This window comes from Lactobacillus kimbladii, from assembly GCF_000970755.1.
Taxonomy (GTDB): domain Bacteria; phylum Bacillota; class Bacilli; order Lactobacillales; family Lactobacillaceae; genus Lactobacillus; species Lactobacillus kimbladii.
This window is the reverse complement of record NZ_KQ034007.1, coordinates 57,672-173,014: the sequence shown is the minus strand read 5'-3', so window position 1 is coordinate 173,014 and position 115,343 is coordinate 57,672. Positions and strand designations below refer to the sequence as shown.

Sequence of the window (115,343 nt, the reverse complement as noted above, 5' to 3'; positions counted from 1 at the left end):
ATATATTTTCCTGGCCAAAGGAATAGCAAAACAATATAGCGCCAGTAAGAAATAACTAACTATTAAAATACTTCTATCACTAAACTTTTCAATATACTTTGAGGAAGTTAAGCGGGCAAACAAGACAGCTGAGCACATATAAATGATGGACGACAACCCCTCAGCATAAGTCGGTGCATGGATTTCTTTAATCACCTGGTTGGTAAAAGACATAGTAGTAGCCATCTGTATTCCTTGTTGAATAAAAGCTAATGCACCACTGATTAGCAAAGTTTTACTTTTAAAGACATTGATTAAGTTGATAAAAGAATTTTTTCCAGAACTATAACTGAACTGAAAACTTGGTAAACTCATGGTCATTATGCAGGCTAATATACCGGCTAGTACGCCTAAAACACATAGACCTTTCATGGCTATTTTTGTATAAAATAAACTTGAAATCACAAATCCCAGAAGCATCCCTAAATTATTGGCCATTACCAGAATACCCATGTTTTCTACTTTGCTCACATCTGAACGTAATTTTAAAAAGTAGATTATAAAAGATAGCCAAGTTGAGCTGGCAATTCCTGAAAAAATATTACCTAATAAAAAGCCAATACCACTGGGAAAAAGCACTCTCATAATTGATGCTAAACCGGCTAATAATGTACCAAGTGTAATTAACAACTTATGGTTTAAATGCCAATCTGCCAGCATCCCCAAAGGAATTCTCAATAACATTTGCGAGAAGCCATAAGCCCCAACCACAATTCCGATAAAATCGGCTGCAACATTTATAGCAGTTAAAAAGGGAGTTTGGTAAGGAACATAAACATATTGGGCAAACCAAAACAGAATAATAATGATGATAAATTTGATTACTTGTTGTTTCTTTTTCATATCATTATCCTGATTCATAAAGTAAATTCTTTTTCAAGTTCAGTTATTTGCCCGGTATCAACCAAGTCTTCAAATGCTGGCGCACTAATAAAACCACTTTTTGATGAAAGAGTAGTGAAATTACTTTTTTTTAGCTTTAAAAGCTCTTGCTCGCCACTTACTCTTGCAAAAATTGCTTCTTCTCCAAAAGTTGCCATGTTATAACCCATATCAAACAAATTTTTCTCACTAAGATTTCCTGCTAAGCTAGCAAAATTCACTAATAGTGGTACTTCTGGAAGTCCTGATGCTATTTGCACTAATTCCTTTTCTGATGAAACGCTGTCGACATATAACATGTCAGCGCCTGCTGCACAATAAGCGCGCAGTTTTACAATAGTTTCATTAATATCACAAACTGCTCTGGCTGAAGAATGGGCCATAATCACAAAATCAGGGTCTTTTCGAGCTTCAACTGCAGCATGTATTCTTTTCTCCATTTCAGAAACTGGCGCTATTTGGGTCACAGCCATTTGACCACATCTCTTAGGCCATACACCATCATCAAGGTAAATTCCTGCTGAATTAATTGCTTCATAACTACGAGCTGTTCGCGCAATATTTTCCTTCGCACCATGGCCAGTGCCAACATCACATAAAACTGGAATAGAAACATTTTCAATAATTTTGCGAGCTTGATCGAATAAGGTATAAAAATCAGCAAAGCCCATATCGGGTTTGCCGTATACAAAATTAGTAGCAGATCCAGTTACATTAATTGCTTTAAAGCCTGCTTTTGCACTTATTTTGGCTGATAAGCCATCCCCTACAACAGGTATTTTTATAATTTCCGTACTATTATGAACCAGCTTTTTAAACTTTAAGCGCATTTTCTTGCCCTTATTTTTCATAATTGTTCTCCTTGATATAAAATTCATATAATTGTTGTTCTGCACTTAAAGTACTTGCAATGGTTGATTCTACAGGCACTATAAATGTTGGCTTAAAGTTTTTAACCTCTATTAGATCCAGGGCCATATTGTCTAATTCAATTCCGATTTTTGGGAAAAATTTTTCAGCTTTTAACTGCGCCAATTCGTTTCGGTTTAATCTAGCTACAATAATTTGCTTAATTCCCATCTTTAAGAGTAATTCAATTCTGCTTATTAATTCTGCATAACCATATTTTGTTATTCCTTCTAATTTAGGAATAATTTGTAAATCGTAGTCTTTACCCCCTGCTACTGCTGCTTTAACCATATTCATAAAAATCTTTTTAGCTAATGTACCTGCTATTTCAGTAGAGGTGGCTGGCCACTTTTGATCATTAAGAACTAAATAGCGTGCCCCTGCATTTCCCAATTCCTTTGCGGTAGTCCAGGCACTAAGTTCATTGCCAAAACCGGACTGGCCATCAGCAATTAAGGTTGCTTCTGTTTCTATACTAAGCGTACTAAAATATTGCAAATACTCACGCCTTGTGATCAAACCTTCATTATCTTTTCCTAAAGTCATTATGGCTAGCAATCTACCACTGACAAAAAGCGGTTGGTCACTTTCCAAGTTTTTAATTAAGTTGGCAGAGATAGTTACAGGTATTATTCCTTTTAACATTATTTTTCTCCAATTATTAAAAAAACTCGCAGAGGTTAATTTCTGAATGTATATTTGATCATTCCGAAAAGTCAACTGCGAGTTCTATAAATTACATTTTGCAATAAGACTGTATTTTATTTATTTTTTTCTTTAGCCGAATCTAAAGCCTGTTTAACAGCCTCTTTCATAGCTCTGCTGGATGATGAGGCACCGGAAATAGCATCAACATCATAAGTATTTTTCTCTACCATAATTTTTGGTAAAGCTTTGATCGCTCTCTTACCGTAGTCTTCACTTTCGCTTTCTTGTAAAACTTCAATGTTTTTAAGGTTTTGATTGTCATCTACAGTAACGCGAACCACAATATCATTACCCATACCGGCAGAACTTACGCCAAGATACTGATTCTTGCCAAGTTCAAAAGTGTATTTCTTCTTTAAATCACTTGCTAAATCAGGATCTGCTTTAACAGAAGCACCTGTAGCAGCATCGTTGCCGTTTTCAAACAGAGCATCTTTATCGTGCTTAGCCTTAGCTGCATTTTCACCAGCGACTTTACCGAATATCAAGCAGTCAGCCAGGTTTTCTCCACCTTGATAAATTCTGACAATATTGCTACCTAATTCTCCTGCTCCGTATAAATGCGGTATGGCATTGTTAAACGGATCCATGATCTCAGCTTTGCCATTTCTCTTAGGACCACCATGAGTTTGAGCAACAGATTGAACCATTGGCAAAGCATAAATGGTATCAGATGTATCAAATCTTTCCAAAGTCGCAGCTGCTCTGTGAAAGTCTAAGTCGTTTCCAGATTCTGCATAAGAATTGAAAGTATCAATTGTTGAAGTTAACGTTTCTGGTTTGACATCAATTTTTGCAGCCAGTTCCGCAACACTATTTGCACTAATTAAGAAGTTCTTTAGCGCACGCTGATATGGAACATGATCAATCTTTGCTAATCTTTCGTATTGTTTTTGGTCAAAGACAACATATGGCTTGATCGGTGCCTGAGGTGTACGCCATTGACCATGATTATAAAACCAGCCTTCAATACTGAAAATATCTTCACGACAATATCTTGTACCATCATCACCAACTGCAAAAATACTGCCAGTGTACATTTCCTTAGCATCAATATCTGCTGGCTGGAAAACACTGCGTTCTCCTTCTTTAACCGGCAAAGTTAAATCTCCCACAATGCCAGCGGAATTATAAGTTGTCATATGCCATAATCTGGCACCAGCTTCAAGCGCAAGATCAATGCCATCACCAGTATTATAGAGCGTACCAACAGGAGCCAAATGATGTTCACCAATAAAGTCTTGAATCTTAATCTTACTGTTTGAAAAGCCACCAGTTGACAAAACCACACCATTACGGGCACCGATATTTCTAACTTTGTCTTTTCTTTTAATTTGGACACCAACTACTGTCTTATCCGGCGTTTGAATAATATGAACTGCTGGTGAATCGTACCAAACATCAATATCATCCATCCTGTCCAAAACTCTTTCTCTAAGTACAGTCCATAAGGCGGAATCAAACATGCCATTATGAACTGTCATTAACTCTGAAGCCGAAGAATCAGGAAATTCTGGGTGAGTGGCAGTGGTTTGGTTATCTGCAGTATGAGACAACGGGTTGTCATCCGGATGCTCACCAAACACAAAAGGCTCAACTTCCAAATATTTAGAAAAATACTCTTTCATATTGGCCAAACCATTAATGACAGTATCTTCCACATCTTCATCAATGTGAAAGCCTTGGGCCAAGGCTTTATAATAGGTTCTGAATTTTTGCGGGTCTGGTGTATAACCAACATTTTGACCCGAATACCTAGTATTGCCTCCCTCATGGCCTTCAGGTGCTTTGTCAACAAGGAGGACTTTTGCCCCATTATCAGCAGCAAACCTAGCTGCACAGGCACCTGCGCCACCGAATCCTAAAACTACTACATCGTAGACTTTATCCCATTTAATGGACTTATCAATAATCATATATATTAAAAACCTCACTATTTTTTATAAAAAGGCAATTTAGGCGAAAACTAACTTAATAAAATTAAATTAAACAAGTGTGCTCTGTTATTAATTAAGTGTACAAGTAATATAAGCATGCCTTTTAATTCATCTATATTTTTCTTTTACTTTTGGTATGGCGCAAATAACTCATCTTCCATGTACTGATGAGCTTTCAATGCCATTTCAAACGGATTGTGCTTCTTAGGGTCTTGCTCGGCCTCAACCATAATCCAACCAGTATAATGGTGATCGGCTAAGGTCTTAAATATTGGCTTAAAGTCAATATCGCCATCACCTGGAACAGTGAACATATCATTCATGAATGAGTCTTGGAAAGATAAACCTTTCTTTCTTGAATCATCCTCTTTGTTCTTGCGGACATCTTTGAAGTGAACATGAACAACACGGTCAACAAATTCATTTAGCATAGGCATGGCATCGCCCTCTGAAACATAGGCATGACCCGTGTCAAAGACTAGGCCGACCTTATCAGGATCAGTGTTATCCATTAATCTCTTAGTCTCGGCCAAAGTTTGAATACCTGTTCCTAAATGGTGGTGATATGCGACCTTAACATCATACTTTTTAGCAATTTCACCATACTTATTCAAACCGGCACATACTTTTTCCCATTCTTCATCTGTGAAATATGGTTTATCTTCAAAAATATTCTTACTGGTTTGCTGAATGGAATAAGTTTGCTCTGAAACAGTTGCAATATGTGCACCAAGAGTCTGCAGCTTTTTACAGTGCTCTTCAAAGTCTGCTGCTGCTTTTTCAATTCCGTCTCTAATGATAAAACTACTGAACCATTGACCTGCAATTTCAATGTGGCGCAGTTTGCGCTCATAATTAATCTCATCAGGACATGGGAAGAAGCCACCCATTTCTACTCCTTTAAAGCCAGCTAAAGCGGCATCACTCAGAAGTTGGGGAAAAGTATTTTCCGCACCAATTGATGGAATATCGTCATTACGCCAGCCAATAGGACAAATACCTAATTTTATATTTTTATTTACATCATATTCAGACATAATTTTTCTCCTCCATATTTCTTTATTAATCACAATTTCCTATTTGTCGTATCTGTTATGGAAAAACTTCTCTATACTATCTAAAGAAGCTCCTTTAGTTTCGGGAACTCTAACTTTGACAAACCATGCACCAAGTAAACAGAATGCTGCAAAAATGTAGAAAGATGAAATACCCAAAGCCGACAAAATGACTGGGAATAACAAACCTACTACGAAGTTAGCCATCCATAAAACAAAGATGGTAATTCCGGTTCCTAATCCGCGGTAACGGGCTGGGAAGATTTCAGAGTTAAGCAACCAAGTTACAGGACCCAAAGTACCCTGATCAATAACTATATAAACTAGCAAAATAAGCAAAACAGCATACGGAGCCCAAGAAGTATGAAGTGCGAAGCTACCAATGACTGCTACGACTATTAAGGCCAGGGCACAGAAAATATAGCCAATTAACAATAATGGCTTTCTTCCCAGCCTATCAACTGTATACATACCAACTATGGCACCAATGACTGAAAATACGCCGTTAGCAATATTCATATATAGCGAGGTATTACTACCAAAACCTGCAGAGGTTAGAATCTTTGTGCCGTAATACATTACAGAGTTAATACCAGCGAATTGCTGAAAAATTCCCAATAAGGAACCGGTAATAACAATTTGAAAAATCCACGGTTTTTTAAAGTCCTTAAACGATGCTTTTTCAGCATTTTCCCGCTCTAGTTCTGCAGCATTTTCTTTTAATTCATCAATTTCTGCCTCAGCTTGAGCCTTGGTTCTAACACGATACAAAGCCTGTAGCGCTTTACCAAACATTCCCTTATTGGCATACCATTGCGGACTCTCTGGTACTAGGTACATACCGAACCAAAGTAAAATACCTGGAATTGCTGTAATTCCCAGCATCAATCTCCAAACGCCGGCATTATGGATACCAATCGTATTGCCTAAAATGGCATTTATAAGAAACGATAAACCTTGGCCACCGACAATTAATAGCTGATTCATGCTGACAAATTTACCACGCTCTTTAGCCGGTGAAATTTCTGCTAAGTAAACTGGTACTAAAGCAGACGTTGCGCCAACTGCTAAGCCCATGATTATTCTTAGTATTATTAAGACACCAGTATTGGGTGCAAAGCCACAGCCTAAACCTGTAAGCGTAAATAACACGCCCAACCAGATCATTAATTTTTTACGGCCCATCTTGTCGCTTAGTGGACTACCAAAAACGGCACCAAAAGCGGCACCAAATGTCAGACCACTTGAAACGACACCTTGTTCAAAGGATGACAAATCTAATTGACCCGGTTTAGCTAAGAAGTCAAGGGAGCCATTTACAACTCCAGTATCAAAGCCAAAGCATAGGGAACCCATACATGCAATCCACGCAACTAAAACTAAATAACCATGATGATTATTTTCATAACTATCTTCTTGCATTTGCAATCTCCATTTTTTATGTGACATGCTTTAACAACTAAAGCACATTAAAACTTTAATATGACTATTTCTTATTACGAGCAAATAATAAAAATCTAAGAAATATAGAAATATTTTTCTATTTTCAGTGATTGCAATCACTGGAACCTACTGTAAAGTTCGTTATTTCTTTTGCAAACGCTTTTATTTATTAATAAACATATTTTATAAAAGCGACATTTTTAAAAGTACATATAAATACCTTTATTTATTATTTATTATTAATATTAATAAATAAAATACATATAAAATATTTTTAAAAAAGCCTTTTTTATACTTCTAGAAAAGTTAATTTCAAGTTAAAAGAATGTACTTTTATGCTAAAAAAATGTACTTTTAATCTTTTTATCCAGTAAAAAGATGTTTTTTAATCAAGTTTGCTCTTTCATTAACAAATATTTTAAAAACACGTAAGCTTCTTTTATCTCTTATATGTGGCGGTTTTTATTACATTTATTATTCTTTTAAAAAATGAATACCCTTGAAATAGCCGGTAAAAAATGATAAAAATTACTCACGAGCCTATTTTTGGTTATTGCATCACTTATAACTTGGTTTTTAAAAATTAGGAATATGGTGATTCAATGAACAATGAACAAGATGCATCTTCTAACAAAGCAGATGTATACATAAATAAAAATAAGCAAAAAAGATTACAACGTTATGGTTGGATAATTACTTTAGGCGGCTTGTTATTTGGTATAGATACTGGGGCCACGAATGGATCCCTATCTTTTATGAGTAAACCTGATCAGCTTAATTTAAATGCTTCAGATGAAGGTCTGGTTACCAGCGGTATCACTTTAGGCGCTGCTTTTGGTGCAGTCATTGGAGGCAAACTTTCAGATTATTTCGGCAGAAAAAAAGTTTTAATGTATTCCGCCTGGATTTTTATTCTTGGCACTTTAGGTTGCACTTTTGCACCAAATGCATTAGTAATGATTTTATGTCGTTTTTTATTAGGTCTAGCGGTTGGTGCAGAGTCAGTCATTAGTCCCGTTTTTCTGGCAGAATTGTCTACACCTGAAATAAGAGGCAAATTTGTTAATCATCATGAACTGATGATCGTAAGCGGGCAATTACTATCTTACATAATCAATGCATTATTCGGGGTAATGCTGGGAAGCTATCGCGGCATTTGGAGATACATGCTAGCTGTAGGACTTATACCCGAAACTTTGCTTTTATTTGGTATACATAAAGTACCTGAATCGCCAAGGTGGTTAGTGACTAAACACCAAAACGATCAGGCGTTTTCAGTCTTGGAGAAAATTCGTAACAGTAAAGAAGATGCTAAAGCTGAAATTGTCAGAATTAAGCAGTCTTTAGCTTTAAGCAGCAAACAGAAAAAGGCGACCTTTAAGGACTTGAAAATTCCCTGGATTCGCCGTCTAATATTGATTGGTATTGGATTGGGGGTAATGCAACAAGCAATTGGTATAAACATAATTATGTTTTATGGCACAACTGTTTTAAGCAATGCCGGTTTTAGCCATTCTGCTGCTTTAATTGCAAATATTAGCAACGGTATCATCTCAACTCTTGCTACCATTGCCAGTATCCATTTAATGGGCAAAATCGACAGAAGGAAAATGGTAATTACTGCTATTTGCGGAACTACTATAACAATGTTGGCAATCAGCATACTTTCGGTGGTATTAATTAAAAGTCCAATTTTCCCATATGTTATGCTTTTACTGATGGCTATTTTTCTGATGTTTTTCCAAGGAGGAGTTTCGCCCATTGTTTGGGTCCTTCTGTCAGAAATTTTCCCTCAAAGTATTCGCGGAATGGCTATGGGCATTGCGACTTTCTTTTTATGGCTATCAAATTTTTTAGTAGGTTATATATTCCCAATATTATTGACTAATATTGGCTTTAGTAATACCTTTATTGTATTTACTGTACTAAACATATTTTCGCTATTTTATGCGATTAAATTTATCCCTGAAACAAGAGGAAAATCTCTTGAAGAACTTCAATCTTGCTTTCAGAACCGTCATGTAAATCAAAATTCAGATAAATAAGAGGGAACAAAATGAATAAATACTCGGATTTTATTCCCCAAAATGAGTGTGGCGTTACTATTGAAAAAGGAATTTATTTTAATAATCCCAGCGATTTGGCACATGAAATATTCTTTTACCCTATGTTTGGGGCAGAATATCTGGTGACCTATCCGTATAAAGTAAAAAGAGATTTTATGGATTCTTTTTTAATAATATATATCAAAAAAGGAGAAATGGAATTTTTTTTCGTAACCAGGTGTTTATTGCGAAACAGCAAATAGTTTTGTTAGATTGTAAAGAATTTAATTATTATAAGGCTGTGACAGACAGTGATTTTTATTTTCTACACTTTAACAGCCCTTTTATGCAAAAGATTTTCAATGAAGTTATTGAAAACACTCTTCCGGTCTTTACACCGTACAAAAATACTGAAAACTTATTTAGTCGAATTTTTCGGTTAATTTCTACAAACTCTGATGGTACAAACGATCCCTTTTTATCTAATCTAACCTACAGTTTAGTTTGCGACCTATTTGCTACTCAAGAGCACGAACTTACTAATCATTCCAGTGAATTTCATTCTGCTCCTAATTATATTAAAATTGCTATTAAATATATGGATCAGAATTATTATAAGAAAATCACTGTCAACGACATTGCTTTAAAGTGTTCAATGAGTCCCTCACAATTAGCACGTGACTTTAAAAAATATACCGGTTTGAGTATTCATAGTTATTTATTAAAAATACGCATAAAGCAGGCTGAAAGCTTGCTTGTGAAAGATACAACCATTCCTTTGGAAAAAATAGCAATATCTTGTGGCTTCACAGATGCATCCCATTTATATAAGAAAATAAGGGAAGCAACAGGAATGTCACCTGGCCAGTTCAGAAAAAAATATTACTAGTTTTTAACTTAAACAAAAAAATAAGCACTTCACTATTAATTTTGTGAAGTGCTTTGTTAGCTTATATTATAATTTTAAAATTACTTGCCACCTTCGGCCCTTGACTTATAGGCACCCTCTGCCGTATTGATAACCAGTTCTTCACCTTCCTTAATGAAGTCGGGAACTTGGACTACCAAACCTGTTTCCATAGTAGCTGGTTTGCCGGAACCGGTAACAGTTGCGCCTTTAATGCCTGGCTCAGTATGAGCCACTTTCATTGTAACAGTTGATGGTAATTCCACACCAAGCAACTTGCTGTCATTAGCAAATTCCAACTGAACCTCAATATTAGGCATCAGGTAAAGTTTATCATCACCTAATTGTTCTGCTGAAACCTCATATTGTTCATAAGTTTCAGTATCCATAAAAGTATAAATATCACCTTCATTATAAAGATACTGCGCATTTTTTTTGGTGATTTCGACTAAATCTACTTTTTCCGTTGGACGCATAGTTTTATGAACCACAGCACCACTTTCAACATTACGCAAATCCATCTGCATAACAGTGTTGCCCTTTCCGGGCTTATGATGGTTAGCCTTTAGAACACGAATTAGTTTGCCATCTTGACTAAAGACCATACCTTTTTTTAAGTTAATTGCTTGTACCATTTTTTACTCCTTTAAATCTTTTTCTGAATTAATTACTGATTTTAAGAAAACCACGCTGGAGGTAAAGCAAATTTTTTAATTAATAGTAAAAAAATCTCATTCATAATGATTAGTATAACAAAGTTTGGACTTTATCAACACCACTAAATCGGTGATTTATGATTTTAATATAAACCATAGGGTTGTTTGATGGTGAAATTACATATTAACTTGTGTGCCTACTTTTTGCTTTACGGCTTTATCATAAATAGACTTCGTTGCCATCAGGTCTTGAGCTGCAATGCCAACAGTTTCAAAGAAAATTATTTCGTCATCGTTTTCACGCCCAATTAAGTCGCCACTGACTACTTGACCGATTTCGCCAGTAAAACTAGTATTTGCAACCATGCCCTTATTTAAAGGAATAATTATGTCACCAGATTCTGCTAAAACAGCATCTTTAGAATCAAAGTAAATTTTATTTGCTTTAGCGACTAGCTCGGCCGGGGTCTCTTCCATTTTTGGCTGGTAAGCACCAACACCGCAGATAGTTGCGCCTTTTTTAATAAATTGAGCATCATAAACTGGTTTAGTCGACGGCGTAACCGTAATAATCACATCTGCATCCTTCACTGCTTCATTGCCTGTCTTAACAGCAGTAATTTTTGTATGGTATTGCGCTAGTTGTTCTTGCATTTTGGCAGCAAACTTTTGGGCACGTTCAAAATCAAGATCGCTGACAGCCACTTCATCTAGATTACGTACGATCAGCATCGCTTCAAGTTGTGTAGCAGCTTGCCCTCCCGTGCCAATCAATGCACCCTTTCTGCAATTCTTTTTTGCCAAATATTTCAGCGCCACGCCAGAAGCAGAGCCAGTACGCAATTGGGTAACATAATTACCATCCAAAATAGCATTAACTACTCCTGTTTTGGTATCAATATTTAACACCTGAGCATTAATTGAAGGCAAACCTTGATTAATATTTTCGGGAAACATGTTCAACACTTTCACACATGCCGCATCATAATCTTCACAAAAAGCCGGCATACACAAGAAGGTATCTTTGCCATTTTGCTTAAGAATCTGAGTTCTTAAAGGCACATCTACTTTACCGGCAGAAAAATATTTAAAGGCATCGGCCACTGCAGCAATGCAGTCTTTTAAGGAATAACATTTTTCAATATCACTTCTGTTTAACAGTAACATTTGTTCCTCCTATATTTACTCTTTATTTCATACTTTTACAGCCTATTATAAGTTACTCTTTTAAAAGGTACACATTAGATTTGTTTAAGATAAATCTGATCGATAACATGACCTGCAGTTTTATGCAAAATTAAATTGGCGCGTTGCTTGGTTGGAGCAATATATTCACGCAAGTTGACCAAGTTCACCATTTGCCAAGTTTCCTCTGCAAATTTTAAGGCTTCATCCCTAGGGCCATTAGCCATCTCATAATAAAAATTATGCGGATTATTCTTATTTAGTTCCATTACCCTGACAAAACGCTGCATAAACCACTTTTCAATCAGGTCCTCAGGAGCATCAATATAAATTGAAAAATCAAAAAAGTCACTCGTCACAATTTGGCCATTGGTTGGCAGCTGCAACGTATTAATGCCCTCAATAATTAAAATATCGGGTTCACACACATGACCATATTCCCCAGACACAATATCACTCAATTCTTGAGAATAAAGGGGATAAACAATATCTTTTTTGCCACTCAATACATCTTGCAGAAAGTCGGTAAGTAATTTCATATTATAGCTTTCAGGAAAGCCCTTACGATCAGTCAGATTGCGTCTTTCCAATTCCTGGTTAGAATAAATAAAACCGTCTGTGGTCATTAAGTGTACTTTCAAATCAGGATATGTCCGGCTGAGCAATACTTGTAAAAGTCTGGCAGTGGTAGATTTACCCACCGCAACTGAACCGGAAATACCAATAATAAAAGGTGCGCTAGCAATTTTCTGATGCAAAAACTCGCTTTGCTTTTGCTGCAATGCCCGTTTTTCCTGATAAACCAAATAAAGATACTTAATTAAACTGCTGTAAACTTCTTTAACGTCAGTTAAATTAATAATATCTCCTAAAGATTTTATCTTTGCCAGTTCTTCTTTAGTAATTTTAACTGGTTCAGTGGCAGAAAAAGACTGCCATTTTTCTCTGTTAAATCGTAAATAATTTTTCATCCTAATGTCCTTAAATCTTATGTTCATCAATATAGTAAAATAAAAGTATAAAGTTTCCTAATTAATTCTTCTAATCAAAAAGAAAGGCAAAACTATGAAAAAGATAATTCTATTTGGCGATTCTATATTTAATGGCTACCATGCTGGTCATGACACCAATGTCATAACTGCAGGCGTGCAAAAAGAATTAGGTGCAAATGTGCAAATTATAAACTTATCTTTAAGCGGTGCCACCACTGCCGAAGGCAAGAAACGTCTAAATTTAATTCCGCAAGATGCCGACATAGTAGTGCTCGAATACGGTACAAACGACATGTCAAGTGATTGGGGCATTAACAGCGCTGATTATGCTAAGAACCTGGATTACATGGTTGAAAATATCGGTGCTGCTAAAATGATTATTGCAGGTCCATCTTATGAAGATCCTAATAACAAGGACATTATGCAATACTATAATCTTGAAGATATGAAAGTATATAATCAAATTGCTGCAGATTGTGCTCGCAAGTATAATATCCCCTTTATTAACTTAATCGCCAACTTTTGTCCGTTGGAAAATTTATCTTCGTATTATCAAGAAGATGGACAACATCTCACTACTATCGGAAATCAAATTTTAATAAATCTGGTAGTGACGACAATTAAAGAAAAACTTGCACAAATATAGTGCAAGTTATCATTTTTATAAATCTTTATACATCATAACATGCTTAATGTCAGCCTCTACAAATGGCTCGCCTTCAGTGTGATAGCCTAAAAAATCATAGAAGGGCTTTGCCTGCCATTGTGCATGACAATAAAGCCGGTCGGCACCCTGATCACGCAGGAATTCATGAACCTGTTTCATCATTTTGGTTCCTAATTTTTGCCCACGGGCTGCTGCAGCTACTGCTACTCTGCCTAGCATCCACTTACCATTTTCTTGAAAAATACGACAAACGGCCAATGCATTTGTTTTCTCAGCGTTGAGCAAATAAACCTGAATTGAGTCTAAATCTTGATCGTCAAGCTCTGGTGCTGTTATTTCTTGTTCGGTTACAAACGTATCTATTCGTAAACGAGCTACACAAAACATTTCACGACCTGTCATTTGCGCAATCCGCTTGAAGGTAAATTTCTCACTGTCAGTCATCAAAAATTCCTACTTTTCTATATAAGTTTCTGGGTCTACTTCAAGAAGTGGACTCTTTTCGTTAGTATAAATAATATCAAGCTTGTACATTGCCCGCGAAGTGATTGTGTAGACAAGCTGCGTTTCATCAATGCGATGATAGTTTTCTTTGGAGGCAGCCCACATAATAACGGCATCAAATTCGAGACCCTTAGCTAAATATGACGGGATGACCAATGTGCCGTCAACTAAGCGCTGATTGGCAGTAGCAATTAGCGTTGCTTTCACTTTGTCTTCTTTAAGCTTTTCTGCCACAATTTTTGCACTAGCCAAGTCCTTGGTAATAATTGCAGTTGTCATGTTAGCCTGAGTATTTTCATCTAATATTTGTTCCAAAACCTTGATTGTAGCAGTATCATCAGAACGTTGCCACAGAGCTGGTTTAGGACCCTGACGGTTAAACGATTCAATTTTTTCACCCTGTCGCAGGATTTGCTTGGTAAATTCAGTCAACTGTTTTGTTGAACGATAAGATTTAGTTAATTGGACAACATCAGTTTTTTCAGGATCAAATAAACCACTGATCTGCTTAAGCAGACTTCTACTTTCATCTTTGGTAAAAATAGCCTGGTTTAAATCACCCAACATCGTGAATTTAGCGCGAGGAAAATTATATTTCAGATAGCAAAGTTGAAACGGCGTATAATCCTGAATCTCGTCAATAAAAGCATAACGCATTTCATAATCTACATGACGGCCTGTCATCAGATCATAAAGATATAAGTAGGCCGAAACATCATTCATATGAATATAATGCTTCATAAAACTTTGCTTAACTTCTTCGATATGTTTTTGCCAATCTGCTTCTTCAATTCGCCATTTACTTAGGTCAGTCATTTTAGGAACAGCACGTAAAAAGTTCAAATATTGTGCACGCATATTAATAAAATTATTCCGTCTAATTTGCTGGAAAACTTTATCAAGTGCCTTCACGACAATTTTACGACTGAGGAATTTTTCTTCTTTTTCCTCTGATTCAAACTCCTGGTCTGGACGATCATATAAAGCATTTAGCTGCTCTTGACTAAGATTTTGGATGGCGTCTGACACCCAGGCCTTTTTAGTTTCGCTGTTAATCTTGCGATTGAGTGATTTTATTAATCCTTCTCGCGTAGCATCAATTCTATTGCTCAAATTATAATTGGAATTAAATGAATAATAGAGTTCACTGATTTTTTCTTTTGTAAAAAATGGTTTCTTTTTATTGCGGAAGTAAATATTTTTAAAAATTACGCCTCGATTATTGAGGTGTTTAGCATAATGGTGCAGCAAATTAAAGAAATTTGTTGAATCCTTAAATTGACTAATTGCAGAATCAGCTTTGCTGTCTTCAAATTGATCAAATAAATTTTCAACAGTCATTCCAGGCAATCGTCTTGCTACAAATTGCCAGTATGTCATTTGTACCATATTTTGTTCACCCATCTCGGGCAAAACATTTTTTATATAATCATTAAACAATTGATTAGGACTAAACATGATGACGTCACTACTGGTAAGGTTGCCACGATAGCGATACAGCAGATAGGCAATCCTCTGTAATATTGCAGAAGTTTTACCAGAGCCTGCCGCTCCTTGAACAAACAATAAGTCTGCACTGGTGTTCCTAATGATTTTGTTCTGCTCACGCTGAATCGTTGTCACAATTGATTTCATTTGCGTGCCGGATTTTTCACCTAAAACTTCCAGCAGCATCTGATCACCAATAGACTCATTAGTGTCAAACATGTTAATAATCTTGCCGTTTTCAATCATGAACTGCCGCTTTTTGGTCATATCAACGGTAATTTCACCTTCAGGCGACATATAAGAAACCTTACCAATCTTGCCATCATAATAAATTGATGAAATTGGTGCACGCCAATCATAAATCAAGAAATGATTATTTTTGTCCGCAAAAGAACTCAGACCAATATAAATAGTTTCTGGTTTTTCATTAGTTTCTTTGAAATCAACTCTGGCAAAATATGGCTTTTGCTCTAATTTTTGGACAGTGCTTAGTTGCTTTGCGGCATGCTGCCAAGCATTTTGACGTTCATCAAGTAACTGCTGTTGCTGGTGAATAGACAAAGCAGTTTCCATAGATGTTGAATAGCCGTCATAATCTAATTTTACATCATCAAAAAAGTGTGAATTAAGATCTTGGGCTTCTCCTTCAGCGGACTTAATTGACGAGGACAACTCGGCTTTTTTAGCCCGTATCATTTTTAAAATCTTATCGAGATGCTTTTGCTCAAATTCTCTATCATCCATCGCTTTTGTCATAAACTCACCTAATTTTCCAAAACTTGCATTCTATTTTACCATGAAATCGGTTTATATTAAAACCTTGGATTCGTTTTTTGCTAAACAGTGAAATCTGTAAAAATTTCCAGATAACGATTATAATTTTATGTGTTAAAGTCAGTAAATTATGAAACTTTTTCTACTTTTCCTATATAATGTAAGGTAATGGAGTTGATTAAGGTATGAAAAGATTTTGTCATTTTTTATCAAAATTAGCATGTGCGCTGGTTGTAACTTTTACAATTGAAAGTACAGTTGCTCCGATTGCTGATAATTCTGTATTCAGTTGGCCTTCTCAGACTGTTTATGCCAAGAAAACTGCTAAAAAGGCAAAAAAAGCTAAAAAGAAAACAAAGAAAACTAAAAAGACCAAGAAAAAGAATACAGCTGCTATAGCTTCTTCTTGGCACTGGAAAAAGCCTAAAGCCACTGTTTACATTGATCTTAATGATAATGAAGAATTAATTTCAGCTACTAAAGATGCAATTGATGCATGGAATGATACCAAAGCCTTTACTTTTACTGAAGCCAAAAGCAAGAAAAAAGCTAATATCGTAATTGAGCAGGTTTACAGCCCAAATACTAATTATGCGGGTTATACTACTTTTCATTATTATGTGAAAACCGGAATCATGTATTCCGCAGTTACCAGGTTAAATATTTATTATTTACAGAATTTTTCACCATATAGTTATACTTACCAACGTATTTTAAATACTGTCGAACATGAATTGGGACATGCAATCGGACTAAAACATAATAATGGAGTGTCTGTAATGTATCCTACCGGTTCTTTGTATCCAATTGAGCCTGTCGACGTTGAAAATGTTCAAAAGTTATACAAAGAATAAAAAATTAGATTTGTGAGGAGTAAAATGAAAAGAATATATATAGTACGTCACGGTGAAACCTTTATTAACCGCTATAATAAAATGCAAGGCTGGTGTGATACCCCACTAACAGAAAAAGGAATAGCAGGTGCTGACCAAGTTGGTGAAGCTTTAAAAGATGTGCCTTTTGACATTGCATTATCAAGTGATATGAAAAGAGCCAGCGACACTTGTGATATCATCATTAAACACAATGTTAACCGTGATGAAATTCAACATATCGCAACTCCTTTTTTCCGTGAACATTTTTACGGCTATTTTGAAGGTATGGATTCAGATGCTGCTTGGCAAATGATCAGTGGTCCTCACGGTTATAAAAGCCATGCTGAAATGCTCAAAAATGAATCATTAGACACAGTGAAAGACTGGATTAAAGAAGCCGATCCTTTTCATGACGCAGAAAATGCTAAAGAATATTGGCACAGAATAAATAAGGGATTTAAATTAATCAGTCAATTAGATGGGGCTGAAAATATTTTGCTCGTGACTCACGGCTTTACCATTCATAGTATTGCCGATCGTTACAGCGATTTTGATATTAAAGAACGACCTCGTAATGCTTCAATTACAGTGATGAATATGACAGAGCAAGAGAAAAAAGTTGTTTCATATGACAAATTAAAGCTCTGATGCCTCAATTAACAGGAGAACATTTTATGAAATCAAAAAATGATATGTCTGACGTTGCTGACAACTTGAATAACTGGAATGATCGCGCTGATGTACATGCAAATGGTGGTTATGGCGATCTTACTCAGTTTGCTAAAGACAAAAATGCTGTAACTACAACTGTTAAACGTGATTTAGACGTACTCAGACCCTTTTTGACTCATAATTCAGTTGAAAATAAGCGACTACTTCATTTGCAATGCCATATTGGAGATGATACGCTCAGTTGGGCACGCCTAGGATCTAAAGACGTTTACGGCCTGGACTTTTCACCTGCTGCATTAAAGTATGCACGCAAATTGTCCCAAGAGGCTAATACTTCAATTACCTACGTTGAAGGCGACGCTCGCTATGCCGCAAAAGCTATGCCGGAAAAATTAGGACAATTCGACATAATTGTGACTAGCGCAGGTACAATTACTTGGCTGCCAGAATTAAAATCATGGGCAAAATCTATTGCTCAACTCCTTGCTCCTGGTGGAATATTCATGATTCGTGACAATCACCCTTTGTTATTTGCACTTGATAATGCCGGGTTAGAAATTAAGCTGGGTTACTTTAGCGGCACTGAGATTACTTATCAATCAGATGCTTCATATACACCAAATTCTAATGGGAAAATAAAGCATCAGACAAACCATAATTGGGCTCATGATTTTGCAGAAATTATTAATTCATTAATTGCTGCTGGTTTAACTATTAAAAACGTAGGAGAGCATAAAATTAGTGATTGGAAGTCTTTGCCATCACTAATCTATGATAAAAGCCAAGAAGGTTGGACACTTCCAGCTGATTCACCACAGATTCCATTGACTTTTTCAGTAGTTGCACAAAAATTGTAAAATCAGTATTAATACAATCAAAAAGGTTAGCTTTGCTAGAAAAGCTAACCTTTTTATTACCTAAAAATAAGTCTTATTCAATTTTAAAAGTTTTACCCACTTTACCATTAATTAATTCTTCTACAGCAATTGGTTTCTCAGGATTATGATCTTTATCTACAGTGATTTTCCCAGTTACGCCAGTAAAATCTTTAATTTGTTCCAGACCCTTCGTGATTTTTGCAGAATCATCGGATTTTTCATTTTCGATTGCTTCTTTAATCATATATACCGCATCATAAGCTAAAGCAGAAAAAGTTGGTGCTTCTTCATGGTAGCGGTTCTTGAAATCACGCATAAATTTAGAAGCAGTTGGATCCTTGGCAGCTACCTGTGTTGAAAATGGCGTAGTATAGTAGATTTTACTTGCATTTTTAGCACCAGCAATCTGTACCAGCTTCGGATCAGCCATGCCATCACTACCGACAATTGGTGCCTTAATTCCAATTTGACGCGCTTGCTTAATTATTAAGCCAACTTCAGTGTAGTAGCCGGGAACGTAAATAGCATCGACTTTCTTAGCTTTAAACGAAGTTAATACAGCGTTAAAATCTTTGTCACCCTCTGAAAATGTTTGACTATCAACTATCTTGCCTTTATAAGTTTTCTTAAATGCTTTAGCAAGACCGTTACCATAGTCACTTGAATTGTCAGTATAGACAGCCACTCTCTTTGCCTTAATGTTATTCATTACGAACTTGGCTGCACTACCGCCTTGAAAATTATTTTGGTAACATGCCCTAAAAACAAATGGCTGAACTTTACCATTCTTTTGTAAAGTGTAATTTGGATCTGTCGCTGAAGGGCTGACACTTGGTACCTTAGCTTTAGTAATATTAGGAATTTCAGCTGTGCCGGCATTAGTAGTTGCTGGTCCTACAATTGCTGCTACCTTTTCTTTCGTAGCTAATTGGGCGGCAACTGAAGCAGAAGTAGAAATAGCAGTTTTATTATCACGCATGATCAGTTTGATTTTTTTCTTACGACCATTAACATCAATGCCGCCTTTTTTATTAATTTCACTAACTGCTAATTGAATACCTTGCTTTTGAGCGTTGCCATAACCAGCTGCAGCTCCAGACAACTCCATGTTGACGCCAATTTTGACTGAATCTTTATCTTGCTTAGTTCCATCCCCACTACTGCTTTTAGCAACAGTACAGCCTGCCAGCATAAAAGCTGCCATGCCAGTGATTACAACATTCATTATTTTTTTAATACCACTAATATTATCCATCATCTTGTTCCTTCTAACTATTCTTTCTATTCTTTAACTAAAATTGACCACAAAAAAGCCTCATTCAAATCAATGAATGAGGCTTAAATTATCAATTAGTTAAACCCCAATCATTGGCACGCAAACTAGGGCTTAACTACTTTAAATTACATCACGTAATTCATGTATGTTAAGTCCTGCGCTCCAACAACAAGGCAACTAAATCCTGAGTTTGAAAGATATTCATATTACTCTTTTGTTTAAAATAGTTCGTTTCCATCACAATTACCTCCTCAGAATTTTATGTAAACTCTATAGTTTTCACTATCTGACTTAACAATGAATTAACATCATTGTCATTACAACAACTTGATTACCACTAACCACCAAAATACACTTTCTGTACTTCTGGGTTAGCCAACAATTCTTGACCAGTACCACTTAATTGCACTACTCCTGTTGCCAATACATAACCACGATCGGCAATAGATAGAGCTTGTTTAGCATTTTGTTCTATCAACAAAATAGTTGTACCTTTTTCGTTTAGTTCTTTAATAATTTTAAATATTTCTTGAATATACAAGGGAGACAAACCCATTGATGGTTCATCAAGCAGCAATAATTTTGGCTTTGCCATTAAGGCACGACCCATGGCCAACATTTGCTGCTCACCACCTGACAAGGTAGCTGCATCCTGATTACGTCTTTTTTTCAAAATTGGAAAGCGTTCAAAAATATCTTTGTAGGTTTTTGAAACTTCATCATGATTCTTTTGCAAAAACGCACCCATCTGCAGATTCTCCATTACGGTCATTCCGGCAAAAATATGCCGACCTTCTGCTACTTGGGAGATACCTGCGCTGACAATTTGCGGAGCACTTTTGTGATCTATTTCTTCACCAAGGTAGAAAATTTGACCACTTTTGGGTTTCAACAAGCCAGAAATTGTCTTAACAATAGTTGACTTACCAGCTCCATTAGCTCCGATTAGGGTTACGATTTCACCTTGGTTAATTTCAAAACTGACATTCTTAACAGCTTGAATAACACCATAATTTACAGACAGGTCACGAACTTCTAACATTGCCATCTAGTCATCACCCTCTCCTAGATATGCTTCAACAACTTTAGGATTTGCCTTAATTTCTTCAGGAGACCCGGTAGCCAATATCTCGCCTTGATCAAGTACATAAATTCTTTCAGCCAGGTTCATAACTAAAGACATGTCATGCTCAATTAACAAAACTGTGATCTGAAATTCCTTCTGAATATACTTAATAAGATTAGTCAAATCCGCTGTTTCTTCTGGGTTCATACCAGCAGCAGGTTCATCCAGGAAAAGAATCTGCGGGTGAGTAGCCAAAGCACGTACTATTTCCAAGCGTCTTTGCGTTCCATAAGGCAAATTCTTAGCCAAAGTTTGTTCATTATCCGTTAAATCAAAGATTGCTAATAGCTTTTGCGCAGCTTCCTTCATTTCCTTTTCCGTTTTATAAAAACTGGGTAAACGAAAAACTGTTGTTAAAAAGTTTTCTTTATATTCATTTGTCATTGCAGTTAGGACATTATCCATAACAGTTAAGTCTTTAAATAAGCGAATATTTTGAAATGTACGGGATAAACCTAAGTCTGCAATTTGCACAGCACTTTTATGCGTTAAATCATAATTTTGATCATCAACTTGCAAGTTGATCTTTCCACTAGTGACTTGCACCATTCCAGTTAGCAAGTTGAACAAAGTGGTTTTACCTGCACCATTAGGACCAATCAAGGCAACTAGTTCGTGCTTATCCAGATGAAGTGAGACATCATTAACTGCAGTTAACCCACCAAACTTGCGCACTACGTGGTCAACATCTAATAAGTGTGGCATATACTAGCTCCTTTCCTTTTTGCCGAAATGGCGTGTCAAATTTTTAAGTGAGAATTCCCAGTTACCTAAAAGTCCTGATGGCTTGAAAATCATGATTAGTATCAGGACTATAGCATAGATCACCATTCTTAACGCACCGAAACTTTGTAAAACGGTATCTAAAACGCCTAAAACAATCGCCGCAACAAACGTGCCAGTCATACTGCCAACACCACCCAAAACAACAATAACTAAGATAGAGATAGATTCCATGATACCAAAGTTTGAAGGAGATATTGTTTGCAAGAATGAAGCATGAAGACTGCCAGCTATTGCAGCAGTTGCGCCACCTAGAACGAAAGCTGCCAGCTTCCATTTAGTAGTATTAATTCCCATTGCTTCAGCAGCAATTTCGTCTTCACGAACGGCTTTAATTGCCCGACCATTTTTTGAACGAATGAAGTTGGTCAAAATGATTGTGGTCACACAAACCAAGATATAAACAGTTGGCCATGAGCATAACTGAGGAATATTGTATAACCCTGCCGCTCCACCAGTAATTTTCAAATTATTAATGACATTGCGGATAATTTCAGCTGCTCCTAGAGTTGCGATTGCTAAATAGTCACCCTTTAAACGAATGAAAGTTGCCGTACCAATAACTGCAGCAATTACAATGGCTATCAGCACACCTACGAGCATTGAGATTAAAAAGCCAGCTTCGCTACTCATGCGTTGAGTAATAATCGCGGTAGCATATGCTCCAATGGCCATGAAACCAGCATGACCTAGAGAAAATTGACCACTAAAACCGATAATCAGGTTTAACCCGGTAGCTAAGATAATATTTATTCCAATCGTGACCAGCATGTTTTCAATGAAATCATCTATCACGCCGACCATGATCAATGCGTTGATTAAGTAAAAGCCGCCTACCATTAATAACAGCCACGACAAAATGTATTTCCAATTCGATTTCATTTTGCCACCTACACCTTCTCTTTAGCATTTTTGCCAAAAATACCAGCTGGTAAGAAAAGCAAAATGACTATTAATACTAGATAAACAACTGAGTCTTTATATGCCGACAAACCGATAGACTGGAAAAATGTCTCCAGGATACCGATTAAGAAACCTCCAATTGAGGCTCCTGGAACAGAACCGATTCCACCCAATACGGCAGCCACAAAGGCCTTAATTCCTGGTGTCATCCCCATTAAAGGATCAATTTGGTTGTAGTACATCCCAATTAAAATACCGGCGGCACCTGCTAAAGCTGACCCTAAAGCAAAGGTAAATGAAATCGTATGATTAACATTAACACCAACTAATTCAGCCGCAGCAGGATCTACTGATACGGCACGCATGGCCCGGCCCATTTTGGTCTTTTGAATAATTAACTGTAATGAAACCATCAATATTAAAGCAGTAGCCAAAATTAAAATCTGAACATTTGAAATTTGTACTCCACCAATATTGTAATTAACCTGCTCAATTACTTGTGGAAAACTACGAGCATTTGATCCTACAAAGTATGACATACCATTTTCCAGTAAAAACGAGACACCGATAGCTGTAATTAAGACAGCTATACGAGGCGACTTACGTAGTGGCCGATAAGCAAAATACTCAATCACTACGCCTGAAACTGCACCAATAATCATTGCAGAAAGCAGTGCTGTAATAAAGTTAAAATGCCAAGCATTAATCACATAGTAGGCAAAGAATGCACCTAGCATATAAATGTCGCCGTGGGCAAAGTTAATTAAATTAATAATGCCATAAACCATGCTGTAGCCTAAAGCCAACAGGGCATAAATCGAACCCAGTGACAAGGCGTTAATGATTTGCTGTAAAACTGTTTGCAAATTTAAGCACTCCTTTCATTTTCATATTTACTCAACACGGAATGAGTCGCTTACTTTACCGTTAGTCAATTTTTCAATCGCAATTGGCATTTCCGGATTGTGGAATTTATCCATGGTAATTCTGCCAGTCACACCGTCAAAGTCTTTAATCTTAGCTAGACCTTCAGTAATTTTAACTGAATCATCTGATTTTTGTTCTTCAATAGCAGTTTTTACTAAATAAACTGCATCATAAGCTAATGCTGAAAATGTCGGTGCATCTGTATGGTAGCGAGCTTTATATGCTTTGATAAACTTAGCAGCTTTTGAATCTGGGTTCTTAGCAGCTACATTAGTTGAAAACGGTGTAGTGTAGTAAATATCAGTGGCGTTTTTAGCACCCGATATTTGAACTAGTTTAGGATCACACATACCGTCACCACCAACGATTGGAGCTTTAATCCCCATTTGCCGTGCTTGTTTGATGATCAAGCCTAATTCTGTATAGTAGCCTGGTACATAAATAGCATCGATTTTCTTAGATTTAAATGAAGTTAAAACAGCATTGAAATCTTTATCACCTGCAGAATACGTTTGACTATCAACTATCTTGCCTTTATAAGTATCTTTAAAGGCTTTAGCTAAACCAGTACCATAATCACTTGAGTTATCAGCATAGACAGCTACTCGTTTAGCTTTTAGCTTATTATCGACAAACTTAGCTGCGCTCTTTCCCTGGAATGTATCTTGGAAGCAAGCTCTAAAGACGTAAGGCTGCACCTTGCCATTTTTCTGTCTGGTATAGTTTGGATCCGTTGCAGATGGACTAATGCCGGGAACAGAAGCCTTGGTAATATTAGGAATTTCAGCGGTACCACAATTAGTAGTAGCTGGCCCTATAACTGCTGCCACTTTATCCTTAGTTGCCAGTTGTGCAGCAACCGAAGCAGAAGTAGCAATTGCGGATTTATTATCACGGATAAGCAATTTAAGCTTCTTTTTATGCCCGTTGACGTTAATTCCACCAGCTTTATTAATTTCAGAAGCTGCTAATACTATACCTTGCTTTTCAGCACTGCCGTAGCCGGCAGCAGTACCAGACAACTCTATATTAATCCCGACTTTGACTGTATCTTTATCTTGGTGTGTACCCTTGCCGCCCCCACTTTTTGCAACTGAACAGCCGGCTAGCGCTAAGCCGGCCATTCCCAACGTAAAAATACGCAACAAATTTTTTGAAAATTTACTCATCATTTTCTCCTTTTCAAATAGCCTGGTAACTAAAAGCCTCATTCATTTAATGAATGAGGCTTAGATCAGTTATTAGATAAGCCCCATTCATTAAGACGCAAACAAGGGCTTTTCATGTAAAATCACTAAAAGTAATTCAATCATGCTAAGTCCTAGACGACAACAACAAGGCAATTAAACTCTGGGCAATAATATTTTTAATGTTAGTTCGTTTACTTAAATATTTAGCTTTCATTAAAATCGCCTCCCAAAATTTAATTTAATACTTAGAATTATAAAAAAAGAACATTAGCATGTCAAGAAAATTTTGCAATTTTTTTATCTAAGTTCTCAGTTTTTTTTATTAATTTTGTTGCTTTGCCTGTGAAAACAAACGCACGCTGTTGACGGCGTGCGTTTTACTAATTAGATTTTTTAAAATACTGCTTTTTTCCGCCAAAATGCAACAATGATGTATAAAACCAAATAACTTATAATCATGAGCATCATTGGCAGCCAAACTTCATAATATGCTGTTGGCAAAACCTGATTAAAAAATCTCAAGCCAAAAAAAACATCAAAGACCCCAAATATTGCGGGAATAAAGAATAAAAGTCCGGTTTTGCTCTGCCATGTTCTTTGAGCCAGCCTCTCATTCGCAAATTTCTGATCTCGTTTAGCAGCTTTGACTACTATTATCAAGATCGCAATCAGGCTTGCACCAAATACAAATGCCAGTGAGAAGCCCAAAATCTTCATTTCTCTGGTCATCCCCAGTGCCAGCTGATAAAAAGCGGCCTTGGAACTGCTGTAGAGTCGACTATAGGTAAGACTACTTTGAGCCTGTTTATGTTCAATTTTTAGTAAAAATGGCCAGTCTCTATCAAAACTGTTTAGCTGCGCCAAAGTCAGATATTTAGTATTGCCTTTAACCTTATTTAATTCTGCAGTTGAACAAAGTGCAATTGTTTTATTTTTAAAACCATTGGGAACGAGTTCGCGGAAACTGTTACCTGCCAGAGAATTTTTATTCAATTGATCTAACTTGATTGATTTGACTTGAAAATTGTGTCTGCCGGTATTTCTGACGTACTTAATTGGATTATCTGCCAGCTCATTACGAATAAAATAAAAATGCCCTTTTGTTTCTTTATAATGGTAAGTTTGCTGCTTTTTTATTTTTAATTGCGCCACCTCGTTTTTAATATTGGCGGTGTTGCTGGCAATTACACCATCATAATAAGTTCCCCTTTTAATATCTTGGGGAAAAGCATTAAAGTCATGACTTAAAGCAAGAGCGCCCATAGTCAAGGCGAAAAGTAAGGAAATGATAGTAAAAACGCCAGCATAATGATGAAGTCCCAGCAGCGTTTTTCCTTTAGTTAACTTAATTTTGTTAAACCAAGTTGCAGGCAGCAAGCTTAATAACGAGTAACAAATTAAATAGGTACCCGCCACGATTGTGACAAATGCTGCCAATAAAGTATTAAACAGATTTTGACTAGGCAAATTCAATATGAAATAGCCGGATACTACTAGTACCAACCCTAAAATCATTTCAATTATTCTTAGTCCTGAATGTTTTTGAAGAACTGCAGGTTCAACTTCTTTTGCAGCTACACTTTTTAAAATTGTTCTGGTTAAATTATAAGTTACTATTATACCACCAACAATTATTAGAACCGCCAGTAACATAACCACTTGCATGCCTGAATTTATCCGCAGGAAACTGTTAATGACGTTAAAATTCGGCACATTTGGTTTTATTAAACCGCTAAATAACTTAATAATTAAGGAAGCTAAATCCAACCCTAAAATAATGCCAGCGATTATCATCAAACCGCCAATAATGAGTGTCGCACAAAGTTCTATCAGTCCAACGCGCATATTTTTTAATTTTTGCATCAAGATCACCAAACTTTCTGTTCAGCTCCTTCAAGCAGACCACCTTTTGACTTAATTATAGTTAGCGCTGTCATTTTTTAAATGACCTGAACAGTTTCTTGAACATATTTTAATATTTGCTTTTTAAACCATTATTCTTTTTTAAATATTGCTTTTTGTTAGTATCAATTTCCTCCAGCTTGATCGCCATTTTTAAAACATTTTTCCTATCATATTTCTTTATAGAAAATTTACTTATCTTTATAATTTTTTTCCGGTCTAAACTTTATAAATAATCCATCTACAAATGCTTCATAAATATGATCATCTACTTTAGACATAATTTTTAAATCTTCGCTTAACTTACAAAACATTTTTCCCATGTTTCTAATTAATCTAAATTGAGCCCAATAAGAATTAATTTATGTAATAAATTTTCAATTTTCTTACTCCTTTCTATTTACTTCTAGTTTATTACAATTTTATATAAGCATATAAAAAATGTCATATTTAACTCTTAATGGTTTAATATGACATTTAAAAATTTTATTTATTAGCAATCATTAGTTCTTCAAGTTCTTTACCATAACTGGGCATACCAGCAATTTTTACACTTGCAGTTATTGTTTGTACTTTATCAAGACACTTGGGATCTTGGTCATAATGATATTTGATTATATTCTCATAAGCTGGAGCAATAGTCTTATAAAAAAATATATCTGGTTTTGTTTTGATTTGTTTTTCACTACTAATATAAAATTCTGTTTCTTCAAATCTTTTGTTACGAATACACAAAATCATCATATTAATAATTATAGACAAAACTAACTTTTGAATATCAATGCTACTCGAGCCAATAAACTGACGTATTACTCTTTTTGAAATCAATAAATTACTATCTAAATCATAAAAACTCATAAGGTTGCAGTACAGTCTTAAACTATCAGAATTAAAATGAGAAACATCAAACGTTCTTTCTTTCAATCTATCTATAACGCCACTATCAATACTGGAAAGATTTTTGTTAATTATTGCAATAAAGATATCAATTATATCTAATTTATCTTCTTTATTTGGAAAATCACTTTCCGCAACAAAATTTCGTATTTGTTGCAGATCATGCACAGAATTTTGATAATACGCTTCATTAACCATTCTATCAATCTCTAGGTTCTCGTCATGTACGGTCTTCGCCTGGTGGTTTAACTTACCAAAAAAATCAGTTAATGAAATTTTGTTAACGTTTAATAGCTCAATTAAATTATCTGCTGAAATGCTGCTTAAATTTTTTTCAACTTTTGCATAAAATGACGGGCTTACCACATCATTAACCCACTGCCTTTGTGTTTTCTTTTGCTGAATGCGATAGTCTTTTAGTAATTCACCAATTGTCATTTAAATTTCCTCAACTATTTGATTAACTATCAAATATTACACTTTTTAATTTTATTATAATCAAAAAATATAAAAGTATCATAAAATTAAAAATAAAGATTATATAATGCTGAGGTAAATTGGGTTATTATCTATCTGACTACGACAGGCTCTTATCGTTAAATTGGTATTGATTAAAATCAACAACTACATCATACTTTTGCAGTTCTTCTGGATCGTAATGATGAATAACTTCAACAAAAGTAAAGTTTGAATCAAAAATATATTGGTGAATTGCCTTTGATGAAGTTTTATCAAGTGAAGCATTAATTTCATCCAGTAATAAAATTGGTCGATTGGCTAAAATAGCCCGTGCCACCTCAATTCTGGACAATTGGCCACCAGATAGTTGATCTGCATTGTCACCTAATTGATAATCAAATCCCTTTTCTTTAATTAATTGTCCTAACTGTAGTCCTTGACATACCTCAAGAACTTTTTCTTTAGCTATATTGGCTCCTAGAGTTAGATTAAACCAAAGCGTATCAGAAAAAATAACTGCACTCTGGCTGGAATAGGCAAACAACTTAGTAAACGATCCTGCCGCTACTTCGTTATGATCAAGTATAATTTTTTTAGATTTACCATACTTACCATACATTAGAAACTGTAACATCGTAGATTTCCCTGATCCTGAGGGTCCGATGACCGCAACTTTTTGGCCAGACTTAATATCAAGATTAATATGTTGTGCTAATACCTTATCCTGACGCATTAAATCTAGGTCTTGCACTTGTAGTTCATTAAATGTAGGATCATTGGTTTGTTCACGCTCCACATTATCTGCTTTTTGTATATATTGCTTTATCTTTCGAACAATTGGCTTTGTAGTAGACAAATTATTTCGTTCTTGCAAAATTTGTAAAATTGGATTTACAAATGAATTAGATAATTGCGTTATTGCAAAAAGAGCACCTAAAGTAGTTTGACCTTTAATTACTAATGCAATACCAATTGCAAACGGCAATAAATAAGTACCCATAATTGCAATTGCATTAAGAAAAGCACTGGTATTAGTATTAAGCACATTCATCTTGGCTAATTTTTCTTCTAATTGGTTAACTTTATACTGATTTTGTTTAACTGCATTATCCTGCTTATCATATAAATTAAAGGTAGCAGTACCAGATAACAAATTTTTAGTTTGATTAACATATTTATCATTAGCATTTGTCCAAGCTTCTGCAGCATTTTGAATAGGCTTTTGGAAAAAGGTGGAAACAATTGTTGGTATAACCGAACCAATAAAAAATATTATTGTAAGCTGCCAATTTAGATACAAAGCGAATACCATAGCAAATACGACGGTGTATGAATAAATCAGAATTCCTATTTCAGCATCATAGCGATTTGTTTCCAAAAGTTTAAAATCATTAGTTAAAAAACCTAAATTAGAAGCATCTTCTTGCTCATCCGAGAGCATACCCCTCATCACTTTAAGCCTTAACTTAGTATTGACCTGCTTAGCAGCGTCTGCTTTAAGATAATCAAAAATTAAAGTGGCGACTAAAATTAAGATCAATAACAAAATATTTTTACCAAAAAAGACTGGAATAGCTGCAAAATTTTTAGCTGTTGCCAAATTAATTAACGAACCAACAATGTATGCTGTAACAATATTCTGCATACTGGAAATTAATCCAAAAATATTTAAACAAAAAAACTTAAAATGCGAATAATATTTATAAACCATGATTTTCTTTTCCTTTCAAAAAACCTTCGTTATTTATATAAATAATATAATTGCCTTTTTATTTTTATTAATAAAACTGTCATATTTGACGCAAATAAGGTGGATATGACAAATCCAAAAGCTAACAGAATTTATTTCCTATCTACTTTCACCTATACCAAAGTAGATTAACATAGTATATTAATTGAAGTAGAGCTAAATCCAAGTAGCTAGCAACTTTAAAAGGTACATAAAAAATAAAGCAGTAATCAAAAAGAGGTAGGACAAAAGTCCATTTCTTTCTGATTACTACTTAAATAACCGAAGCATCTTTTCGATTAAATTGGCTAATTTATCAAAATCTTGTCCTAGCTTGCGCAATGCAGGCGTTAGACTGGTTAGTAGTAAACACTTCAGAAGAAATAAAAGTACAACCCTTCCCATGCTATCACCTTTTTTCGGGGAGGATCGAAAGGCGTACTTCACTATTCTATCATGTGTTCTTATGCTATAATTTCAGTAGAAGAAATAAAGTGCGATCTTTGGATGCAAAAGAGGCGTACTAGACGTCTAGGCAATCCAGTGGATTGCCTTTTTGTATATCTACACTTTGACAAGACAGTCGCTTACTGGACTGCACGAACAATCATATTTATTTATCTTTAAAATAATTTAAAAGGTGTGACTATAACATGAATACTACTTTAGTAATAATAATTATTTTAGCTTTAGAGCTTCTGCCAATTGATACTTGGCTTATTAAGTATAATATGGCGATTGCTAAACCTATATTTTTTAGTTTAGCGTTGATTGCCGTGTTTGTTCTCTCTCTAGTAGGCTTTTCAAAAGCTTTTCATTGGTATGATTATCTAATAACGGTTATTGCATGTATTTATGAGTGGATAATATTCTTCAGAAATGCCAAAAAATCAGCAAAAGCAAATTAATTAGCTGTGCCAAAGATGACAGATCTCAATTTTATCTTGTTTAGATAATTTAGACATAAAAATACCCCCAAATTTGTCCTAAATTTGAGGGTTACTTCAAAATAAAATATGACATTTTTAAGTCTATTTATTTGCAACTAAAAGCTCTTCTAACTCCTTACCATAATCTGGCATTCCCGCTAATTTGATACTTTTAATTATTATTTCTGTTTCATCCAGATATTTTTTATCATGATTATCTTGATATTTAACTATATTATAAAATGCCGGTATCAGCAGCTTATAAAAGAAAACCTCCGGTTTTGTTTTTATTTGATCCGCATAATTAACAAATACCTCAGTTTCTTCAAATCGCTTATTTCTAATGCAAAAAATCAGCATATTGATAATGATAGCCAAAATTTTGTCTTGTATTCTGACACTGCTTGATCCAACAAGCTGTTTTATTATCCTTTTAGATAGCAATAAGTTGCTATTCAAATCATAAAAGCTCATGAAATTACAGTACATAATTAATCCATCTTCATCAAAATTAGAAATATTAAAAACTTTTTCTTTCATTCTGTCTATAACTTCTTTATCTAGCATTGTAAGGTCTTTACTAATTACCGCAATATAGGCATCAATAAGAAGTAATTCATCATTTTTATTAGGCAATTCACCTTCAGCAACTACATCTCGTATTTGTTGCAACTCTTTTTTTGAATTTTGGTAATATGCTTCATTAATAAGTCGATTTATTTCTAATTCTTGTTGATTAATCGACTTATCTTTTTGATTTAATTTACTGAAAAAATCAATCACTGGAATTTGATTAGAATGTAGTAATTCAATTAAATCTGCGGCAGAAATTCGACTTAAATTTTTCTCTACTTTCGCATAGAATGAAGGGCTTATCACATCTTTTGCCCATTGTTTCTGCGTCTTTTTTTGACTTATCCGATAATCTTTTAGCAACTCCCCAATTGTCATTTTTATTCCTTCTAACTTTAAACTGTCAAATATGACATTCCTCTCTTTTTCATTATAACCAAAATATACTAAATATACAGTTAAGTTAAAAAAAGAGGTAAAAACATGAACATCTTTTTAAAGAATAAAAACTACAGAAAATTCACCCTTGCCAGCTGGTTATCCGGCGCAGGCAACATCCTGTTCTACCTGGCTCTCATGACTTATGCCAGCAAGTTAAAAAATTATTCCCTGGCATTATCTTTGATTGCGATTACCGAATCGCTTCCAGACCTTATTCAAAGTCTCAGTGGCTACCTGGCGGACCGGACGCACAACAAGTACCGTGTAATTGTCTGGCTTGCAGTCATCCGCTTTGCCCTGTACATGTTGGTGGGTCTGCTCTTTGCCACCAATATTGCCGGCTGGAACCTGGTCTTAATGGTTATTGGACTTAACTTTGTATCTGATCTTTCCGGCATGTACTCTGGCGGTTTACAAACGCCGCTAATCGTTGGCCTCGTCGGTGAAAACGAAATGGCCGAAGCTCAGGGTTTTACGAGCGGTGTATCACAACTAATTACGCTAGTTGCACAATTTGTTGGCTCCGGGCTCCTGCTCTTCATGTCATACTCAGAACTGGCTGTTGTCAACGCACTAACCTTCTTAGCAGCAGGCTTACTTTATGCCAACATTGGGACGAACGTTCATAAGCAACAGCCTGAACAGACGGAAGAGGTTAATGACCAAAACTTCTTTGCCACAATTGGTTCATCATTGAGACAAGTAAGGCAAGCCCACGGACTCTTAACGATTGTTTTAGTTGTAGCCATGCTTAATGGTTTGCTCAGTTCTGTCCAGCCATTAATTTCTATCGTTATTGCTGGTAACAAAAGCATGCTTATTGGCAGTTATAGTTTCACCATCGCACTTCTAGGAGCCACTGCCGCAATTGGTTTAGCTCTTGGCAGTGCAGTCGGCACCAAACTCCTTAAAAACACCTCGCTTTTCCAGCTATCTTTATTATCTACTATTAATAGTGCCATTATGGCTACTGTCATCCTAAATAAGAATATAGTATTCTGCCTTATTCTAATGACCACTCTTGGTTTCTTAGCTGGTACGAGCAGCCCTAAGCTAATGCAATGGTTGGTTGTCTCCGTAGATCGCAAAATATTAGCTTCTTCAGCAGGGCTTTTAAACACTATCTTGGCAATCGCTGGTCCATTAATGACGACATTATTTACCACCATAGCTGGTACAATCAACGTTAATTATGCCCTGTACGGTGTCCTAGGATTTAGTGCAATCGTCTTCACTGTTACTTTAACTGTAATGATAAAAGTCAACAAAACAAAACAAGCTGAAATTGCATAAAAATTTACTAATGTTTTTGCCTAAAAATTCAGATCAATTCAACATAAAATAATGAACGCTATACCAATTTTTCGCATATTAGGGATAAAAGCGTTCTCCAATTAAGATATTGTGAAATTAAAGTCTTTTTTACCGGGTAATTTTGCACAATTTGAACAATTAAAAAAATCGTATCCAAAAGGACACGACTAGACGAAAAAAATAAGCATTAGTCTAAGCGACTTCTGCTTATTTTTTCATGAGATGTTGCGTGAATTCCCACCAATTAAAGAGTTACTATTTTGATTTTGAAAATTTATTTCAAAATCCGGTCTTTTTATAATTATTTATTTGTGAGTACAATTTTTTCATATAACGTAACTGTTAACAAGTAATAACCCAGATAAAGCACAATAAATATTGTGAATGGAATCCAGATATTATGGTATGGAGATATCAGCAATGTTTTAAATAGTTGTAAGCCACAAAGGACATCTACTATGCCTAAAATAGCAGGCATGGTGAACAAAGTACCAATTTCTTTTCTGATTGAACTGCGCAATAATTGTGGCCTGGCTCCAATTTCATGTAGCATCTGGTAGCGTACCTTGTCACTGGCGGCACCACTTAAAACTTTAAACATTAACGTCGAAGCGAGCATAGTCAGAAATGCTATTCCTAAGAAAAAGCCCATAAATTCAAACGCACTGGTAAAGCCAATCATATTGCTATAGTTATATGATTTTGAAGAAAGGTAAATATCTTGGTAATTGCGATTTTCCCTTAGTTGCTGTTTTTGAATTTGTTTAATCACTGGAAAATCATGGACAAAGTCTTTGACATTAATATAACTGACGAATTTTTTCTGACCACCAAGTGTATTCCACCTTCGTTGTGAAACTAGCTTAATTTTCTTAGGAATGCCGTTAGGCACCATTTGGCTAAAAATGCTGTTGGCAGCTGTTTCCGGTTTATCCAGTTTGGCAGTAACCAGTGTTTTCACTTTATATGTAGGTAAATTGTCTTGATTGTTATGAAAATAGATTTCTATTTCTTTCAGTGGCTGTTTTTCAAATTCCGCACGGTTAAAGTAGAGGTGCATCCCCTTTTCTTTGTAGTGATAAGTCTGTTTGTTAGTAATGGTTAACTTTGCTTCTGCTTTTTTAACTGCTGGCGTCTGACTGATAATTGTAGCATCATAATAAAAGCTTTTTTGCGTCTCATCCTTCATGGAGCCAAAATTAAGTCCCACGGTAATTGCACCTAAAGCCAAGGCAAACAGAATTGAAATCATAGTTAATATCTTGGTGTAGCTTTGCAAACGAAATTTCAACTGACCAAGAGTAAATTCATTAATACCACGATATGAAAAAGATTTTTTATTAAGTAAATAATTAATAATAGCCGTAAAGACGCCATTAAAGACGAAGAAAGAGCCAGCAATAATTGTTACTAAGGCGGTGGGAATAAGAAAGTAAATATATCTGGTGGACAGAGTCATTACATAGTAACCGACTGCTAGCAAAAGCACACCGCAAATTGCTTCAATTCCCCGCAAAAGTGGATGATGATTAAGATTAATTGGAGTTTGATCTTCGTGTAAAAGATCAATTACCGGAGTATGTGTAAGTTTGTGCACATTGCTCAGTGCACCCAAGAGAAAAATAATAACAAAGAAAAGTAGTGTCCCTATTATTGCGCTGGGTAATATTGCCTTATAGTGCGTAATTTCGAGCCCTAACTTACCTACCAGCACTTTGGTAACTATTGTGGTCAACCCAAGCCCCAGTATTATTCCCAGCAGAACTGCTAAAAAGCCAGTTAACAGAGTTTCACAAAAAATTAGTATGCCAATACGCGTGCTTTTAGCTCCAAGCATCATATACATGCCATAGTCATGCTTACGCATGCTTAACAAAAATGAATTGGCATAAACAAGATAAACCGATGTAATGATCACCAACAAAATAATGCCAAAGGTAAAAATATAAGTCAGGTATGCTGTTCTACCGTAGACATCTTTACTAATAAATACAGGGTTAGTAGCAATTGACAAGAACATGTAGAAAATCATGCTGGCAACAATTAAACCAGAAAATAATACCAGATAATCTTTTAGCCTATTCTTAATCCCCGTCACAGACAGTTTCCAAATCATTACTGCTCCTTTCTTTAATTAAAAACAAGAATCTATTTACTGCTCCCAATTTTACTCACGTTCCAAGACGATTTTTTCATACAGTTTTACGGTTAATAAGTAATAAATCAGGTATAGCACGATAAAAATTATAAAAGGAATCCATAAGTTCTGGTATGGGTGTGGCAAGAGCAATTTAAACAGCCTCAACCCAAAGAGCACATCGATTACGCCTAATACGCCGGGCAGAAGAAACAGCACTCCAATCTCATTTTTAATAGATTGACGCAAAACTTTTGCCCTTGTGCCAATTTCAAATAACATTTGGTAACGCACCTTGTCACTAGCTGCGCCACTTAAGACCTTGAACATTAAGGTTGAAGCCAGCATGGTCAGGAAAGCGAAGCCTAAAAAGAAACCCATAAATTCAAAACCGCTGCTGAAATTCTTGATTAACTGGAAACTGCCCGCCTTGCTGGAAGTATAAATATAAGAATAAGCAGGATTTTCCTTCAGTTGTTGTTTCTGCAATTTTAAGATGGTGGGGAAATCCTGATCAAAGTTTTTCACTTTTACAAAGCTGACAAACTTGTCTTGTCCTTTTTTCTCGGTCCATTTTTTTGGTGAAACCAGGCGAATGATTTTAGCAATACCATCAGGAACCATAGCACCAAAGGCATTGTTAGCGTATGTCGCTGGGACGTCCAATTTCTCAGTGGGCAAATTGACCTTCTTGTATGCCGGTTTACCATTTTTCATGTAAAACTTGACGTTTTTGACCGGGTTATTGTTAAATTCACTGCGGTTAAAATACAAATATTTACCCTGCTCTTTATAATGATAGGTTTGCTCACGGGTAATGGTCAGTTTATTTTTAGCCTGCGTTACTCTGGATGAGTCACTGATAATAGTAGTGTCATAATAAAAATTGTCTTCAAGCTGCTCACTGAGCGTGCTGAAGTTAAGCCCTACAGTAATCGCTCCAAGTGCCAGGGCAAAAAGCAGTGAAACAACTGTCAAAATTCGCGTATAATCATGCAATCGAAATTTCAACTGGCCTAGAGTAAATACCCGGATGCCATGATAAGAAAAGCTTCTGCGGTTAAGCAAAAATCCGATTAAGGCGCCGAAAAAAGCGTTAAATGTGAAATAGGAACCAGCGACTATTGTCACCAACGCTGCTGGAATAATAAATAAAATAGCACCGCCTGGAAGACCCAAAATAAAGTAGCCTGCAGCTAAAAGTAACAGACCCAGTATTCCTTGAATCCAGTGCAAGACCGGCCGGTGTTTGTAAGCAACTGGCTTTTGGTCATCGCGTAATAGTTCAATTACTGGCGTCTTGGTTAATTTACGGACATTTTTCAAAGCTCCGAATAAGAACATGATAATGAAGAAGATAATCGTCCAAATGATAGCGTTAGGTAAAACAACCGCAAAATGTTTCACTGTCAACCCTAAACGAAATATTAACAGCTTTGACACTATGGCAGTGAGGCCAAACCCGAGCACAATACCCACTAGTGTAGCTAAAATGCCAGTTATTAGAGTTTCCAAAAAAATCAGCAAACCAATTTTGGTACTCTTAGCTCCCAGCATCATATACATACCGTAATCGTGTTTACGCATGCTCAACAAAAAAGAATTGGCATAAACCAGGTAAACCATAGTAATGATTATCAGCAAGATAATACCAAAGGCAAAAGTGAACCGAACATAGTTACTTGGTGCTGAAATATCATTTTTGATAAAAGTAGGATTAATTGTGATTGTAAGGAACATGTAAAAGATCATGCTGGCAACAACCAAGCCGGAAAATAAAACCGCATAATCTTTAAAACGACTTTTGATTCCCGTTAAGGACAACTTCCAAACCATTTTAGTTCTCCTTATTCGTCAGTATCTAAGTGGTCGATTAATAGATGGTAAAATTCTTGTCTGGACTGACCGTTTTTCAACATTTGCTCACCAATCTTGCCGTCTTTAATAAATAAAATGCGACTGGCAAAACTGGCGGCAAACGGGTCGTGAGTAACCATCAGAGTGGTGATGCCATCGTTTTGATTCAAATCTGCCATAGTATAGAGCAATTCACGCGCGCTCTTTGAATCTAAGGCACCCGTCGGCTCATCGGCAAGCAGAATTGCAGGTTCATGCACTAACGCCCTGGCAGCTGCTACCCTTTGCTTTTGCCCACCCGAGACCTCAGCAGGATACTTGGGCAGAATTTCTTTAATGCCCAGTCTAGTTGCGATTTTGTCAACCAGCGGATCAATTTTTCTGGGAGAAATACCCCTTAAACTTAAAGGCAAAGCAATGTTTTCCCGATTAGTTAAATTTTCCAGCAAATTAAAATCTTGAAAAATAAAGCCGATTTGCTTACTTCTAAAGTCAGCTAATTGATTGGCATTTAAAGTGCTGTTATCCTCATGGTTAATAAAAACATTGCCTGTTGTCGGTTTGTCCAAAGTTGACAAAATGTTAAGCAAAGTTGTTTTACCGGAACCAGAGGCGCCCATAATGGCTACAAATTCACCTGAATTAACCGCAAAATTAATGCCCTTGAGAGCCTGGTATTGCTTTTCGCCCCGCTTGCCGTATGTCTTAGTAACTTGATCTACTCGTAAAATTTCAGTCATTTGTAAAATCCTCGTTGCAATACTTCTGTACTATTTATCTAATACACTAATTGTATTTCTAACTTTTGTCAATAAAAAAATAAGCCTTTTCAATTTAGAAAGACTTATCTGAATACTTTTTCCTTGTTTTTAGCTGTCAATTAAGAATATTAAGTTTTTCTTAAAAACACTTCTATTTTCTTAGCCTACTCTGCGCAGCACCTTGTTGAGCGGCGTCACAATAATTGGCGTCACAATTGCAGTGAATACTGCCTCAACCAGACCATTCAGACCTAGGGCAATTATTAACGCTGTAATTAAAGGCGTCCCCTGAGTGAAGCTGCCCAAATGGCCTAGCAGTTTGGCAGAGTTGCCCATGAAAACTAGACTGGTTAATAGAATTACAAAAACAGTGTTAGTTAAAGAAGTCACTGCTCCCGCAACCGTGTAGCTTACTTCTTTAATGCTATTTTTCTTTTTAGCAGTTAGTTTCCCAATCAGTCCCGGGAAAAGACCAGCTAAAACACTAGGAATTACCGCAATCACAAAGTTTTGAAAGAGCATTAAGCTGACAATATCGCCAGGTTGCGTATATGCCTGCACCATGCGGGCGATTCCCCAGAAAATACCAAAAAATGTGCCGGCAATTGGTCCCATAAGTAAAGAATAAATGGAAACGGTCAATGGAATAGTAGTTATAGCTGGCAAAGTTGGCAATATGCGAATATAGCCGATATTAGGAATGAGAGTTTGCAATAAAAAGATTGCGACAAATATAGCAGTAATAGCCAGGTTCTTAGTTTCTTTTCTACGCATCTAAGTCCTCCTTAAAAAAACACCTTGCTATTATATTGCTTAGAATTATTTGTCGCAAATATTATCTCTGCTAAGTATTAGTTTTAATAATAATTAATTCAGTAAAAGCTATATTTTAAATCCTTTCTCTAAAACTGATCCAGACTCAAAAAAGCGCTTAAATTTTTCAGCTTCAGTCAGTAATTTTTCCCGATTATCTACCTGTGAAAGCTTATAACCGACAAAATATGGCGAAGCTGTGTAGCGCAAAATCAATTTCGCACAAATACCCTGATCAAAACGCGGATAAAAGAACAAATTATAGGAGTCACAGCGACCGTTGGACAAAACTTCCAGCATGTATTTAGCACCACTTTGAATCCAGTCAGACCAGTCATCAATACTTTTTTCGTCAAGCAGATTAAAATCTAATTCGATATAGCCTTGAATCGGATGGGTGCCAACGTTAACCTCCAGCCCATCTTTATTAAAAATACTAATGCCTTCAAAATTATTGGGCTGCAGATACTTATAGCCGTTCATCTTTTTCAAGCCAACAATTTGCATGTGTGGGTGCTCAAGTGAACCTCCAGAATTTTTGCCAAAATTTTTGTACCATAATACCGATCCGAACTCAGGTGAATCATTCATTTGCTTAAAACATGACAGTGAAAAGCGCATCAAAGCTCGATTATATTCAGGTGAATAAGTAGTGATATCCCCATCATGTTTACTAGATTCAATCAAAACTGTCTGAACTGTATCCAGCAATGTCGGATATTTGTTATCCAGCCAAATCATCCCTCCCTGCCTCTTTATAATATTAGTCAGTTCCGCCACATTACAAAAGGGACAACCAGAATTGTTTTTCACTTTACGGTAAGAATTAGGCTTTTCTTTAGCTATGTTAACATCAAACACTAATGGGTCATTTTCCATTGGGCAATCCCTCCTAAAAAAATTTTCTTAAATCTTGCATTTTACTAGAGCCGCAATAGATGGTAAACTGTAACCGCAATTATTTTTTAAAAAATTCTAACGGTGGTAGAACTATGCAATCAAAAAGAAATTTAAAAAAACACAATAACCGCAATAACTTGTTTCTGATTATTATCGGAATAGTTCTGATTTTAGCAGTTATATTTGGCGTGGTTCTATATAATAATCACGTTGAATCGCAAAAGCAGGCTAAAGCATTCGCTATTAATCATTTTAACCCTAATGTTAATATTTATGGAGTCGAAGTTGGAAACTTAACAATTAATAAAGCAACGGCCAAGATTAATCGGAAAGCCAACAATATCGTTTCCCTAGAAAATGGTAAAGTAGCAATTGAACGCAATCCTAATATTGATACTATTAAGAAAAAGGAAGTTGCGCATTATTTCAAAAAGCAGCATACGACGATGCCAGATAAGCAAAATTATGAATACCGCAATACTGACTTAGATGCTGCCAATAAAAAAATGCTGGCCGTTAGTCACGCTGTGGTCAATTACCATGTTGCTGGCAAGGATTATCATCTTAAAGCTCAAAATCTGATTAACCAGGCAATTTACAAAAAAGGCAAATATTCGTTTCTTAATTCAGAAAATCTAACGGCGAAACTCAATAAAATTGACCAGGATGTTTCAACCATTCATCAGAGCTACAAGTTCGCTGTGCCTAGGGGCAACAAAGTTGCAGGTAAGAAAATCACAATCAAAAACCAAAGCTACGGCTGGGGCGTTCACGTCAAAAAGGCCCAAGCTGCTGTTGAACAAGCATTTTTAAACGGAATTAAAAATCTTGATGGCAAAGATTACATCTATGGTCTGGGTTATAGCACTTATGGTTTAGGATATGGCAAAAACAATCATGGTATAGGAAATAACTATATTGTAGTTTCACTTAAAAAGCAGGAAATGTGGATTGTACAAAAAGGCAAAGTAATCGTACACTTGAATGATATTGTTACTGGTACGAGAGATGGCGTTAAGGGTAACAGTACCCCTCAAGGAGTTTGGTACATTCACTATAAACAAGGTCATGCTGTTTTGCGTGGGCGCAATAACGATGGTTCTAAATATGCTTCACCAGTCAGATACTGGATGCCGTTTACTTTAAGTGGTTGCGGTTTCCATGATGCCAGCTGGCGCGGCGATTGGAGTAAAAAAGCATATTTACGTGGGGGTTCTCATGGCTGTGTCAATATCAAGCCTAGAGAAATAAAGCAAGTCTGGCAGAATGTAAGCAAGCATGAACCTGTAATTATATACGATTAAGTAATTTAATAAGAAATTAAAGGACAAGAATTTAAAAAACTTGTCTTTTTTGTTATGCAAAAAAACCTGTTAGCTTAATATCAAGTTCACACTCGCTTTAGTTAACAGGTTTTGCAATTTTAAATATTAAATAATTTTTACTTACAAGTTTTCCCTAACAGCCTGATTGACAGCATCCTTTTCAGCGTTAATTAAGTCAACCTTGGACTCGATATTCTTAGTATCCATCTTTATTTCACGACCTAAACCCGGCTGATCAGCCTTTGGTTCAAAGAATTCTTTGAATTCTTGCAATCTCTTTTCAGTATGGAAAATGTTGGAAGCCACAGTAATATATGTGGTAAATTCCATATCACCACCGACTGTTTTCTCGAGCCATGGCCATTGGTCCCGTAACCAGTCCCAAGCAAATTGTTCGCCTTTTGGATTAGCTAAGACATCTGCAAACCAAGAACGCAAATCTTGTGGCTTAACAACTGCAGCATTCTCAAAATTCTCAATAAGTTTCTTGATTTCAGCTGGATTCTTGGTGTTGGTAATAGCATCAGTAAGATCGTCCTTATAGTTAGGATCGATGGCAGCTTGATATTCTTTCAGCAAACGGTCAACTAAACCTGGTTCATTATAATTCTTAACTTCATTCATTAAAACATACGGTCTAACTGAAGCATCAATTTTACTTAAATTTTGATCGTGCTCAACAAAAATTTGGTGACCAGCTTTTATCACAGCAGAATTACCGGCATACAAAGCTAAGGCTATTTCTAGTGGTCGAATTCTCTTATCATCATCTGTATCAGAATCTTTTGCTTGCCAACCTAAACGTTCAACTTGCTTTTGGGCTAATTTATTAACAAATGCCTTCAAATCTTTTTCTTGAGCTGAATCAGGTGTAACAAATTTAAATAATGAACGGATACTAGATAACAAGGCACTAATGACAATGTATGATTTAGAATCCGCAAATTTTGGCAGCAACGGGACAATTTCAGCGTATGAAATTTGCTTGCCTTCTGCTAAAAGTCCTAAATCTTGCAATAATTGCAATTGATCTACCGGTTTAAGCTGATCAAATTCAGCCATAATATCGTTCATCAAGGTTTCATCATAATTGACAATGAAGTGTGAACTATTGCCTACGTTTACACGCAAAGCGTGACCAGCTGCACTGCGTAATTCTTGGTAATCTCCCAGATCCAGTTCTCGTTCAGACATAATCTGCGGTGCCTCAAAGTTTGCGTTCAAAGGAATAGCCCACTTGCGCCCAACTTCTTTGCCTTCACCAACGAAGAACTGCTTTTGGCTCAAAATTAAGTGACCAGCTGAGTTTACTTTAGTGGAAACAACAGGGTAACCCGGTTGGTCAAGCCAAGTATGCATGATCTTACCAATATCTAAATCGGTGGCAGTCGAAAGAGCATTCCACAAGTCGTCACCCGTAGCGTTGCCATATTGGTGCTGCTCAAAGTAGTACTTAAGTCCCTTACGCAAAGCATCGTCCCCTAAGAGTGCCCGTACCATAACCAACATTCTTGAACCTTTAGCGTAAACAATCGCACTATCAAAAATCGAATCAATATCAGCTGGATGCTCTACATTAACGTGAACGGATTGGACACCATCAGTGGCATCACGCGTTAAAGCTGCTGGTACTTCAGAAATTTGGTAAAGATTATCCCAAACATGCCAACTCGGCTCCAAAGCATCAACTGAAACATATTCCATCATGTTGGCGAAACTTTCATTGAGCCATAAGTCATCCCACCACTTCATGGTAACTAGGTCGCCAAACCATTGGTGCGCCAATTCGTGAGCGATAACCGTTGCCACATACGCTTTTTGATAAGGAGTAGCATTATCAGGGTCAAGCAAAATTGCGACTTCACGGTATGTGACTAAGCCCCAGTTTTCCATTGCTCCGGCAGAAAAGTCAGGCAGCGCCAATTGCCAAGAATGTGGCAGCGGGTACTTGGTTTGATAAAATTCTTCGTAAAATTCAATTGCCCGTTTTGCAATATCCAAAGCAAAGTCTAATTCCTTAGCTTGATGTGCTTTAGTCGCAAAAACTCCTACTTTAACACCGTCTTTGGTTTCGGTGATCTTTGATTGTAATTCACCAAAAGCAAAGGCAATCAAGTAGCTGGACATTCTAACGGTTTGCTCGAAGTAGTGCACGCCATCTTCAACTTTAACTTCCGGCATGTTGGCAATCGTAGTTTCACCTTCATGCTCATCATACTTAAGTGCTAAAGAAAAAGTAGCTTTGGCTTCCGGCTCATCAACACATGGGAAAGCCTGACGCGCAGCTGTTGTTTCAAATTGAGTACCGATAATCTGTTTTTGCACACCATCAACTTGATAATATGACGGATAAATTCCCATCATAGAATCAGTCAGCGGTGCCGAATACTTGATCTCAACTGTGACTTTGCCGGTTTGACCCAGTTCGATTTTAATTGCTTCTTTTTCGTCATTGACGGTGAACGGCACATCCTTGCCTGCACTGGTAACAGAAGCAATTTTCATATACTTCTGATTAATTAAAATAGTATTTTCGAGTGCCTCACCTGTAATTGTTGAAGTACCGTTAATAGTTTTCTGTGCCCGATTAATATCTATGAACAAGTCATAGTGTTCAGGGTGAAAAGTTTCATAAAAATGTTTAGCAGCCATATTTACCTCCTAAAATAATAGTTACTATCAATTTTAACAGACATATATGGAAATAACATGATTTTTCATAGCAGTAGATATTTGCTCTACTTTTTCAATAGTGGCAAAATTATTAAATTTTTAAAAAATATTGTAAGAGTTGCGTGTTCTTTCTGTAACAACAATGACACATTGTCTGTGTATGATTATCCATAGAATTAATACAGTTAATTGTGGGGATTGAAATATATTGAAGAACAGTAAAAGTTTAATACTTAAGTTAATTACAGCACTGGCGCTTTCATTCAGTTTTGTCACTGCTATAAATATAGAAACAAATAATAATAACTCGTGTACACAAACAGTACAAGCCGCTCGTAAGAAGTCAAAAGCTGAACGCGCAGCTAAGAGATGGATTGCCATGCGTGAATCAGGTGGTAATTATTATGCGCGCAACGGTGTTTGTTATGGCAAATATCAATTAAATATTGCTTACCTGAACGGTAATTATTCTAAGAAGAACCAAGAAAGAACCGCTGACACATACGTTTACGGTCGTTATGGTTCATGGGTTAACGCCAAGAACTTCTGGCTAACACATCACTGGTATTAGAAGATACCTCTTTAATACAAATATCCCATTAAGAAACGCAGCCTAACTAATTGTTAAGTTGCGTTTTTATTTGAAATTATTTCTTTTAAAGTTACTTATTCTCTTCAATTATTTGCCTAATTTTTGCAAAGCGTTCATCCCACTCGTTAACAATTAAATCATCATATTCTTGCCTTAATAAAAAGTCGAGCAAGTCTTTTTTATCAGGCCGATCTAAAAACAGGTATCTTTGCGGAATAACAACCTGGGGCAAAACAGTGCGCAACTGGTTAAGTGAAATCTTTTTAACAGCACAAGATTTTAAAATTGGAATAATACAACCATCATCTTTAGGCATAAAATAGTCATAAATTTCGTCATAATCATCATTTTGAATTTCCCAGCCTATTTGAGCTAATGTCGTCGCATTGTTACGAATCAAAGGGGCGCACTTGATAAATAACTGAATTCCGCCATTATTGCCTGTAGTATAAACAAAGGCTTGAAAACTATCTTTAAAAAATCTCTTGCGGTATTCAATTATTTTTTGACCCGTTAAAATTTCTTTGACATACTCCTCATGCAGAGAAATTAGTAAAGTAGGTAAAAACGGATCATAAACTTCATCTTCTATCTGACACATTAATTATTTTCCTTTTCTTTGTTCTTAATTGTGCAAATACTTATGTTCATCATAAATATCTTCGCTTAAACAAGCAACTGAATATTTAAAATATCAGATTAGCAAAACTGAATTATTCTAAACACAAAAAAGCTGGGCTGCACTTCAACCATTGAAGTACAGTCCAGCTTTTCTAATCATCTTACGCTCTGTGTCTTAATAAATGAGCCTTTGCGGGTTCACCTTTTAACCAAGTCGCAAAGAATGCATAGCCGAAGACCATCAAAGCAACTACAGCTGCCAAAATAATCATATTATTATCGTTCAGCGAAATTGTCTGTTCCTCTTCTAGCAGATTCTTTGACTCATTAACTTGATTGCATAATCCAAAGAATAACATGATTAGACTGCTTAGAGTTAGTAAGCCATTAACTGCCGTTAAAATTTTCATCTTCGTTAACTTCAAAAAATCATGTCCTTTCTTTCGATTTAAATACCAGCATTATATACCCTTTAAAAATAAATGCAAGGCCTTTGCTTAAAATAATTTAAATTTTTTGTTTCCAATATGAATATTATTATAATTTTATAATCAAATCTTCTAAATCCGAACAAAAAAGAAGTACAGAATCCGTACTCCTTTTTATTGCCATTCACTTGTTAACCATTCTTGCGCTAGTTCAAACCAGTGGGCTGCATGCGGATTCTCCTGCCATTCTCTACCCTTAACCACCATATCTTTACGAGCTAAGGAAAAACCGTGACCACCACGATTGAATATATGGGCTTCACATGGAACCTTCTTGTTATGCAAGGCTTCCACGTATTCAAACGTATTGGTTACAAGAACAATAGGATCATCCCAGGCATGGAAGATAAAAGTTGCCGGTGTGTTTGCAGTTACACCTAATGAACTATCCTTAATAAATTCATCTTGGGGTACTTTATCTTGTTCATCTTCTGGAATGTCAAAACCAATTTTAGTCAGATTAATTAAAGGATAACCCAAAATAGTCTTATTAGGCAGAACTTCCGCACTCTTAAAGTCAAATTCTTTTTGATATTTAGCAGAATTAGCCATACTGTTGGCAAAACTGACAACATGACCACCAGCAGAAAAGCCGACTGTGACTATTTTATCAGGATTAATCTGGTATTCTTGCGCATGCTCACGAAAGTATTTAACAGTGCTTAAGACATCAAGCCCAGCATCCGGATAAATGTCACCTTCATCTTGAACGAGGTTATACTCCATGACCACACTGTTAAAGCCGCAATTATTGAAAGCCAGAGCAACCGGCTCGCCCTCTCTTTTTGACAAATGGTCAAAACTGCCACCTGGAACTACAATTGCCAAAGGATGTTTTGGAGTTGCCAATTCACCAATTGAACCTAAGGTGTATGTGTGCAGGTTGAACTCGCGCTGGTTAAAATTAGTTAACGTTAAATCATTTACCTTCATTTTCTTCCCCCACTTTTACCATATTTCTAGCTAAAAATGTTGTTGCTAATGGTACTGTTAATAATACACCAATTAGAGAGTACATTATAATCAAAGCCTCATTGACAAACATTTTTTCGTTTAATACCTCACCTAACGTATAATTCAAGCGAATATACCATAAGAATAATGAAAGAAAGCTGCCAAACATCCCAAATAAAATGGTATTCATAGCAGTCCCTAGGACATCGTTGCCGATTTTGGCTCCACTGGCTTTGAGTTCCTCATATGATATTTCCGGATTATGCTTTTTGATTTCTAAAAGTCCTGAACTCATAGCAACAGCAGATTCGGCTACAGCACCCAGCGTGGAAAAGATCGCTACCGCCACTGCAATTAAAGGATAACTTAACCCTGGCATTTGGGACAAACCCACCAAAATTTCACCTGCTTCGGGTCCAAGCCCGGCAGCTTGCGCCAACCATTCAAAACCCAGAATTATTACACTAGTTGCCAGACACACAATTAGTGAAGAATAAAAAGAGTTTTTAGCAACTTGATAATCATGCGTTCCTAAGAAAATAATGGTTACCAGCTTTAACGGGACAAAAATTAAAATCAGAAGTGGAATATTAATCCCCCAGGAAATCAGAATAGCAACTAAAATTAATAAGAAAGTATTGATTAAAACACTAAAGAAACTGCGAATCCCTGTTTCACCGCCAACAACAGTCATCAAGATTGCTAGCACAATTAGTAAGGCAGTTAAGGTACTCATTTTTTAATCCCCGCTTTCCGCTTTTTTTCTTCTAAAAACAGCAGGCTGCAACCCGTGGCAAAGACCACCGTTAAAACAATCCCAATTGCGGAAATGATACTTTGAGTGACACCGAGGGAAAGGGTGAAGCCAAAAGTGGAACGCAAGCTGTTGTTATCCCGCAAATAGATAATCGTCATTGGCAATTCTTCTGACATAAAGATTAATACCAAAACGTTAATCAGTGGTCCCATGATTTCCTGTCCCATTGTGCGCCCGCTGTGAATTAACTGCTTGGCTGTTAAATCAGCCTTAGTTTGAATCAATTCGTAAAGACTGGAAATAATATCGGTGGCTTCGTCCATCACTGCTCCTAAAATACCCAGTAAAGTTTGTGCTAAAAAGATGCCACGAGGATCCTGCGTCGCATAATCTCCTGTTTCGTATTTAATTTCCGATTCTCCTGTCAAACGCATGATCAAGTAACACAGTGCAAAAGAAACAAAAGTGCCTAAAATTGTCGCCAACCACGTTGCCAGCATCTTGCGGTTAAAGCCTTGGACAACTAATAAACTAAAGAATGAAAAAACAATATCAGCTAAACCAAAGAGTAGAACGATATAAGAGCCATTTAGTTTAATATCAAGCATAATCACAAGGTAGAAAATTACCCAGCTGAGTATCATTGATGCAATTAAACCAAACGACTTTTTACCTGAGACTGCCACCATTAGCGTGGACATTACTGTCATTGCCAACACTAAAACCCAGTCTCGTTTAGGATCCTGAATAACCGGTTCACCGTGTTTGACACTTACAAATAATCGCTGACCTGCACGAAACTTTTGTGTGACTAACTGTGAGGGATAATACATGTTGATAGTCTGAAAGGTTTGACCCTTGAATTCACCAGACAAGACTTTTAAATGGAGAACCTGTTTTCTGGTTTCATCTTTATTACCATAGACATCCGTACTTTTTTCTTCTAAAGTATCCTTGATTTTACTGTCAGTAACCACAGCTACATCATTTTTAGAATAAATATCTGTTGCAAAATAGGTGCAGGTAGTTAAAATTAACCCTACAACTGCTATTAATACCGCAAATAAGTAGCGTTTTTTAATTTTTTTCAATCAAATCATTCCAATCGATTTATACTTACCTACTGTAACTTAAAAACAGTTATCAGACATTAATTTTAAGCTAAATTTGTAAAATTTAAATATTATAAAAACGACTTTTAACCAAAAGTCGCTTTTTATGTGTCTACATATCTAAGAACCGCTGCCACCAATGTGTTTTTTCCGGTTCGATCTGCATATCCGCTAACGTGCGGTGGGCATTGGCGTTTGCACTTTTTTCAGCATTTTCCTTAGCTTTAGCCAAAATCTCTTCATGCATCTGTTCACTTGATTTTCCTTCATCCTGCGCCACCTGAGCCCGCTTTTCGGCTGCGGTTAGAGGCTTCGTCTCTGGCATTTCCTGCACATCAGTTATGTCATCACCGTTATCGGTAACAATTCCTGAAATATCCGGTAACACGCTGAAATCTTCTTCAGCACTAGTTTTTTTAGCTGCAGGCTGCTGTAATTGCTTTTGCTCTTTGAGCAGCTCTTTATTCTGCTTTTCAATCTGATCCAATTGCTTTTGCAAGTTGCTCAGTGCTGTATTCTGCTGCCCAATGGTTTGTTGCAAAGCATTCAGCAATTTCACCATCTGAGAAGTAGACATTACCTCCTGCTTTTTACCGGCATCCTTATGCTGCGATCTGTCTTTTTTATCAGTAACAGCAAAAACTTGTTGAGCAGCCTCTTGCAAAGTCAAGCCATTATCTTGCGCTAATTGGTGAAAGTCTTGGAGGTCCTGCACATCCTGCTTGCTATATAAACGTGCATTTTGCTTAGTCCGTGCATAGTAATCCGATTTACCAGTAACCTTTTCTACAATCAAAGAATATTTACGTAAAGTGGCAACACTAATGTGTAATTTTTTAGCCGTCGCAGAAGGCGCGGTTAATTCTTCAAAATTATGCTTATCTTTGTTCATTAGATATACTCCCCAGCACAACCAAATTAACCAATTTTGTGTAACAAATTTTTCTTATGATCAAAACGCTCCTGCGCCTTGACAATTAAACGAGTAATTAGTTCAGAATAAGAAATTCCTGCTTCTTCAAAAAGTTTAGGATACATACTAATATTGGTAAACCCAGGCAAGGCATTAACTTCCGTCAAGATCACCTGCTGATCACTTTCACGCAAAGTGGAATCAACCCGAGCTAAGCCACTACATTCTGTGACTTGATAAACTTTTAAGGCGTTTGCTCTTACCTTATCTACAATTTCTTGAGGTAATTTGGCAGGGATTTGCAAAGTAGTGGTGGAATCATCGTCGTATTTATTTTCATAACTGTAAAAAGTACCCGCCGCATTAATAATTTGTCCTACACCGGAAACGATCGGTTTGTCATTGCCTAAAACAGCAGTTTCAACTTCTGTACCGTGAATGGTTTCTTCAATTAAGACCTTATCATCATATCTAAAAGCATCAGCCAGAGCTTGAGCAAATTCTTCTTTATTAGTCACATGATGCACACCAACTGAAGAGCCTTGATTAGACGGTTTAACAAAAAGATCACTGCCCAGTTTAGAACTCACTTTGTCATAATCACGTTTAGCATTATTAGCATCTTCATATTCAAAACGCTTAATTGCTATCCAATCAGCCACGGGCACACCAACGCGCTGTGCCAAAATTTTAGTAAATTCCTTATCCATGGTCACGGCAGAAGCCAGCACGTCGTCACCAACAAAAGGCTTGTTTAAAATTCTGAACAGTCCTTGCAAACAGCCGTCTTCACCTAAATTGCCGTGCACAATCGGAAAGAAAACATCAATTTCCGGTAAATTCTTCAGTTGAATTAAATTTGAAATGTTGGCCACTTCATGCGGATTCTCAATAGTATATTTTGGATCCTTTAAGACTTTAAAGGAGTCCTCTTCACTGGCTAAATAACCATCATTGGTAATCCAAATTGGATGGACGTCAAACTTATTTTGATCGATCGCATTATAAATGTTGTGGCCGGACATAATTGAGACTTCATATTCGGATGAATTACCACCAAAAATTAAACCAACTTGTGTTTTCTTAGTCATTATTTTTACCTCTTAGTCATTGTTTCTAACTTTTAATTATACGGCAAGAAAAACCCGAAGAACTGTAAATTAGACAATTTTTTAGGAATATTTTTTATTATAAGCAAAAAGTCTTGTATAAAGCAAAATCATAAAGCAAAAATTTACACTATATTAAAAATTGCTATTCGATTTCCAAGTTATTTCATAAAGTTGATTGATTTTGGTTGGATGTTTGCCCAAATTGGCGGGATCAAGGGACTGATGATAGGCTACGGTTAAATAAAGGTCATTAGCTGCAACTAGTTGAATGCCCTCAAGCTCAGTATAATAGCCCGGAATTTCCAGTTTACTTTCATTAGCTAAATTTACCAACTCCCAAAAAGCAGGATCAACTGCTCCCCAAGGAATTTTAACAATTTTTCTATTTTGACCTAGCTTGTCGTCCGCAAATTGACTGGAAACATAGATTGTGCGGTTATTATCAATGGCAAAACCTTGCAGCGAACCAATTAAGCCGACTCGTCCAGAAAATTGTGGTATTTTAAAGGCGGCTAAACTGTTTATTGTTCTGATATCAACGTATTTGCTTGCAGTTGCAGCTTCATCAAGCGCCTTATTAATTTCAGCTAAATAATAGAGTGCAAAATAACCAGTATAGTCGTTATCACCATAAGCGAGCAGAAAATAACGCAAATCTGGTGAAACTGCAGCTTCTACCCGGGCAAATTGATTGCCTGCACAGCCTATGCCCAAATCAGCTCCCGCATAATTTAAATTTGATAATCGTGGTTGCATTTTGGTATTAGCTGTGATCCTAAAATAATGCGGAATTTTTATGAGTGCAATTTGTTTAGACCAAGTAGACCAGGTGGGATTTAAGTCGTTTGGCTTTGTGCCTACGAACCACTGTCCTGGCCTTCCAGCATACTCCAGTGTTTGAGTATGACCTGCAGCATTTCCGGCTAAATGCAAAACAGGAATTTGCTTATTAAAAGAGACATTATTACCATTTTGACCGCGATAAACAAAGTTGTCTCCTGCTACGTGTTGCAAAACATAAGTATAGCCGTCAATAATGCTGGTTTTCTGCACTACCACTTGGCGCAAGTCCTTATCTACTGGTCCAGTTACCCCATCCCAGTCGTCTAACTTGCTTAATAAACTAATTTTGACGTTTTGTGCTGCCTGCATCTTTTCCTCATTAGCCAAGACTGTCATTTCCTCACTAAATTTTTCCAAAAACTCAATCAATTTATTAAATATAATTATTATTTTTAAAATTAAATTCTACTCAGTTTTATTTTGCCTTATAATTTAGGCTAAAGAAAGGAGAGCATCTTAAATGATAAAAAAATTTTACACTGCCCTCTTCTGTTTGCTTTTCATTTTTCCTTTTAGCAATACGCAAGTTTTCGCTGCAGAACTTACTCCAAGTGAAATGAAGGAAGTGAGTCGTTTGCAGCAGGAATATGCACAACTTGATAACACTACTTATAACCATAATAACCTTTATTTAAACAAGCCGCGGTTTAAAAATAAATTTAAGGCGGGCACACTTGTGCCGGACTACCTTGACAGTCAATTGGCATATACAAACTATTATAGAAAGTTATTCAATTTGACTCCTGTTAAAGAAAATTTTCAAGATAATATTGCAGCGCAAAAAACTGCTGCCGTTTTAGCCGCTCTCGATGCTAACCCGATGGTCAATCAGCATAATTTGCCTTACGAAAAAAGGCCGAAAATAATTAATAAAACTACTTGGCAATTAGCCCGCAACATTTCTAGCAAGGCCAACCTTAATTTCAATACCAGTGATCAGACTGCAGGTGAAGTTATCACTGACTTAATTACAGATCGGTACAACTTGACCGGTGCTGACACCGGTCACCGTGCATGGCTGCTATCAACGCGCTTAACTAGGACAGGCGCAGGTGCTGCTTACGGCAAAAATGGTTATCGTTATTCTGTGCAAAAAGTTTTTAACCCTGCTGATGTCTTTCGTACTCCCAGTCGAGAAACCGTAACTTATCCCAATAGGGGCGTCTTTCCCATTGAGCTTTTACAAGGTCAAAATATCGCCTGGTCAATTTATTTCTCTAATAAAATTTATGCAGGCACACCAAAAATTACCATTACTGATAAAGATACTGGTGTAACTTATCAAGCAGAAAATGTACGTAATTATAGTCATACAGGCTATGGCAATTTTGAAACTATTATTACCTACTATCCCGGCTCAATGCCGCTAATGGTTGGACATGAATATGAAGTAAAAATCACGGGCTTAACCAATTATAGTTTCAAACTGTTTCAACTTCAAAACAAGTCAACAGAATAATAAAAAACATCTAGAATGAAGTGTCCTATAACAACCGTGAATTTTCATTATTAGATGAGTGAAAAAATTAATTAACAAAAAGTTCCAACATAAGTTCTTCGATTGCATTCAAAGTGTCTTGAAAGTTTATCTTTCGGGCATAAGCTTTTTGGTGGATATAATTTTCCCATTTGTCTCGCATTGCTTTACTACTTTTTATGTAATCTAATGTAATTTGCCATGAATAATTTTCTTTATTTACTTTTTCAAAAATCTCATTAAAGCTGTTCCTTGAATTAGCAGTATTTTCTAAAGCAGTTCTAGTTAAGGATAAGTCCAGCTTTAGTTTTTTATAATCTGTTTGCTTTCTAAGCTTGTTTAACATATATATGTCATAATAGTCTTTCATTCGAGTATTGACAATACTGCGACTAAATACTGTTTCTAGTTTTTGGGCAATTATAGTTTCATTATTATAAGCATAAATTTTTATTGGACTGTTATCGATCAAAGAATTATATTCATATTTGATTTCTTTAGGGGTTATGATATCACCGGTAGAAATATCTATTTTGATATTGGCCTTAGATTTTTTATAAAGAGTACCCAGTAAATGAACTCGGTACCCAACATATTCAGCTCCTTCATGTATCTTTTGTACATTACCAACTCTTTTAATTTCAATTGGGTCATTTTTACTTGGAATAATATTGCAAATTTCATCAACCATTTTTGTTGCTTCGGAAGAAGTCAAATCTTTTCCTTTAATATCTGTATCAATATCTTCTGTCGTTCTGTTATTAATACCAATTAAGCTTGACAGCAAAAATCCACCCTTTAGGATTAAATTATTTTTATATTTTGATTTAGCTATTCTTCTTACAAAATCATCTAAAGTAAACTCCTCTAAAATCACCTGTGTAGATGTTTTATTATCTTTTGCCAGTTTACGTATATGAGCTATCATTTGTTGATTATTAGTAAAGTTTCGAAATTTATCATTCATTTTTATAGCAATATTTCTATGTATTCCTGAACTTTCTTAACAGTATTGAATTTTCTTGCAAAGTACAGCAATTTAGCAATATTTTTATTTGGCTGTTTTAAATACTGCTTATATGCCTTATTTATTATTTCAGGATCAACGTGATTTTGTGGGCGTAATATTTCTGCCATAGTTCGATCAATAGAATAAACCCTAACATTATTTCCATTAGGAGTTTTTACTATTTCTATACCCAAATTATACATTTGAGGTACTTGCTGATGGGGCACAATTTGTTCTTTTAATTTCGAATTTTTATATCCTCTCGGAAAAGTAAGCTCAATTTTATCTGGAACACGATCACTCAAACCAAATAAATAAAGAGCAGAGTTCAACGAAATTATTCCTTTCTTGAGTCTCAGCTGAATAGTATAAAAAGCATCTTCTAAATGATTTGGGCTGCCATAAATCCCTTTATCAATTAAAATCAACATGTTGTCTCTAATGTAACTTTTAATTTGTTGTCCTGAATAGTTTTTCTTTGTAAGTTGTTTTCTAGACAGTACATAATTATTTTGCTTTAACAAATTTTCAAATTCAGATTTATTAGTCATTTTATTCACATCCTTTTATCTATATTTTACCCCATCATCAACTACAATGGGGTAAAATATAGATAAAATTAAATAAATAAAATCCATATTTCAAAATGGTATGACCCCCAAATTTGTCATAATTTTAGGGTTCATATCAAACTTAAGTGAAATATGGTTTTTATTTTAAAAATTAGTATCCCTTCTTAGAGAGATAACTACATCCTTAAATAGTTATTATGTGAACTGAGTTAATTTTAAATATAGTTGGCTACGGCAGCTAATAAATCTTTTTCATTATTAACAATGGTGCCATTAAGTTTAATTAGACCAGTAGTATACAAGTTGACATAATGAAATTGGTTTTCGGCAATCTGGGTTAAAGCTTGTAACTTCTTTTGGTTAGTAGCACCCTGCTGGCGAGTATCTGTATATAAACCAATTATCGGGATTTCTTTTGCATAAGCTACACCTATTTCACTAGCTACCCCATTATCAATGCTGAGGCCGTCAAGAACAGCAATCATTAAATCGCTATTAAGCAGCTTTTCAGTATCGGCTTGAGCAATCATTTTAGAATCAGCATAAGCCTGTTTATCATTAATTGATGCGTTTTCCTGAGGCAAATACAAATCAATTGCATCATCTATTTGACGAATTTTGGCTGCCAGTTGAGCGTTATAATTAATTTCTGCTTGTGAAAACAGAGCATTTGCAAAATAAATTTTCATCTAAATTTCCTTTGAAAAAACGATTAATTGTTTTAAAGCAGAGAGTCTAATTGTTTGGAGAACTAATTTCCCATGGAATTGCACTTAATATATAGAGAACAACTCCAACAATGACAAAGTCCAGAAAAATACTACTGCTTATTTCTAACACATAGCCTAATACAGCCAAACCTTCAACATTAAAAATTACGGGAATAATAGCCAATATGCCTGCAATTAATATTAACCAAAAACCTGCCCACATACCAGATGCGGTGATTTCGTGAGTCAGCATTTTTGAATTTAAAAATATCTTCATATCACTTATTAATGAACGTAAACTAATAACAGACATTATCAGTATAATTACATTAACGATTAATAAGATAAAAGCAATATTACTCCCAAGAGTAATTGTATTCAGATTAAAAGTATCAATTACATCAAACGGAGCATTATTTTCCTGCTCCTTTAATTTTTCTTGTACTAACTGGGCATCACTCGATGCACCTTGATCAATGTTCAAATCAATGTCATGTAAAATTTGCTTAGCCAATTTCATATTACTGAACTTGAACCAGGGTCTCCCAAGGGTATAGTCAATAATATGATCAGCAATTGGTTGAGTTTGCTTAGTAGTTAGCAGATTGGCATTCCCATTTTTATTAGCTCCAATTGTTTCTGCTAGTGCATCAAAATGCATGTTTATTTGCCTAACTACTACAGCCTCATTACTACTGTTTCTAATTTGTCCCTTCATAAAAAGGGGATTAAGGAAAGTCGCGGTAATCATGGTTAGCGATACAATCAGAAAGATAATAAAGGACAGAATCTGTTTGTATTGGTTGTTCTGTTCCTGACTTATTCTGTGCAAACCATCTCGCGCGCCATTTGCCATATTTTTCCTTTCTAACAGACAATCTCCTTGTCTTCATCAAACATCGTATCTATTGCATGATGAATGGTCTTAATATCAGTAGATTCAATAATCTCATGACCCTCTTTAAGCGCCCTTTCGATAGTTGGTCTTGAGGAATGTAAAAAACTGTACATGAATGCTTTGGTGCCATAATCAGCTATTTCTTCTGGAGAAACTTCATATTCTTTATTATCATAATAAAGACGACTCACACCAGTTACGGCAAAGGCAATTCCCATCCGAACTTCTTTGGGATCAAAGTCAAAGTGATCAAACAACTGCTTTTCTTTCAACCAATCGTTGATAGTTTTACTCCAAAAATCTAGTGATTCATTACTCTTAAACACCTCAGTAATAATACGTTTAAGACCTTCATCATAAATTCCCAGCATTTCAATTGCATAAATAAAAGCTTTGGTGCGAGCACATACTTCGTCTTCTTTATTAACACTAAACTTTTGCACTTGCTTGTCTAGTGTATTGAGAATGTTCCGAACTACATCAGTAATCAAGTTTGATTTATGTGGATAATATGACTGCAGTAATGATTTGGAGATGCCAGACTTTTCTGCAATCATTTGAAATGAAACACTGTCCATACCATTTTCTCTAATTAAGTGAAAAGTATTACTTAAAATTGTACGTCTTCTTTTATAATTTTTACGTCGTGCCATAATGTTTTCTCAGCTCCTATATATTTTGCCTTAATTATACCAATGATATAGAATAAATAAACAAAAAGGCACTGGTATATTATTGGCTGATAGTTTTTACTAAAGAAACATACACTAAAAGCAAGCCGTTTCATATGTAATTACTTTAATTTACTTTCACTTAACAAATGCATTGAACGGTCATTATATACATAATTAATTCCCCGCGCCAAAAGTAAATCTACTGAAATACGAACCATTCTATCTGGATAATGACTGTGTTTAATTGTATCAGTTACCACTATCTGTTCAATTGGCAACTCATTCAGAACTTCAGTTGCATTTTGTGATAATAATGCGTGTGTGGAAGCAACATAAACTTTCTTGGCGCCTGCCGCTAGAACTGACTTAGTTGAAGAAGAAATACGTGATCCCGTATCAATTAAATCATCTACAATAATACATTTTTTGTCTTTAACATCACCAATCATGTCATGTACATCTGCGTCATAACGTGCACGGCGCTGATCAACAATCGCAATTGGAGCATCAAAGCACTGACCAAAATTACGAGCTAGTTTAGCTCCAGAATGATCTGGAGAAACAACCACAATATCGTCTTCTTCTTTGGTAGCAATACCGTTATCAATAAAGTATTGTGCTAAAAGTGGCATAGCATGCAGATGATCAACTGGCACATTATAAAAGCCTTGAATTTGCGAAGCATGTAAATCAAGAGCAATTAAGTGATCCAGACCAGTAATCTGTAATAAATTAGCTATGAGTTTAGCAGTTATTGGTTCCCGCGAACGAGTTTTGGTATCTGAACGTGAATAAGCCAGGTATGGCACTACCACATTGATTCTGTGTGCTGAAGCACGATGCAATGCATCTAAAACAATTTCCAGTTCCATAAAGTTTTCATTTACGGGATCCTGAATTGACTGAATAACGAAAACGTCACATCCTCTGACACTTTCGCCAATATTAACTTGAATTTCACCGTCACTAAAATGTTGCACAGCGGTTTCAATTAACGGCTTTTTCAAGATTTGTGCAATTTTCTCATTTAATGCGGGATTTCCGCCTAACCCAATCAGCTTCATTGGGTGCAATATTTGAAGAAGTTCTTCCTTGTTCATGACTACCTCGTTTTTTAAAAATTACAATCTTTGCAAGTCTATTATAACCAAAAAAGTCCTTAGTGCCTAGAAAAGTAATAATTTCAAACAAAAAGCCGAAGCTATTATCGGCTGTTAAATATTAAATTTGAAGCAAAAGTATTCTTGAATTAAATAAACTATTTAAAAAAGTCTTCCATTAAGTTTAGCAATTTGAAACTCCTTACGGCGTAACTTTCATGCTTTTGTCTAGGCATAATCAGAAGCTGTCCTTGAGGAATAATTTGACTGTACCAGCGAACATGTTCTACTTTAACCCAGTCTTTTTCTCCCACGACACAATAAGTCGGTATCTTGATTGCCTTCAAACTGTCAACAGACATGAAACTTTCTGATAATTCCACCTTACTATCACGGTTCATGCGCAAGAAACGCAGAAAGCCTTCAGTCAAATAATGATATGATTTGATACCATTGCCATTCACAAAGACACCTGCTACCATGAGCTTCTTAAAGATATTTTGATCCTGACTTGCAAGCATCATTGCTACCAAACCGCCGGCATCAAAGCCAAAACAATAGCAGCCCCTGATATTCACCTGCTTAATAAAAGCAGCCAGATCTTCAACTTCAGTTTGATAGTGCTCGGCAGGCTCTCCCTGACTGAGGCCATGGCCTCGCATATCCAGAACATAAACCGTATAGTAAAGAGAAAGCGGAGCAACAATTTGGTCAAACATGCCGCCATCTAAATGGTGTCCGTGTAATAAAAGTAGCGGATCACCCTTGCCTAACTTACTATAATAAAGCTCGTTACCATTAACTTTTTCTCTCATCTTTGGTCTCTTTCGCTAGCTTCTAACAAATTTTGATTAGAACTTTTTTCTTTCTTATGTTCATGCCACAAACTACGAATAATGATCTTAGCAATAATATAGTTAGCCTTAAAATTATCAGGAATCATTTTTGCGTTAAAGTGATGAACCATGCTGTCCTTACGCTGCCAATAATGGTAGATAGGCTTGCTATCACAATAAAAACCTTCTGTTAAAGCCAAATATTGCACATTAAATATCTGATCTTCCATAAAAGCTAAATTTTCCATGAAGTGAAGATGATTCTGCCGCACGACTGATAATTTATAGCCCTTGTTCCAGGTATAGCCTTTAACTGGAGTAGCTAGGCAATGATTATCACATAAAGAGCCAAACGGATTACTGATTAATTGATAAGTTCGAGCCTTGCCTTTCATGCCACGCACGACTTTTTTGGTAACAGGAATTGAACCTTGTTTGTTTTCATAATCAAGCCAAAAGCCACAGGAAACCATTGCTGCATCAGGATGGTTGTGAAAAGCATTTACAAAAAATGCTGTATAATCAGAATCCACCCAGTCATCACCATCATGAAATGTAAAATAAGGCGTATCAACGTTGGCAATACCGACATTGCGTGCATCAGACAGGCCACCATTATGCTTGTTTATTATCTTAAAGTACCGGAATTTTTCACGATAGCTTTCTGCTATTTTTCTAGTATTATCCGTTGAACCATCATTGACAATTAACAACTTAAAATTGGGATCATCTTGCTTAGCCAAATGATCAAGTGCCCGCTCTAAATATCTTTCGACATTGTAAACAGGCATAATGACAGTTAATTCAGGTTGCTGAATCATAGCTTCCTCCTTTAACTTGTTATTATACCATCTTAAATATTAAAAATAACGTAAAGTAAGTAGTACATAACTATTATTTAACCTTTTGCTTTTAGCATTTAGTATAATTAAGAACAGTCAAAAGGAGTTAATTATTTTATGAAAAAAGCAAAAACATTTTCAACTATTATTACACTGTTATTTTTTGGTATGCTCATGTGCGATACTATTACACAAACTGTTAAGGCAGATGAATTACCAGTTGTTTGTCTTGGAACTTCTTTAACCGCTTCCCAAAGAAGTGGTACGCTAAAAACCCTCAGTGAACCACTAAATGGCAGCAGCTACCAAACAACTACCATCACCGGTGAAGATTTGGTCAAATATCTTAATCCTTCTGGGTCGAACTTTACAACTCACTCTGGCGTCTGGTCCAGTGCCATGATTGAAAAAGAAGCACAAGGTAGTGGCATCAACGTCCACATCCTTGACTACCAGGGGCGTAATAATATCACAACAATTACAGCTAATCAATATAAAAATGCGGCTTTAACTGCAGGCATCTCTGATGCCAATATTTATGTTACCAGTGCCGTGCCAATTGATGGTTCCGGTGCTCTAGCCGGTGTTTATGCTGCCTATAACAAAACCGGAGAAAATTTAAATCAAAACCAAGTAAACGCAGCCCAAGACGAAATGAACACCTTAAGTAAAATTACCAAGGAAAATAAGGATAAAAGCGGTTATAGCGATGCCCAATTAAATAATGCAGTTGCAGGCGCTAAACAGGAAATGGGTAAAATTGGCAACAATGTGTCAGATAGTCAAATTCATGATATTGTAAACAACCAAATTAATATTAATCATCTTGGTGACGTTATTAATAATAATCAAAAGCAACAGATTATTAACGTCTTAATTGAGGTACGTGATTCCGGTGCTTTAAAAAATCACAAATTTAAGGACCAAGCTGATGCTTTATCCAAAAACATTAAGAAGAACGCCAAAGGAATCTTTGATAAAATCAATACCCCAGAAAATCGTAACTGGTTTGAACAAATTTGGCATAATATCACTTCATTTTTCAGCCACCTTTTTAGTGGCCTAATTGTGGCTACTTTTAATTGATCACATTTGGTCCATGAATTTGTTTAATGTATGATCGACAAATTCATTACCGCGATTTTGGGCATGCCCTTTGGTCCATTCGAATTTAGCTTGAGAAAATTTATCTAAAAGCTGGTCCAGCTCCTGCCAACACTCAAGGTTGGCAATTGCACCTTTTGTACTTTTGGTCCAGCCCCGTTTTTTCCAATTTTCAAGCCAGCCTTTAGTAATTGGATTTAAAACGTATTGTGAATCCAGTACAAATAATAATGGTTTTTCGTTAAAACCCAACTCGAGCAATTTTTTGAGTGCTTCTATTAAAGCTGTTAGTTCCATCTTGTTATTAGTCGCACCAAACTCTCCATTTGAATCATAAGTAGACTTTTGTTGGCCATCTTCTTGCCATTCAATTAGATAAGCCCAGGCAGCCTTGTCAGTCGCACGCACATGACCGCCCTTAAAGTTACCGGTATTGCGGGTACCCCCGTCAGTATAAATTGTGGCAAAAAAATCGGATGGATTAGACTTATTAACCCTGTTTAGCGCCTTAGGCTTTGGGACAGAAGTTGTTGTAGCAGGATTTTGCTTAATTTTGCGACTTTCTTTTTGAATCTTGGCAATTGCTTTTTGTAATGAGTCCTCATCTTTTTGAAAGACTTGATGAACAGTTTCGCGATCCCAAGCTAAATACTCAGTGGCATCAGTTATTTTGGGAAAAGATTTGTATTCGGCACCAGAATAGCCTTCAACTTGTTTTCGGGCATCTTCCCAAGTGCGATAAACACCTGGCTTGCGGCCCTTTTTTACTGCATAAAATTTCATATGCTCCCCTATCACTAAAATTTTCAGTCAATGCTAAAATATAAGTAGTTCTATTTTTTAAGGTGGTAATATGTTCTTCAATACTAAAAAATACAAGGAAGAAGTGGAGAAAAACCACAAACGCGACCTTGCAAAGGAACCTAGCAGACTAAGCATGCTTTTCTTGGCTGTCTTGGCAACTTTTGCTCCTACTCGTGTTTTCTTGCGTTTACATAAAAAAAGGATTGAAGACAATGCCACAATCGAACCAAAAAATGGCGATTTTGAACAAGTACCTATCATATATTTTCATGGCTTTCGTGGCGGTGACTATACTACAAAGGTAATGGTTAAGCAGGCACTTGCTGATAAAGGCAATCCCAAATATCTCAAAGTTACTGCTGATTTACTGGGTAACTTTAAGCTAGAAGGCACTTGGACTGGTGATCCTAATCCAATTGTGCAGGTTGTTTTTCGCCAGCGGCTCGTTGGTGTGTATGCAATTGACTACTACCTGCGTTTCACATTACCATTTCTAGCTCAAAAGTACCACTTTTCACACTATTCGGCAATAGCACATTCTTTGGCCTGTCCCTGCATAGTACGAACCGAAATGCATGAATACCGAAAGAAAAACTTCCCTCATTTAGTCAAATGTGCCTTCATCGCGGGACCTTTTGATGGTGTAGTTTATTTGGGAGACATCCCTAACGTTAACGCCTTTAACCAAAAAGGTCGTCCAGCTGTGGTAAATTTGCATTATCTTTACCTCTTGTTCAGACGCAAACGGTTTAATCCCAATATTTCAGTATTAAATATTTATGGTAATGTTTTGGACAATACCAACAGTGACAAGTTTATTTCCGTCACTTCTGCTAAAAGCATCCGCTATATTCTGGCACCTTATGCCAAATCTTATCATGAAGTTGAAATTCGCGGAAAGAAATACGCTGAACACAGCTGGATGCACGATAACCCATTTGTCATCGACATTATTGATAAGTTTATTGGTCTTAAAAAATAATTTAATTTTGGAGGAAACACGTGTGATTCTGCTCCGCGACATAGGACGTATCATCATTATTACCAATACTATATTGGCCTTTTACATTGTCTTTCATAGAAGACGCTCTGTCTCAACAACTTGGGCTTGGTTGATTATTCTGCTGGTTTTTCCAGTTTTAGGGATGATCATTTACGGCTTTTTTGGTCGGGGAATTTCACAGGAAAATATTTTTGCCATTAACAAGCAGCATCATATTGGGTTGCGGAATGTGCAAAAATCAATTACTGCTGCACCTAAAAAAATCAGCGCATCTGATACCTCAAACAGAGCCCAAATGGTGGTGCACTTTTTTGATCATGATGGCGAGTCACCTTTGAGCAAAAACAATCATGTTAAGCTCTATACCGATGGCAAAATTATGTTTCATGACATGATGGCTGATATTAAAAATGCCAAACAATCAGTGAATGTTGAATTTTATACCTTTTATAATGACGATATTGGCAACGACTTTCTTGATTTGCTGATTAAAAAAGCCCAAGAAGGCGTATCTGTTCGTTTGCTCTATGATGCCTGGGGTTCAATGGGTGCAACCAAGGCCTGGTTTGATCAGTTAAGAAAAGCTGGCGGCGTAGTCCTGCCCTTTATTACCTCACGGAACATGATTACGCGGTATCGGATTAACTACCATTTGCACCGTAAAATTGTGGTAGTTGACGGTAAAACTTCTTGGACTGGCGGCTTTAATATCGGTGACCAGTACCTGAGTCGCAAGAAAAAATTTGGTTATTGGCGTGACAGTCAGGTGCGGATTGTCGGATCTGCTTCTTTACTATTGCAAGAGCGATTTGTCATGGATTGGAACGCTTCAATTCAAAAAGAAAACCAAGTCATTGCTTTCAATACTATCCTTTTTCCTAACTTGGATGAAAATGAGATTCATGCTGGTGATGTAGCAACGCAAATAGTTTCAGACGGACCTGATCGCTATAATGCCAATATGCGTAATGGTATTATGCGGCTAATGTCTTTAGCAAAAAAACGTCTCTGGATTCAAACACCGTATTTAATTCCTGACGACGCGATGTTTGCAACTTTGCAAACAATTGCCCAGTCAGGAGTAGACTTACGAATTATGATACCGTGTAAACCCGACCACCCATTTATTTATCGCGCTACACAATGGTATGCTAATGAATTATCCCGTTATGGTATTAAAATTTATATTTACAATAAAGGATTTATTCATGCTAAAACAATTGTAGTTGACGATACCTTTTCTACTGTGGGATCAATGAATCAGGATTATCGCTCATATGACCTTAACTTTGAAGATATTGCCGTTTTTTATGATAAAAATTTCACCCGTGAAGTCGCAAAATCATTTGAAGATGATATGAAAGTTTCATCATTATTAACCCCTGAAGATATTGCCAAACAGGGTCGCTGGCTTAAAATTTTGCAAAGCTTTTCACGGATGCTTTCGCCAATTTTGTAGCAGCTAAAAAGCCTCCCACTTTTGGGAGGCTTTTAAAATTCGCTATTACTATTTATTCTGCAAAGTGATAAACAGTTTCAGCTGGATAGCGAGTTGTTTTAGCCATAGTTTCTTCAGTTTCATTGCTCTTGCCAATTACTATTGCCATTACTGGTAAGTAGCGTTTTGGCTCTAAGTTAAAGGTTCTGGCGATTTTAGACTCGTCATAGCCAGCAATTGGGTTAGTGTCGTAACCATGATTGCGAGCAACAAGCATAAACTGCATAGCAGCAAGTGAACAAGACCTAATGGAATCAATTGCACAAGAATAATATGTGCCATTTTCATAAGATGGCAAAAAGGTTCTTAAGACTTCGTCTAATTTTTCCTTAGTGATGTTGCCTGTCTCATATTCCTTAGACCAATTTTCACGATACTTTTTATAAGCATAAACATCGGCAAAGACTTGCACAACTGCAGCACAGCTGTCCATCTGGGGATCGTTAAATCTCAGCATGTATTTCTTAACTTTGGCAATAGTTTCCGGGGTGTCTGCTACTTCAAAATGCCAACCTTGTAAATTGCAACCGGAAGGAGCAGTTACTGTTTCTTCAAACATTTCTTTAAATTCTGAACGCGGAATTTTGACACTTTTATCAAAGTGACGTACAGAATGACGGTTTTGTACAACGTCATTAAAATCGTTATTACGCATATTTTCACACTTTCTAATATAAATATATCTCTACTATGTTAATTTTACTACATCTTGTTATCATTTTCACATAATTTTCGAAAAAATTAGCAGTATAATAAAATTTAAAATAATACTAGTAAGAAAGGATCATCAAAATGAAAAAATTAGTCAGAGATAAAATACCAGAATTTGCACACTATGCTACTTACCGTGAACTTGCTCCCGCAGAAAGAGAACCGGCTTTAAAGCAAAAATTAATTGAAGAAACTAATGAAGTTCTTGCTGCTAAAACTAAAACTAATTTAATTGAAGAATTAGGTGACGTTTACGAAGTCATCTTAGCCTACCTCAACTTTAAAAATGTTGATCAAGCTACCTTTTTAAAACAAGTAAAAGAAAAGCGCGCCCTTAAGGGCGGCTTTACCAAATATCTGGAAATGAATTGGGAAGAAAAATAAGTTCATTAAAAAAGCCACGTTAACGTGTGGCTTAAAAAATATCTTGAATTTCAATTCGAATATCATGGTGTATATGATTTTTAAGTGCTTCGACAATTTGTGCTACGCCGTATGAAAAACGAAGGTAATATTGTCTGTTCTTTTGGGTTGTTAAAATACAAATTACCTGCTTTTTCTTAGGATTAGGCACCTTTATTAAAGTGACCATCGCAATCTCTGAGTACGAGACGGTCCGCCGAAAGTAACCAGAAACAACAGCTCTTTTAGGTGCGAGACCCGTAAAACCGTCAATAATACCAATCAACAAGAAGATTGCCAAGAAAATACTAAGACCCGGATCGCCCTTTTCAATTAATTGCCAGGCAAAGCCGATCCAAATAAAAATTACGGCCCAAATAACTGAAGACGAGCGATAATGTCCCTTTAAGTCAACATTTGCCTGCCAGTACCAACTATAACAAGTGTAGCCTAGAAGCAAGGCATCCAAAATTAGATAAAAAACTACCATATAACTCTCCTCAATTGTATTTTCATCTATTATAACAGATTGACAGACGTTAGATATTTTATTCAACATTAATGATATTTTACTTGCATTTTTATTAAAATCATGATTAAATTATTATCAAATTAAATGCAATGAAAAAGACGAGTAGATAACTTACCTCTTTAAGTGAATCGGTGATAGTGGAAAACCGTTAGACCCTGGGTTATTGAAAAACACTTTTAGCAGCACGCTGAAATTTTTGTAAAAGTAGGTTGTGTCGTCTCCAGTACGTTACCACGCTGGTAAAGCATGATAGTGCTTCATGAGTTGGCCCAGAATGTGGGCAATTAAGGTGGTACCGCGGAAAAAGCCTTTCGTCCTTGTTTTTATTAAAAACGGGACAAAGGGCTTTTTCTTTTCCTTAAATTTACAGGAGGTCAAAACAATGACTTTAATTTTACCGGAAGATTATCATCCAACTCTCACAATTCGCGATACCGAAGCAGCAATTGTTTATATTCGTGAAGAATTTCAAAAGGTTTTAGCTAAAAAATTACATTTACAACGAATGTCTGCCCCCCTGTTCGTCGAAAAGCATACTGGGCTTAATGATAACTTAAATGGCGTTGAGCGTCCAGTTGCTTTTGATGCCAAGGATTTACCAACAGATGACACACTCGAAATAGTGCATTCACTTGCCAAATGGAAAAGAATGGCACTGAAGAAATATGGCTTTAGCATGCATGAAGGACTTTTTACTAACATGAACGCCATTCGCCGCGATGAAGATTTAGATAACTTTCATTCAATTTATGTTGACCAATGGGATTGGGAAAAAATCATTGCCAAAGAGGAGAGAACGATAGAAACTCTTAAAAGTACCGTTACCAAGATTTTTGCTGCAATTAAAGAAATTGAAGCTGGCTGTGCTTTCCGCTATCCTGCTTCTACTTACCGTTTGCCAGAAAAACTTTACTTTATTACTACACAAGAATTAGAAGATCGCTGGCCGGACATCAGCCCTGAAGAAAGAGAAAACAAAATAACTGCTGAAGAAAAGGCTGTCTTTATAATGAAAGTCGGCGACAAACTGAAGAGAAGCAGCAAGCCACACGATGGTCGTGCACCCGATTATGATGACTGGCAATTAAACGGTGACCTGATTTTCTGGTATGAACCGTTAAAGCAAAAAATCGAAATTTCTTCGATGGGGATTCGCGTTAGTCCTGAAAGCCTGCACGAACAACTGAAGAAGGCTGATTGCCTTGATCGTGAAAAACTGGAATTTCACCGCATGTTGCTTGATGGAGAATTACCTTATACCATTGGTGGTGGAATTGGTCAATCTCGCTTATGTATGCTTTTGCTTGGCAAAGCTCATATCGGTGAAGTTCAAGCCAGTGTCTGGCCTCACGATATGATTACTAAATGCAAAGAACATGACATTCAAATTCTATAATAAATGAAGAAAAGCCATACAGTTAAAAAGAAACTGCATGGTTTTTTATTGCAATAACCCTATATGTTAGACAAAATCTTGTAGTAAACTAGCAGTAGCAGAATTAGTTTTAAGAAAGGCAAAATTATGATTGATGCAAATGAAATAGCTGAGTTAAAAAATGATATTGATCAGGCACGCCACATTACTTTTCTGACTGGTGCCGGAGTTTCAACTCATTCCGGTATTCCTGATTACCGCTCTAAAAACGGTATTTATGATGGCGTCTCTGAAAGTCCGGAAACAATTCTAAGTGAAGAAACGCTTTATCAGCGACCAGAATTCTTCTACAAATTTGTGATGGATAATATGTATTTCCCTGAAGCCAAGCCAAATGAAATACACCAGAAAATTGCCGAGATTTGCAACGAAAAAGGCGATCTAATTACACAAAATGTTGATGGCTTGGATACCAAAGCCGGCAATAAACACGTGACCGAATTTCATGGCTGTCTTTATAATATTTACTGCACTAAGTGCCATAAACCAGTTTCATACGCTGAATACGCCAAATCTTACCAGCATGAAAATTGTGGCGGTATTATCAGACCGGAAATTGTTTTATACGGTGAAGCCATTAACGGAGACAGTTTAGCCAAATCTGTCAATGCAATGCAAAATTCTGACCTCGTAATTATTTCAGGCACCAGTTTCGTCGTGTACCCTTTTGCCCAGCTTTTATCTTACAGGCAGTCTGGAGCTAAAGTTTGGGCAATTAATAAAACTGCCATTCCAGCAGAAGGAATTTCCTCCATTATTGCGGATGCACTAGATGTTTTTAAACAGCTTTAACTAGTTTTTAAAAAGAAAGCCCTTTAAACCATCAGAATTGCTTTTTTACCCGGATGCTATAAATTACTTGTGCTAAAATACGACACAGTAATTAAAAATAATTCTGAACTAGAAAAGAGCTTTTAAATGGCAATTTTTAAAATGTATGCTCCCTTTTTCAGTGGAAGTAATTGGATTCACGTACTAACCAGTGGCAAAGACTGGCTCGTTATCTTAACCCTGATTCTGATGGAATGCTTGCTTTCTGTTGATAATGCAGTTGTTTTGGCAGCTCAAACCAAGGTTTTGCCTGACAAGAAACAACAGGAAAAGTCATTATTTTATGGTCTTTGGGGCGCATATATTTTTCGTTTCATTGTGATTGGAATCGGTACTTATCTAATCAATTTTTGGGAAATTAAACTAGCCGGCAGCCTTTATCTTTTCTATCTGTCTTTCAAATTTTTCTACGACCAAAGGCATCCCCAAAAGGCTGCTGCTAGCGCAAAGATTGAAAGTGCAAAATTTACTAAGCATACCCCTAAAAAGGGCAAACATTTTTTGTCGCTTTTCTGGCGGACCGTTATTTCAATTGAAGCAATGGATATCGTTTTTTCAATTGATTCCGTACTAGCTGCCCTAGCGGTTTCCAGTAATCCGGTAGTGGTGTTAATTGGTGGCATGATAGGTATCTTGTGTATGCGGGGCGTCGCCGAAATCATCATCAAATTGATGGACATTATTCCTGAACTGCAACCGATGGCTTACGTTTTAATTGCTATCATTGCTCTTAAACTTTTATTGTCTCTGCCTCCGCTACATTACGAACTGCCTAATACGACCTTTGCCATAATCGTGTTCGGTATTCTGATCTTAACCATCGTTTTTCACTTTCTACGAGCAAAAAGGGAAAGAGGCAAATTATAGTCTTTGTTCAACGTATTCTTTGAGCACAACTGCCTGGTTGTGCTCTTTGTTTTTAGCGCCATAAAGAAAAAGAACATCTTGTTCTGCAAGCTCAGCTTTAACCTGGGCGACAAAATTGGCAGTCACAGGATTGTGTTCTAATTCAGCGATGTACTTTTGCCTAAATTCAGAATATTTAGTATCATCGTGATTGAACCACTTACGCAATTCGTTGCCGGGACCAATTTCTTTTGCCCATTCATCTATATTTGCATCTTTTTTACTTTTGCCTCGTGGCCAAAGCCGATCAACTAAAATGCGGTAGCCAGCAGGCTGCTCATGATCGTAAATGCGCACTAATTTTATCTTTGTCATGATAATATCTCCTTTTAGTTTAAGTTTACTACACGGAAGAAAAAATGAATTATTCAACTTATTTCTCTAATAAATCAACTGCTGCCATTACTAAAGATTTGATTGGCAGACCATTAACATATAATGATGGCCAGAATATAATGGGTGGCTATATTGTAGAGGCTGAAGCTTACTTAGGCGTTAAAGACCGAGCAGCACATTCTTATGGCGGTCATCGCAGTCCGGCTAATGAGGGTCTTTATCGTAAAGGTGGAACTATCTACATTTACGCCCAAAGACAGTATTTCTTTTTCGATGTTGCAACACAAGAATATAATGAGCCGCAAGGAGTTTTAATTAGAGCCATCGAACCAGTCTGGGGCATAGAGCAGATGATTAAAAATCGTGCCGACAAAAATGGGGTGCTTTTAACTAATGGTCCTGCGAAAATGATGCAGGCTTTTGGTATTCACGATAAAAAATGGAATTTACACTTCTTATCTGACTCCCCATTTAAAATTGATTTAGATGATAATCATAAAAAGTGGGCTAAGGAAATTAAAACCAGTGCCAGAATTGGCGTGAGTCAATCCGAATTAGAATGGGCTAACAAAGAATTACGTTATTATGTAGCAGGTAATCCCTATGTTTCTAGAATGAAAAAGAGCGCTTATCAGACAGATAATGGCTGGCAGTGAGAACAGGATCACCGTGCCCTTTTAAAATAGTAAAAGATAATAAATGAGATAATTATAAAATATTTTTTAAATAAAATTATTGACAAGTCACTCTTAATAGCCTATTATTTTTCTAAGTTAAATAATTTCCAATGCAATAGAGGTCGCGGTTGTTACGAAACTAATCTGAGTGAGCGAACACTTTGAAGATTAGCGTAAGAATTACCGCCGAAACAAGAATATTGTTCGTTTCAATCTTCTTGTTGGGCTGCAAGAGAATATTTTGCAGACTGTCCTGGTTCATCTCCAGGGAGCGCTATATGATTTGTTTAAAAAATAGATTATAACCTCGTTGTTTTGCGTAACAGCGAGGTTTTTATTTACGCTTTTATTGTGTTGGCTTTATTTGAAACATATTTTGTGGAGGTTTTCAAAATGAAGTCAAGATTTAAGTGGTTGGCGACCTTAGTTGCCTTATTCACTTGTTTAGGCATTGGGGCTGATTTTAGCCTGAATGAAGTTAATGCCAAAAAGGACGACGGTACACTAAAAGTCGCCATGGAAGCTAATTATCAGCCGTACAATTGGACACAGACTAATAATGCCAACGGTGCTGTGCCAATTGAGGGCTCAAAAGAATACGCCAATGGTTATGACGTTAAAATTGCCAAAATTATTGGTCAAGAATTACATAGAAAAGTAGAAGTTGTTAAGACTGAATGGGATGGTTTACTCCCCGCTTTGACCAGTGGCAAAGCTGATTTGATTATCGCTGGGATGAGCCCAACAGCTGAACGTGAAAAGGCCATTAATTTCTCTAAGCCTTATAGAAACAGTACTTTTGTGGTAATTACCAAGATTAACAGCAGATACGCTAACGCTAAAAAGCTGATCGACTTTAAGGGTGCAAAATTAACGGCGCAACAAGGTACTTTCCACTATGACCTGATCAAGCAGTTAAAGGGTGCTAAGAGACAACCGGCTATGCGCGATTTTGCGGCAATGCGACAAAGTTTAATCTCCGGTACTATTGACGGCTATGTTGCCGAAGATACTGAATCAACTTCTTTTAAGATGGTTGACCCTGACATTAAGTCAATTCCTGTCAGCAAAATGGCTGGTTTCCACGCTACTAAGGAAGAATCTGTTACCTCAATCGGAATTGCCAAGCCTAACAAGGCGCTGCTCAAGAGTGTCAACCAAATATTAGCTACTATTCCTCAAGCAAAAAGAGTCAGATTAATGACTGAAGCTGTCAAGCAACAGCCTAAAACTGATAATGATAAAAAAGGCAAAAAGGCTAAGTCAGAGCCTTGGTTAGTATCTATGTGGCGCCAATATGGCGGCATGATCTTAAATGGTATCGGCATGACGCTTCTTCTAGCTTCTGTAGGTACTATAGCGGGCTTCTTTATTGGATTGGCCGTTGGTATTGTGAGAACTATTCCTACACCAACAACCGGTGGTAAAAGATGGCTGCTCAAGTTTGTCAACTGGCTGCTTTCAGTTTATATTGAAATTTTCCGTGGTACGCCAATGATGGTTCAAGCTGCTGTTATTTACTATGGTATTGCCCAATTCTGGCACCTGAACATTGACAGAACGGTCGCCGCACTAATCATTGTTTCCATTAACACTGGAGCATATTTAGCCGAAATTATTAGGGGAGGAATTATTTCTACACCCGAAGGTCAGTTTGAGGCAGCCAGCGCGCTGGGAATGACTCATAATCAAAGAATGTGGCATATTATTTTGCCACAAGCAATCAAGAACTGCTTGCCTTCAATTACTAACGAATTTATCGTTAACATCAAGGATACCTCAGTTTTGAGCATCATCTCTGTATCAGAGTTGTTCTTCGTCGGTTCAACGATTGCGAGTCAGACATTTAAGTTCTTCCCAACTTATTTAACAATTTCTGCTATCTACCTCATCTTGACCTTTACCATTACCAGAATATTCAACTTAATTGAAAAACACCTCCAAGGAAGTAAGAATTACAACTTAATGGCAAACCAAGTTCAAGTTGGCACACCAAAAGACATGGAGGCTAAGAACTAATGACTGAATCAAACGAAACTATTTTAAGTTTAAAGCACATTAAGAAAACATTCGGTGAACACCAAGTTTTGAAAGATATTTCTTTTGATATAAACAAAGGTGAAATTGCCACCATTATCGGTCCTTCAGGTGGCGGTAAATCAACTACTTTGCGCTGTATCAACCTGCTTGAAGAACCTACTGCCGGTGAAGTTGATTTTCATGGTGAAAATGTTTTGGCACCAAACTACAATCGCAATATTTATCGTGCTAAAGTCGGCATGGTTTTCCAACAATTTGACTTGTTTGAAAACAAGAATGTTTTAGCTAATTGTATGGTAGGTCAAGAGTTAGTATTAAAACGGTCAAAAGACGAGGCACGTAAAATTGCGCTGGCCAATCTGAAAAAGGTGGGTATGGAGCAATACGTTAATGCCAGACCAAGCCAACTTTCTGGTGGCCAACAACAAAGGGTCGCGATTGCCCGTGCTATCTGCATGGATCCTGAAATTCTGTTATTTGATGAGCCTACTAGTGCTTTGGATCCAGAAATGGTCGGCGAAGTTTTAAGCGTCATGAAGAACCTGGCTACTACAGGCTTAACGATGATTATCGTAACCCACGAAATGGCATTTGCTAAAGAAATTTCTGATCAAATGTTTTTCATCAGCGACGGTGTAATAACTGAACAAGGTAAACCTGATCAGTTATTCAATCACCCGCAAAATGAAAAAACCGCGAAGTTTTTAAGTAATTTTCAGAATAACTAATAAAGTCTAATTAAATATAAAAAAACTGGTAAATCTACGTGATGAATAACGTGATTTGCCAGTTTTTTAGTTTGCTTGTGACTCTAAAAGCATAATAATTTCCTGATTAAATTTAGTTGGCTCCTCCCACTGCGGGAAATGACCGGAATGGTCAAACCAAATCAATTTGCACGGACTAGTAATTTTAGCAGCATATTCTGCAGTCAATTGCGAGGACACATGATGGTCATGTCTGCCTTCACAAAAAGTGATGGGAATGGCAAAATGCAGGATATTTTCAAAATTAACGTCCATCAGTTCTTCCCAAAAATATTGAATTTACTGCTTCGAGCCCTGCAAACGATGAATTAAGTCTTTAAAAGAATAATCTTTAGCCGATATAAACGGCCAAATTAATTTACGGTAGTTTTTAGCGCCATAGATTGAACCGCCATAAGCCACAATCATTTTAGTTAATTTGAGGCTGGCTTTAGTTGGTTCATGTACAAAATCAAGTTGATCAAGTTTGGCAGTATTTTTCATTTTTGTTCGTAAAAAAGCTTTTTGTAAGTCAATATTCTTTTTCATATTAACGACTTGACCAATTCCGATATATTGCGTAACCAAATCTGGATACATTTGAATAAAATAGAGTCCTAAAACCGTACCCCAAGAATGACCCATGATAATTAATTTATCCTGTTTTAACCGTTTTAATAAATAAAGCACAAACTGATGAATATCTGCCAAGATGGTGTCAATAGACAAGTTTTCTTCAGGCGAGAATTTGTAATACGATAGTCCACTGCCTCTTTGTTCCAGATTGACAAAGATAAAATAATCTTCTAGTTCGCTATTAAATTTTTTAGTCAAGGGGATGCAGGCATCGCCCGGTCCACCATGCAAATATAAAATGATTGGTTTCCGGCCTTGATTTGAACTAATTGAAAAATAAAGTTTAGTGCCGTTAATTTCTACGTTTTCTATTACTGATGTACTACTCATTTTTTGCCTATATTCATATAATCGACTGTTATTATGCATACACTGCTACTTTATTTAAGTATATTATTAATGTCTCTGCTTTGTAAATTGCAAATTATATTTACAAGACTGACGCAATTTTTATCAAATAAAAGCTTGTAACTTTTACTACTCTAAACTAAAAAAAGCTATTGGAACAGCCAGTTGAGAAAACAATAATAATTAAAAGGACTGAGACCGATATTATTTCGGACCCAGTCCTTAGTTAGAATAGTGAGAATTTGTAGAAGAATAGACAGTATTTTTACTTAGTAAATCACTTCTTTCTTACACCTATTTATTAAATACTTCATAATCAATGGCATCAGCTGACTTTCCAACCATTAGTGCAGAATAAACATCAGAATTAACATTTAAAATAGTTCTGAGCATCCCTACGAACCATTCGACCCCTGCAAAAATTGCTATACTTTCAACTGGTAATCCCATTTGAGGAACAATTATTGCTAGTGAAACCAAACCTGCTCCTGGAACAACAGCATTAGCAAGTGACACAAATGTTGATATTACAATAAGATAAAATACCTTATCTAAAGTAAAGTTAATATTATATAATTGCGCAATTGTAATCACCGTTATGGCCATATGCATGGCAGAACCATTAGAATTTAATGACATGCCTAATGGTAAAACCAAGTTAGTAATTCTGTCTTTTAAGCCCAGTTTGTTTTTAGCTTCATTCATTTCAATCGGTAAAGTAATTGCCGAGGAAGTAGTAGCTAAGGCCATAAGCGACATTTCTGACATATTGCTAATTAATTTAATTGGGTTAACTTTAAGATATAAAGATATAATTACAATCCAAATTAACAAATAAGCGAATGTTGCAAACCCATAGGAGAATAAGTATTTTATGAGCGGCAAAATTATTTTAATGCCCAAATTGCTAATGGTAGAAGCAATCAGTGCAAAAATGCCTATTGGTGCAAAGAACATTACACAGGTTACTAATTGAATAATGACATCATTAAAGTCGATTATTAAGTCAAGCAATTTTGATTTAGGCTTTTTCTCCATAAATTTGCTTAATCCAATACCAAAAAATATCGCAAAAATAATAATCTGAATAATTGTTCCATTAGATAAAGATTCGAAGATGTTGCTAGTAAAAAAGCTTAAAATTGTTTCACTTAAAGAAACTGGCTTAACATGTATTGCTTTTTCAGCAACCTTAGTAAGATGCACACCAATTCCAGGTTTAAATAATATTCCAACTAATGCACCGAAAGCAGCAGCAAGTAATGAGGAGATTGCAAAAATGACAATAGTTTTAATTCCTAATTTGCTCAATTCATTAGGTTTAATACCTCCTACTGCTTGAATTATTTGACCCAGTACCAAAATTGGTATGGACATCTGCATTAATTTTAAAAAAATATCACCAATTATCTTTAATTGAACTGAAAAACTAGGTAATACAAACCCAAATATAACACCAAGAATAACGGCTATCAAAATCTGATTAACCATTGACAACTTTACTTTTTTTCTCATGGTAGCACCTACGTTTCCTTATTTGTCAGTAATTAAGGTTCCAACATTTTCTGAAATATTTGGTAAATTAGAAATTGAAGTTATAATTGCTTTTCTATCTGGGTGATTTTTAACAAACAAAATAGCTGCTTGAATCTTAGGTAACATACTTCCTTTCGCAAATTGTCCCTGTTTTATATATATTTCAGCTTCAGAAACTGTAATATGATTCAAAGCTTTTTGATCTTTTTTTCCAAAATTGATGTAAACATTATCTACGGCTGTTAAAATTATTAAATTATCAGCTGAGATTCCTTCTGCAACCTTTTCAGAGCCAAAGTCCTTATCAATAACAGCCTCTACACCTTTAATTTTATTTTCTTCTATAATAACTGGTATACCGCCACCACCGGCAACGATTGGTACAATGCCAGCGTTAACAGTATCCTTAATAATATCCCCTTCAACTATTTTTACTGGCTTAGGAGAAGGTACAACTTTTCTATAGCCACGACCCGCGTCTTCAATAAATGTATCATTACTGTTTCTTTGAAGCTCAACCACTTCTTCTTTAGTATAAAAAGGACCTATAGGCTTGCTCGGAGATTTAAATGAAGGATCGTTTTTATCAACTTCAGATTGAGTAATAACAGTCAGGGACTTAACATTTTCACCCAGCTCTTGAGACGCATTGTCCAAGCCCTGTTGAATCCAGTAGCCAATGCTACCTTCAGTCATAGCCCCACAAGTATCCAGCTTAAATGCTGGATTCTTTTTTGAATTAGCAGCACTTTGCTGCAATAACAAATTACCTACTTGAGGCCCATTTCCGTGGCAAATTGCCACCTTATTTCCTGCCATAATATATTCAACAATATATCGTGTAGCCCTATTAACCGTTTCTTTTTGCCCAATATCTGTGGGATCCTTTTCCAAGATCGCATTTCCGCCAAGGGCAATTACACTAGTTGCCATTATACAGCTGTCTCTCCTTTCTTAGAGTCAGTTGCCAATACAGCAAAGACAATCAAGCCAATTATGAGTAGACCACAGCCTAAGTAAAAGCCGATTTCCATTTGTCCTGTTACATCTGCTAACCAACCAGTAATATATGGTGCCAAAATAGAACCAGACATACCTATAAAGTTGTAGGCACTTAATGTAGTTGACAAAGAACCCGAAGGTGCTTTTTTAGTTACATAAGCCACTATGATAGGATCAATCGCTAATTTGCCAGTCAAGCCATATAAGATCAATACTGCAATAAGCAAAGTTTTATTAGAAACGAAAGCAATTGCAAATACTGAAATGATTGAAAGTGGAACTAAAATATATATCCATTTCTTAGTACTACCAGTTTTATCAGCTAATTTTGCAAAAATTAATGCTCCAGGTATTGAAGCCCATGGTACCAAGGAAGAAATAAATCCTACACTGCCACCTTGAAAACCTCTGTTGGAAATTAAGAAAGATGGTAACCAAGTAATAATCACAAAGTTAGCGTAAATACTGCAGAAACAAAGAATAAAGGCTGCGACTAAATTCTTATCTGTAAAAATTTTTTTAAGAGAGACTTTCTCTCCTGGTTCTTTCTCCTGTTCTTCATTTTCCTTAGGTCTATAAACTTTCTCCTTTAAACATGTAAAGAACAATATTGCTAGGATGAATGTTGGAATTGCTACCACAAAGAAAGGTACTTTCCAACTTTGATGGTTTTGTAAAACCAAATAACTTGAAAGTAAATATCCACCAGAAGTACCAAAGGCCATACCAGAATTGATAATTGCGGTACCTAAAGTGAGTTTATCTTCCGGAATAGCTTCTGAAGATAAAGCATATTGTGGACCATAATATGAGGCTTGGCCTACACCCGCAATGGCTCTAATAACTAAAAACAAAGTAAAACTTGCGGCAATTCCTGATAGCCAGCTCATTACAGCCAATACAATAAAACCAATGGTAATAACTAATTTTCTTCCATACTTATCACCCAAAGCACCAAATGGTACCTGAAAAATAGCATAAGTTAAAAAGAAGATACTATTTGCCAATCCCAGCTGTGTGTTGTTTAAGCCAAATTGTTTGCCAACGATACCCATAATAGGATTGAAAATGGTTCGTGTGCCATACATCAGTATCCAGCCCAGGAAAAATATAATGACAACCCTTATCCAATAGTTTTTAGAAACTTTTACGCCCTCTTCATCTTTTTTCATTATTCGCTCCTTTCATAGACTAAGGAGTGTTTAAACTAGCTAAAATTCCTAGTTTAATTCCATAACTCAAATCTTTGCCCGATGTATGACCAATTTCGAGAATGGAATTTAGCTCACTGTCTATATCTTTAAAATTATGGTTTTTAAAGGATTTGTATAATTGATAAACTTTGGAATTAACATATCCTTGCGTTACACAGATTAGATAAGCTTTACTAACGTCTGTAGTAAGCTTTAGATTATTCCTTATTTGTTTAACAAAACTAGCTAAATAGGTATTTGCTTTATCGACTAGCAATAGTATGAAAATATATCCACAAAGAATATCATCACCACTTGGAGTTAATCCCTTTCCTCTACCAAGCAGCCAAGTAACAATTTGCTCTGGATTAAGGTCCTTAAATGTAGTCATTTCATTAGAGAATTCACTTAATAAATCATCACTAGGAATCCCGATTTTTTGATCTACTTTATACTTGTTTAAGGCTTTTAAAGTTTTCTTTAATCCCTTTTCTGGAAAATAATTTAGAGGTTTAATTTTTAATTTGATTATATTAGAGTTTCTAATATCGACTCTTTTAATTCCGTCTTGCGTATAAAAAATTATATAATTATCCAAAAATTTGACTATATTGTTTTCGGTTACACTTTGGATAACTGACTTTAAATTTTTTTCAGAAATATTTATGCCAAAGCAAGACAAGTAATTATCAAAGCAACTAATATTTATTAGTCGCAAACCAACTTGAATGTTAAGTGAATGTGCAAAAATCGAATGCACTCTGCCAATTTTGCCAAATTTGTCAATGGGATAGATGTAACTACTAATTTGGACAACGCATGAGTCAGTCAACTGTGACACCTAGAGTTTCAGCATAAGCTTCCAGAGCTTTTTCAAAGCATGCTAGAGGAGCTTTAACAGTACCAGCACCAATTTGACCGACACCTGGTTTTTTATGTGCAATACCAGTATTAATAATTGGCTCAATTCCTGTTTCCACAACTTTTCTAATATCAATACCTAAATTTGTACCCTTAAAGTCCCAAGTTGGAATGGTCCAATTAGGATTATGAGTTGTATTAATTTTTTCCATCGAGTTAGAAATTCTCAATGCATCTTCAAATCCGCCGGCACCAACAAATCTGGTTACACCAGGGGCTGCTACCATGGCCATACCACCGACTCCCACAGTTTCTGTAATTGAAGAGTCACCAATATCCGGATTCGCATCATCTTCAGAAAATCCTGCAAAGTAAAGACCTTTAGGAGTATTAACAGGTGCCTTAAACCATTGGTCACCCATACCAGCAATTCGGATACCAAAGTCACGTCCATTTCTAGCCATGGCAGTTACAATGGTTCCTTTTTGGTACTTTCTAGCAGCATCGGCAATTGACTTACCAGTAGCCATCATAATGTTAAGGAAAAATTGATCTGTATCTGCCAAGAATTTAATCACGTCATATTTGTCTTTTTTACTGATATCCAGTTCGGTAATAAGTGGTGCCATTGCACATAAGAAGTTAGCTGAAGCAGCAATATTCCTTTGATGAAATTCATCACCCATTGTAATTGAGCGAGCAATTAAGACATTTAAGTTAAGACCATCATCAGTTTTCTTCAAAGCTTTTGATAAAACTGGGCCTAGAACATCCCTCATCCAAACTAAACGATCAATAACCTCTTGAGAATATGCACCAAATCTTAATACCTTCCCAATACCTTCGTTCAAGGTACAATATGCTCTTGTATTGTCCAATCTGTTTTCAACAATAACTACAGGCATATTACCTGAGGTAATGCCTCCCATTGGTCCTACTGCATGAACAGAATGACAAGGCATTAATTTTACTTCTCCATTTTCCAATAACTTTCGAGCCTCAGATTCATTTTCTGCCCAGCCTTCAAATATAGCCGCACCAACACATGAACCTTGCATTGGACCTGTCATTTCTTTATAGGTAATTGGTGGGCCTGCATGTAACAGCGTTTTATTTTCTGTATTCAATTCTGGGATAACTGTCTTAGCTGGAACCACGTCAACTAAGAAAGGCTTAGCATCCTTAAATCTTTGGATTACTTTATCATTATCTCTATCAATTTCATCATCATATTTTTCTAAGGCATCGAGCAACCTGATCATTCGCTTATTGCCATTAGCACGTGGTTTCCAATTAAATTGAACAGTTTTGCCGCCATATTTGACGATTGATTCATTAAAACTACTAATACCTACATTAATTACTCTAGGTTTTGTGGTTAATAATTCTTTTACATTATCATTAACTTTTGGTAAAGCAACCTTTTTACCAGTATAAGGTACGACTTTCTTATCTGGTTCAGATATCTGTATTCCCTTTAATTTCAAAGCTAATTGAACAGCTTTTGCATTACTCTTTTGAACCAAAACTCCATGATTTTTTAAGCGTTCAACTGTTTCGTCATAGTTTTGTGGATCTTTATTAGTTCCTACAACTGTAGCCACAAAGTAAAGTGGTCTGCCTTCTTTCTGAGCCTTGGCTTTTTCTTCATCAATTACAGGAATTAAAGCACCTGCCATGTCATCACTTGCACCATAACCCAAAACAACATCAAGCAAAATAACACCTGTATGTGGATCTTGACAATATTCGCGCATCTTATTAATGCGAACCTCAGGATCAATCATTGGGTGTGGCTTACCTTGGGTATAAACATCATCTCCCAAGTCAATGACATCATATCCATCTGTTTTTAGAATATAACCTTCTTCTTTAGTCAAATGACCTAAGTCAAGTGCTTCAGAAATTAACATGCCGGCTTCATTAGCTAAAGTACCGCCAGAATATAATCCCTTAATAGTTTTATCTTTTGATAAAGTTTTTACATTAGCTGGTAATTCAACTTTTTCAAAATAATTCTCTTTAACTTTTTGACCTGCTGCTAAGTCAACTGCAATTTTTGCTGTCTCTTCCAATGTATGTGCTAAGTACACATTACCCTCATAATGGGTAGGTCTTTCACCTAGAAAGTCTGCAACAACCGGTTTATTACAGCTTTCAAGGATTTCCATAACTTCATCTCTAACTTCCTTTGCAGGTGGCTTAGATATGACACAAATAACGTCTGTAGGTTCGTGATCTTCTAAAGCTGCAATAGCATCTTTAACAGTAATTGCATCTACTTTGTCGCTCAAATCGCGTCCACCAGTACCAATAGCGTGGATAACACCATTGCCCAGTCTGTCTATAATAGTAGTTACTTCTTGAATTCCAGTACCTGATGCTCCGACAATACCAATATTGCCTGGTGATACAACATTAGTAAATGCTAATGGAATACTTGAAATAATTCCTGTGCCACAATCGGGACCCATCATTAAAAGTCCCTTTTCATGAGCCAGCTTTTTTAGTTTGACTTCATCTTCTATAGAGACATTATCTGTGAAAGAGAACACATTTAAATCATGTCTTAAAGCCTTTTCCATTTCCGGAGCACCATACTCTCCAGGAATACTAAATAGGGCTAAATTTGCATCAGGCATTGCCTTTAGAGCATCATCCCAATTATCTACTGATTCAATTTCATTACCTGAATCATCTTTTTTAGTAGAAAGATCTTCAAGAAATGAATGGACTGCTGGTAAAACCTTATCCATAACTTTATCATTATCACTTCTAACAACTATCATTAAGTCGTTAGGTGATGCAGCTTCAGCTTCTTCAGTCAATAAATTAGTATTATTTAAAATATCCTTGTTGGCTTCTGTACCCATCATTATTTGACTCATCTGAACTTCAGACAAATCATTAATCTTATTTGTCAATAACATAAGATTAATTGAATCTTGATAGTTATCTTTTAAGATCACCGTCTTAAGCATTTTCATACCTCCAATTTATTTATTAAGTTTTACAATTCACATTGTATGGAAGCCAATAAGCGCTTACAATGGTAAAAAAGTAAAACTATTTAGTCTTTTTTTATCCAAATGGATAAGGAAAAATAATTTAAGGAGATTTAGTATGAAACTATACGATCTGTTAGAATTACCTATTTTTAAAGAAAGCAAGCTTCTAACACCAAATTTGAAAAAAAACACTGAGATTAATTCAGTAATGGTATTAGAAGCTTTAGACATAGAAAAATGGTCACGTAAAAATCAAATGATTTTAACATCTTTTTATGCTTTACAGAAATTGTCATATGACGAAGTGAATACTTTTTTTAAAAAGATGGTGAAGATCGGAATTAGCGGTATTATAGTAAAAGTTGATAGACTTATTAAATTGGTACCACGTTGGTTTATAAACTTGTGCTATAAATATAGAATTCCGTTAATCAAAGTTGGTACTGAGTTAAATTATGAAAAAATTTTATTAGCGATATATCAACCAATTTTAAATAATCAATCACTAGTTTTGGAAAACTACTACAAAACAAGACAGAGGTTGATACCTTTAGCTGATAGTTTTGTCTCTTACGAAGTTTTACTAAGAGAGTTTAATAATATAACTCACTATCCCTGCTTGTTATATTTAGCATCAAACTCGACCTATTATAGAAGCAAAGACATGCCTAAAAATGTAGTGATTGATGAAGGGAGACCTTATACGGAAGAAGATTCTGAATTTGTCAAAAATAAATATTATTTATTTAGACTTGAATCATTTGATAATTATCGAACATATAATGCTACAAAAATTGAATTTACAAATAACAATACAACTGAAAATAATTCATTGTTAGTAATTCATGATTCTCAAAAATTAAGTGAATCAGATACAATGATTTTCGAAAATTTTATTGATATTATTCAAAATAAATTACAAACAGAGTATGCCCTAAAGCAAAAAGAATATGCTCATTTTAACAATATTGCAGACACTATATTGCAATATCCTGTTTTAGACGACAGAGAACTCGAAACTTTATTAGACGAAGTTAATTTAAACCATTATAAATATTATCAAGCCTGTGCTTTTTTTACTTCAGATTTGAGCAAAATAGAGCTTTATAATATCAGAACAATACTTCAAAATTGTGAAAGATATAGTATTTATTCTGAACATCGTGATTATATAATCATACTTTTTAATATTGAAGCCCTCTCCAATCAGCTAAACTCAGAAATAATTGAAAAGAAATTGTCTAAATATTTTAACCTTCACGCAAATCTTTCAGTTGTTATTAGCTCAGTCAAAACAAGACGCAACATGCAAACTATTTTAGATGAATGCTTAAAAGCCTTGAGTTTCAATTCAAAAATTTTCATTGGTCACGCTTTTTCAATAGAACACTTAGGAATATTTAGATACTTTTTATCAGTTAAAAATCCTAATGCTTTAAATAAATTTATCCCGCAAAACCTGATAGATTTAAAGAAGAAAAATAATGATTTATTTAGAACGCTAAAAGTGTTTTTTGATAGCAACAAAAATTACAAAAAAGCATCTGAAATACTATTTGTACATGAAAAAACAGTGCGTTATAGGATAAAAAAGATTCAAAATTTATTACACATTGATTTTGAAAATCAGATCGACTTGATCAATTATCAAATTTCAACTTATTTACTTAGTATGGAGAAAAATAATGAAACCTAATATTCAAAAATTATCAAATTCAATGCAATACACTATATGGATGCCTGAAAGCCCAGTTTCTAACATCTTAATTTATTTTCACGGAGGTGGTTTAATATATGGAACACGAAACGATATTCCATATGCTTTAACTAGTACTTTCTTAAAAAAGGGGGTTGAAGTTATTGCTCTAGATTACCCATTAGCTCCAAATTCATCCTTAAATACAATTTTAGAAACTTCTTTACAATCATTCTTAGAATTATATCAAACTATAATTAAGCCACAAAATTTCAATTACATGTTATGTGGTCGTTCGGCTGGGAGCTTCATTATGTTCTTGTTAGCTAACCAGATTATCAAACTAAACACTATTAAAAATCCCACTAAGATTATTAATTTTTATGGCTATTATGATCTCAAAGATAGCAATCGGAGTAAAAAACTAACAGATAAACCTATTTCAAAAGAATTGATTCTCTCAATAAATACAACTAACTTTATTCATGATGACTCGGCTTTGTCCAGATACCCCCTATATTTATATTTAGTAGAAAAAGGTGAGTTGCAAAAAGCTTATGATATCAAGGAAAACAAAGTTAGCAAATATTCAATTACTAAAGAGGAGTTAAAAAAATTTCCTCCTATCTTTTCCGCTGCCAGTATATCAGACAAAGAAGTTCCCTTTAAGTACAGCAAATCATTAAAAGATCTCTCCCCAAATAATGTTTTTTACCCGCTTTATTACTTAGATCACGATTTTTTAAAAGAGATAGACAATCCTCAAGTACAAAAAGTATTACAAAATTTAGAAAATTGGATTTAATAAGCTCACTGATAAAAATCAAAATTATAATTTTTCAGGTTTTCACTTCTTTAAATCTTGATTCAGGAACAGAAAAGTATTTGTTTTAATGTAACAGTATAATTAGTTGCGTAATCAATTCATTATTTCCTATGTCCAACACTTATATTGATAAGGATGTCAAATAGATTCAGGAATATTAACTTCTATAAGAATTTAGTATTGTTGCAAAAATGAGAAATCTGTATATATCAAATAGTCTGACGAAATTTATGCTAGAAAAAAAGTACCAAGCATTTTAATAGCTTAGTACTCAAATTATGTTAAATTCTAATCATTTTTATCTTCAACTTTGTAAAATTTAACTCGATTAATTAAATAGTCAAATAAGAACACACAGATTAAATTTAAAACAATAATAAAGAGTATCAATAGCGGGTGGTCTTCTTGCTCATCTGTCATATTTAACAAATATAAAGTTTCAAAACTAATAGGTGCGCCTTGTAATACCATACAGTAAATTAAGTCATTTTCGACTTGGTCAATAAATGTATCTTCTTTTACTTCAAACCAAGCTGTAGCAATTATTGTCATGATGAACGCACTAATTGACCATATTAAGTTAAAATTCGGCTTATCGGAGAAAAAAAGCGCCATTCCAAATGGACACAACAATAGTAAACCAGCTCTTGATAATTTCATTTTCATCTCATTTCCTATAATCTTTCTTTTTTAAATTATTTTAATTATTATATAATTATAAATGAAATATAATTTTAATCAACAGTATAATCAGTAATTGCGATTAAATCATAAAAAATAATAAGTACTGCGCTTATTCTTATAATATTTGGCAATAAATTTAATTTAATTTTAATTACTAACTTTACACTTAATAGTTATGTACTAACCTATAAGTTATTATTATCATAGATATAACTGAAGTTTTAAGTTAAATTAAAACTGCTTTTTTGTATCTGAAAAAAATTCAGAGAGACATAGAAAAGCTGGTATCTGTGAAAATTTAATATTGCTTTGTGCATAATAAATCTTGGCAATATCATGATTGGAGCTATTAATAATGATCAAAAACCAGACTACGATGAAAGAACAACTGCTAATAGATCATGGCTATAAACATTTATGGTTTATTGTATTAGGCACATTCTTATTGGTTTTAATCTTACCGTTTTTCAAATCTGTTGATTTAAGCATTGGCGCCTTAGGTCTTCTACTATCAGCTTTAGCGGAAGTATTGACAACATTTTTTCAGCACAAACATATTACCTTTATTATAAGTTTGGTTTTAGGTTGGCGATTAGCACTAATAATTTGTGTTATTCTGTTTTTTTATATTATGTGGGCTTCAGGCAACATGCTTTTTATCAAATAATGAATTTAAATAAATATCGCCACAGAAAAGAAAGAGCATCAAAACAGGCAAACCACTTAATTTGTGGTTTGCCTGCTTTTTAGTTGATGCTCAAATAGCAGTGTCCGCTTAATTCATCATCTAGCTAATCGATCTGTTATATTATTCTTTTAGTGTCCCGGTAATTAAAACTAATGAGGTTAGACTTTAAAATCTGAGCGCTATTTATCGTGTTCTTTGTGCCATTCTTTAATCTGTTCCAGCCTCTTTTTAAAGCGGTCTTCATGACCCTGCGAGGTTGGCAAATAATATTCGTGTCCCTCTAAACTCGGTGGCATAGTTTTCATTGTTGTTAACTTGTCTTTAGCATAATGCGCCAGCTGGTAACCTTTACCATAGCCTAAATCTTTCATCAACTTAGTCGGGGCGTTGCGAATTTGCAAAGGCACTGGTTCATCTATCGTCTTCTTAACGTCTTCTTCAGCGGCTAATCTAGCTTTATAAACTGCATTTGACTTTGGCGCAAGTGACAGATAGATCACTGCTTCCGTCAAATGCACATCACATTCTGGCATCCCTATAAATTGACAAGCCTGAAAGACATTGACCGCGACATTCAGTGCATTAGTATCAGCCAAGCCAATATCTTCACTGGCAAACCGCACTAGTCTACGTGCTATATAAAGCGGATCTTCTCCCCCCTCAAGCATGCGCGACAGCCAATAAATTGCCGCATCTACATCGCTGTTACGCATCGATTTATGCAAAGCGGAGATGATATTGTAGTGTTCTTCTCCGTCTTTATCATACAGGACCGACTTTTGGGTAATTAATTGTCCCAAACCGTCCATAGTCACAGCAATCGTATTACCACTTTTGTTGCCGTTTAAAACTGCCATCTCCAGCGTATTTAAAGCAGTTCTGGCATCACCGTTAGCAAATTTGGCAATGGCTTTAATCTCTTGCTTACTGATTTTAACGGTTAACTTGCCAAAGCCATTAGGGTTATGCAAAGCATTTTGCAATAGCTTGATAATATCTTTGACTTCAAGCGGTTTTAAGACAAAAACCTTGCAGCGTGAAAGCAGCGCCGAGTTAACTTCAAAGGAAGGATTTTCGGTCGTGGCACCAATTAACGTAATACTACCGCGTTCAACGTAAGGCAAAAAAGCATCTTGTTGTGCTTTATTAAAACGATGGATTTCATCTACAAATACCAGTGTTTTTTGCCCTACTTCATGTTCGGCTTCAGCCTGCTTCATAATTTTGCGGATTTTAGTAATGCTGCTGTCAACCGCACTAAAATTAAAAAAGCTCGCCTGACTCTGCCGGGCAATTATTTCAGCCAAAGTCGTTTTGCCGACTCCCGGTGGTCCCCAAAAAATCATTGAGGAAACCTGGTCATTATCAATGATTTCCCGCAATATTTTTCCCGGTCCCAGCAGCTGTTCTTGTCCTACAAACTGGTCTAAGTTTTGGGGGCGTACACGGTTAGCCAATGGTTCATTTTGCCCACTATTTGCAAATAATGATTCTTGCTTCATCATTACATCTTCTTTATTTACTTCTAGATACTTACTAACCTAATTATACAAGTATTTGGCCGCTAGCAAAAACAAATGAACGTCTGTTTGCTCTGATTTTACTAACTAGTTTGCGTTATAATTATATTGGGTATAAAGTCACATATAATGAGGTAAAGATATGAAATTTTTCAGGAAAATTGGTCTTGGCTTAGCCGCAACCCTGTTGACAATTAGTCCGCTGCTGCCAAGTCTAAATCATATTCAAACAGTGCAAGCTGCGCCAAAAACACAAAAATTAGCTAAAAACAGAATTACTTTAGTCAATGACGCACCCGTATATAATCAATATGGTCAAAGACTTAAAGCAAGAAAAAACGGGAATTATTCTGTAATTGAAGCAGATGTGAATGGATTCTGTTATGTTTCTTCTTTTGATGTCGACTCCTTAGATTATTACGGCACAATAATGATTAATGGGCAAAAATACTATAAAATTGGTCAAGGAGAATATATTAATGACGGTGATATCAATAACGTTAACGGCAAAAGCTCTAAGACCGGTAAGCTGGTTTTGAATCATAGATCTGCAATCTATACTAAAACCGGCAAACTAAAAGGCAAGACTCTACCAGTTAAATCAGTCGTTAACTATCAGGGTCAGGTTAAGCAAACTCAATCCAAGCAAAAATATTATTTTGCAAAATTTAACGTTTCTGAGCAAAAACCAACCTATTATTACCTGCCGACAAAAATAATTAATGGTAAAGACTGTTATGCAATAGGGAAAAATCGTTATATTAGAGCAAATAACGTTGATAGTATAGATGGGTATCCCCTTATGTACAATGGCGTTACTTATGCTACTGTTCTTAAAAAGACGACAACTCAAACTTTAACCAATGATTCTACCAAGCACGTTCTCAAAAAGGGGCAAAAAATTAAAGTTGATTTAGCGGTTCAACCTTGGGCAGAAGACTTTGAAGGCTATATTTATCGCCTGCACGATTATCCTAACGAATATGTTGGTCAAGGCTACATTAAATTAAGAAACTATTTGCCAACATCAAGTTACGATGAGCTTACATTCACCTATGTAAGGCCTAATACTACGACAAATACTAAATTCTATAATTTTGACGGTACTCCAACAGGTATCAGTTACAGGAACCGTAAGCAAAGCCCCTTGACCGTTGATGGTCTTTATTACTTATGGGTACCTAGCGAAAACAAAGCAGAACTGTTTTATCACTTTTTAACATACAGAATAGACAGAAACTATTTTGTTAATAACGACGGTACTGACCTTAAAAATCCAGAATTTGACAAAAACAATAAACTAATTGAATCGACAGAAGATAAGATGCGTTATACGAACAGCTTTGTCAAAGCTAGTGAAGTTACTTTTGCCAGTGGAATTAAACTTACCCCTCTCAATACTGCTAAAGATGCTGAGAACGATCAAAAAGTAGCAACAGATAAGGATAAGCAAGAATTACAAAGAAAATTTGAGGAAAATAAGAATAACAAGAATGTTAAGTGTGAGCAACAAAGTGCAGTAAGTAATTATAATAACGCTTTGATGATTGCTTCTTCTATTTTACAATCTCCAAAAGCAACGATTGCTCAAGTAAAACAGGCAATTTGGCTACTTGACACAACTAAAATTCAATTAAGTACTTTAAACTTTGCCGAATGGAGTTAAATTAAAAAATAGAGTTAGTCCACTAAACAAGAGTGGTTTAACTCTATTTTTATTGCTTAATTTGAAAACTAACTAAACCACGCAAAAGTTTAGGTAATTTATATAATAAAACAATTTTAAATATCAGTTTAGGGTACAATGATATTAACTTAAGCATTTTTTTGTGAGGTCATAAAATGAAATTTTTCAAGAAAGTTGGCATTGGCTTAACAGCCCTGGCCCTATCCACCACTCTATTTTTGCCATATACTGCTAACTCCCAAACGGTAGAAGCTGCTCAGAAAGCCAAAGGAAAAGTCACACTGCTTGAGAGCGATTATGTTTACAACTCGTCAGGCCATAAAATAAAATTGAAGCAAAATCGGGGTACACATAGCTATAACATTCCTAACGGCTTTAGCGCTGATCCCAAAGGCTATTTGACTACAGAAATGATAGTTTATGATGATGACAGTAGAACCAGTTATCCCTACTACGGCACTAAAAAAATTAACGGACAAAAATTTTACCACTTAGGGCATAACTATTACATTAATAATGCTAATGTTTTAAAAGTCAACGGGCGCAATATCACACAAGGCAAATTGACTATCAAGCACGATGCACTGATTTACACCAAGACTGGCAAAACAACGGGAAAGAAACTAAGAACTAATACAGTTGTTAAGTACCAAGGAAAAGCTAAGACTGCTACTAAAGCACCCAAATATTTTTACTACCTTAATGATGTCGCAAGGTACTTCCAAGCCAAATACGTACCTGCCCACAAAATAAAAGGAAAATATTTTTACTCTTTAGGACATAATAGTTACATTAAAGCAGCCAACGTCGGCTATATTAACGGTCATATTGCTCGCTACAACGGCGTTTCGTCAGCAACTGTTCTTAAGAACACCGCCAGCATAACGGTAAATTATTCTGCCGTTAAACGTAAACTGAAAAAAGGACAGAAGATTAAACTTGATTTAACTGTTATTCCTTACCAAAATGATGGCTTTGAGGGTTATCTTTATAGACTGCACGACTATCCGGATGAATATGTTGATGAAGACGATGTTAAATTGAAAAAGAATTTGCCTATCATTGACTATCGCGACTTAGTTTATACTTACGTTACGCCAGTGACAGACAACAGCGTTGAACTTTATGATACTTTCGGTAAGGCAACTGGTAAACGTATTATAAAGCCGCAATACAGTAATTTGACAGTTGACGGCTTAATGTATCTCTGGGTACCCGAGGAAAACAAGGCGGAACTGTTTTATCATTGTTTAAATTACAGTGACGCTAGTGTGATTGATGCCAACCAACCAAACCCGGTGCCAAATTCAGAGCCAACTTACCCTGCAAAAAAGCAAGCATTATTTTATGGCAATAACTTTATTAAGGTGAACGATGTGAAATACGTCAGCGGGTTAAAGCTTAAAGCCCTGAATACAATTGCGCAGGCTGAAAATGGGCAAAAGATTGCGACAGGAGCTGACAAACAGGAACTGCTCACACTTTTTAATGAAGGAAAAGATCTAGCACAAAATAGCGCTTATCATGATCTTATGTCTAATTATGATTGTGCCTTAAGAAACGCTTCTGCTATGTTAAGGTCTGATAAGGCAACTGTCACGCAGGTAGATGAAGCTGTCTGGTATGTTAAAACCGCTAAAAAGCAGCTGACAACTATGTCTACTCCGCCGGGTGATTAATTTTTTAACATAAAACAAAAAGGCTAATTCGTAATTAAAAACGAATTAGCCTTTTTGTCTTATCTATTTAAGCTTGAACCCTTTAGGCAGCTGTGGTTTTTTGCCATTATACATAACATAAGTTTCTTTGGGACTCTTTTTAGCCGAATGGTTATACAGTTTTAGCAATTGTTTTGCAGTATATTTCTTGCCTTTCGGCTTTCTAATTGTCCCTTTGCCAACAGCTTGGATATGTTTAAAGCCTTTGCCTACTCCCGAACTCTTACGTAAGCGGTAATGCCCAAGCTTGACAACAAAACCTTTAGGATTACCAGCGTTGAGCAAAATTTGACTATTATGGATATTAAAATGACTTAAATCAACTCCAACTAATTTTTTATCGTTTTCAAACATTATAGTTGAAGATTTTAATTTCGGTAAATGCCAGCCACTTAAATTCACATACATCAGATTAGTACAATCATTAAACATCCCAGTTGTACTAGTAACATTAGTCATTCTGAAATGCGAAAGATCTATGCTAATCAAACTCTTATTATCAGTAAACATATAAGTCATGTCTTTAACATTCTCAGTATTCCAGCCATCCAGGTTCAAATTGGTTAAAGAATAATCTCCAGTAAACATCCCCCACATGGTGGTAACTTTTGCAGTATTTAAATGACTTAAATCTAGACTTTCTATAGTAGGATCTTCCGCAAACATTTCCCGCATATTAGTTACATTTGATGTATCTAAATGATTTAAATTTATACTTTTTAAATTAGGATTTTTCGCAAACATTTCCCGCATATTGGTTGCATTTGACGTATCTAAATGATTCAAATTTATACTCTTTAGATTAGGATTTTTCGCAAACATTCCTCTCATGTTTTTAACATTATGAGTATCAAGTTTGGCTAGATTTAATTGCTCTAGCTGTGAAAAGCCTTCGAACATGTATGACATGTTTGTGACATTCGCCGTATGCAATTTGCTTAAGTCAACATCCGTTAAATTAGGACAGTCAGCAAACATATACGACATATCTGTTACCTTATTGGTGTCCCAGTTGTCTAAAATTAATTTTTTTATTTTGCTTGAAGCAAACATATTTGACATCTTAATAACATTACTGGTATCTAATGAGCTAAGATCCAGAGTCTTTACCCCAGTTGTTCCTGAGAACATGTATTCCATGTCTGTAACTTTACTAGTATTGAGTTTGGCAAAATCTAAATTAGAAATATCAGCCCGCTCAAACATTCCTGACATATCAGTCACATTGCTTGTATCAAGGTCAGCAAAATTAAGATTTTGAAGTTTGGTTAGACTAAACATATTACTCATTTCAGTAACGCGACTGGTGTTAAAACTACTCAAGTTAATGCTTTTGGCAATGCAGCCATTAAACATATAATCCATTTTAGTGACATTGCTAGTATTAAAACTGGTCAAGTTAATGTTTTCAGCAGTGCAATTACTAAACATATAATTCATGTTAGTGACATTGCTAGTATTAAAACTGCTCAAATCTAGCGTTGATAGTCCTGTAGACTCAAACATTCTACTCATATCAGTTACTTTATCAGTTTGAAAGTGACTTAAATCAAGCTCAGTCAGAGCCTGATCCATATCAAACAAGCCACTCATGTCAGTGACTTCACTGGTGTCAACTAAGTCCAGTCCTTTAATGTCTTTCAAATTATTTAGCTCGCTAAACTTATATTTTGAATCTGCAGGAAGTTTTACGGGGGAGGCAAAAACAATATGGGTAATATTATTCCCCCAACTCCATTCTTCATTAAACGGGCGACTCGAAAGAGTGCTATTTTTCTGAGTTCCTTTAATTGTCAGGGTTCTGGTAACAATATCATAATTCCAGCTGCAGTCGCCATCTTTGCCTGACCAAATACCCGGTATTTCTTGAATATCATTATTCACTTGATCGCTAGCATCAGGTTTATTAGTTGCAGCAGAAACCGGCTTAACAGCAGCTGCCATTAAGTTCAGACCACAAAAAGCAAGACTGCTGCTAATACCAACTTTTTTAACTAAACTTAAAATTTGTCTTGAATGGTTATGATTCATTATCATGACCTCCTTTTCATTAACTTAATTATAAGCCGTTTCAAACCCAAAATATTGCAAAATATAGTTTTCCTAGTTGCAAAAAATAATGAAAGCCAGGCAAAATCCATTAAATTCACCAGATAAAATAAATTTGAGTTTCATTTTGGGTTACGATAACATTAAATTATAAGCTCATCTTTGTAAGGTCATAATTTGTGAGGTCATAATATGAAACGTTTTAAGAAAATTTGTATTGGACTAACAGCCTTATTATTAACTGCTGGTCCATTATTGCCAAATATCACCAATTCCCAAACAGTAGAAGCTGCTCAAAAAGCCAAAGGAGAAGTTACGCTGCTTAAAAACGATTATGTTTACAATCCGTCAGGTCATAAAATAAAATTGAATATTTCTCACGGCTTTACCGTTCCTGAAGGTTTTAGCGCTGATTCCAAGGGCTACGTGATTACTGACATGGAAATTGATGAATACAGCAATGGCAGAACCAGTTATTCCTACTACGGCACTAAAAAAATTAACGGGCAAAAATTTTACAACCTTGGACATAACTATTACGTTAAAAATGCCGATATTTTAGAAGTAAAAGGCCACAATATTAAAAAAGGCAAACTAGTATTAAGTCACAATTCATTGATTTACACCAAGACTGGCAAAACAACTGGTAAGAAATTAAGAACTGATGCAATTGTCAAGTATCAAGGAAAAGCTAAGACTGCTACTAAAACACCCAAATACTTTTATTATCTTAATGATTTAGACAGATACTTCAAGCCCAGATATATACCTACTCATAAAATTAAAGGGAAATATTATTACTTTTTAGGACATAATCGCTACATTAAGGCAGCTAATGTCGGCTACATTAACGGTCACATTGCTCGCTACAATGGTGTTTCGTCAGCGACTGTCCTTAGGAACACCTCCAGCACAACGGTAAATTATTCTGCTGCAAAGCGGAAACTGAAAAAAGGACAAAAGATTAAACTTGATTTAACTGTTATTCCATACGAAATTGATGGCTTTGAGGGTTATATATACAGATTGCACGATCACCCAGATGAATATGTTTCAGAATACGAAGTTAAACTGAAAAGGAACCTGCCTATTATTGATTACAGTGACTTAGTCTACACTTATGTCACCCCATTAGCAGGCAACAGCGTTGAACTTTATGATACTTCCGGTAAGGCAACTGGCAAGCATATCATGAAGCCGACACATAGTAATCTGACGGTTGATGGCTTAATGTACTTGTGGATTCCTGAGAAAAACAAGGCGGAACTGTTTTATCACTGTCTAAATTACAGCGATACTAATGTGATTGATGACAAGCAACCAAATCCGATACCAGATCAAGATTCAGTAACCCACAGTAATAACCAAAAATTAAACTATGGCAATAACTTTATCAAAGTCAGCGATGTTAAATACGTCAGCGGGTTAAAGCTGAAAGCACTTAATACGATTGAGCAGGCCAAAAATGATCAAAGAATTGCAACGACTGCTGACAAGCAAGAATTACTAGCACTTTTTAATGAGGGCAAAGATTTAGATCAAAACGCTAAATATGATACGGATCTAATGAATAATTATGATTGCTCCTTAAGTAATGCCTCTGCCATAATAAGATCTGATAAGGCAACTATCGCCCAAGTTGCTGAAGCTGTCTGGTATGTTAAAACTGCTAAAGAGCAACTGACAACTATGTCTGTTCCTCAGGGCGATTAAATCTTTTAGACTAATAGAAAAAGGCTAATTCGTACTTAAAACGAATTAGCTTTTTTGTCTTATCTATTTGAGATTGAACCCTTCAGGCAGCTGCGGCTTTTTGCCATTATACATAACATAAGTTTCTTTAGGACTCTTTTTAGCCGAATGGTTATACAGTTTTAGCAATTGTTTTTCCGTATATTTTTTGCCCCGAGGCTTGACAATTGTGCCTTTGCCAACAGCTTGGATATGTTTAAAACCTTGACCTACTCCCGAACTCTTACGTAAGCGGTAATGACCGAGCTTGACAGCAAATCCTTTAGGATTACCAGCATTTTTCAAAATCTGACTATTATGAATATTAAAATGGCTTAAATCAACTCCAGCTAGCTTCTGATCATTAGTAAACATTTCTGTTGAATCATACATTTTTGGTAACCGCCAGCCACGTAAATCAACAAAAACAAGATTATCACAGTCCATAAACATTTCGCTGACCCTAGTAACTTGGCGTGTATCCCAAGTATGCAGGTCAAGCTGCTCCAGACTTTTTGCACCTTTAAACATCCTAAGCATATCAGTAACGTTGGTAGTATTAAAGTGCCTCAAGTCAATGTCTTTTAGACTGCTGTCACCACTGAACATTGAATTCATCCAGCGTACATTCTTGGTATTCCAGCCCGTTAAATTGAGTTTAGCCAAAGAGCTGTCTCCAGAAAACAGCGAGATCATATTAGTAACGTTGCTGGTATCAAAACTGCTTAAATCCAAACTAGTAACAGCTGGATTGTATGCGAACATTTTTTTCATATCTTTAACTTTACTCGTATCAAAGTGACTGAAATTTAGCTGATCCAAATGGGCGAATTTTGCAAACATACCCGACATATCTGTAACATTACGGGTATTAAAGCCGCTTAAGTCAAGTTTAGTTAAGTCAGAACACCCTTGGAACATATTTTTCATACTGGTGACGTTTTTGGTGTTCCAATTAGCCAAATTTAAGTGAGTAACTTTACTGCCCGAAAACATTTCCGCCATATTAGTCACTTGACTGGTAGCAAAACTACTCAGATCAAGACTTGACAAATTTGGGGTACTGGAAAACATATCGGACATATTATTAACTTTTCTGGTATCAAAGTGCTTAAGATTTAGTTCAGGAACTTTTATTCCAGCAAACATACCAGCCATGTTAGTGACATTACTAGTATCAAAATTAGCCAGATTAAGTTCTGCCACATCGCTATCCGCAAACATCTCTGCCATATTGGTCACTCGGCTGGTAGCAAAACTTTTCAGATTAAGATGTTTCATCGGGCTGTTTCTAAACATACCGCTCATATTTGTGACTTTGCTTGTATTAAAACTGCTCAAATCTACTTCTGTTAAGGCTGTGTTGTCAAACATTCGTTCCATGCTAGTCACTTGGCTGGTATCAAAGTGACTCACATCAGCTTTAGTTAGAGCTTTGTCATTAGTAAAAAGCAAAGCCATATTTGTCACTTGACTAGTATCAACTTTGTCGAGACCTGTAATATCCTCCAAATACTCAAGACCGGAAAACTTTTCTGCCGAATTCGGAGCCATTTGAACTGGTGTTTCAAACACAATATGCTCAATATTACCTGACCATTTAAACTGCTTTAAAAACGGTGTGCTGGATAATTGACTGCTCTTTTGCGCGCCACTAATCCGCAGAGTTCTACTAATAACATCGTATTGCCATGTGCAGCTGCCATCAGTGCCAGTCCACAGACCGGCATCAGATGGCAAACCTGTCGCACTAATTGGGACAACAGCAGGAGTTTCTGTTGCAGCAGCTACATTTACGTTTGTTTGCACCGTTACGACTAAACCTAATGTCATTGTTGCAATACCTATCCCAGTTTTTTTCAATTTGATTAAATTGGGTAATTTCATCTTGACACCTCTTTTCTCTTACCCTAATTATACGGGTATTTTACTTAAAACTAATTAATAATTTAAAACTTAAGTTAAACTTTGTCAGCCTTTTATTCATTTATCGTAAGACATGTATTGCTGCACCTATATTAGGTTATAATAAATTTAGTAGAAAGGATTAGTAAGGAGGTAAATCATGAAATTAACCAAAAAAATCTGTTTGGCGATCACGGCTTTGGCATTGGTCGTCACACCTTTTTTAGTAAATTGCAATCAAATACAAACGGTTGCAGCTGCCAAAAGCAGTAAAAAGACCGCAAAGGGTAAAATCACTTTAATCTATGGTGCCCATCTTTATAATAAATATGGGCATAAAATTAAAAACAAGAACAAATATCTGCCCTATGCTCAAGATGATGCCAGTGGTTATAAGTATATCTATAGCTTTAATGCAGATGTTATGAAATACTACGGCACTAGAAAAATTAAGGACCAAAAATTCTATAATATTGGTAATGGTTGCTACATTAGTACGGCGGATATTAAAGAAGTCAATGGTAAGAACAGCAAAAAGGGCAAATTAGTTTTATTACAAAAATCAGCCGTTTATACTAAAACCGGTAACAAGACTGGCCACACTTTACCTAAGCGAGCTATTGTTAAATATCAAGGCAAAGTTAAGCAAGTTAAGTCAAGACCAAAATACTATTATAGTAAATACTTTAAATCAGATAACGATGAGCACTTTTTCTACCTTCCTCTTACAAAAATTAAACGGAAAAATTATTATGCCATTGGTAAAAATCGCTATGTCAAAGCCTATAATGTGGCAAGTTTAGATGGTTATCCTTTAACTTACAATGGGGTTACAACGGCCACCGTTCTCAAAAAGACAGCCACTCAGACTTTAAACGAAATGAAAACCAAACACATTTTAAAAAAGGGGCAGAAAATAAAAGTTGACTTAGCCGTTACGCCTTGGGCAGAAGATTTTGAAGGCTATATTTTCCGCCTGCATAATCATCATGATGAATACATAGATGAAAACTGTATCAACCTGAGAAATTACTTACCAACTACCGACTACTCTGATTTAACCTACAGTTTTGTTACTGCAAAGACTACTGCAAACGTTAAGCTCTATGACGCCACAGGAAAACCCGTTGGGATTAGTTTTAATACTGCAAAGCAGTCTGATTTTAATGTTGACGGCTTATTCTATATTTGGAATGCGGCTACAAACAAAGCGGAGTTGTATTATCATCTTCTGAGTAACAATTTAGACAGAAAAGCCCTTATCAACAATGATGGCACACAACTAAAGGCCCCGGCGACTGACAAAAAATATGGTCCAACCATTCTCACCACCAGTGAAAAAATAATAGCAGCTAACAGTTTCGTCAAAGCAAGTGATGTGAAATTTAGCTGGGGCATAAAACTTTCTCCTGTAAACACTTCATTAGCAGCTGAGCAGAAACAAAAAGTAGCAACCGACAGCGATAAAGTGAAGCTCCAGAAAGACTTTGACTCTGGACAGCAAACTATTAACGAGAGTGTCCATTATGATGCACTTATGCAGAGCTATGACTATGCTTTAGCTAATGCTGCTGTTGTCTTACGGTCGAGCAAAGCGACACTGGCACAAGTAGATCAGGCAATCTGGCTGTTAAAAACCACTAAAACACAGATAAAAACTTTAAACTTCCCTGAATTTGCCTAAAGTTTACTAGAAAGACAAACTAAAAAGGATTAGTTCTGAAATGTGATGTGAACCCCAAAATTAGGTCACACCAATGAGCTAATCCTTTTATTTTACTAAAAATCAAAAATGAAATGATTTTGGTAACTGTGGTTTTTTACCGTTATACATGACATAGGTTTCTCTAGGACTCTTTTTGGCAGAGTGATTATACAGCTTAAATAACTGCTTTGCAGTATATTTTTTGCCTTTCGGTTTTCTAATTGTTCCTTTGCCTACAGCTTGAATGTGCTTAAATCCTTGACCTACACCTGAACTCTTACGCAAACGGTAGTGGCCCAGCTTCACAGCAAACCCTTTTGGATTGCCTGCCTGATTTAAAATCCTGCTGTTATGAATATTAAAATTAGTCAGATCAACCCCCGCTAATTTCTTGTCCTGCATAAACATATCTGTCGAATCAGTCAGTTTAGGCATGTGCCAGCCGTGTAAATTAACTTTAGTCAGATTAGGACATTGAGCAAACATCTCACTTACTTCAGTTAATTTACGGGTGTTCCAATTATGTAAATCAACAGTTTTGAGACTCCGATCATTTTTAAACATCTCATAAGCTTCAGTGAGACTATTAGTTTTAAGATGACTTAAATTAATATTGACCAGCTGCGGGTCGTTTTTAAACATGCGACTCATACTCCTAACCCGTTTGGTATTCCAGCCTTTCAAATTAACCGTCTTTAAGTTGTCATCATCACTAAACATTTCAGACAAATTTTTATTGGACTTAGTATTAAAATGGCTTAAATCTAAGCTGGTAATTTTTTTCATACCAGAAAACATATAGCTGGTGCTAGTGACCTTGCTGGTATCAAAATTACTAATATCAAAATCAGTTAAATTTTCAGCACCCTCAAACATGCCAAACATATCAGTTACCTTGCCGGTATTAAAGTGCTTAATATCCAAGCTGACCATATTCTTTAATCCGGCAAACATAGTGCTCATATCAGTAACATTGGCAGTATTCCAGCCCGTTAAATTAAGTTGTTTTAATGCTGTATCGTTTGAAAACATACCTGACATATTAGTTACTTTACTAGTATCAAAATTACTCAAATCCAAACTGGTCAAATTGGAATCTCCAAAAAACATAGCTTTCATATTTTGAACATTACTAGTATTAAAATTGCTCAAGTTTAGAGTTGTTATGTCCATACTATGAGAAAACATATTGCTCATGTCCGTTACGTTTTTGGTATTAAAGCCTGAGCAGTCGAGCTGTTTAATCATGCAATTATCGAACATTCCGCTCATATTTTGTACTTTACTGGTATCAAAACTATCTACATTAATCGTTTCTGCCTTGGTACCGGAAAACATATTTGCCATATCGGTTACTTTGCTAGTATTAAAGTTTTTTAAATCCAGCTTTTTAAAATTGGCCGCCGCAAACATGCTGTTCATAGTGGTTACATTTGCGGTATTCAATTTACTCAAATCTATTGCTGTAGCAGTAGCATTATTCATACCTAATTTAAAGAACATGTTACTCATATCTGTAACTTTACCGGTATCAAACTTACTAATATCTAAGCTATTAAGGTTCATATCACCGGCAAATAAACCAGACATATCGGTTACCTCACTGGTATCAGCGTTCTCTAAACCCTTAATATCAGATAAATATCTCAAATTAGCAAATTTTTCTTTTGAATTTGCAGACAACTTAAACGGATTTTCAAAAACGATATGCTCAATACTTCCAGCCCATTTGAATTCTTTGGTAAAAGGTGTACTTGACAGTTGTGCTCCTTTAACGCCGCTAATAGTCAGCGTATTAGTAAGGACATCATATTGCCACGTGCAGCTGCCATCCGTTCCAGTCCAAAAGCCTAGCTGATTATTGCCAGTGCTGGCTGCAGCCGGTGTTGTTTTTGCAGTTTGACCGTTAGCAGCAGGTGCAGCAGAAGCTGCCAAAACATTTTGGACCAGATTAGCACCACTCATCATGCCCAAGACTGCGGCAGCCATACTGATCCCCAATTTTGCTAAAATATTTTGCTTGAATTTAGTTGACTTCATTTTTTGACCTCCTTTTCCTCTTAATTTCATTGTAAGCCTTTTAAAAATTAAATAATATCTTCTTTCTCATTTACTTGCGCTAGTTTCCAGCCTGTCATAAAGTGCTGTTCACGTAAAGAACGCAAGTCATTATAATCACTTTCCAGACTATCAATTGCATCCTGCAATTTTTTGTTTTGCTTACGAATCTGGTCAAGTTCGGGATCATTAACAACGCCTTTTAGGTGCATTTTAGCAGCTAATTCACGCCGTCTTTCCTCAAATTCACCCTTCAAAGTAGCAAGAGCGTCTTCATATTTAACCAGTTTTCGGTTAACTTCAGGGATTTCATTATTTAAACTGACAAACAATTTATACGGCATGTTGGACTTGATGCGATTGCATTCCGTGCAGGATAAAATCAGGTTGTCAAAATCATTATTATGTGACAGTGAAACCGGATCTTTGTGATCAACACTGCGTCCGCGCCTGCCACAGTATTGGCAGCGGTAATGGTACTTGGCCCGAATACGCTCGCGGTCAATATAATCCACTTCATTGAGTTTAAAGTCGACGTTTAAGCCTAATTTACTTAGGTTTTCAGCAAAAGTGAATTCGCTGCTGGGCACAAAGTCAGTTTGACCCGTCTCGCTGTCTATTACTGCCTGATTAAAATCATGTGCTGATAGCTGTTGCTGGGCCAATTCATTGCCGTCATAATCCTGAATAAAGGCTTCATAACGCTTGCGCACGTCATTTTTGGCAATTAAAAACGTAGGACTATCTGAGTCTTCATCTTTTCCGACAAAAGTAAACAGCAGACATTGCGCAAAGACTTTCACTGCAATATTAGCAAAATTCTCCGGTGCTTCTCCTCTTTGGATACACAGATCGCAAATACTAGTTAATTTAGGGTTAATCAAACCCATTTGTTTAAAATGTTTGGCATTGATGCGCAAACCGCATGCACTGCATTGAAATTTCACTTTTAAGCGTTCTCCTTAGAGCAAAATGTATGTATCATTAATCTAATTCTACTCAATTTAGAGCAATAAAAAAAGGCGGACGAAAACTTCATCCACCTTTTAGTTTTGTTTAAAAACAAACTATTTATTTTCGTCTGCTTTGGCCTTGTTCAAGAAAGCAACGACTGCTGCCACGTGCGCAACGCGTTTTCTGCCGTTCTTCTTGTTCTTAGGTCTTTGGTTTGGTTCACAACCAGTGTTGTAATTTTCACCTTTACGCATAGTACTATACTTCCTTTCAAGATTTTCGAAAATCTTATATAGTTTAACACTTAGGACTTTTTGAAGCAAGATGCGCTCATACTGAACCGTTCTGTTTTGCCATTTAAAATAAAAAGCGCTCCATTCTGGAACGCTAAAAATAAAGTTATTTTTGAGTACATATTATTAGTTAAATGCACTAATTATTTTCACTAACTGTCATAGCAGCATCAATTACGCCACTGTCATCGGCTAAACTAATGGCCGCATTCTTTTCATCTACTACCAAATCGTTGCCTAAATATTGCATTTCTGCAGGACTGGTGTATAAATCCAAGCCAGCATTATTTTCAACTCTAAGTGAAAAGTCTGGGTCTTGCTGATCCAAGACTACAAATTGAAAACGAGTCCCGGCAGCACAGCTACCGGCAATGTTAGAATATTTGTTGGAACCGTCATTTAATGAAAGCAAAACAACTTGTCCGTCTTTCACACTTTTCTTGATTTTATCAGCTGCACCTGCTTTAACATTCATTTTAACTGATTCGGAATTACTCATTTTAATATTTCCTCCTAATCCTTAGCAATTTTCTCCAGTATAGGATATATTAAGTTATAGTGTCAAAAATTATGTTTATAGTAAAAGTGCTTTTCACCATGAAAAATTTATTATTGCGTATAACAGAAAAAAAGGTCAAAATGTATATAGCGATTATAGATGATTATAACTTGTGAAAGGGGACATTTTATGACCGTCTTGAAAAAGGTTTTTAGTGATAAAATCCTGCAGATTACTTTTGTAATAACGATTATCAGTCTTTTTTTTGCTAGACCGCGGCTTGAGGATATTAACTTACATACTATTTTTTCAGTCGCCGCGATGCTAATCATTATTCAAATATACGCTTACTTGCACGTTCTGGACGTGTTGGCGTATAAACTGACCAGTATTGCCGACAATATGCAGAAATTAAACATCTTGTTTACGCTTCTAGCGATTATTGCTGGGATGTTTCTCGGCAATGACATAACAGCGCTTACATTGATTCCCCTGTATTTAAATATTGCCAAAAGATGTGACTTGCCACAAATTTTACCTGTCACTTTAATTGGTATGGGTGCAAATATTGGGGCTGCTTTTACTCCGTGGGGCAACCCCCACAATATTTTTTTGGTCAGTAAATATTCTGTTAATGCCCTGCAGTTTTTCTCCTGGTCTTTGCCCTATTTATTAATGGCATTAGTCATTACGTTTATTATTTTTTACTTTATCCCTCGTAAAAAAATTCCCAGACAAGATATTAAACAGATCAATATCAGTTTAAGGCCTACAATCATTACTACAGCAGTATTCGCCTTATTTTTCTTAGGGGTATTTAAGGTGATTAATGTGGCAATTCCGATGATTGTGGCAATTATTTTAGCTTTATTAATCAATCCCAGAATTTTGCTTAAAGTGGACTTTGCTTTGCTATTAACCTTTACCTGTTTCTTCATCTTCATTAGTGATATTCAACAGATCCCGATGATTGTCAGCATCATTCATACGATGATTAATTCGGAAAGTTCAACTTACTTCACTTCGATTATCTCCAGTCAGATTATCAGCAATGTGCCTGCAACTATTTTAGTTGGTAAGTTTACTCCATACGCGGAAGCACTATTTTTAGGTTCCAACATAGGCGGCTTTGGCTCTCCTATCGGTTCAATGGCCAATATGCTGGTCTTAAAAACTTTTACTCAAAATGCGACAGTTTCCAGAAGCGAATTTTTTAAGAAATGGTCAGTAATGCAGTTTATTGGTCTGATTGTTTTAACCGTTGTGGGCTGGGGACTTTTATTAATTTAAGATACAATTTAGTAAAGCTTTGCTAATGAAAGATAGTATAAGCTTCTTTTTTATATTCAAAAGGTCCTTAATCAGTTATAATTAAGAGATACATATAAGGAGGAATACTATGAATAGTTTAACTTGGGTAATTGTAATTATTGTTGTTTTATTAATTGCACTTTATATTACAGTTTACAACAGTTTACAAAAAGCCAAAGTATACACCGATGAGTCTTGGAGTCAGATTGATGTACAACTAAAGCGGCGTAACGACTTGATTCCTAACTTAGTCGAAACAACTAAGGGCTACGCCAAACACGAAAAAGAAACATTGGAAAATGTTGTACAATTGCGTAATCAGTTAACAAATATTCCCAGCGATGATCACGCCCAAACCTTAAAGGTTTCTAATCAGATTTCTGATGCCCTTAAATCAATTTTTGCCTTATCAGAAAACTATCCGGACCTTAAAGCCAACCAAAACTTCTTGAAACTGCAAGAAGAATTAACTAACACTGAAAACAAAATTGCCTATTCAAGACAACTTTACAATTCTTCTGCTGCACTTTACGACCAAAAGCTGTTAACTTTCCCGTCTAATATTGTTGCTCACATTCACGGCTTTAAGAAAGTTGACTACTTGCAAACCAGTGAATCTGAAAAAGAAGTACCTAAAGTTAAGTTTTAAATACCAGGTCAACTTTTATGTTATTTCAACAAATTGCCAGCAATAAACGTAAAACCGTTGGGATTATGGGATTATTTGTCATTATTTTGGCACTTGTAGGGGCAGGTCTTGGTTATCTTTTTGGCAACCGGCCTGTTTTAGGATTAATTATTGCTGTGGTTTTTAGCTTGATTTACATGCTAATTGTCCTGCCTAACCCGGCCAATATGGTTATGAGTCTTAATCATGCTCAAGAAGTCCAAGAGCAAGATAATCCTGAACTGTGGCACGTTGTACAAGATATGGCACTGGTCGGTCGGGTGCCAATGCCGCGAGTTTTTATTATTGATGATCCTAGTCCTAATGCTTTTGCAACCGGACGTGATCCCAACCATTCTGCTGTGGCAGTTACTCAGGGCTTACTTGACATGATGAACCGCGAAGAACTGGAAGGCGTTTTAGGTCATGAGATTTCTCACATTAGAAACTATGATATTTTAGTTTCTACTATTGCCGCAGTATTAGTTGGTGTCATTTCTTATTTGTCAGGTATTGCCAGTCGCTATATTTGGTGGATTGACGATGATCGCGACAGCGATAACGACAATGGTGGTACTATTGTAGTCATTTTTAAGATCGTGGCTATTGTATTTGTGTTAATTCTGGGTCCTATTTGTGCCAGTTTAGCGCAAATGGCATTATCGCGAAATCGGGAATATCTGGCTGATGCCTCTTCAGTAGAATTAACTCGCAACCCGCAAGGACTGATTTCTGCTTTAGAAAAGATTGACGGTTCCGAGCCCATGAAAAAAGCCGACCCAAGCAGTGCCGGCATGTATATTGAAGATCCTGTACGTAAAAAGCGCAGTTTTGCTCACTTATTTGACAGTCACCCGCCAACAGCTGACAGGATTAGCCGCTTAGAAAAAATGTAATAAAATAAAGCAACCTTTTTTAGTCAAGGTTGCTTTTTATTTTAAGTTGATGTTTGCCTGTCTAAATAATTCGGCCCGCATTTGGACTGGCGTTTCATGATAATATTCACTAAATTTTTTATAAAAGAAGGACTTGCCACTGTAACCTACCCGTGCAATTATTTCTTTTACGGAAATATCTGGTCGGGCAAGCAAATTTCGCGCCTCTTGCATACGCCTTTCATCAACATGTTCGACGAAACTTTTACCAGTTTTTTGTTTAACCAAACTTGAAAAGTAATTAGGATTAAAGCCAAAATGTTTAGCAGTGTCATTAAGTGTTATGTCAGTAAAGTGCGCATCAATATAATTTTCTAAATCAGTTTGAACAAATTGATGGTTGGTCACAGGTGCTGTCGCTAAATCTTGATTTCTAACTGCAGCAATTAATAACAAGTTTAACTCTGCTAAAATTACCTGACGGGTGTAAAGATCCTGATTAAGATATTCATCAATTACTTTTTTTAGTGCGTTTGCAGATATAGACAGTGCTGTACTATTCAAAAATAATAAGCGTTTTTGATTATAAGCGTCAGTAATTGCCTTAAAGACCTTTTTTTCACGTGAATCCATGACAGAATAGTTTCCCAGAAAATCCAGCATCTTAAAATTACGGTTGAATTCCAACTTAACTAATATATCATTTTCGCCCTGCTGCAATATTTCATAATTACTTTTTCTCTGTAAAAACACGATATTGCCAGCTTTAAGCAAAAAATTCTGATCATTAATTCTGGCTTTTACCGATCCCCGAGCTTCATATAAAATAGTTGAAGCTGTAGTTTGGTAGCGATGAACTCCAGTATTGCGATTTTCCAAAAATACTCTGAATAAATCAAAATTAATATTTTTTGGTTTGATTTTTACTTCATTAGTGTCGGACTTAGTTGAATCCAAAATACTGGCTAAATATTGTTCAAGTTTAACTGCTGCCATTATTTCACCTTCTTATGCAAATTTTAGAATATATAGATTTATTATATAGCAAATTTTCATCTTACTAATAGAATTTTGTTATTTAAATTAAGGAGAGAATACTAGTAAATGTAGACATCTATTTTTCTTTTATGTATAATGAATTTAACATCGGGGTGCCGCAAAGGCTGAGAACAGACCCGTCGAACCTGCTATGGATAATGCCAGCGAAGGGAAAACGAAAGATTTTACATCGTCAGGCATTGTCCTGACGATTTTTTTGGTAACTAAATTGATTAAATTAAATAACCTGAATTTTTCATACGATAAGCAAAACAAAATTTTAACAAATATTAATCTCACTATTCCTACTGGAGAACTTTCACTATTAGTTGGTCCAACCGGCTGTGGTAAATCTACTTTATTAAAAATTTTAGCGAATTTATATCCCGAATTTGCGGGCCAATTAACCGGTACCCTAGATTTAGGCGGATTAAAATCAGCTATGATGTTTCAAAATGCCAGTGAACAGTTTACGATGACAACGCCACGTGAAGAAATTATTTTTGCACTAGAAAATCTGTGTCTTAATAAAACTCAATATACAAAACGCTTGAATGAAGCTGTTCAGTTCACGCAAATTGATTATTTGCTTGATCAAAAAATTAACACCATGTCTGGTGGTGAGCAGCAAAGAGTTGCTTTAGCTGTACTTGTTGCGATGAATGTCGATCTTTTTTTACTTGATGAACCCTTTGCCAGCTGTGATCCAGCTGCTCGCAAATTCTTAATTGCTAAATTAGCTCACCTGCGTGATCAAGGGAAAACAATTATTTTAAGTGATCATGTGCTAACTGACTATGAAGGCCATTGCGATAACCTGTTTCAATTTCAAGGTAAAAACCTAGTGCAACTTTCTGCCAGTGAAAAAGAAAAACTGTTGCAAAAAAATACGGAATCTGTTTCTTATACTTTTGCCATCCCTAACGATGACAAAGAAATTTGTTTTAAACTCAAAAATACGGAGATTACACAAAACCGCTTACTTTTACAGCAGGAACATTTAAATATCTTTTCTGGTAAAACTACTCTTATTACTGGAGCAAACGGAGTTGGCAAAACTTCTCTTTTTAACGCACTGACCAAAATGATCCCATATGCAGGCAGTTTAACTTATCACAAGCAGGAAATCAGTAAATTATCAGCTCGCAGGTATCTGCTTAAAGTGGGGCAAATTTTTCAAAACGCGACTGATCAGTTTATCAATGTTTCTGTTGCGGATGAAATCAATTTAAGCAAAAAGCAGCGAACCAACAATTATTTTACTGATGACAAAATAAACGAGGCTTTAATCTCCCTTAAACTTGATTCACTGCTTGACCACGTGGTTTATTCATTATCTGGCGGGCAACAAAAGAAACTGCAAATTTTACTAATGTTGATCTCCGATCAGGATGTATTGCTAATTGATGAGCCCCTTAATGGCTTGGATGCGGACTCTGCTAAGAAGGTGATGGCTTTATTAAAAGAAAGTCAGAAAGCACGTAGTCAAACGCTCTTAATTATTAGTCATGAACTAAGGAATCTGGCAGATTGGTGTGACTACCACCTCATCTTTAAAGACCAGCATTTAACCTATGTGAATAAATGAGGTGTGATCATGAATCCCAGCTTTAAATTTTTTCTAGCACTGATTATTTCGATAGAAATATCTCTTAAATCTAGCTTGTTAACTAATCTGTTAATCATCTTTTTTACCATAATTTATCTAATTTACAAACATATCAAAGTAAAGAACCTGCTTTTAACTTTATTAATGCCGCTAATTGCTGCATTTACGGTTTTTGCTACTTTATATTGGTTTGCACCTCAGCCTAATTTGCAAAATGCACTGAGTTTATCCAGTCGGATTTACGTCTATACCCTGACTATCTACTGTGTATCAATAGGAACTACTGCCACAGAATTAGCACGCTCTTTTGAGCAAAATTTCCATTTACCCAGTAAGTTTGCTTATGGAGTTTTAGCCGCTCTTAACATCGTCCCCAGAATGAAGGAAGCCGTTAAACAAATACGCACTGCCGGCATGATGAGAGGAGTTTATTTAAGCTTTTGGTCACCTGTTTTATATTTTAAAGCTATTCTGGTTGCGCTTAATTCGGCAGAAAATTTAGCACAGGGTATGGCATCTCACGGCTACCGTGAGAGCGCCAAGCGCTCAATTATCGTGCCTGTGCCCGTTCAAAAAAGTGACTGGCTTAAGTCGATTGTTATCCTGTTTTTAGTTAACCTGGCACTATTTACATTAAAATAAAAAAGCGGACCTGCGTGTCCGCTTTTTCTATGGCCTAAGTTATTTTGCCAAAGTATAGCCTATAATATTTACTTTGACTGACTGATCTGCATTGACCAAAATTTGAGGTGTTTCAGAAGTATAATACCGTTCTGAAAATACCAGTTCACCGTCATTTATGAAAAACTCAATGGAACTGGTATCAATAAATACCTGGATTTTCAGATTGGGCTTTGGTCTTAATCTGCCATAGCGTCGAGAATCAGCTGCGGGTTTATCAGCTCGAGTTAAAACCACTTCGTTATTCCCTTTGTTCCAAGTGAGTGTTACTAAATTTTCCTGCTTATTTTTGAGTACCAAATTAATCTCATTGCCAGACCAATTTTCTGTTTCAGCTGTCAAAAACAATTCCAGATGCTGCGGATCGGAAACATTAATCTGCTGTGAGGAAGTTACTAATTTTTCAGCAATAACTTTTTCTTGCCGCAGCTGTTTCAATTCTTTAATGGGTTTCATATACAGCTGATTATTCTTTAAAGTTAATTCCCTCGGCAAGGTTAAAGCACCACACCAGCCATCAGCCTGCTCGGGAAAATCAGCGTGCCACATATCAAGCCAGCCAATGACAATGCGCCGGTTATCAGGTGTTAACATCGTTTGCGCCGCGTAAAAATCGTGGCCATGATCAAGTTCTTGAAACGCTCCGTGTGCAAACTGGTTTTGGTGATAATCCATCTTGCCGATGAAATATCCCGTTTGGTAAAGATTAAGATACTTTTTACCCTTTGCTGCAATTCCCTGCGGCGAACATAAGAGAACATCTTGCCCATTTAGTGAAAAAAGATCTGGACACTCCCACGTATATCCTTCATTATCTCTTCCCTGAGAAACCGCAATTGGTCCTAAATATTTCCAGTGCAATAAATCAGTTGACTTATAAGTAATTGCACGACCCAGTCCTGCCTTATTTTGACTACCAACAATAATATAATATGAATCTCCATGTTGCCATACTTTCGGATCACGAAAGTGCTGTGAGTTATCAGCCGGTGGTAAGGCAATTACTGGATTACCACTATATTTTGTAAAATGAATACCATCATCACTATATGCAACATTTTGCGTTTGGCAAAAACGACTATGATCATTCACATCATAATAATGATTGCCAGTATAGATCAGATATAAACGGCCATCTTTTTCAATCGCACTGCCAGAATAACAGCCATTGTCATCTTCAGGGCTGTCTGGCGTCAGCGCAATTGGCAGTTCTTCCCAGTGAATCAGGTCTTGACTACGATAGTGTCCCCAATGCATTGGTCCTCTTTTAGATGAATAAGGATAATACTGATAAAAAATATGGTAGTAGCCTTGATAATACGAAAAGCCATTAGGATCATTCATCCATCCGGAAGGTGTTGAGACATGATAATTAAGGCGATAACGCTCATTGGTAATTTTTGCTGGAACCCGCATTCTTGTTTCTTCCTTATTCTTATAAATTTCAGTTCGCTTACTTGTTTAATTGCAAAATCAAATTGCCGTGATTTACTTCTGTATCCTTATTCTTGGTGGTAAAGCCATTTTTATATTCAGGGAATAATACCATGACCGTAGTTTGTTTACCAGCTGCTTGAATAGCTTTTAAATCCATCTTAGCCAGTGGGTCGCCGGCAGCAATCTCTTGACCATCTTTTACTAAAATTGTGAAACCTTTGCCACCTAAATCAACTGTATCAATCCCCATATGCAATAATATTTGTACACCATTTTCACTCTTTAAGGTAATTGCATGCTTAGTCGGAAAAACTGATACCACTTTTCCATTAACGGGTGCAAAAATGTCGCCGGTAGTCGGCTGAATAGCAAAACCATCTCCAACTAATTTTTGGGAAAAAGTTTCGTCATTAACTTTTTCAAGAGGTAAATACTCACCATCAACAGGTGCTAAGACAGAATTATCATCAGTAGCAACTAATATTTTGCTTTCTTTGTGGTCCACTCTTCTTTTGTTTTCCGGTAATATCGGCCTGAATTTATTCCAAACCAGAATAAAAATAATTGGCAAAACAAATGCAATTAGGTTACCAATAACATACGGTCCAATTGGTCTGGCAACCGTTAAACCGGGAAGTACAGTAAGACCCTGAGCTAAACCTTTAACATTTAACAGTTTCATGTAAACTCCGCCAAATCCGGCTCCCAGAAATGAACATACGAAAGGCACAATACTGTATTTAAGATTAACAGCAAAGATAGCGGGTTCAGTAATTCCGACTAACGTAGGAATAAAGCTTGAAATAGCAATGTCACGATCCTTGGATTTTTGCTTTAAAATCAAATACATCCCAATACAGCCACCGCCTTGGGCAATAATGGAAACTGACCAAATAGGTTGAATATAATCAAATCCTGTCTGCACAATTAAATTAGCTTCAATTCCCTGAATAGCTTGATGCGTTCCCGTTACCACTAAAGGTTGCAGTCCCGCAGCAAAGACAAAGGCACCAAAAGCGCTCATTTTCATATAAAGGAAATTAATAATGCCGCCTAAAATATTCCCAATCCAGAGACCGAGAGGTCCAAAAATTAGAAACAGAGATAAATTGGCCGCCAGCAAAGTAACCGCAGGCACGAGTATATACGAGACAACTTGAGGTATATATTTAGTAGCTATTTTTTCAACCTTGGCCTGAAACCATGCAGTTAAAATCGCCGCAAAGACACCACCTTGGAAACCCACAGCAGCTATTTTTAGACCAAATAAATTCCAATACGCTGGATGAACTTTTCCCAGCACAAAAGCATTTCTATCAGCCAAATCAGGTGAAATCATGACAAAGCCGACTAATATTCCCAAAATTGGATTACCACCAAAGCGCTTAGTGGCTGAATACATTACTAATACGGGCAAGATTTTAAATGTAGTGGCAATAACATTTAAAAATTTACAAAAATCGCCTACATACACACTCTGCTGGGCTAGTGACTTGGTCATACCAAACATGCCCGGAGTAGCAAGTAATGACCTTAAACCTAAGATCATTGCAGCACCAATAAAAGCTGGAATTATAGGAATAAAGATATCGCCAAAAACTTTAAATGCTTGCTGAAATTTATTTTTGTTTTTGATACCTTCATCTTTAATTTGATCAACTGATACTTCTTTAGTCCCAGAGATTTTAACAAAAGCATCATAAGCCTGCTCTACTGCTCCCGGACCAAATACTATTTGCAGTTGCCCGCTGTTGTATATTACTCCTTTAGTACCCTCAATGTTATTAAGGGCATCTTGGTCGGCCTTATTAACATCTTTTAAAACTAGCCTTAACCTGGTAACGCAGTGTGTAGCACTAACTACATTATCTGCACCACCAACATTTTTTAAAACTTCTTGTGCAATTTTATTATAATCTGCCATTTATTTTGATCCTCTTTTATCATTTACGATAATCATTGGAAAATTCAATTTGATCAAGTTGAAGCGTTCCGTTAGTCACGGTCACACTTAAAGTATGGCCAAACTTATGGTAAACGCGAGCATTTAACGCAGTACCATCTAGATAAATCGTTAGGATATTATCATCCACAATTACTTTTAGATCATACTCTTTGCCAGCCTTTAAATTGATTGGTCTGTTAAGTCCCTTGTTCATCATTTGGTACCACCTGTAACAAGGGTTTTTATCCAAAGTTAAGCAGTTCTCATCTAAATTAAATCTAAACTCATAAGATTCATCTGTTGCAGGATTTCGATAAAGTCGAATAGAAAAATCACTGACAGATTTGCTAAAACTGATTTTAGTATGGAAATAAAAGTGTTCGCCCGTATCTTCAATAAGTTCTTTTTCTTCAAGAGTGTCTGTAGTTTGCAATTCCTGTGGCGGAATTTCTGTTTTATTTGCAAAAGCTGTACAAATTTCTGCCACAGGACGTACACCTAGCGTATTATCTGCTCGTTGATAAATCTCTTGTGGTACAAAAGTACCGCCCCATTCATAATTGTTCATATCATTCAGACCAACTTTAGTGGGAACCCAGCCAAAGAGTACACGGCGCTTGCCGTCAAAAGCCGTTCTGGCAGCATAGTAAGCTCGACCGTCAAAAGCTTCATCTTTAGGCTTGAGCCACGGGCCATTCAGACTTTTACTCATTCTATAAAAGACCTTGTTTTTCACGCTATATTCTGAATAAAGCAGATACCACCAGTCACCCATTTTAAAAAGCTGAGGCATTTCAAACATGGTATATAAATTTGGCGCCCAGAAGTCACCCTCAAATTGCCAATTTTCTAGATCTTTTGAAGTGTATTTGACAAGTCTTCCAGTCAACCGATGCTTATCTTGACCTTTTCGCGCTCCTAAAATCAACAGGTATTCCTTTTTGGTATCATCCCAAATGACCGATGGATCACGCCAATTACGGTTATCATAACCAGGCTGTGGTTCGAGCTTTAAAGCATTCTTTGATTTCGTCCAGTGAATAAAGTCCTTACTGGTGGCGTGTAGTAAGATTTGCGATGTCTTTCCTTCTTTTAAAAATTCCTTATTAAAACCTGTATAAAAGGCATGAATGGTATCTTTCGCTTTAAAAATAGACCCAGCATAAACAAATTGGTCCCAGTCTTGAGCTCTACCCCGCTTTAATACTTCTCCATAATCTTGGTAGTGCACAAAGTCTGTAGTGGTTACCAGCGACCAGCCAAAAGGATCAGTAATAGGTCCATGAACTCGTTTATCTCGTTGATGGTAAATATAAAACTTACCATCCTGAGCGTAAGGCATAATATCTCCTACCCAAACATCTTTAGGTTGATAATAAATTTGTTGATTATTAGTCGGCTTTAAATCCATCGTTTCCTCCTTGTTAGCACTTACATTTACTATTGAATATACTGCAACCCGTTACATATGTCAACCGGTTACATATGTAAAATTAAAAAAGCCAGTTAAAAAAAACTGGTAATTATTAGACTGTATGCCCTATATAAAGGCTTACAGGAAGGTCAAGGCGATCTGTTTCTTTTTTGCCGTTAATTTTATTTATTAATTTTTCTGTTGCTACCTGTGCTATTTGACCAATTGGTTGTCTGATTGTTGTTAATCTGGGATTATATAACAAAGTTTGCTTTGCCCCATCAAAGCCGATAACTTTGACATCTTCTGGTACTCTTTTATCATGCATCTCTAGATAAAAAATAGCTAATGAAGCTAACAAGTCATCTCCAGCAAAAATGCCATCGATTTGGGGATGGCTCTGCAAATAATTTTCAATAGTTTCTTTCTTTTTAGCAGCACTCCACACAAATGGTACTTCCAGAACATTTTCAGGTAAATTATTCTTTTTCATCAAATCTAAATATGCAGTTGAGCGATCGTTAGCCGGCAATTTGACCGAACTATCGCCCCTAATATCCAGTATCTGCCTACACCCACGGTCAATTAACAATTGCACCGCCATTTTACCACCAGCATAATTATCACAAGCTACAGTTGTAGTATTTTCACCCAAGTCACGGTCAATTGCAACTATGGGCAATTTAGAATTTTGATAGCCTGAAACATGCTTATTATGCGTGCCAACAATAATGCCGTCTACTTGATTTTTACGGAGCATTGTCAAATAATCAATTTCTTTTTGAGGATTATTTAGACTGTTGCAAAGAAGCATTTTATAGCCTTTTTGGGATAATAAATATTCTATATCCTGTATTAATTCAGCTTGGAAAGGATGAACATTTGACGGAAAAATAACACCGACCGTATATGTTCTTTTTTGGTAAAGAGCACGAGCCAGATCGTTGGGATAATACTCTAATTTTTTCATAGCTGCCTGGACTTTATCACGAGTTTCCTTGCTAATATAGCCCCTATTATTTAAAACTCGCGAAACTGTAGCTGTGGAAACTTGTGCTTCTTCAGCAACTTCACGGATTCCAATTTTTTTCATACTAAAATTCCATCCTAAATATATTTTAAAAATCAATCCTATACACTTTTTAAAATGCCATTTGGTTTACTTATGATACGGGCTGCCACTGTTAATCATAAATGCGCGATAGATTTGTTCAATCAAAACTACCCGCATCAACTGGTGTGGCAAAGTCAATTCGCCAAAACTCAGCAGATCATTGGCCCGCTTGTTTACTTCCGGGCTGGTGCCCAAACTGCCTCCAATTACAAAAGTCAAATCCGAATGTCCGTAGGTGGCCAGATCCTTTAGTTCCCGCGCGAATTTTTCACTGCTTCTCTGCTTTCCCTTTATTGCAGTCACAAAAACATATTCTTTATCCTTGATTTTACTCAGGATTCTTTTTCCTTCTATTTCTTTAACGCTATTTTGTTCTGCTTGACTAAACTTTTCCGGTGCCTTCTCATCGGCCACCTCAACCACCTGCACTTTAGCAAACCTACTCAGCCTTTTTTGATATTCAGCGATTGCATCTTTAAAATATTTTTCTTTTAACTTGCCTACACAAACAATTTTAATATTCATAATAGCTATTTTATCCCCCAATTCCCAAAGTTTCCACTTGCTTTTTCCACAACTGTGTAAAGCTCAAAACTACATTTTGTGGTTTTGACCTTTAGTAAGCGAACAAATTGTGTTTTGAAAATTTTTTGGTATTTATCATCCTTAATTTACCCACATACAGATTTTTCATAGTTGCTTTTCACAAACTTTTGGACCTCAAATACTGCTGTTAAGCCTTGAACAACTGTTTGTACTAATTAAATTTCACTATTATTTACACACAATTCACAGGTTATCCACAATTTATCCCAACCGTTTTTTCGCATTTTATGCACAATCCACAAAGTTATCCACAATTGTCAACAAGATTTTTAGCTATGTTTTTTGCTTGACAGCAATAAATTTCGAACTTTTTTATGTTTCCCAGTATTAATGTTAAGAAAAAGACTATACTTATGTTTGAAATCGCATAGTATAGCCTTTTTATCACTTAATTCTAGAATATTATTTGCTTAATCAGATTGTAATTTTACGCGTAAATTAATCTCTTTGCCGTTACGGTTAATGGTCAAATTGATGGTATCTCCGACTTTGTGATTATACAAAATACTGTGTAACGAAGCTACATCTGACACAGATTTGTTGTCAACTTTGATAATTACATCACCAGTTTTAATTCCTGCCGCAGACGCTGCACTGTGCTTAGAAACAGAAGCAATGTAAATACCATTTTTCAGATTGGACTTAATGTTAAGTTGCTTTCTGTTACTGTAAGGTATGCCTTGCAAAGCAATCACTTTAACACCTAGTTGAGGACGGACAATCTTGCCTTTTTTAACCAGTTGATTAACTATAGTTACCACTTCATTGGACGGAATGGCAAAACCCATGCCTTCAACTGATGTACCGTCACTTGATTGCGAAAGCTTCATTGAGTTGATACCAATCACTTGCCCCGCAGAATTGACTAGGGCACCACCCGAATTACCCGGATTAATAGCGGCATCCGTTTGAATAACCGTCTGCTGATTAGCAGAAGAAGTAGTGATACTTCGTGCCGGAGCCGAAACTATTCCTTGAGTAACCGTAGAAGCGTATTCGCTGCCAAGAGGAGAACCAACTGCAATTACCGTTTGACCAGCCTGTAAACTCTTAGAATCGCCAAATTCAGCTGTTTGAGTTACATAGCTGCTATCAATGGAAAGAACAGCCAAGTCCGTTGTAGCATCCGTACCCACAATACGTGCATTAACTGTTTTGCCATTGGACAGCATGACTTGCACTTTGTCACTGCCAGAAACAACGTGATTATTAGTTACAATATAGCCTTTATTGCCAGATCTCTGGTAGATTACGCCTGAGCCCTCGCTATAGGTCTGCAATTTCCCCTTGCCTTTATTGTCATTATCGTCATCGCCAAAAATATCGAAAATCGAGTTGCTGCTGCTTGATTGCCGTTTCATATTAATAACTGAAACCACAGCACCTTTGACATCATTATAAGCCGGCGTCATTGTTCCGCTGGTTTTGGCACTATTTCTGGAAGTCTTGGCACTATTTGAACTAATACTAGTTTCAGCATTATTATTCATATTAGCGTTATTAATTTGATCTAAGGCCACATATGAAGCACCACCACCGATTAATCCGGCAACAACACCAACAATAGCAGTTTTCATAAAACCATGCTGCTGATGACCAGAGTTTTGATTATTCATCATTTAATCTCCTTTACACATCTTTTTACTATACTAACAAATCTTGAAAAAAGATAAAAAGTTTCCTTAAATTTGTACTAAATTAGTTGGCTGGATCGGATCGGTCAGAACAATTTTAACATCACTCGGCAAGTTAGCATCCCCGTCAACCATTATTTTTTTAGCAGCATTATAAGCCAATTTTGCTGTATTATTATGCTGACTTCTATGTGCTAAAAAAATGTGTTCGGTTTTACTTGTCACCACATCGAGCAAAGCCTGCCCGGCATCATCATTTGATAAATGTCCGACATCTGACAAAATGCGTTGTTTTAAGCTCCAGGAATATGGACCATTGCGCAACATCATATCATCATAATTAAACTCC

103 protein-coding genes, 2 pseudogenes, 2 riboswitches and 1 other annotated feature (2 of these 108 cut by a window edge) are annotated in these 115,343 nt (G+C 36.0%); of the genes and pseudogenes, 34 read left to right on the top strand and 71 right to left on the bottom strand.

The genetic code is table 11. From position 1 onward, the window contains the following. The 6 genes from JF75_RS01280 to JF75_RS01255 all read right to left on the bottom strand — a co-directional run. Positions 1 to 882: the 5' portion of an MFS transporter gene (locus tag JF75_RS01280; RefSeq protein ID WP_046332892.1), read on the bottom strand. 282 nt of this gene lie to the left of the window's left edge; 882 of the gene's 1,164 nt are visible here — the first part of the coding sequence; its start codon is at positions 880 to 882; its stop codon lies beyond the left edge, outside the window. Between the two features lie 14 nt (positions 883 to 896). Then, a complete protein-coding gene (locus JF75_RS01275) occupies positions 897 to 1,772 on the bottom strand; it encodes an isocitrate lyase/PEP mutase family protein (RefSeq protein ID WP_052726846.1) in 876 nt (291 codons plus the stop codon). Continuing rightward, entirely contained in the window at positions 1,762 to 2,475 is a 714-nt protein-coding gene (locus JF75_RS01270; RefSeq protein WP_046331521.1) for an isocitrate lyase/phosphoenolpyruvate mutase family protein, read from the bottom strand. The genes JF75_RS01275 and JF75_RS01270 overlap by 11 nt, the downstream gene beginning before the upstream one ends. A 116-nt stretch (positions 2,476 to 2,591) precedes the next feature. After that, entirely contained in the window at positions 2,592 to 4,454 is a 1,863-nt protein-coding gene (locus JF75_RS01265; RefSeq protein ID WP_046331520.1) for an FAD-dependent oxidoreductase, read from the bottom strand. A 146-nt stretch (positions 4,455 to 4,600) separates the two neighbouring features. Next, the gene (gene iolE, locus JF75_RS01260; protein ID WP_046331519.1) at positions 4,601 to 5,512 is read right to left on the bottom strand and encodes a myo-inosose-2 dehydratase; all 912 of its coding nucleotides are present in this window, start codon (positions 5,510 to 5,512) and stop codon (positions 4,601 to 4,603) included. Positions 5,513 to 5,551: 39 nt separating this feature from the next. Then, positions 5,552 to 6,952, bottom strand: coding sequence for a sugar porter family MFS transporter (locus JF75_RS01255; protein WP_046331518.1), 1,401 nt, complete (start codon positions 6,950 to 6,952; stop codon positions 5,552 to 5,554). A 623-nt stretch (positions 6,953 to 7,575) separates the two neighbouring features. Between JF75_RS01255 and JF75_RS01250 the strand changes: the two genes are divergently transcribed. The 3 genes from JF75_RS01250 (at position 7,576) to JF75_RS10090 (ending at position 9,907) form a co-directional block, all read left to right on the top strand. Further along, a complete protein-coding gene (locus JF75_RS01250) occupies positions 7,576 to 9,018 on the top strand; it encodes a sugar porter family MFS transporter (RefSeq protein WP_046331517.1) in 1,443 nt (480 codons plus the stop codon). An 11-nt stretch (positions 9,019 to 9,029) separates the two neighbouring features. Further along, complete coding sequence (locus JF75_RS01245; protein ID WP_046331516.1) at positions 9,030 to 9,281, top strand: hypothetical protein; 252 nt, start codon at positions 9,030 to 9,032, stop codon at positions 9,279 to 9,281. 83 nt (positions 9,282 to 9,364) lie between these two features. Continuing rightward, positions 9,365 to 9,907, top strand: a complete 543-nt coding sequence (locus tag JF75_RS10090; RefSeq protein WP_141639303.1) for a helix-turn-helix domain-containing protein — start codon at positions 9,365 to 9,367, stop codon at positions 9,905 to 9,907. A gap of 80 nt (positions 9,908 to 9,987) precedes the next feature. On the opposite strand, the gene efp is transcribed toward JF75_RS10090, so the two are convergent. The 3 genes from efp to coaA form a co-directional block, all read right to left on the bottom strand. Further along, a complete protein-coding gene (gene efp / locus JF75_RS01235) occupies positions 9,988 to 10,560 on the bottom strand; it encodes an elongation factor P (protein ID WP_034978986.1) in 573 nt (190 codons plus the stop codon). Positions 10,561 to 10,758: 198 nt separating this feature from the next. Continuing rightward, positions 10,759 to 11,748: an ornithine cyclodeaminase gene (locus JF75_RS01230; RefSeq protein ID WP_046331515.1), complete on the bottom strand. Its 990-nt coding sequence runs from the start codon at positions 11,746 to 11,748 to the stop codon at positions 10,759 to 10,761. 74 nt (positions 11,749 to 11,822) lie between these two features. Next, positions 11,823 to 12,737: a type I pantothenate kinase gene (gene coaA / locus JF75_RS01225; protein WP_046331514.1), complete on the bottom strand. Its 915-nt coding sequence runs from the start codon at positions 12,735 to 12,737 to the stop codon at positions 11,823 to 11,825. Between the two features lie 94 nt (positions 12,738 to 12,831). Here coaA and JF75_RS01220 point away from each other — a divergent pair, with 94 nt between their 5' ends. After that, positions 12,832 to 13,404 (top strand): SGNH/GDSL hydrolase family protein, encoded by a 573-nt coding sequence (locus tag JF75_RS01220; protein WP_046331513.1) that lies wholly within the window; start codon positions 12,832 to 12,834, stop codon positions 13,402 to 13,404. A gap of 15 nt (positions 13,405 to 13,419) precedes the next feature. Here the strand turns inward: JF75_RS01220 and JF75_RS01215 are convergent, their stop codons facing one another. Then, positions 13,420 to 13,869, bottom strand: coding sequence for a GNAT family N-acetyltransferase (locus JF75_RS01215; RefSeq protein ID WP_046331512.1), 450 nt, complete (start codon positions 13,867 to 13,869; stop codon positions 13,420 to 13,422). A 9-nt stretch (positions 13,870 to 13,878) separates the two neighbouring features. Then, positions 13,879 to 16,173 (bottom strand): RNA polymerase recycling motor HelD, encoded by a 2,295-nt coding sequence (helD, locus tag JF75_RS01210; RefSeq protein ID WP_046331511.1) that lies wholly within the window; start codon positions 16,171 to 16,173, stop codon positions 13,879 to 13,881. 203 nt (positions 16,174 to 16,376) lie between these two features. On the opposite strand from helD, the gene JF75_RS01205 reads away from it, so the two are divergent. From JF75_RS01205 to JF75_RS01195, 3 genes are read left to right on the top strand one after another with little or no spacing between them, the layout of a single operon-like run. Continuing rightward, entirely contained in the window at positions 16,377 to 17,045 is a 669-nt protein-coding gene (locus tag JF75_RS01205) for a M57 family metalloprotease (protein WP_052726844.1), read from the top strand. Positions 17,046 to 17,069: 24 nt separating this feature from the next. After that, on the top strand, positions 17,070 to 17,714 hold the full coding sequence (locus tag JF75_RS01200; RefSeq protein ID WP_046331510.1) for a histidine phosphatase family protein: 645 nt from the start codon (positions 17,070 to 17,072) through the stop codon (positions 17,712 to 17,714). A 26-nt stretch (positions 17,715 to 17,740) separates the two neighbouring features. Continuing rightward, entirely contained in the window at positions 17,741 to 18,595 is an 855-nt protein-coding gene (locus JF75_RS01195) for a class I SAM-dependent methyltransferase (RefSeq protein ID WP_046331509.1), read from the top strand. A 73-nt stretch (positions 18,596 to 18,668) separates the two neighbouring features. Here the strand turns inward: JF75_RS01195 and JF75_RS01190 are convergent, their stop codons facing one another. From JF75_RS01190 to JF75_RS01150, 9 genes are all read right to left on the bottom strand, one after another. Continuing rightward, positions 18,669 to 19,871, bottom strand: coding sequence for an ABC transporter substrate-binding protein (locus JF75_RS01190; RefSeq protein WP_141639339.1), 1,203 nt, complete (start codon positions 19,869 to 19,871; stop codon positions 18,669 to 18,671). A 358-nt stretch (positions 19,872 to 20,229) separates the two neighbouring features. Next, positions 20,230 to 20,934 (bottom strand): ABC transporter ATP-binding protein, encoded by a 705-nt coding sequence (locus JF75_RS01185; protein ID WP_141639338.1) that lies wholly within the window; start codon positions 20,932 to 20,934, stop codon positions 20,230 to 20,232. A 6-nt stretch (positions 20,935 to 20,940) separates the two neighbouring features. Continuing rightward, positions 20,941 to 21,723: an ABC transporter ATP-binding protein gene (locus JF75_RS01180; protein ID WP_046331508.1), complete on the bottom strand. Its 783-nt coding sequence runs from the start codon at positions 21,721 to 21,723 to the stop codon at positions 20,941 to 20,943. Between the two features lie 3 nt (positions 21,724 to 21,726). Next, positions 21,727 to 22,683 carry a branched-chain amino acid ABC transporter permease gene (locus JF75_RS01175; protein ID WP_045927446.1) on the bottom strand — a complete coding sequence of 319 codons (957 nt, stop codon included), beginning with the start codon at positions 22,681 to 22,683 and terminating at the stop codon, positions 21,727 to 21,729. Positions 22,684 to 22,691: 8 nt separating this feature from the next. Beyond that, complete coding sequence (locus tag JF75_RS01170) at positions 22,692 to 23,570, bottom strand: branched-chain amino acid ABC transporter permease (protein WP_046331507.1); 879 nt, start codon at positions 23,568 to 23,570, stop codon at positions 22,692 to 22,694. A 27-nt stretch (positions 23,571 to 23,597) separates the two neighbouring features. Then, positions 23,598 to 24,803, bottom strand: a complete 1,206-nt coding sequence (locus JF75_RS01165; RefSeq protein WP_046331506.1) for an ABC transporter substrate-binding protein — start codon at positions 24,801 to 24,803, stop codon at positions 23,598 to 23,600. Positions 24,804 to 25,214: 411 nt separating this feature from the next. Beyond that, entirely contained in the window at positions 25,215 to 26,684 is a 1,470-nt protein-coding gene (locus JF75_RS01160) for a hypothetical protein (RefSeq protein ID WP_046331505.1), read from the bottom strand. A 525-nt stretch (positions 26,685 to 27,209) separates the two neighbouring features. After that, a complete protein-coding gene (locus JF75_RS01155; protein ID WP_052060280.1) occupies positions 27,210 to 28,058 on the bottom strand; it encodes a helix-turn-helix domain-containing protein in 849 nt (282 codons plus the stop codon). Positions 28,059 to 28,197: 139 nt separating this feature from the next. Next, complete coding sequence (locus JF75_RS01150; RefSeq protein ID WP_046331504.1) at positions 28,198 to 29,790, bottom strand: ATP-binding cassette domain-containing protein; 1,593 nt, start codon at positions 29,788 to 29,790, stop codon at positions 28,198 to 28,200. A gap of 671 nt (positions 29,791 to 30,461) precedes the next feature. Between JF75_RS01150 and JF75_RS01145 the strand changes: the two genes are divergently transcribed. Next, positions 30,462 to 30,716: a hypothetical protein gene (locus JF75_RS01145; protein ID WP_046331503.1), complete on the top strand. Its 255-nt coding sequence runs from the start codon at positions 30,462 to 30,464 to the stop codon at positions 30,714 to 30,716. A gap of 123 nt (positions 30,717 to 30,839) precedes the next feature. On the opposite strand, the gene JF75_RS01140 is transcribed toward JF75_RS01145, so the two are convergent. Beyond that, the gene (locus JF75_RS01140; protein ID WP_046331502.1) at positions 30,840 to 31,688 is read right to left on the bottom strand and encodes a helix-turn-helix domain-containing protein; all 849 of its coding nucleotides are present in this window, start codon (positions 31,686 to 31,688) and stop codon (positions 30,840 to 30,842) included. Positions 31,689 to 31,793: 105 nt separating this feature from the next. Between JF75_RS01140 and JF75_RS01135 the strand changes: the two genes are divergently transcribed. Beyond that, positions 31,794 to 33,044 (top strand): MFS transporter, encoded by a 1,251-nt coding sequence (locus JF75_RS01135; protein ID WP_046331501.1) that lies wholly within the window; start codon positions 31,794 to 31,796, stop codon positions 33,042 to 33,044. Positions 33,045 to 33,366: 322 nt separating this feature from the next. Here the strand turns inward: JF75_RS01135 and JF75_RS01130 are convergent, their stop codons facing one another. The 5 genes from JF75_RS01130 to JF75_RS01110 form a co-directional block, all read right to left on the bottom strand. Next, entirely contained in the window at positions 33,367 to 35,181 is a 1,815-nt protein-coding gene (locus JF75_RS01130) for an FtsX-like permease family protein (protein WP_046331500.1), read from the bottom strand. Positions 35,182 to 35,232: 51 nt separating this feature from the next. Then, positions 35,233 to 37,038, bottom strand: coding sequence for an FtsX-like permease family protein (locus tag JF75_RS01125; RefSeq protein WP_046331499.1), 1,806 nt, complete (start codon positions 37,036 to 37,038; stop codon positions 35,233 to 35,235). Positions 37,039 to 37,049: 11 nt separating this feature from the next. Beyond that, a complete protein-coding gene (locus JF75_RS01120; protein WP_046331498.1) occupies positions 37,050 to 37,799 on the bottom strand; it encodes an ABC transporter ATP-binding protein in 750 nt (249 codons plus the stop codon). 180 nt (positions 37,800 to 37,979) lie between these two features. Continuing rightward, entirely contained in the window at positions 37,980 to 38,594 is a 615-nt protein-coding gene (locus tag JF75_RS01115; RefSeq protein ID WP_046331497.1) for an ECF transporter S component, read from the bottom strand. A 108-nt stretch (positions 38,595 to 38,702) separates the two neighbouring features. Beyond that, positions 38,703 to 39,512 (bottom strand): DUF4931 domain-containing protein, encoded by an 810-nt coding sequence (locus JF75_RS01110; RefSeq protein WP_046331496.1) that lies wholly within the window; start codon positions 39,510 to 39,512, stop codon positions 38,703 to 38,705. A gap of 113 nt (positions 39,513 to 39,625) precedes the next feature. On the opposite strand from JF75_RS01110, the gene JF75_RS01105 reads away from it, so the two are divergent. Next, complete coding sequence (locus JF75_RS01105) at positions 39,626 to 40,837, top strand: L,D-transpeptidase family protein (protein ID WP_046332888.1); 1,212 nt, start codon at positions 39,626 to 39,628, stop codon at positions 40,835 to 40,837. A gap of 141 nt (positions 40,838 to 40,978) precedes the next feature. On the opposite strand, the gene JF75_RS01100 is transcribed toward JF75_RS01105, so the two are convergent. Next, complete coding sequence (locus JF75_RS01100) at positions 40,979 to 43,510, bottom strand: M1 family metallopeptidase (RefSeq protein ID WP_046331495.1); 2,532 nt, start codon at positions 43,508 to 43,510, stop codon at positions 40,979 to 40,981. Between the two features lie 226 nt (positions 43,511 to 43,736). On the opposite strand from JF75_RS01100, the gene JF75_RS01095 reads away from it, so the two are divergent. Then, positions 43,737 to 44,102 carry an aggregation-promoting factor C-terminal-like domain-containing protein gene (locus tag JF75_RS01095; protein WP_046331494.1) on the top strand — a complete coding sequence of 122 codons (366 nt, stop codon included), beginning with the start codon at positions 43,737 to 43,739 and terminating at the stop codon, positions 44,100 to 44,102. A gap of 91 nt (positions 44,103 to 44,193) precedes the next feature. Here JF75_RS01095 and JF75_RS01090 read toward each other — a convergent pair whose 3' ends face one another. The 8 genes from JF75_RS01090 to JF75_RS01055 all read right to left on the bottom strand — a co-directional run bounded on the left by JF75_RS01090 (position 44,194) and on the right by JF75_RS01055 (position 51,250). Then, positions 44,194 to 44,724 (bottom strand): hypothetical protein, encoded by a 531-nt coding sequence (locus JF75_RS01090; RefSeq protein WP_046331493.1) that lies wholly within the window; start codon positions 44,722 to 44,724, stop codon positions 44,194 to 44,196. 181 nt (positions 44,725 to 44,905) lie between these two features. After that, entirely contained in the window at positions 44,906 to 45,169 is a 264-nt protein-coding gene (locus JF75_RS01085) for a hypothetical protein (protein WP_046331492.1), read from the bottom strand. A 177-nt stretch (positions 45,170 to 45,346) separates the two neighbouring features. Then, positions 45,347 to 46,165, bottom strand: coding sequence for an alpha/beta hydrolase (locus tag JF75_RS01080; RefSeq protein WP_046331491.1), 819 nt, complete (start codon positions 46,163 to 46,165; stop codon positions 45,347 to 45,349). Next, positions 46,152 to 46,922: a YibE/F family protein gene (locus JF75_RS01075; protein WP_046331490.1), complete on the bottom strand. Its 771-nt coding sequence runs from the start codon at positions 46,920 to 46,922 to the stop codon at positions 46,152 to 46,154. The genes JF75_RS01080 and JF75_RS01075 overlap by 14 nt, the downstream gene beginning before the upstream one ends. After that, complete coding sequence (locus JF75_RS01070; RefSeq protein WP_046331489.1) at positions 46,919 to 48,034, bottom strand: YibE/F family protein; 1,116 nt, start codon at positions 48,032 to 48,034, stop codon at positions 46,919 to 46,921. Before JF75_RS01070 ends, JF75_RS01075 begins: the two co-directional genes overlap by 4 nt. A 133-nt stretch (positions 48,035 to 48,167) precedes the next feature. Next, positions 48,168 to 48,947: a MerR family transcriptional regulator gene (locus JF75_RS01065; protein ID WP_046331488.1), complete on the bottom strand. Its 780-nt coding sequence runs from the start codon at positions 48,945 to 48,947 to the stop codon at positions 48,168 to 48,170. Positions 48,948 to 48,973: 26 nt separating this feature from the next. Beyond that, complete coding sequence (locus tag JF75_RS01060) at positions 48,974 to 50,059, bottom strand: D-alanine--D-alanine ligase family protein (RefSeq protein WP_046331487.1); 1,086 nt, start codon at positions 50,057 to 50,059, stop codon at positions 48,974 to 48,976. Positions 50,060 to 50,212: 153 nt separating this feature from the next. Beyond that, a complete protein-coding gene (locus tag JF75_RS01055; protein ID WP_245190697.1) occupies positions 50,213 to 51,250 on the bottom strand; it encodes a helveticin J family class III bacteriocin in 1,038 nt (345 codons plus the stop codon). Positions 51,251 to 51,383: 133 nt separating this feature from the next. On the opposite strand from JF75_RS01055, the gene JF75_RS01050 reads away from it, so the two are divergent. Then, positions 51,384 to 52,382: a CAP domain-containing protein gene (locus JF75_RS01050; protein WP_046332887.1), complete on the top strand. Its 999-nt coding sequence runs from the start codon at positions 51,384 to 51,386 to the stop codon at positions 52,380 to 52,382. A gap of 67 nt (positions 52,383 to 52,449) precedes the next feature. On the opposite strand, the gene JF75_RS01045 is transcribed toward JF75_RS01050, so the two are convergent. The 8 genes from JF75_RS01045 to JF75_RS01010 form a co-directional block, all read right to left on the bottom strand. Continuing rightward, complete coding sequence (locus JF75_RS01045; RefSeq protein WP_046331485.1) at positions 52,450 to 53,367, bottom strand: nucleotidyl transferase AbiEii/AbiGii toxin family protein; 918 nt, start codon at positions 53,365 to 53,367, stop codon at positions 52,450 to 52,452. A 2-nt stretch (positions 53,368 to 53,369) separates the two neighbouring features. Beyond that, complete coding sequence (locus tag JF75_RS01040) at positions 53,370 to 53,960, bottom strand: type IV toxin-antitoxin system AbiEi family antitoxin domain-containing protein (RefSeq protein ID WP_046331484.1); 591 nt, start codon at positions 53,958 to 53,960, stop codon at positions 53,370 to 53,372. A gap of 236 nt (positions 53,961 to 54,196) precedes the next feature. Then, positions 54,197 to 54,670 carry a nucleoside 2-deoxyribosyltransferase gene (locus JF75_RS01035; RefSeq protein ID WP_045927419.1) on the bottom strand — a complete coding sequence of 158 codons (474 nt, stop codon included), beginning with the start codon at positions 54,668 to 54,670 and terminating at the stop codon, positions 54,197 to 54,199. 46 nt (positions 54,671 to 54,716) lie between these two features. Continuing rightward, positions 54,717 to 55,547 carry a hypothetical protein gene (locus tag JF75_RS01030; protein ID WP_046331483.1) on the bottom strand — a complete coding sequence of 277 codons (831 nt, stop codon included), beginning with the start codon at positions 55,545 to 55,547 and terminating at the stop codon, positions 54,717 to 54,719. Between the two features lie 11 nt (positions 55,548 to 55,558). Further along, positions 55,559 to 56,242: a TetR/AcrR family transcriptional regulator gene (locus JF75_RS01025; RefSeq protein ID WP_046331482.1), complete on the bottom strand. Its 684-nt coding sequence runs from the start codon at positions 56,240 to 56,242 to the stop codon at positions 55,559 to 55,561. A 140-nt stretch (positions 56,243 to 56,382) separates the two neighbouring features. Then, a complete protein-coding gene (locus JF75_RS01020) occupies positions 56,383 to 57,363 on the bottom strand; it encodes a ribose-phosphate diphosphokinase (RefSeq protein WP_045927416.1) in 981 nt (326 codons plus the stop codon). A 158-nt stretch (positions 57,364 to 57,521) separates the two neighbouring features. Continuing rightward, positions 57,522 to 58,178, bottom strand: a complete 657-nt coding sequence (locus JF75_RS01015; protein ID WP_046331481.1) for an alpha/beta fold hydrolase — start codon at positions 58,176 to 58,178, stop codon at positions 57,522 to 57,524. Further along, positions 58,175 to 59,020 (bottom strand): glycosyltransferase family A protein, encoded by an 846-nt coding sequence (locus JF75_RS01010; protein ID WP_046331480.1) that lies wholly within the window; start codon positions 59,018 to 59,020, stop codon positions 58,175 to 58,177. Before JF75_RS01010 ends, JF75_RS01015 begins: the two co-directional genes overlap by 4 nt. Before the next feature lie 189 nt (positions 59,021 to 59,209). Here JF75_RS01010 and JF75_RS01005 point away from each other — a divergent pair, with 189 nt between their 5' ends. Then, complete coding sequence (locus JF75_RS01005) at positions 59,210 to 60,127, top strand: DUF1002 domain-containing protein (RefSeq protein ID WP_046332886.1); 918 nt, start codon at positions 59,210 to 59,212, stop codon at positions 60,125 to 60,127. Here JF75_RS01005 and JF75_RS01000 read toward each other — a convergent pair whose 3' ends face one another. Further along, complete coding sequence (locus JF75_RS01000) at positions 60,128 to 60,928, bottom strand: ribonuclease H family protein (protein WP_046331479.1); 801 nt, start codon at positions 60,926 to 60,928, stop codon at positions 60,128 to 60,130. Positions 60,929 to 60,998: 70 nt separating this feature from the next. Here JF75_RS01000 and JF75_RS00995 point away from each other — a divergent pair, with 70 nt between their 5' ends. Together JF75_RS00995 and cls are read left to right on the top strand one after the other, a co-directional pair. Next, a complete protein-coding gene (locus JF75_RS00995; RefSeq protein WP_046331478.1) occupies positions 60,999 to 61,931 on the top strand; it encodes an alpha/beta hydrolase in 933 nt (310 codons plus the stop codon). A gap of 22 nt (positions 61,932 to 61,953) precedes the next feature. Beyond that, positions 61,954 to 63,411: a cardiolipin synthase gene (cls, locus tag JF75_RS00990; protein ID WP_046331477.1), complete on the top strand. Its 1,458-nt coding sequence runs from the start codon at positions 61,954 to 61,956 to the stop codon at positions 63,409 to 63,411. Positions 63,412 to 63,463: 52 nt separating this feature from the next. Here the strand turns inward: cls and JF75_RS00985 are convergent, their stop codons facing one another. After that, on the bottom strand, positions 63,464 to 64,105 hold the full coding sequence (locus JF75_RS00985) for a nitroreductase family protein (protein ID WP_046331476.1): 642 nt from the start codon (positions 64,103 to 64,105) through the stop codon (positions 63,464 to 63,466). Positions 64,106 to 64,242: 137 nt separating this feature from the next. On the opposite strand from JF75_RS00985, the gene JF75_RS00980 reads away from it, so the two are divergent. Beyond that, positions 64,243 to 64,545, top strand: a complete 303-nt coding sequence (locus tag JF75_RS00980; RefSeq protein ID WP_046331475.1) for a nucleoside triphosphate pyrophosphohydrolase — start codon at positions 64,243 to 64,245, stop codon at positions 64,543 to 64,545. Between the two features lie 31 nt (positions 64,546 to 64,576). Here JF75_RS00980 and JF75_RS00975 read toward each other — a convergent pair whose 3' ends face one another. Beyond that, positions 64,577 to 65,053 (bottom strand): hypothetical protein, encoded by a 477-nt coding sequence (locus JF75_RS00975; protein ID WP_046331474.1) that lies wholly within the window; start codon positions 65,051 to 65,053, stop codon positions 64,577 to 64,579. Between the two features lie 122 nt (positions 65,054 to 65,175). Continuing rightward, positions 65,176 to 65,417, top strand: a binding site (T-box leader). Positions 65,418 to 65,477: 60 nt separating this feature from the next. Between JF75_RS00975 and asnA the strand changes: the two genes are divergently transcribed. From asnA to JF75_RS00960, 3 genes are all read left to right on the top strand, one after another. Next, positions 65,478 to 66,491 (top strand): aspartate--ammonia ligase, encoded by a 1,014-nt coding sequence (gene asnA / locus JF75_RS00970; RefSeq protein ID WP_046331473.1) that lies wholly within the window; start codon positions 65,478 to 65,480, stop codon positions 66,489 to 66,491. A gap of 126 nt (positions 66,492 to 66,617) precedes the next feature. Further along, positions 66,618 to 67,322, top strand: coding sequence for an NAD-dependent protein deacylase (locus tag JF75_RS00965; RefSeq protein WP_141639301.1), 705 nt, complete (start codon positions 66,618 to 66,620; stop codon positions 67,320 to 67,322). A 126-nt stretch (positions 67,323 to 67,448) separates the two neighbouring features. Next, positions 67,449 to 68,228: a TerC family protein gene (locus JF75_RS00960; protein ID WP_046331472.1), complete on the top strand. Its 780-nt coding sequence runs from the start codon at positions 67,449 to 67,451 to the stop codon at positions 68,226 to 68,228. Here JF75_RS00960 and JF75_RS00955 read toward each other — a convergent pair. Beyond that, positions 68,223 to 68,582, bottom strand: a complete 360-nt coding sequence (locus JF75_RS00955) for a DUF488 domain-containing protein (protein ID WP_046331471.1) — start codon at positions 68,580 to 68,582, stop codon at positions 68,223 to 68,225. The genes JF75_RS00960 and JF75_RS00955 overlap by 6 nt on opposite strands. A gap of 44 nt (positions 68,583 to 68,626) precedes the next feature. On the opposite strand from JF75_RS00955, the gene JF75_RS00950 reads away from it, so the two are divergent. From JF75_RS00950 to JF75_RS00940, 3 genes are all read left to right on the top strand, one after another. After that, positions 68,627 to 69,259: a DNA-3-methyladenine glycosylase gene (locus tag JF75_RS00950; RefSeq protein ID WP_046331470.1), complete on the top strand. Its 633-nt coding sequence runs from the start codon at positions 68,627 to 68,629 to the stop codon at positions 69,257 to 69,259. A 129-nt stretch (positions 69,260 to 69,388) separates the two neighbouring features. Next, positions 69,389 to 69,565: riboswitch (Lysine riboswitch) on the top strand. 108 nt (positions 69,566 to 69,673) lie between these two features. Continuing rightward, positions 69,674 to 71,299, top strand: coding sequence for an ABC transporter substrate-binding protein/permease (locus JF75_RS00945; protein ID WP_046331469.1), 1,626 nt, complete (start codon positions 69,674 to 69,676; stop codon positions 71,297 to 71,299). Further along, complete coding sequence (locus tag JF75_RS00940) at positions 71,299 to 72,048, top strand: amino acid ABC transporter ATP-binding protein (protein WP_046331468.1); 750 nt, start codon at positions 71,299 to 71,301, stop codon at positions 72,046 to 72,048. The genes JF75_RS00945 and JF75_RS00940 overlap by 1 nt, the downstream gene beginning before the upstream one ends. A gap of 66 nt (positions 72,049 to 72,114) precedes the next feature. On the opposite strand, the gene JF75_RS10315 is transcribed toward JF75_RS00940, so the two are convergent. The 7 genes from JF75_RS10315 to JF75_RS10310 all read right to left on the bottom strand — a co-directional run bounded on the left by JF75_RS10315 (position 72,115) and on the right by JF75_RS10310 (position 80,623). Continuing rightward, a complete protein-coding gene (locus JF75_RS10315; protein WP_052726842.1) occupies positions 72,115 to 72,342 on the bottom strand; it encodes an alpha/beta fold hydrolase in 228 nt (75 codons plus the stop codon). 24 nt (positions 72,343 to 72,366) lie between these two features. Further along, entirely contained in the window at positions 72,367 to 73,032 is a 666-nt protein-coding gene (locus tag JF75_RS00935) for an alpha/beta fold hydrolase (protein ID WP_167334204.1), read from the bottom strand. Positions 73,033 to 73,344: 312 nt separating this feature from the next. Beyond that, the gene (locus JF75_RS00930; RefSeq protein ID WP_046331467.1) at positions 73,345 to 74,565 is read right to left on the bottom strand and encodes a dicarboxylate/amino acid:cation symporter; all 1,221 of its coding nucleotides are present in this window, start codon (positions 74,563 to 74,565) and stop codon (positions 73,345 to 73,347) included. Positions 74,566 to 74,583: 18 nt separating this feature from the next. Next, the gene (gene arcC, locus JF75_RS00925) at positions 74,584 to 75,519 is read right to left on the bottom strand and encodes a carbamate kinase (RefSeq protein WP_034980851.1); all 936 of its coding nucleotides are present in this window, start codon (positions 75,517 to 75,519) and stop codon (positions 74,584 to 74,586) included. Further along, a complete protein-coding gene (locus JF75_RS00920) occupies positions 75,519 to 76,760 on the bottom strand; it encodes an MFS transporter (RefSeq protein WP_046331466.1) in 1,242 nt (413 codons plus the stop codon). The genes arcC and JF75_RS00920 overlap by 1 nt, the downstream gene beginning before the upstream one ends. Before the next feature lie 19 nt (positions 76,761 to 76,779). Then, positions 76,780 to 77,541, bottom strand: a complete 762-nt coding sequence (locus JF75_RS00915) for an oxamate carbamoyltransferase subunit AllH family protein (RefSeq protein ID WP_141639300.1) — start codon at positions 77,539 to 77,541, stop codon at positions 76,780 to 76,782. Between the two features lie 64 nt (positions 77,542 to 77,605). After that, positions 77,606 to 80,623 carry a bifunctional FdrA/YlbE family protein gene (locus JF75_RS10310; RefSeq protein WP_084605672.1) on the bottom strand — a complete coding sequence of 1,006 codons (3,018 nt, stop codon included), beginning with the start codon at positions 80,621 to 80,623 and terminating at the stop codon, positions 77,606 to 77,608. A 142-nt stretch (positions 80,624 to 80,765) separates the two neighbouring features. On the opposite strand from JF75_RS10310, the gene JF75_RS00900 reads away from it, so the two are divergent. Further along, entirely contained in the window at positions 80,766 to 82,346 is a 1,581-nt protein-coding gene (locus JF75_RS00900; protein WP_046331464.1) for a PucR family transcriptional regulator, read from the top strand. Next, positions 82,336 to 83,151 carry an alpha/beta hydrolase fold domain-containing protein gene (locus JF75_RS00895; protein WP_046331463.1) on the top strand — a complete coding sequence of 272 codons (816 nt, stop codon included), beginning with the start codon at positions 82,336 to 82,338 and terminating at the stop codon, positions 83,149 to 83,151. Before JF75_RS00900 ends, JF75_RS00895 begins: the two co-directional genes overlap by 11 nt. Before the next feature lie 309 nt (positions 83,152 to 83,460). On the opposite strand, the gene JF75_RS00890 is transcribed toward JF75_RS00895, so the two are convergent. Continuing rightward, entirely contained in the window at positions 83,461 to 83,832 is a 372-nt protein-coding gene (locus JF75_RS00890; RefSeq protein ID WP_046331462.1) for a hypothetical protein, read from the bottom strand. A gap of 379 nt (positions 83,833 to 84,211) precedes the next feature. Between JF75_RS00890 and JF75_RS00885 the strand changes: the two genes are divergently transcribed. Beyond that, positions 84,212 to 84,523, top strand: coding sequence for a hypothetical protein (locus JF75_RS00885; RefSeq protein ID WP_046331461.1), 312 nt, complete (start codon positions 84,212 to 84,214; stop codon positions 84,521 to 84,523). Between the two features lie 200 nt (positions 84,524 to 84,723). Here the strand turns inward: JF75_RS00885 and JF75_RS00880 are convergent, their stop codons facing one another. Continuing rightward, positions 84,724 to 86,046, bottom strand: a complete 1,323-nt coding sequence (locus tag JF75_RS00880) for a replication-associated recombination protein A (RefSeq protein WP_046331460.1) — start codon at positions 86,044 to 86,046, stop codon at positions 84,724 to 84,726. Positions 86,047 to 86,206: 160 nt separating this feature from the next. On the opposite strand from JF75_RS00880, the gene JF75_RS00875 reads away from it, so the two are divergent. Together JF75_RS00875 and JF75_RS00870 are read left to right on the top strand one after the other, a co-directional pair. Then, positions 86,207 to 87,730: an SLAP domain-containing protein gene (locus JF75_RS00875; protein WP_046331459.1), complete on the top strand. Its 1,524-nt coding sequence runs from the start codon at positions 86,207 to 86,209 to the stop codon at positions 87,728 to 87,730. 176 nt (positions 87,731 to 87,906) lie between these two features. Next, positions 87,907 to 89,430: an SLAP domain-containing protein gene (locus JF75_RS00870; RefSeq protein WP_046331458.1), complete on the top strand. Its 1,524-nt coding sequence runs from the start codon at positions 87,907 to 87,909 to the stop codon at positions 89,428 to 89,430. Positions 89,431 to 89,493: 63 nt separating this feature from the next. On the opposite strand, the gene JF75_RS00865 is transcribed toward JF75_RS00870, so the two are convergent. Next, a complete protein-coding gene (locus tag JF75_RS00865) occupies positions 89,494 to 91,500 on the bottom strand; it encodes a BspA family leucine-rich repeat surface protein (RefSeq protein ID WP_052726840.1) in 2,007 nt (668 codons plus the stop codon). Positions 91,501 to 91,710: 210 nt separating this feature from the next. Between JF75_RS00865 and JF75_RS00860 the strand changes: the two genes are divergently transcribed. Next, positions 91,711 to 93,231 carry an SLAP domain-containing protein gene (locus tag JF75_RS00860; protein WP_046331457.1) on the top strand — a complete coding sequence of 507 codons (1,521 nt, stop codon included), beginning with the start codon at positions 91,711 to 91,713 and terminating at the stop codon, positions 93,229 to 93,231. Between the two features lie 63 nt (positions 93,232 to 93,294). Here JF75_RS00860 and JF75_RS10080 read toward each other — a convergent pair whose 3' ends face one another. After that, positions 93,295 to 95,136 carry a BspA family leucine-rich repeat surface protein gene (locus JF75_RS10080; RefSeq protein WP_052726839.1) on the bottom strand — a complete coding sequence of 614 codons (1,842 nt, stop codon included), beginning with the start codon at positions 95,134 to 95,136 and terminating at the stop codon, positions 93,295 to 93,297. 178 nt (positions 95,137 to 95,314) lie between these two features. Between JF75_RS10080 and JF75_RS00850 the strand changes: the two genes are divergently transcribed. Beyond that, a complete protein-coding gene (locus JF75_RS00850; RefSeq protein WP_046331456.1) occupies positions 95,315 to 96,838 on the top strand; it encodes an SLAP domain-containing protein in 1,524 nt (507 codons plus the stop codon). A 102-nt stretch (positions 96,839 to 96,940) separates the two neighbouring features. On the opposite strand, the gene JF75_RS10075 is transcribed toward JF75_RS00850, so the two are convergent. The 4 genes from JF75_RS10075 to JF75_RS00835 form a co-directional block, all read right to left on the bottom strand. Then, positions 96,941 to 98,899 carry a BspA family leucine-rich repeat surface protein gene (locus JF75_RS10075; protein WP_052726838.1) on the bottom strand — a complete coding sequence of 653 codons (1,959 nt, stop codon included), beginning with the start codon at positions 98,897 to 98,899 and terminating at the stop codon, positions 96,941 to 96,943. A 47-nt stretch (positions 98,900 to 98,946) separates the two neighbouring features. Further along, positions 98,947 to 99,864 carry an HNH endonuclease gene (locus JF75_RS00840; protein WP_046331455.1) on the bottom strand — a complete coding sequence of 306 codons (918 nt, stop codon included), beginning with the start codon at positions 99,862 to 99,864 and terminating at the stop codon, positions 98,947 to 98,949. 120 nt (positions 99,865 to 99,984) lie between these two features. Next, the gene (locus tag JF75_RS10485) at positions 99,985 to 100,125 is read right to left on the bottom strand and encodes a hypothetical protein (RefSeq protein WP_122051793.1); all 141 of its coding nucleotides are present in this window, start codon (positions 100,123 to 100,125) and stop codon (positions 99,985 to 99,987) included. Positions 100,126 to 100,303: 178 nt separating this feature from the next. Then, positions 100,304 to 100,663 (bottom strand): iron-sulfur cluster biosynthesis family protein, encoded by a 360-nt coding sequence (locus JF75_RS00835; protein WP_046331454.1) that lies wholly within the window; start codon positions 100,661 to 100,663, stop codon positions 100,304 to 100,306. Positions 100,664 to 100,852: 189 nt separating this feature from the next. Between JF75_RS00835 and JF75_RS00830 the strand changes: the two genes are divergently transcribed. From JF75_RS00830 to htpX, 3 genes are all read left to right on the top strand, one after another. Beyond that, on the top strand, positions 100,853 to 101,953 hold the full coding sequence (locus JF75_RS00830; RefSeq protein ID WP_046331453.1) for an SLC13 family permease: 1,101 nt from the start codon (positions 100,853 to 100,855) through the stop codon (positions 101,951 to 101,953). Positions 101,954 to 102,062: 109 nt separating this feature from the next. Then, complete coding sequence (locus tag JF75_RS00825) at positions 102,063 to 102,623, top strand: LemA family protein (protein WP_045927388.1); 561 nt, start codon at positions 102,063 to 102,065, stop codon at positions 102,621 to 102,623. A gap of 17 nt (positions 102,624 to 102,640) precedes the next feature. Then, positions 102,641 to 103,537: a zinc metalloprotease HtpX gene (htpX, locus tag JF75_RS00820; protein ID WP_046331452.1), complete on the top strand. Its 897-nt coding sequence runs from the start codon at positions 102,641 to 102,643 to the stop codon at positions 103,535 to 103,537. Positions 103,538 to 103,573: 36 nt separating this feature from the next. Here the strand turns inward: htpX and JF75_RS00815 are convergent, their stop codons facing one another. Beyond that, positions 103,574 to 104,512 (bottom strand): AraC family transcriptional regulator, encoded by a 939-nt coding sequence (locus JF75_RS00815; protein ID WP_046331451.1) that lies wholly within the window; start codon positions 104,510 to 104,512, stop codon positions 103,574 to 103,576. 141 nt (positions 104,513 to 104,653) lie between these two features. After that, a riboswitch (TPP riboswitch) is annotated at positions 104,654 to 104,744 on the top strand. A gap of 39 nt (positions 104,745 to 104,783) precedes the next feature. On the opposite strand from JF75_RS00815, the gene JF75_RS00810 reads away from it, so the two are divergent. Both JF75_RS00810 and JF75_RS00805 read left to right on the top strand, forming a co-directional pair. Further along, positions 104,784 to 106,142, top strand: a complete 1,359-nt coding sequence (locus JF75_RS00810; protein ID WP_084605798.1) for an ATP-binding cassette domain-containing protein — start codon at positions 104,784 to 104,786, stop codon at positions 106,140 to 106,142. A 9-nt stretch (positions 106,143 to 106,151) separates the two neighbouring features. Beyond that, complete coding sequence (locus tag JF75_RS00805) at positions 106,152 to 106,805, top strand: energy-coupling factor transporter transmembrane component T family protein (RefSeq protein ID WP_046331450.1); 654 nt, start codon at positions 106,152 to 106,154, stop codon at positions 106,803 to 106,805. 39 nt (positions 106,806 to 106,844) lie between these two features. On the opposite strand, the gene JF75_RS00800 is transcribed toward JF75_RS00805, so the two are convergent. From JF75_RS00800 to JF75_RS00770, 8 genes and pseudogenes are all read right to left on the bottom strand, one after another. Further along, a complete protein-coding gene (locus JF75_RS00800) occupies positions 106,845 to 108,260 on the bottom strand; it encodes a glycoside hydrolase family 32 protein (protein WP_046331449.1) in 1,416 nt (471 codons plus the stop codon). 37 nt (positions 108,261 to 108,297) lie between these two features. Beyond that, positions 108,298 to 108,729: pseudogene (locus tag JF75_RS10750) on the bottom strand (PTS sugar transporter subunit IIA); the annotation flags it as partial. 57 nt (positions 108,730 to 108,786) lie between these two features. After that, positions 108,787 to 110,205, bottom strand: a pseudogene (locus JF75_RS00795) (PTS transporter subunit EIIC); the annotation flags it as partial. Positions 110,206 to 110,224: 19 nt separating this feature from the next. After that, positions 110,225 to 111,637: a family 43 glycosylhydrolase gene (locus JF75_RS00790; RefSeq protein ID WP_046331448.1), complete on the bottom strand. Its 1,413-nt coding sequence runs from the start codon at positions 111,635 to 111,637 to the stop codon at positions 110,225 to 110,227. A gap of 115 nt (positions 111,638 to 111,752) precedes the next feature. Further along, positions 111,753 to 112,733 carry a LacI family DNA-binding transcriptional regulator gene (locus tag JF75_RS00785; RefSeq protein WP_046331447.1) on the bottom strand — a complete coding sequence of 327 codons (981 nt, stop codon included), beginning with the start codon at positions 112,731 to 112,733 and terminating at the stop codon, positions 111,753 to 111,755. Between the two features lie 66 nt (positions 112,734 to 112,799). Further along, positions 112,800 to 113,279 carry a 23S rRNA (pseudouridine(1915)-N(3))-methyltransferase RlmH gene (gene rlmH / locus JF75_RS00780; RefSeq protein WP_046331446.1) on the bottom strand — a complete coding sequence of 160 codons (480 nt, stop codon included), beginning with the start codon at positions 113,277 to 113,279 and terminating at the stop codon, positions 112,800 to 112,802. 491 nt (positions 113,280 to 113,770) lie between these two features. Then, complete coding sequence (locus JF75_RS00775) at positions 113,771 to 114,979, bottom strand: S1C family serine protease (protein ID WP_046331445.1); 1,209 nt, start codon at positions 114,977 to 114,979, stop codon at positions 113,771 to 113,773. Positions 114,980 to 115,042: 63 nt separating this feature from the next. Continuing rightward, a protein-coding gene (locus JF75_RS00770; protein ID WP_046331444.1) for an MBL fold metallo-hydrolase crosses the window boundary here: on the bottom strand, positions 115,043 to 115,343 show its end. 497 nt of this gene lie beyond the right edge of the window; only the last 301 of its 798 coding nucleotides appear in the window; its start codon lies off the right edge, out of view; it ends in the stop codon at positions 115,043 to 115,045.

Coding starts and splice junctions, on each gene's coding strand:
- asnA (WP_046331473.1), top strand. CDS start 65,478: ATGACTTTAATTTTACCGGAAGATTATCATCCAACTCTCACAATTCGC.
- JF75_RS00945 (WP_046331469.1), top strand. CDS start 69,674: ATGAAGTCAAGATTTAAGTGGTTGGCGACCTTAGTTGCCTTATTCACT.
- JF75_RS01015 (WP_046331481.1), bottom strand. CDS start 58,178: ATGAGAGAAAAAGTTAATGGTAACGAGCTTTATTATAGTAAGTTAGGC.
- JF75_RS01145 (WP_046331503.1), top strand. CDS start 30,462: ATGAATACTACTTTAGTAATAATAATTATTTTAGCTTTAGAGCTTCTG.
- JF75_RS01140 (WP_046331502.1), bottom strand. CDS start 31,688: ATGACAATTGGGGAGTTGCTAAAAGATTATCGGATAAGTCAAAAAAAG.
- JF75_RS01075 (WP_046331490.1), bottom strand. CDS start 46,922: ATGAGTACCTTAACTGCCTTACTAATTGTGCTAGCAATCTTGATGACT.
- JF75_RS01100 (WP_046331495.1), bottom strand. CDS start 43,510: ATGGCTGCTAAACATTTTTATGAAACTTTTCACCCTGAACACTATGAC.
- JF75_RS01135 (WP_046331501.1), top strand. CDS start 31,794: ATGAACATCTTTTTAAAGAATAAAAACTACAGAAAATTCACCCTTGCC.
- JF75_RS00955 (WP_046331471.1), bottom strand. CDS start 68,582: ATGACAAAGATAAAATTAGTGCGCATTTACGATCATGAGCAGCCTGCT.
- JF75_RS00815 (WP_046331451.1), bottom strand. CDS start 104,512: ATGGCAGCAGTTAAACTTGAACAATATTTAGCCAGTATTTTGGATTCA.
- JF75_RS00920 (WP_046331466.1), bottom strand. CDS start 76,760: ATGAAAAAAGATGAAGAGGGCGTAAAAGTTTCTAAAAACTATTGGATA.
- JF75_RS00775 (WP_046331445.1), bottom strand. CDS start 114,979: ATGATGAATAATCAAAACTCTGGTCATCAGCAGCATGGTTTTATGAAA.
- JF75_RS00870 (WP_046331458.1), top strand. CDS start 87,907: ATGAAATTTTTCAAGAAAGTTGGCATTGGCTTAACAGCCCTGGCCCTA.
- JF75_RS01080 (WP_046331491.1), bottom strand. CDS start 46,165: ATGAAGGTAAATGATTTAACGTTAACTAATTTTAACCAGCGCGAGTTC.
- helD (WP_046331511.1), bottom strand. CDS start 16,173: ATGACAAAAGCGATGGATGATAGAGAATTTGAGCAAAAGCATCTCGAT.
- JF75_RS00860 (WP_046331457.1), top strand. CDS start 91,711: ATGAAACGTTTTAAGAAAATTTGTATTGGACTAACAGCCTTATTATTA.
- JF75_RS01045 (WP_046331485.1), bottom strand. CDS start 53,367: ATGAATGATAAATTTCGAAACTTTACTAATAATCAACAAATGATAGCT.
- coaA (WP_046331514.1), bottom strand. CDS start 12,737: ATGAAAAATTATTTACGATTTAACAGAGAAAAATGGCAGTCTTTTTCT.
- JF75_RS01215 (WP_046331512.1), bottom strand. CDS start 13,869: ATGACTGACAGTGAGAAATTTACCTTCAAGCGGATTGCGCAAATGACA.
- JF75_RS00980 (WP_046331475.1), top strand. CDS start 64,243: ATGAAAAAATTAGTCAGAGATAAAATACCAGAATTTGCACACTATGCT.
- JF75_RS01185 (WP_141639338.1), bottom strand. CDS start 20,934: ATGTTAGAAGTTCGTGACCTGTCTGTAAATTATGGTGTTATTCAAGCT.
- JF75_RS01125 (WP_046331499.1), bottom strand. CDS start 37,038: ATGGTTTGGAAGTTGTCCTTAACGGGAATCAAAAGTCGTTTTAAAGAT.
- JF75_RS00975 (WP_046331474.1), bottom strand. CDS start 65,053: ATGGTAGTTTTTTATCTAATTTTGGATGCCTTGCTTCTAGGCTACACT.
- JF75_RS00850 (WP_046331456.1), top strand. CDS start 95,315: ATGAAATTAACCAAAAAAATCTGTTTGGCGATCACGGCTTTGGCATTG.
- JF75_RS01115 (WP_046331497.1), bottom strand. CDS start 38,594: ATGCGTAGAAAAGAAACTAAGAACCTGGCTATTACTGCTATATTTGTC.
- JF75_RS00865 (WP_052726840.1), bottom strand. CDS start 91,500: ATGAATCATAACCATTCAAGACAAATTTTAAGTTTAGTTAAAAAAGTT.
- JF75_RS01105 (WP_046332888.1), top strand. CDS start 39,626: ATGCAATCAAAAAGAAATTTAAAAAAACACAATAACCGCAATAACTTG.
- JF75_RS01090 (WP_046331493.1), bottom strand. CDS start 44,724: ATGTGTCAGATAGAAGATGAAGTTTATGATCCGTTTTTACCTACTTTA.
- efp (WP_034978986.1), bottom strand. CDS start 10,560: ATGGTACAAGCAATTAACTTAAAAAAAGGTATGGTCTTTAGTCAAGAT.
- JF75_RS01000 (WP_046331479.1), bottom strand. CDS start 60,928: ATGAAATTTTATGCAGTAAAAAAGGGCCGCAAGCCAGGTGTTTATCGC.
- JF75_RS01010 (WP_046331480.1), bottom strand. CDS start 59,020: ATGATTCAGCAACCTGAATTAACTGTCATTATGCCTGTTTACAATGTC.
- JF75_RS00995 (WP_046331478.1), top strand. CDS start 60,999: ATGTTCTTCAATACTAAAAAATACAAGGAAGAAGTGGAGAAAAACCAC.
- JF75_RS01005 (WP_046332886.1), top strand. CDS start 59,210: ATGCTCATGTGCGATACTATTACACAAACTGTTAAGGCAGATGAATTA.
- JF75_RS10315 (WP_052726842.1), bottom strand. CDS start 72,342: ATGGACGTTAATTTTGAAAATATCCTGCATTTTGCCATTCCCATCACT.
- JF75_RS01160 (WP_046331505.1), bottom strand. CDS start 26,684: ATGCAAAAATTAAAAAATATGCGCGTTGGACTGATAGAACTTTGTGCG.
- JF75_RS01130 (WP_046331500.1), bottom strand. CDS start 35,181: ATGATTTGGAAACTGTCTGTGACGGGGATTAAGAATAGGCTAAAAGAT.
- JF75_RS00800 (WP_046331449.1), bottom strand. CDS start 108,260: ATGCGGGTTCCAGCAAAAATTACCAATGAGCGTTATCGCCTTAATTAT.
- JF75_RS01040 (WP_046331484.1), bottom strand. CDS start 53,960: ATGACTAATAAATCTGAATTTGAAAATTTGTTAAAGCAAAATAATTAT.
- JF75_RS01180 (WP_046331508.1), bottom strand. CDS start 21,723: ATGCCACACTTATTAGATGTTGACCACGTAGTGCGCAAGTTTGGTGGG.
- JF75_RS01065 (WP_046331488.1), bottom strand. CDS start 48,947: ATGAACAAAGATAAGCATAATTTTGAAGAATTAACCGCGCCTTCTGCG.
- JF75_RS00965 (WP_141639301.1), top strand. CDS start 66,618: ATGATTGATGCAAATGAAATAGCTGAGTTAAAAAATGATATTGATCAG.
- JF75_RS00790 (WP_046331448.1), bottom strand. CDS start 111,637: ATGGATTTAAAGCCGACTAATAATCAACAAATTTATTATCAACCTAAA.
- JF75_RS01190 (WP_141639339.1), bottom strand. CDS start 19,871: ATGGATAATATTAGTGGTATTAAAAAAATAATGAATGTTGTAATCACT.
- JF75_RS00950 (WP_046331470.1), top strand. CDS start 68,627: ATGAATTATTCAACTTATTTCTCTAATAAATCAACTGCTGCCATTACT.
- JF75_RS01250 (WP_046331517.1), top strand. CDS start 7,576: ATGAACAATGAACAAGATGCATCTTCTAACAAAGCAGATGTATACATA.
- rlmH (WP_046331446.1), bottom strand. CDS start 113,279: ATGAATATTAAAATTGTTTGTGTAGGCAAGTTAAAAGAAAAATATTTT.
- JF75_RS01020 (WP_045927416.1), bottom strand. CDS start 57,363: ATGAACAAGGAAGAACTTCTTCAAATATTGCACCCAATGAAGCTGATT.
- JF75_RS00960 (WP_046331472.1), top strand. CDS start 67,449: ATGGCAATTTTTAAAATGTATGCTCCCTTTTTCAGTGGAAGTAATTGG.
- JF75_RS00835 (WP_046331454.1), bottom strand. CDS start 100,663: ATGAGTAATTCCGAATCAGTTAAAATGAATGTTAAAGCAGGTGCAGCT.
- JF75_RS01245 (WP_046331516.1), top strand. CDS start 9,030: ATGAATAAATACTCGGATTTTATTCCCCAAAATGAGTGTGGCGTTACT.
- JF75_RS01255 (WP_046331518.1), bottom strand. CDS start 6,952: ATGCAAGAAGATAGTTATGAAAATAATCATCATGGTTATTTAGTTTTA.
- JF75_RS00985 (WP_046331476.1), bottom strand. CDS start 64,105: ATGCGTAATAACGATTTTAATGACGTTGTACAAAACCGTCATTCTGTA.
- JF75_RS10075 (WP_052726838.1), bottom strand. CDS start 98,899: ATGAAGTCAACTAAATTCAAGCAAAATATTTTAGCAAAATTGGGGATC.
- arcC (WP_034980851.1), bottom strand. CDS start 75,519: ATGGCAACTAGTGTAATTGCCCTTGGCGGAAATGCGATCTTGGAAAAG.
- JF75_RS00930 (WP_046331467.1), bottom strand. CDS start 74,565: ATGAGAAAAAAAGTAAAGTTGTCAATGGTTAATCAGATTTTGATAGCC.
- JF75_RS01060 (WP_046331487.1), bottom strand. CDS start 50,059: ATGACTAAGAAAACACAAGTTGGTTTAATTTTTGGTGGTAATTCATCC.
- JF75_RS01205 (WP_052726844.1), top strand. CDS start 16,377: ATGAAAAGATTTTGTCATTTTTTATCAAAATTAGCATGTGCGCTGGTT.
- JF75_RS00805 (WP_046331450.1), top strand. CDS start 106,152: ATGAATCCCAGCTTTAAATTTTTTCTAGCACTGATTATTTCGATAGAA.
- JF75_RS10485 (WP_122051793.1), bottom strand. CDS start 100,125: ATGCGTAAAGGTGAAAATTACAACACTGGTTGTGAACCAAACCAAAGA.
- JF75_RS01220 (WP_046331513.1), top strand. CDS start 12,832: ATGAAAAAGATAATTCTATTTGGCGATTCTATATTTAATGGCTACCAT.
- JF75_RS00785 (WP_046331447.1), bottom strand. CDS start 112,733: ATGAAAAAAATTGGAATCCGTGAAGTTGCTGAAGAAGCACAAGTTTCC.
- JF75_RS01035 (WP_045927419.1), bottom strand. CDS start 54,670: ATGAAAATTTATTTTGCAAATGCTCTGTTTTCACAAGCAGAAATTAAT.
- JF75_RS01230 (WP_046331515.1), bottom strand. CDS start 11,748: ATGTTACTGTTAAACAGAAGTGATATTGAAAAATGTTATTCCTTAAAA.
- JF75_RS01155 (WP_052060280.1), bottom strand. CDS start 28,058: ATGACAATTGGTGAATTACTAAAAGACTATCGCATTCAGCAAAAGAAA.
- JF75_RS01050 (WP_046332887.1), top strand. CDS start 51,384: ATGATAAAAAAATTTTACACTGCCCTCTTCTGTTTGCTTTTCATTTTT.
- JF75_RS00825 (WP_045927388.1), top strand. CDS start 102,063: ATGAATAGTTTAACTTGGGTAATTGTAATTATTGTTGTTTTATTAATT.
- JF75_RS00830 (WP_046331453.1), top strand. CDS start 100,853: ATGACCGTCTTGAAAAAGGTTTTTAGTGATAAAATCCTGCAGATTACT.
- JF75_RS00885 (WP_046331461.1), top strand. CDS start 84,212: ATGATCAAAAACCAGACTACGATGAAAGAACAACTGCTAATAGATCAT.
- JF75_RS01030 (WP_046331483.1), bottom strand. CDS start 55,547: ATGGCAAATGGCGCGCGAGATGGTTTGCACAGAATAAGTCAGGAACAG.
- JF75_RS01265 (WP_046331520.1), bottom strand. CDS start 4,454: ATGATTATTGATAAGTCCATTAAATGGGATAAAGTCTACGATGTAGTA.
- JF75_RS01165 (WP_046331506.1), bottom strand. CDS start 24,803: ATGATGAGTAAATTTTCAAAAAATTTGTTGCGTATTTTTACGTTGGGA.
- JF75_RS00895 (WP_046331463.1), top strand. CDS start 82,336: ATGAAACCTAATATTCAAAAATTATCAAATTCAATGCAATACACTATA.
- JF75_RS01270 (WP_046331521.1), bottom strand. CDS start 2,475: ATGTTAAAAGGAATAATACCTGTAACTATCTCTGCCAACTTAATTAAA.
- htpX (WP_046331452.1), top strand. CDS start 102,641: ATGTTATTTCAACAAATTGCCAGCAATAAACGTAAAACCGTTGGGATT.
- JF75_RS01110 (WP_046331496.1), bottom strand. CDS start 39,512: ATGGAAAATGACCCATTAGTGTTTGATGTTAACATAGCTAAAGAAAAG.
- JF75_RS00935 (WP_167334204.1), bottom strand. CDS start 73,032: ATGAGTAGTACATCAGTAATAGAAAACGTAGAAATTAACGGCACTAAA.
- JF75_RS00875 (WP_046331459.1), top strand. CDS start 86,207: ATGAAATTTTTCAGGAAAATTGGTCTTGGCTTAGCCGCAACCCTGTTG.
- iolE (WP_046331519.1), bottom strand. CDS start 5,512: ATGTCTGAATATGATGTAAATAAAAATATAAAATTAGGTATTTGTCCT.
- JF75_RS00940 (WP_046331468.1), top strand. CDS start 71,299: ATGACTGAATCAAACGAAACTATTTTAAGTTTAAAGCACATTAAGAAA.
- JF75_RS01120 (WP_046331498.1), bottom strand. CDS start 37,799: ATGACTGAAATTTTACGAGTAGATCAAGTTACTAAGACATACGGCAAG.
- JF75_RS01195 (WP_046331509.1), top strand. CDS start 17,741: ATGAAATCAAAAAATGATATGTCTGACGTTGCTGACAACTTGAATAAC.
- JF75_RS10310 (WP_084605672.1), bottom strand. CDS start 80,623: ATGCTTAAGACGGTGATCTTAAAAGATAACTATCAAGATTCAATTAAT.
- JF75_RS10090 (WP_141639303.1), top strand. CDS start 9,365: ATGCAAAAGATTTTCAATGAAGTTATTGAAAACACTCTTCCGGTCTTT.
- JF75_RS00890 (WP_046331462.1), bottom strand. CDS start 83,832: ATGAAATTATCAAGAGCTGGTTTACTATTGTTGTGTCCATTTGGAATG.
- JF75_RS01025 (WP_046331482.1), bottom strand. CDS start 56,242: ATGGCACGACGTAAAAATTATAAAAGAAGACGTACAATTTTAAGTAAT.
- JF75_RS01275 (WP_052726846.1), bottom strand. CDS start 1,772: ATGAAAAATAAGGGCAAGAAAATGCGCTTAAAGTTTAAAAAGCTGGTT.
- JF75_RS01150 (WP_046331504.1), bottom strand. CDS start 29,790: ATGGTTTATAAATATTATTCGCATTTTAAGTTTTTTTGTTTAAATATT.
- JF75_RS00900 (WP_046331464.1), top strand. CDS start 80,766: ATGAAACTATACGATCTGTTAGAATTACCTATTTTTAAAGAAAGCAAG.
- JF75_RS00880 (WP_046331460.1), bottom strand. CDS start 86,046: ATGAAGCAAGAATCATTATTTGCAAATAGTGGGCAAAATGAACCATTG.
- JF75_RS01200 (WP_046331510.1), top strand. CDS start 17,070: ATGAAAAGAATATATATAGTACGTCACGGTGAAACCTTTATTAACCGC.
- JF75_RS10080 (WP_052726839.1), bottom strand. CDS start 95,136: ATGAAATTACCCAATTTAATCAAATTGAAAAAAACTGGGATAGGTATT.
- JF75_RS01175 (WP_045927446.1), bottom strand. CDS start 22,683: ATGAAATCGAATTGGAAATACATTTTGTCGTGGCTGTTATTAATGGTA.